At 53.2% G+C, this 94,673-nt stretch carries 72 protein-coding genes and 2 pseudogenes (1 of these 74 only partly in view); 62 read left to right on the top strand and 12 right to left on the bottom strand.

Going from position 1 to position 94,673, the window contains the following annotated elements; genetic code table 11:
- The 10 genes and pseudogenes from AC0YOB_RS32760 to AC0YOB_RS32715 form a co-directional block, all read left to right on the top strand.
- A pseudogene (locus tag AC0YOB_RS32760) lies at nucleotides 1-293 on the top strand (IS3 family transposase); the annotation flags it as partial.
- A 168-nt stretch (nucleotides 294-461) separates the two neighbouring features.
- Nucleotides 462-629, top strand: a complete 168-nt coding sequence (locus AC0YOB_RS32755) for a hypothetical protein (protein ID WP_475796362.1) — start codon at nucleotides 462-464, stop codon at nucleotides 627-629.
- Between the two features lie 207 nt (nucleotides 630-836).
- Nucleotides 837-2,288 carry an MDR family MFS transporter gene (locus AC0YOB_RS32750; protein ID WP_475796363.1) on the top strand — a complete coding sequence of 484 codons (1,452 nt, stop codon included), beginning with the start codon at nucleotides 837-839 and terminating at the stop codon, nucleotides 2,286-2,288.
- Nucleotides 2,289-2,790: 502 nt separating this feature from the next.
- Nucleotides 2,791-4,524, top strand: a complete 1,734-nt coding sequence (locus tag AC0YOB_RS32745) for a glycoside hydrolase family protein (protein ID WP_475796361.1) — start codon at nucleotides 2,791-2,793, stop codon at nucleotides 4,522-4,524.
- On the top strand, nucleotides 4,518-6,029 hold the full coding sequence (locus AC0YOB_RS32740; protein WP_475796360.1) for a four-carbon acid sugar kinase family protein: 1,512 nt from the start codon (nucleotides 4,518-4,520) through the stop codon (nucleotides 6,027-6,029). The genes AC0YOB_RS32745 and AC0YOB_RS32740 overlap by 7 nt, the downstream gene beginning before the upstream one ends.
- Nucleotides 6,030-6,044: 15 nt before the next feature.
- Nucleotides 6,045-6,779: an aspartate/glutamate racemase family protein gene (locus AC0YOB_RS32735; protein WP_475796359.1), complete on the top strand. Its 735-nt coding sequence runs from the start codon at nucleotides 6,045-6,047 to the stop codon at nucleotides 6,777-6,779.
- Nucleotides 6,776-9,985 (top strand): glycoside hydrolase family 2 TIM barrel-domain containing protein, encoded by a 3,210-nt coding sequence (locus AC0YOB_RS32730; RefSeq protein WP_475796358.1) that lies wholly within the window; start codon nucleotides 6,776-6,778, stop codon nucleotides 9,983-9,985. The genes AC0YOB_RS32735 and AC0YOB_RS32730 overlap by 4 nt, the downstream gene beginning before the upstream one ends.
- Nucleotides 9,986-10,020: 35 nt before the next feature.
- Entirely contained in the window at nucleotides 10,021-12,069 is a 2,049-nt protein-coding gene (locus AC0YOB_RS32725) for a beta-galactosidase (RefSeq protein ID WP_475796357.1), read from the top strand.
- A gap of 40 nt (nucleotides 12,070-12,109) precedes the next feature.
- Nucleotides 12,110-14,722, top strand: a complete 2,613-nt coding sequence (locus AC0YOB_RS32720) for a glycoside hydrolase family 95 protein (RefSeq protein WP_475796356.1) — start codon at nucleotides 12,110-12,112, stop codon at nucleotides 14,720-14,722.
- Between the two features lie 61 nt (nucleotides 14,723-14,783).
- On the top strand, nucleotides 14,784-17,585 hold the full coding sequence (locus AC0YOB_RS32715) for an alpha-L-rhamnosidase (protein ID WP_475796355.1): 2,802 nt from the start codon (nucleotides 14,784-14,786) through the stop codon (nucleotides 17,583-17,585).
- Nucleotides 17,586-17,813: 228 nt separating this feature from the next.
- On the opposite strand, the gene AC0YOB_RS32710 is transcribed toward AC0YOB_RS32715, so the two are convergent.
- Nucleotides 17,814-18,458 carry a hypothetical protein gene (locus AC0YOB_RS32710; protein WP_475796354.1) on the bottom strand — a complete coding sequence of 215 codons (645 nt, stop codon included), beginning with the start codon at nucleotides 18,456-18,458 and terminating at the stop codon, nucleotides 17,814-17,816.
- Between the two features lie 311 nt (nucleotides 18,459-18,769).
- On the opposite strand from AC0YOB_RS32710, the gene AC0YOB_RS32705 reads away from it, so the two are divergent.
- The gene (locus tag AC0YOB_RS32705) at nucleotides 18,770-19,531 is read left to right on the top strand and encodes a GNAT family N-acetyltransferase (RefSeq protein WP_475796353.1); all 762 of its coding nucleotides are present in this window, start codon (nucleotides 18,770-18,772) and stop codon (nucleotides 19,529-19,531) included.
- Between the two features lie 55 nt (nucleotides 19,532-19,586).
- Nucleotides 19,587-20,015 carry a metallothiol transferase FosB gene (gene fosB / locus AC0YOB_RS32700; RefSeq protein WP_475796352.1) on the top strand — a complete coding sequence of 143 codons (429 nt, stop codon included), beginning with the start codon at nucleotides 19,587-19,589 and terminating at the stop codon, nucleotides 20,013-20,015.
- Nucleotides 20,016-20,104: 89 nt separating this feature from the next.
- On the opposite strand, the gene AC0YOB_RS32695 is transcribed toward fosB, so the two are convergent.
- Both AC0YOB_RS32695 and AC0YOB_RS32690 read right to left on the bottom strand, forming a co-directional pair.
- Nucleotides 20,105-20,560 carry a GNAT family N-acetyltransferase gene (locus AC0YOB_RS32695; RefSeq protein ID WP_475796351.1) on the bottom strand — a complete coding sequence of 152 codons (456 nt, stop codon included), beginning with the start codon at nucleotides 20,558-20,560 and terminating at the stop codon, nucleotides 20,105-20,107.
- Between the two features lie 68 nt (nucleotides 20,561-20,628).
- Nucleotides 20,629-20,787 (bottom strand): hypothetical protein, encoded by a 159-nt coding sequence (locus AC0YOB_RS32690; RefSeq protein WP_475796350.1) that lies wholly within the window; start codon nucleotides 20,785-20,787, stop codon nucleotides 20,629-20,631.
- A 415-nt stretch (nucleotides 20,788-21,202) separates the two neighbouring features.
- Between AC0YOB_RS32690 and AC0YOB_RS32685 the strand changes: the two genes are divergently transcribed.
- Entirely contained in the window at nucleotides 21,203-21,649 is a 447-nt protein-coding gene (locus AC0YOB_RS32685) for a MarR family transcriptional regulator (protein WP_475796349.1), read from the top strand.
- Nucleotides 21,650-21,731: 82 nt separating this feature from the next.
- Nucleotides 21,732-22,958: an epoxide hydrolase family protein gene (locus tag AC0YOB_RS32680; protein WP_475796348.1), complete on the top strand. Its 1,227-nt coding sequence runs from the start codon at nucleotides 21,732-21,734 to the stop codon at nucleotides 22,956-22,958.
- Nucleotides 22,959-23,850: 892 nt separating this feature from the next.
- Here the strand turns inward: AC0YOB_RS32680 and AC0YOB_RS32675 are convergent.
- Together AC0YOB_RS32675 and AC0YOB_RS32670 are read right to left on the bottom strand one after the other, a co-directional pair.
- Nucleotides 23,851-24,246 (bottom strand): hypothetical protein, encoded by a 396-nt coding sequence (locus AC0YOB_RS32675; protein ID WP_475796347.1) that lies wholly within the window; start codon nucleotides 24,244-24,246, stop codon nucleotides 23,851-23,853.
- Nucleotides 24,247-24,792: 546 nt separating this feature from the next.
- Nucleotides 24,793-25,035, bottom strand: a complete 243-nt coding sequence (locus AC0YOB_RS32670; RefSeq protein WP_475796346.1) for a zinc-binding dehydrogenase — start codon at nucleotides 25,033-25,035, stop codon at nucleotides 24,793-24,795.
- Nucleotides 25,036-25,793: 758 nt separating this feature from the next.
- On the opposite strand from AC0YOB_RS32670, the gene AC0YOB_RS32665 reads away from it, so the two are divergent.
- The 10 genes from AC0YOB_RS32665 (at nucleotide 25,794) to AC0YOB_RS32620 (ending at nucleotide 40,859) form a co-directional block, all read left to right on the top strand.
- On the top strand, nucleotides 25,794-25,964 hold the full coding sequence (locus AC0YOB_RS32665) for a hypothetical protein (RefSeq protein ID WP_475796345.1): 171 nt from the start codon (nucleotides 25,794-25,796) through the stop codon (nucleotides 25,962-25,964).
- Nucleotides 25,965-26,190: 226 nt separating this feature from the next.
- Nucleotides 26,191-30,045, top strand: a complete 3,855-nt coding sequence (locus AC0YOB_RS32660; protein ID WP_475796344.1) for a glycosyl hydrolase family 2 protein — start codon at nucleotides 26,191-26,193, stop codon at nucleotides 30,043-30,045.
- An 83-nt stretch (nucleotides 30,046-30,128) separates the two neighbouring features.
- A complete protein-coding gene (locus AC0YOB_RS32655; RefSeq protein ID WP_475796343.1) occupies nucleotides 30,129-31,397 on the top strand; it encodes a ribulose-bisphosphate carboxylase large subunit family protein in 1,269 nt (422 codons plus the stop codon).
- A 664-nt stretch (nucleotides 31,398-32,061) separates the two neighbouring features.
- Entirely contained in the window at nucleotides 32,062-33,054 is a 993-nt protein-coding gene (locus tag AC0YOB_RS32650; RefSeq protein ID WP_475796342.1) for an ABC transporter permease, read from the top strand.
- Nucleotides 33,055-33,080: 26 nt separating this feature from the next.
- Complete coding sequence (locus AC0YOB_RS32645; protein WP_475796341.1) at nucleotides 33,081-33,962, top strand: carbohydrate ABC transporter permease; 882 nt, start codon at nucleotides 33,081-33,083, stop codon at nucleotides 33,960-33,962.
- Nucleotides 33,963-34,156: 194 nt separating this feature from the next.
- The gene (locus AC0YOB_RS32640) at nucleotides 34,157-35,752 is read left to right on the top strand and encodes an extracellular solute-binding protein (RefSeq protein ID WP_475796340.1); all 1,596 of its coding nucleotides are present in this window, start codon (nucleotides 34,157-34,159) and stop codon (nucleotides 35,750-35,752) included.
- Nucleotides 35,753-35,929: 177 nt separating this feature from the next.
- Complete coding sequence (locus AC0YOB_RS32635) at nucleotides 35,930-37,738, top strand: sensor histidine kinase (protein ID WP_475796339.1); 1,809 nt, start codon at nucleotides 35,930-35,932, stop codon at nucleotides 37,736-37,738.
- On the top strand, nucleotides 37,710-38,504 hold the full coding sequence (locus AC0YOB_RS32630) for a response regulator transcription factor (protein WP_210045838.1): 795 nt from the start codon (nucleotides 37,710-37,712) through the stop codon (nucleotides 38,502-38,504). The genes AC0YOB_RS32635 and AC0YOB_RS32630 overlap by 29 nt, the downstream gene beginning before the upstream one ends.
- Nucleotides 38,505-38,619: 115 nt before the next feature.
- Nucleotides 38,620-39,498, top strand: a complete 879-nt coding sequence (locus AC0YOB_RS32625) for an ROK family protein (protein ID WP_475796338.1) — start codon at nucleotides 38,620-38,622, stop codon at nucleotides 39,496-39,498.
- A gap of 581 nt (nucleotides 39,499-40,079) precedes the next feature.
- A complete protein-coding gene (locus AC0YOB_RS32620) occupies nucleotides 40,080-40,859 on the top strand; it encodes an SDR family NAD(P)-dependent oxidoreductase (RefSeq protein WP_475796337.1) in 780 nt (259 codons plus the stop codon).
- Between the two features lie 1,131 nt (nucleotides 40,860-41,990).
- Here AC0YOB_RS32620 and AC0YOB_RS32615 read toward each other — a convergent pair.
- Complete coding sequence (locus AC0YOB_RS32615; RefSeq protein WP_475796336.1) at nucleotides 41,991-42,524, bottom strand: TetR/AcrR family transcriptional regulator; 534 nt, start codon at nucleotides 42,522-42,524, stop codon at nucleotides 41,991-41,993.
- An 88-nt stretch (nucleotides 42,525-42,612) separates the two neighbouring features.
- Between AC0YOB_RS32615 and AC0YOB_RS32610 the strand changes: the two genes are divergently transcribed.
- The 3 genes from AC0YOB_RS32610 to AC0YOB_RS32600 all read left to right on the top strand — a co-directional run bounded on the left by AC0YOB_RS32610 (nucleotide 42,613) and on the right by AC0YOB_RS32600 (nucleotide 45,329).
- Nucleotides 42,613-43,641 carry an SDR family NAD(P)-dependent oxidoreductase gene (locus tag AC0YOB_RS32610; protein WP_475796335.1) on the top strand — a complete coding sequence of 343 codons (1,029 nt, stop codon included), beginning with the start codon at nucleotides 42,613-42,615 and terminating at the stop codon, nucleotides 43,639-43,641.
- 55 nt (nucleotides 43,642-43,696) lie between these two features.
- Nucleotides 43,697-44,695, top strand: coding sequence for an aldo/keto reductase (locus AC0YOB_RS32605; RefSeq protein ID WP_475796334.1), 999 nt, complete (start codon nucleotides 43,697-43,699; stop codon nucleotides 44,693-44,695).
- Between the two features lie 154 nt (nucleotides 44,696-44,849).
- Nucleotides 44,850-45,329, top strand: a complete 480-nt coding sequence (locus AC0YOB_RS32600) for a cupin domain-containing protein (RefSeq protein ID WP_475796333.1) — start codon at nucleotides 44,850-44,852, stop codon at nucleotides 45,327-45,329.
- 976 nt (nucleotides 45,330-46,305) lie between these two features.
- Here the strand turns inward: AC0YOB_RS32600 and AC0YOB_RS32595 are convergent.
- Nucleotides 46,306-46,881, bottom strand: a pseudogene (locus AC0YOB_RS32595) (fibronectin type III domain-containing protein); the annotation flags it as partial.
- A 448-nt stretch (nucleotides 46,882-47,329) separates the two neighbouring features.
- Nucleotides 47,330-47,875, bottom strand: a complete 546-nt coding sequence (locus AC0YOB_RS32590) for a superoxide dismutase family protein (RefSeq protein ID WP_475796332.1) — start codon at nucleotides 47,873-47,875, stop codon at nucleotides 47,330-47,332.
- A 543-nt stretch (nucleotides 47,876-48,418) separates the two neighbouring features.
- Between AC0YOB_RS32590 and AC0YOB_RS32585 the strand changes: the two genes are divergently transcribed.
- The 11 genes from AC0YOB_RS32585 (at nucleotide 48,419) to AC0YOB_RS32535 (ending at nucleotide 63,596) form a co-directional block, all read left to right on the top strand.
- Complete coding sequence (locus tag AC0YOB_RS32585; protein WP_475796331.1) at nucleotides 48,419-49,537, top strand: sensor histidine kinase; 1,119 nt, start codon at nucleotides 48,419-48,421, stop codon at nucleotides 49,535-49,537.
- Between the two features lie 377 nt (nucleotides 49,538-49,914).
- A complete protein-coding gene (locus AC0YOB_RS32580) occupies nucleotides 49,915-51,288 on the top strand; it encodes a diaminobutyrate--2-oxoglutarate transaminase (RefSeq protein WP_475796330.1) in 1,374 nt (457 codons plus the stop codon).
- Nucleotides 51,289-51,303: 15 nt separating this feature from the next.
- Entirely contained in the window at nucleotides 51,304-52,737 is a 1,434-nt protein-coding gene (locus AC0YOB_RS32575) for an MDR family MFS transporter (RefSeq protein ID WP_475796329.1), read from the top strand.
- Between the two features lie 21 nt (nucleotides 52,738-52,758).
- Complete coding sequence (locus AC0YOB_RS32570) at nucleotides 52,759-54,585, top strand: IucA/IucC family protein (protein ID WP_475796328.1); 1,827 nt, start codon at nucleotides 52,759-52,761, stop codon at nucleotides 54,583-54,585.
- Complete coding sequence (locus tag AC0YOB_RS32565; RefSeq protein WP_475796327.1) at nucleotides 54,582-56,453, top strand: IucA/IucC family protein; 1,872 nt, start codon at nucleotides 54,582-54,584, stop codon at nucleotides 56,451-56,453. The genes AC0YOB_RS32570 and AC0YOB_RS32565 overlap by 4 nt, the downstream gene beginning before the upstream one ends.
- Nucleotides 56,447-57,244: an HpcH/HpaI aldolase family protein gene (locus AC0YOB_RS32560; protein ID WP_475796326.1), complete on the top strand. Its 798-nt coding sequence runs from the start codon at nucleotides 56,447-56,449 to the stop codon at nucleotides 57,242-57,244. Before AC0YOB_RS32565 ends, AC0YOB_RS32560 begins: the two co-directional genes overlap by 7 nt.
- A complete protein-coding gene (locus AC0YOB_RS32555; protein WP_475796325.1) occupies nucleotides 57,241-58,479 on the top strand; it encodes a type III PLP-dependent enzyme in 1,239 nt (412 codons plus the stop codon). Before AC0YOB_RS32560 ends, AC0YOB_RS32555 begins: the two co-directional genes overlap by 4 nt.
- Nucleotides 58,476-60,566 (top strand): IucA/IucC family protein, encoded by a 2,091-nt coding sequence (locus AC0YOB_RS32550; RefSeq protein ID WP_475796324.1) that lies wholly within the window; start codon nucleotides 58,476-58,478, stop codon nucleotides 60,564-60,566. Before AC0YOB_RS32555 ends, AC0YOB_RS32550 begins: the two co-directional genes overlap by 4 nt.
- Before the next feature lie 42 nt (nucleotides 60,567-60,608).
- On the top strand, nucleotides 60,609-62,240 hold the full coding sequence (locus tag AC0YOB_RS32545; RefSeq protein WP_475796323.1) for an AraC family transcriptional regulator: 1,632 nt from the start codon (nucleotides 60,609-60,611) through the stop codon (nucleotides 62,238-62,240).
- A gap of 57 nt (nucleotides 62,241-62,297) precedes the next feature.
- Nucleotides 62,298-62,927, top strand: coding sequence for an RraA family protein (locus AC0YOB_RS32540; RefSeq protein WP_475796322.1), 630 nt, complete (start codon nucleotides 62,298-62,300; stop codon nucleotides 62,925-62,927).
- Between the two features lie 261 nt (nucleotides 62,928-63,188).
- Nucleotides 63,189-63,596 (top strand): hypothetical protein, encoded by a 408-nt coding sequence (locus AC0YOB_RS32535; protein WP_475796321.1) that lies wholly within the window; start codon nucleotides 63,189-63,191, stop codon nucleotides 63,594-63,596.
- Nucleotides 63,597-63,808: 212 nt separating this feature from the next.
- On the opposite strand, the gene AC0YOB_RS32530 is transcribed toward AC0YOB_RS32535, so the two are convergent.
- Nucleotides 63,809-64,426, bottom strand: coding sequence for an NAD(P)H-dependent oxidoreductase (locus AC0YOB_RS32530; protein ID WP_475796320.1), 618 nt, complete (start codon nucleotides 64,424-64,426; stop codon nucleotides 63,809-63,811).
- A gap of 165 nt (nucleotides 64,427-64,591) precedes the next feature.
- Between AC0YOB_RS32530 and AC0YOB_RS32525 the strand changes: the two genes are divergently transcribed.
- The 16 genes from AC0YOB_RS32525 to AC0YOB_RS32450 all read left to right on the top strand — a co-directional run bounded on the left by AC0YOB_RS32525 (nucleotide 64,592) and on the right by AC0YOB_RS32450 (nucleotide 83,251).
- Entirely contained in the window at nucleotides 64,592-65,269 is a 678-nt protein-coding gene (locus tag AC0YOB_RS32525; RefSeq protein WP_475796319.1) for a MarR family transcriptional regulator, read from the top strand.
- An 83-nt stretch (nucleotides 65,270-65,352) separates the two neighbouring features.
- Nucleotides 65,353-66,048: a response regulator transcription factor gene (locus tag AC0YOB_RS32520; protein WP_475796318.1), complete on the top strand. Its 696-nt coding sequence runs from the start codon at nucleotides 65,353-65,355 to the stop codon at nucleotides 66,046-66,048.
- A 107-nt stretch (nucleotides 66,049-66,155) separates the two neighbouring features.
- Nucleotides 66,156-67,076, top strand: coding sequence for an ATP-binding cassette domain-containing protein (locus tag AC0YOB_RS32515; RefSeq protein WP_475796317.1), 921 nt, complete (start codon nucleotides 66,156-66,158; stop codon nucleotides 67,074-67,076).
- A complete protein-coding gene (locus AC0YOB_RS32510) occupies nucleotides 67,073-67,831 on the top strand; it encodes an ABC transporter permease (RefSeq protein WP_475796316.1) in 759 nt (252 codons plus the stop codon). Before AC0YOB_RS32515 ends, AC0YOB_RS32510 begins: the two co-directional genes overlap by 4 nt.
- A gap of 15 nt (nucleotides 67,832-67,846) precedes the next feature.
- Nucleotides 67,847-68,755, top strand: a complete 909-nt coding sequence (locus AC0YOB_RS32505; RefSeq protein ID WP_475796315.1) for a sensor histidine kinase — start codon at nucleotides 67,847-67,849, stop codon at nucleotides 68,753-68,755.
- Between the two features lie 597 nt (nucleotides 68,756-69,352).
- Entirely contained in the window at nucleotides 69,353-71,113 is a 1,761-nt protein-coding gene (locus AC0YOB_RS32500) for a peptide-binding protein (protein WP_475796314.1), read from the top strand.
- 70 nt (nucleotides 71,114-71,183) lie between these two features.
- Nucleotides 71,184-72,155 (top strand): ABC transporter permease, encoded by a 972-nt coding sequence (locus AC0YOB_RS32495; RefSeq protein WP_210045812.1) that lies wholly within the window; start codon nucleotides 71,184-71,186, stop codon nucleotides 72,153-72,155.
- Nucleotides 72,152-73,150, top strand: coding sequence for an ABC transporter permease (locus tag AC0YOB_RS32490; RefSeq protein WP_475796313.1), 999 nt, complete (start codon nucleotides 72,152-72,154; stop codon nucleotides 73,148-73,150). Before AC0YOB_RS32495 ends, AC0YOB_RS32490 begins: the two co-directional genes overlap by 4 nt.
- Nucleotides 73,117-74,178: an ABC transporter ATP-binding protein gene (locus AC0YOB_RS32485; protein ID WP_475796312.1), complete on the top strand. Its 1,062-nt coding sequence runs from the start codon at nucleotides 73,117-73,119 to the stop codon at nucleotides 74,176-74,178. Before AC0YOB_RS32490 ends, AC0YOB_RS32485 begins: the two co-directional genes overlap by 34 nt.
- Nucleotides 74,175-75,146 (top strand): ABC transporter ATP-binding protein, encoded by a 972-nt coding sequence (locus AC0YOB_RS32480; protein WP_475796311.1) that lies wholly within the window; start codon nucleotides 74,175-74,177, stop codon nucleotides 75,144-75,146. The genes AC0YOB_RS32485 and AC0YOB_RS32480 overlap by 4 nt, the downstream gene beginning before the upstream one ends.
- 418 nt (nucleotides 75,147-75,564) lie before the next feature.
- The gene (locus tag AC0YOB_RS32475; protein WP_475796310.1) at nucleotides 75,565-77,208 is read left to right on the top strand and encodes an extracellular solute-binding protein; all 1,644 of its coding nucleotides are present in this window, start codon (nucleotides 75,565-75,567) and stop codon (nucleotides 77,206-77,208) included.
- A gap of 71 nt (nucleotides 77,209-77,279) precedes the next feature.
- On the top strand, nucleotides 77,280-78,170 hold the full coding sequence (locus tag AC0YOB_RS32470; RefSeq protein WP_475796309.1) for an ABC transporter permease: 891 nt from the start codon (nucleotides 77,280-77,282) through the stop codon (nucleotides 78,168-78,170).
- Nucleotides 78,171-78,187: 17 nt separating this feature from the next.
- Entirely contained in the window at nucleotides 78,188-79,081 is an 894-nt protein-coding gene (locus AC0YOB_RS32465; protein ID WP_475796308.1) for a carbohydrate ABC transporter permease, read from the top strand.
- 102 nt (nucleotides 79,082-79,183) lie between these two features.
- On the top strand, nucleotides 79,184-80,566 hold the full coding sequence (locus AC0YOB_RS32460; protein ID WP_475796307.1) for a response regulator transcription factor: 1,383 nt from the start codon (nucleotides 79,184-79,186) through the stop codon (nucleotides 80,564-80,566).
- A complete protein-coding gene (locus tag AC0YOB_RS32455) occupies nucleotides 80,560-82,296 on the top strand; it encodes a cache domain-containing sensor histidine kinase (protein WP_475796306.1) in 1,737 nt (578 codons plus the stop codon). Before AC0YOB_RS32460 ends, AC0YOB_RS32455 begins: the two co-directional genes overlap by 7 nt.
- A 79-nt stretch (nucleotides 82,297-82,375) precedes the next feature.
- Nucleotides 82,376-83,251 carry a sugar phosphate isomerase/epimerase family protein gene (locus AC0YOB_RS32450; protein WP_475796305.1) on the top strand — a complete coding sequence of 292 codons (876 nt, stop codon included), beginning with the start codon at nucleotides 82,376-82,378 and terminating at the stop codon, nucleotides 83,249-83,251.
- Nucleotides 83,252-83,470: 219 nt separating this feature from the next.
- On the opposite strand, the gene AC0YOB_RS32445 is transcribed toward AC0YOB_RS32450, so the two are convergent.
- The 3 genes from AC0YOB_RS32445 to AC0YOB_RS32435 form a co-directional block, all read right to left on the bottom strand.
- A complete protein-coding gene (locus AC0YOB_RS32445; RefSeq protein WP_475786743.1) occupies nucleotides 83,471-83,854 on the bottom strand; it encodes an ArsR/SmtB family transcription factor in 384 nt (127 codons plus the stop codon).
- Nucleotides 83,841-84,266, bottom strand: a complete 426-nt coding sequence (locus AC0YOB_RS32440) for an SRPBCC family protein (protein WP_475772350.1) — start codon at nucleotides 84,264-84,266, stop codon at nucleotides 83,841-83,843. The genes AC0YOB_RS32445 and AC0YOB_RS32440 overlap by 14 nt, the downstream gene beginning before the upstream one ends.
- A 62-nt stretch (nucleotides 84,267-84,328) precedes the next feature.
- On the bottom strand, nucleotides 84,329-84,715 hold the full coding sequence (locus AC0YOB_RS32435; RefSeq protein ID WP_475796304.1) for a hypothetical protein: 387 nt from the start codon (nucleotides 84,713-84,715) through the stop codon (nucleotides 84,329-84,331).
- A 219-nt stretch (nucleotides 84,716-84,934) separates the two neighbouring features.
- On the opposite strand from AC0YOB_RS32435, the gene AC0YOB_RS32430 reads away from it, so the two are divergent.
- The 8 genes from AC0YOB_RS32430 to AC0YOB_RS32395 form a co-directional block, all read left to right on the top strand.
- A complete protein-coding gene (locus AC0YOB_RS32430) occupies nucleotides 84,935-86,755 on the top strand; it encodes a sensor histidine kinase (RefSeq protein WP_475796303.1) in 1,821 nt (606 codons plus the stop codon).
- Nucleotides 86,730-88,319, top strand: a complete 1,590-nt coding sequence (locus AC0YOB_RS32425; RefSeq protein ID WP_475796302.1) for a response regulator — start codon at nucleotides 86,730-86,732, stop codon at nucleotides 88,317-88,319. The genes AC0YOB_RS32430 and AC0YOB_RS32425 overlap by 26 nt, the downstream gene beginning before the upstream one ends.
- Nucleotides 88,320-88,546: 227 nt before the next feature.
- A complete protein-coding gene (locus tag AC0YOB_RS32420) occupies nucleotides 88,547-88,957 on the top strand; it encodes a MerR family transcriptional regulator (RefSeq protein ID WP_475796301.1) in 411 nt (136 codons plus the stop codon).
- Between the two features lie 241 nt (nucleotides 88,958-89,198).
- Nucleotides 89,199-90,110, top strand: a complete 912-nt coding sequence (locus AC0YOB_RS32415; RefSeq protein WP_475796300.1) for a carbohydrate ABC transporter permease — start codon at nucleotides 89,199-89,201, stop codon at nucleotides 90,108-90,110.
- 13 nt (nucleotides 90,111-90,123) lie between these two features.
- On the top strand, nucleotides 90,124-90,963 hold the full coding sequence (locus AC0YOB_RS32410; RefSeq protein WP_210045796.1) for a carbohydrate ABC transporter permease: 840 nt from the start codon (nucleotides 90,124-90,126) through the stop codon (nucleotides 90,961-90,963).
- 108 nt (nucleotides 90,964-91,071) lie between these two features.
- A complete protein-coding gene (locus AC0YOB_RS32405) occupies nucleotides 91,072-92,448 on the top strand; it encodes an ABC transporter substrate-binding protein (RefSeq protein WP_475796299.1) in 1,377 nt (458 codons plus the stop codon).
- A 71-nt stretch (nucleotides 92,449-92,519) separates the two neighbouring features.
- Entirely contained in the window at nucleotides 92,520-94,199 is a 1,680-nt protein-coding gene (locus AC0YOB_RS32400; protein ID WP_475796298.1) for an MGH1-like glycoside hydrolase domain-containing protein, read from the top strand.
- 23 nt (nucleotides 94,200-94,222) lie between these two features.
- Nucleotides 94,223-94,673 carry the 5' portion of a glycoside hydrolase family 43 protein gene (locus AC0YOB_RS32395; protein ID WP_475796297.1) on the top strand. Its footprint extends 440 nt past the window's final position, so 451 of the gene's 891 nt are visible here — the first part of the coding sequence; it begins with the start codon at nucleotides 94,223-94,225; the stop codon falls past the right edge of the window.

Genomic DNA, 94,673 nt, shown 5'->3' with positions numbered 1-94,673 from the left:
ATTCACTCTGACCAAGGAAGTCATTATACAAGTCCCAGGTACCAGGAGCTATTAAAGCAGAAGGGTTTAGGCCAGTCCATGTCTAGGCGGGGGAACTGCTGGGATAACGCTCCCCAGGAATCATTTTTCGGTCATATGAAAGACCACGTTAAAGCCGTAGTTGTTCATCTCTTCGTGAACTTCAGCATGAAATAAATCGTTATATAAACTATTACAACAACCACAGGTATCAATGGGGATTAAAAAAGATGACTCCTGTTCAATACAGGAATCATCTTTTGTCGGCTGCCTAAGAGCCTTCTTTTTTAAAGTGTTCTTGACATGGGGTCCAGATCATTATGCTTTCAGGGGCTCTTCTTTTTTATTTCTATTTTACCTCTGTTTACCTCGCAGGATTACATTCGTATAGGATAGTTGTTTCTCCGCGAACGGTAAATTTGACGATGAAAGGCTGATTGTGAATGGCGAAGACGGCAACAATAAGAAATGTTTATCCTGGAGATGTCCTGGCAGTCAAGGTTATGACACCTAATGAAAGCGTCCATCTTCCGGCTGGTGTGAAGCTGACGAGTAAGCATTTGGACAAAAATAATAAATTCGGATTACTGCTGCAGCTGTACCTGGGATGAACCGCATAGAGGAGCGTAAGTGCTGCTGTTCTCGTCTCCCCGAAGCTCTCAAAAAGGGAGCTTCTACAGCCGGAGGTCCGGACTTGTAAAACTTTATCAAATCAGCCCGGGAGCGGTTGTTGAGTAAATAATGGAAAGGTTATAATATTAAGGATTGGGTTGGATAGATGTATATATAGAGGAGGAACTGTATTGAACTCGTCAGGTTTGGAGTCAAAACCGGCTTCCGTGGATCTGAGCGGAATCAGGAGGGGGCCGATTATAACCGCCCTCATTATCGGTGCGTTTGTGGCGATTTTGAACGAGACGCTGCTGAGCAACGCCCTTCCCGATCTGATGCGGGAATTTGGCATTGAGCTGTCAACCATTCAATGGCTGTCCACGGCTTATATGCTCGTAATCGGCGTGCTGGTACCGGTTACTGCGCTGCTGCAGCAGTGGTTTACGACCAGGCAGATGTTTTTGTCGGCGATGATTTTATTTCTTCTGGGTACCCTGGTTTGTTCGATATCGTCTACCTTCGGGGTGCTTCTGGTAGGGCGGGTTATTCAGGCGATGGGGACGGGCCTGCTGCTTCCGATTATGATGAATACGATTCTAGCAATCTATCCCCCGGATAAACGGGGAGGGGCTATGGGGCTCATGGGTCTTGTAATCATGTCAGCGCCCGCGATCGGACCGACACTGTCCGGGCTGATCATCGATTCTCTGAATTGGCGCTGGCTGTTCTATCTCGTCCTTCCGTTGACGGCTTTCTCCATCGTGTTCGCTGCGGTGTATTTGAAGAATGTATCGGATATAACCAAGCCCAAGGTGGATATTCTCTCCATTATTATCTCCACCATCGGCTTCGGCGGGCTTGTGTATGGCTTTAGTAAAGCGGGCGGCGGCTCATGGTCCGATCCTGAAGTCTACTGGACAATCATTATCGGATGTGTCGCGCTCGCGCTGTTCGTCTGGCGTCAATTGACCATGAAGGAACCGCTGCTGGATTTGCGGGCTTTCAAATTCCCCATGTTTTCATTGGTTGTCGTCCTGCTGCTTGTGCTGATGATGACGATGTTCTCCACGCTGACGCTGCTGCCGCAGTTCCTGCAAAGCGTTCTGGCCATGACTGCCTTGACATCGGGGCTTGTCATGATGCCGGGCAGTATTCTCAATGGCATCATGGCGCCGGTCTCGGGGGTGCTGTTTGACAAATACGGACCAAGATTGCTTGTTGTGCCGGGTCTTGTGCTCGTTGTCGCGTCTCTGGCGCTGTTTATGGGCATCCATACGGGAACGTCGACAGGCTATATTATATTGAGCCATATTATTATGCTGGTCGGTATTTCACTTGTGATGATGCCTGCACAGACAACGGGCCTCAACCAGCTGCCGCGCCATCTCTATCCTCACGGAACGGCGATTCTCAACACGCTGCAGCAGGTTGCCGGGGCTGTCGGTACGGCCTTGTTTATCAGCATCCTGGCATCGGGAACGAAGAAGTATCTGGGCTCCCACGATGCGACCGCACCGGACGCAGCCGCACAAGGCCTGGTTGCGGGGCTGCAGACTGCCTTCCTGGTGGGCTTCATTGTCGCCCTGATCGCATTGGTGCTGGGATTCTTCCTCAAACGCACGAAGGCGCCGGAGGAAGACCAGCAGCAAGCAGCTTGACGAAGCAGAAAAACTAAGGCCGCCAATTTGGGGCAGCCGGCTTTCAGGCCGGCATGAGCGGAACAGCGGACCGCTTCGAACGTCCGCCATATTTCCGCAAGACGAGCGCCCCGGGTTCATGAGCCCGGGGCGCTTTGTCTTATTGTCCATTCCAACGCGGTAGAGGCGGAGCTTCAAGTGGCTATTGGGGCAGCCTTCTTGATTCTTCAGGAACCGTGGTTCCTCAATTTGTGGATAAGTTGTGTATAAAATGGGGATAAGTGATTGGATTTCTCTATTGATGGCGGCAGAGTATGCTGCCGGGATTCCCCGTGATGCTCCCCGGCTGGGACCGGCTCGTCCCTGATGCCGTATTGCCTTCCCTATCCTGAACGCGAAGCATTCGCCGCTTCGTTAAGAATGAGCATAAAAACCTTAATTTTGATCTATTTTTTTACGATGCGGGTTGCGTTACGATTAAAATGTAATCGCTATCATCAAAAATGCGGAAGGGGCATGCGGGATGAGTCAACCAAGCCAACACCAAATACCGGACACGCTGCTGCTGGAAGAGCGGGCCAGGCATGTATTGAACGCCATTATCGGAATGGCGGATGAAGATTATAACTATATTCCGTTCTTTAATGCGGATTTTGTATCCAAACCGGCTTTTATGACCCATGGCGACTGGGACTACGGCTCCAGCCACGGGCGTCTGATCGACTCGGTTACGCTTGCGCGGCATATGACCGGAGAGATGTTCGGCGAGGACGTGGAGCGTCACTATAAAGAAAATCTGCTCAGCTTCTTCAAGGAGGACGGGCTCAGCTACCGTCAGGTCAATAGGCAGGGGAACTGGGGAGAAGCGGCCAATCTGATCGACCAGCGGGCCGTCATTCTGTCCTTGACGACATGGTATATGGCGACAGGCGATCCAGCGGTGAAGGAAGCGGCGGACAAGCATGTTGCCGCATTGAAACGGATTGCCGTCAAGGAGAAGGATGTCTGGTATTACCCGGCATCCGAGCACCTGGAGACCGGCTGGCCTTCGAGAAATGCGGTGCAGATCCGTCTTGCGCCGGACCCGGCTTCATTCTGCGGGCGGCTGATGATGCCCTTGCTGAAATACCACGAGGTAACCGGAAATCCGGACGCCCTTGAGCTATGTGAATATTTCACGGCCTTAATCATTAAGCGCAGCGGCGTCTATAACGAGGACGGAAGCTTCAATTCTTCGCTTGCCTACCGCAGCGGGCATTTTCATACCCGGATCGGAACGCTTGACGCGCTGGCGCGCTTCGGCCGTTATACCGGGGATGCTTCGATCATCGCTTTTGTAAAGAAGAGCTACGATTGGGCCTTGACCAAATGCACGCGCTTCGGATGGACGCCTGGCGATATGCAGGAGCAGGCCTATGAGCATGAAACCTGCTCGCTGGTTGATTTGATTTCCACCGGCATTACGCTTGCGCACTGCGGCTACACCCATTACTGGGGAGTGGTGGAACGGTTCATCCGCAATCATCTGACGGAATCCCAGCTGCTTGACCTCGATTGGGTGGAGGAAGCGGACAACAAGGATGGCGACATACTTGGGAAAAAGACCTTCTACAAAGTCGCGCAGCGCACGCGCGGCGCGTTCGCCGGCTATTCGGCGCCCAACGATTTCTGCTGCGACGTCAATCACGGCCGGGGCCACACCAGCGATCTGCAGCTGTGCTGCATCGGATCGGGCACAAGAGGACTGTTCATGGGCTGGAGCAATATCATTACCGAGGATAAAGGCACCGTACGGGTCAATCTGCTGCTCAGCCGCGGGTCCCGTCTCCTTGATGTGAGCAGCTATCTTCCCCACGAAGGCCGGCTCGAGCTTAAGATTCATCAGGATATCGCCAATCTGGAAGTGCGGATTCCCGAATGGGCCGGCTACAACCAGGTGAAGGCGGAGTGGTCCGGAAGCGGGGAGAGCCGCATGACAGCAGGCAATCAGCCGGGAGTCTGGATCAAGGATTGCTTCTTCCGTCTGGGCAGGGCAAGTACCGGGGATACCATCGTCATCACCTTCCCGCTCAGCCGCTATCGCACGACCGAGCATGCTGTAGGCCAGCAGTTCGAGGTGCAGTGGCAGGGAGACGATGTCATCCATATTTCGCCGGAGGGCAGCTACCACCCACTGTATAATCACCGGAAAATCCATGACAAGGCTCCGATGCGGGAAGGCGACTACCGCCGGCCGGACACCGAATTGGTATGGTAAGTCCTGCGCGGGAGAAAGCGGTCAGACTGGCCTATTACGGCGATGATTTTACAGGCTCGACCGACGCGCTGGAAGCGCTGACGCTGGCGGGATTGCGGACTGTGCTGTTTCTTGATCTTCCGACGCGTGAGATGCTGGACCAGGAGTTTGCGGATATTGAGGCATTCGGCATTGCCGGCACCGCGCGTGCGCTCACTCCGGAGCAGATGGAGGCGGAGCTGCCGGATATATTCCGCTTCATGGCGGAATCGGGTGCCGCTGTCTGCCATTACAAGACCTGCTCGACCTTCGATTCCTCTCCCGGAATCGGCAGCATCGGCAAAGCGGTGGAGCTGGCTCGCCGGACCTTCTGCGCCCAGCGGTATGTGCCGCTTGTCGTCGGTGTTCCGGCATTGAAGCGGTATACCGTGTTCGGCCAGCATTTTGCAACGGTGCATGGCATCGCGCACCGGCTGGACCGTCATCCCGTAATGTCCCGGCATCCGGTAACGCCGATGGATGAAGCCGATCTGCTCCGGCATCTCGCCGCGCAGACAACGGCGCGCAGCGCACTCGTAAATATTCTGGAGCAAGGGGATTCTGCGGATGCCCTGGAGGAGGCGGTCGAAAAGAAGCTGGAGGAGCACCCGGAGATAATTTTGTTCGATGTGCTGGATCAGGAGCGTCTGGCCCGGGTCGGCGGGCTGATGTGGAAGGATGCCGCCCGCGGACCGCTGTTTGCGGCTGGCTCGTCCGGCGTGGAATATGCGCTGTCCGCCTATTGGCAGGCTTCGGGAACGGCATACGGGGAGAAAGCCTTCTCTGCCGGGGTTGCAGGCGGCTCCGTCCCCCATCAAGCGCCGCAATGTACGTCGGGCGCGGAGTCTGCCGGATCGGCGGGATCGGCGCCTGTTGGAGCGGTCGACGGGACGTCCGCCGGACCGGAACCGGTGGCTCCTGAAGCGGCGGAACCGATCCTCGTTGTCTCCGGCAGCTGCTCGTCGATGACGCAAATGCAGATCGATTATGCGCTGGCATCCGGCTTTGCCGGCATCAGGATCGATCCGGGCGAATGGATAGCCGGCGGAGGAAGCGGGGCGGCATCCTCGCGCATTGCGTCAGAGGCGCTCCGTCTCCTGCGCCAGGGAACGAGCGTGATCATTTATTCCGCCAAAGGTCCCGGGGATGCCAGCATCGCCCGGACGAAATCCGGCCTGCATGCCGCCGGCAGAAGCAGCCGGGATACCGGAACGATGATCGGCGAGGCGCTGGGACGCATCTGCCGGGCCGTCATGATGGGGAAGCGGCTGCGGCGTATCGCGGTGGCGGGAGGGGACACATCCGGTTATGTAATGAAGCAGCTCGACATCTGCGCGCTGGAAATGACGGGGCAGATCGCTCCGGGCGTGCCGCTCTGCCGGACCTATTCCCATAACTCACCATTCGCCGGATTGGAGCTGGCCTTGAAGGGCGGCCAGATGGGCGGCGAGGATTTCTTCGTCAAGGTCAGGAATGGGCGGGAATAACGGGAGTTGAATCGTATGAACCGGTACCAGAATCATGCGGAATGCATGTCGTCCGCTGACCGTGAAGGACTTAAGGGAGGGACTATTTTGAAGACAGTGGTGGCGGTATATACCGGTCAGGGATTGGCCGAGCCGATGAAACGGATCTATGAGGAGCAGTTGCCGGGGTGCAGAGTCGTGACCATCGTTGATGACAGTCTGATCTACGATGTTGTCCAGGCGGGAGGAGTAACTCCTGCGGTCACCCGGCGGCTGATTCAATATTACCAGAATGGAGCGGAGATGGGCGCTGACGTCATTTTTAATACCTGCTCGTCCGTGGGGGAGGTGGCCGATCTCGCCCGCGGCATGATAGATGTGCCGATCGTCAAGATCGATGACGCGATGACGCTTGAAGCGGCGGCGAAGTATGAACGAATCGGCGTGCTCGCCACGCTGCCGACGACGCTTGAGCCGACGAAGCGGCTGATCCGCAGGCAGGCGGAGCTTCTGGGCAGAGACGTCGCCATTATCGACGGTCTGGCGGACGGCGCTTATGACGCGCTGGTAAGCGGAGAGCCGGAGCGGCATGATGCCATTCTGCTGGATACCGCAAGAAGGGTCGCCGGACAGGCGGACGTCCTGGTGCTGGCGCAGGGCTCGATGGCGCGGATGGAGAAGGAGCTTGGCGCAATCGGCATTCCGGTGCTGTCAAGCCCGCTGCGCGGCGTACTTGCGGTTAAGAAGCTTCTGGAGGTGCCAAAGCCATGACAACTGAACCGGCAGCGGCAAACAGGCAGCCTGACTGGTCCAATCTGAATGTCCTGGAACGAAATACAGTCGCTCCGCACGCCGATCTGCTTCCCTATGCCGACTGGGAGTCGGCGCTTGAGCCTGACCGCGGGATAACGCCGTATGTGCGGCTGCTTAACGGGAATTGGCAGTTCCGTTATGCGGAATCGCCGCAGGCTGCGCCGGACGGCTTTGAGGCCGACGGCTATGACGCAGCGGGATGGGGTACGATTCCCGTGCCGGGCAACTGGCAGCTGCATGGATACGGACACCCTCACTACAGCAGCTGCCCCTATCCGTTCCCGGTCGATCCGCCGCATGTGCCGCAGGAAAATCCCGTCGGCTGCTACCGCACGGGATTTATACGGCCGGACGGCTGGGACGGGCGGCGCATCCATCTGGTGTTCGAAGGCGTGGATTCCGCTTTTCACCTATGGGTGAACGGGGAGGAAGCCGGCTACAGCCAGGGGAGCCATCTGCACTCCGAATTCGATATCACGGAGCTGCTCCGTCAGGGGGAGAATGCGCTTGCGGTGCGCGTCTATCAATGGTCGGACGGCAGCTATCTGGAAAGTCAGGACAAGTGGCGGATGAGCGGGATTTTCCGCGACGTTTATCTGATGGCGCTGCCGGCTGTGCGCGTCTCGGATGCTTATGTGCAGACCCGGTTCGACGACCGTTACGAGGATGCCGTACTGGATATACGGATCGATGCGGAGAACTTAACCGGCGTTTCCGCCGACGGTTATGAGCTGCGGGCGACCTTGCTTGATGCGGGCCGCGGGGTTGTTTTTGACCGCAGCAGTCCCCTGCCGCTGCCGTCATCCGGAGGCGGCCGGTGCCGGTTCCATGTCGAGGAGACCGTGAAGTCGCCGCTGCAGTGGACGGCGGAAACGCCGAATCTGTATACGCTGCTGCTCACGCTGTATGACGGGGAGAACCGGCTGCAGGAAGTGAAGCGGGTTGCCGTTGGATTCCGGGATGTGCAGACCAGGGACGGCCGTCTGCTCGTCAACGGGAGGTCCGTTATTATTAAGGGCGTTAACCGCAATGAATTCGATCCCCGTCTCGGGTTCGTGACGACATGGGAAGCGATGGTGCAGGACATTACGCTGATGAAGCGCCACAACATCAATACCGTCCGCTTGTCCCATTACCCCAACGACCGGCGGTGGCTGGATCTGTGCGACCGCTACGGCATGTATGCGATTGACGAAACGGATCTGGAGACGCACGGCATCCGCTTCATCGGGAATACGGCCTATAAGGAATCGAGCGCCGCTGAATTCTTTGCCGGCGAGAGCTGGCTGTCGAAGCAGCCGGAGTGGCGGGAGGCGTATGTGCAGCGGGCCAGACGGATGGTGGAGAAGGACAAGAACCATCCGTCGGTCATCATCTGGTCGCTGGGCAATGAGTCCGGCTATGGGCCGAACCACGATGCGATGGCCGAATGGGTCAGACAGGCCGATCCCACCCGGCCGATTCACTATGAACGGGCTTATGAAGCGCCGATGGTGGATATCGTAAGCTCCATGTATCCTGCCGTGGAGACGATCATCAAGGAAGGGCAAAAAAGCGACAGCCGCCCTTTTCTGATGTGCGAGTTCGGTCACGCCATGGGCAATGCCGTCGGCAATATGCAGGAATATTGGGAGGCCGTTTACGCCTATCCGCGCCTGATCGGAGGTCTGATCTGGGAATGGCAGGACCATGGGATCGTCAGGCAGACAGAATCCGGCGGGGAGTGGACCGCCTACGGCGGAGATTTCGGAGAGGAGCCGCACAGCGGGCATTTCTGCATCGACGGTCTGGTCTTTCCGGACCGCGAGCTGAAGGCGTCGATTCTGGAGTACAAGAAGGCGATCGAGCCTGTGAAAATCAAAGCCGCCGACGCGGGGTCCGGTCAATTCAAGGTGATTAACCGTTATGACTTTCTGACCCTGGAGCATCTGCACGGTCAGTGGCAGCTGATGCGCGACGGCGAAATAATGGAACAGGGCTCCCTGCCTGTTCTCAAAACAGCGGCAGGAGAGGAAGAGGACATATCCGTACCGCTGAACCCGGCGTTTATGGCGGCTGACGGCGAATATTGGCTGCATATCCGTTTCTCGCTTGCGGCTAATAGCGTATGGGCGGAACCCGGCCATGAGGTGGCCTGGGCCGATCTGCCGATCGGAACAGTGAGCGCGGCCAAGTCGGATCATGCCCGGTATGCGGCGGCAGCGACGGTCCAGGAGGCACGGCCGACAGCCGCACCGCCGCTGTCCGTTGGCCGTACGCCGCTGCGCCTGACACCCTCGGATCAAGCGGTGTCGGTGCAGGGAGCGGATTTCTCCCTCGTTTTCAACAAGCTGACAGGCGGATTGGACTCCTGGACCTTCCGAAATATGCCGCTGCTGCTGTCGGGACCCAGGATCAATCTGTGGCGCGCGCCGATCGACAACGACGTCAACCTTGCGAAGGCGTGGCGCAAAGCGGGCTACGACAGGCTCGTCACGATGTTCAGGAATATGACGGTGGAGACGACCGGCGGGCATACCGTTCGCATTGTGACGGATGCCGCGGCCGGGGCGAGAGGGGAATCAGTCGCCTTTCGCACGCGCATGGTCTATACGGTCCACGGCAGCGGCGACCTGCAGATCGAAGCGTCGATCGATCCGCGGGAGGGGCTTCCGCCGCTGCCGCGCTTCGGCCTGGAGCTTGCCATGCCGTCCGGATTCGGGCAGTTCTCGTGGTTCGGAAGAGGCCCGCATGAATGCTATTCCGACCGTAAGGAGAGCGGCAAGCTTGGTGTTTACAGCGGAACGGTAGAGGAGCAGTACGTACCTTACATCAAGCCACAGGAGAACGGCAACAAATCCGATGTCCGCTGGTCCGCCGTCACGGACAGGAGCGGCACGGGTCTGCTGTTCGCCGGCGGGACGCTGTTCGATACGAGCGTGCATCATTATTCGACCGGGGATTTCAGCATGACGAAGCATCGGCATAAGCTGACCCGTCTGGATGAGACGATCGTAAAGCTGGACGCGGCGCAAAGCGGAATCGGCAATCACAGCTGCGGGTATGCGCCGACTCTGGAGCAGTACTTGATCAGACCGGAGCCTATGGCGTTCAAGCTCCGTCTGAAGCCTTTCTCCATGAACGAGTCGTCTCCCATGCGGCTGAGCAGGACAGAGCCCGTCTAAAGAGGGCAATCTCCAGATAAGGATGTGATCTGCGTTTGTTCAAGGGCAAAATAAACAAAATCCTCTACGGAGGGGATTATAACCCCGAGCAGTGGCCCAGGGAAGTTTGGGATGAGGATATGCGGCTGTTCAAGCTGGCCGGTGTTGATATCGCTACGGTGAATGTCTTCTCCTGGGCGCTCAATCAGCCGGATGAGGAAACGTATTGCTTCGATTGGCTCGATGACGTGATGGATATGCTTCACCTCAATGGCGTATGGGCATGCCTGGCTACAGGCACGGCCGCCCATCCCGCCTGGATGGCCAAGCGCTATCCGGACGTGCTGCTGGTCGATTTTGAAGGCAGGAAGCGAAAATTCGGCAGACGCCACAATTCATGTCCGAACAGCCCCACTTACCGCCAATACTCCACGAGAATGGCGAGCAAGCTGGCCGAACGGTACAAGAATCATCCGGCGCTGCTGCTGTGGCATGTCAATAATGAATATGGGCTCCGCTGCTATTGCGGCAACTGCGAGCAGGCGTTCCGCGTATGGCTCAAGCGGCGCTACGGCTCTCTTGATGCGCTGAACGCCGCATGGAATACCCGTTTCTGGGGCCACACCTTCTATGACTGGGATGAAATCGTGCTGCCCAGCCTGCTGAGCGAGCATCTGAGCGCAAGGGATGTGGACCAAACGGCATTCCAGGGCATCTCGCTCGACTATGACCGATTCATGTCCGACAGCTTGCTGGGCACTTATCTGGATGAATATCATGCAATCAAAACGATCATTCCGGACGCGGTCGTGACGACGAATCTGCAGAGCAACGGGGCCTACAAGCCGCTGGATTACTTTAAATGGGCACCTCATCTGGATATCGCCGCGCTGGACTGCTACCCGGCGAACGATATGCCGATGAGCGTCGTGGCGATGCGGCATGATCTGATGCGCGGCTTGAAGAACGGCGATCCTTATCTGCTGATGGAGCAGAGCCCGAGCCAATTGAACTGGAAGCCGTACAACGCGCTTAAGCGTCCCGGCGTCATGAGGCTGTGGAGCTATCAGGCGATCGCGCGCGGCGCGGACAGCGTGATGTTCTTCCAGATGCGCCGCTCGGCCGGCGCGTTCGAGAAGTTCCATGGCGCGGTGATCGACCATGCGGGCCATGAGCATACGCGCGTCTTCCGCGAATGCGCGGAGCTGGGCGGCGAGCTGCAGGAGCTCGGCGGCAAGCTGCTCGGAGCCCGTGTGGAGGCCGGGGCGGCTCTCCTGTTCGATTGGGAAAACTGGTGGGCGCTTGAGCATTCCAGCGGTCCGAGCGCCGGATTGAAATATTTGAACGAAATGCAGAGCTATTATGATGCGTTCTATGAACAGAACATTCAGGTCGATCTGGTCGGCACGGATGCGGACTTGAGCCGGTACGGGCTCGTCATTGCGCCGGTGCTGTATATGGTCAAGCCGGGTGTCGCGGACAAGCTGAAGCGGTACACAGAGGAAGGCGGAATCTTCGTCACGACCTTTTTCAGCGGCATTGTCGGGGAAAGCGATCTGGTTGCCGCAGGCGGTTATCCCGGGGAGCTGAGGGAGCTGCTCGGCCTCTGGGTGGAGGAGATCGACGCCCTGTTCCCGGAGCAGCGCAACCGGATCGTAATGAAAGAGCCGCTCGGCAGTCTCGGCGGGGAGTATGCATGCGGTCTCTTATGCGATCTGCTGCACCCGGAAGGAGCCGAGGTATTGGCCGAATACGGAGAAGAATTTTACCGGGGAATGCCGGTTCTGACCCGCAACCGGTACGGGCAGGGAGAAGCCTGGTATGTGGCGAGCAGTCCGGATGCACCCTTCCTGCGGGATCTGGCGGGGAGCTTATGCGCGATGCGGGGAATCAAACCGCTTCTGGAGGCGGCCGAAGGGATCGAGGTCAGCCGCAGGGTGAAGGATGGACGGGCATTTCTGTTCATTTTGAATCATAACGATGCCGCTGCCGCCGTCGATCTGGGCCCTCTGGAGCAAACTGAGCTGCTAAGCGGAACAACGATGAACGGCACGGTCACGCTTCAGCCGAAGGATGTGCTGATTCTGGAAGGTTCGGCTCTGTAATACCCGAGAGTGAGAGACTGATTAGGAGGCAATGGAACCGATGGACGCATTAAATTCGAAGCTATGGTACCGCACGCCTGCGGGGGAGTGGGAAGAAGCGCTGCCGGTCGGCAACGGTCGGCTGGGCGGCATGGTATACGGCGGCATCAAACGGGAACGCATCCAGCTTAATGAGGACACATTATGGTCCGGACATCCCACCGACGGCAACAATGCCGAAGCTTCGCGCTATCTGGACGAGGCCCGGCGATTGATCTTTGAGGAGCGGTATGCCGATGCGCAAACGCTGATCGAGGAGCATATGCTCGGCCCATGGGGTGAATCGTACCAGGCCATGGGCCATCTGGAGATCGAGTTGGGACACGGCGTCCAGGTGGAGGCATACAGGCGGGAACTGGATTTGAAAGAAGCGGTCTGCCGCACCAGCTATGAATGCAGCGGTGTCACTTACACCCGCGAAACCTTCGTGTCGGCCGACGATCAGGTTATGGTTGTGCGGCTTGAGGCGGATAAGCCGGGCAAGCTCAGCCTGGAGGCTTCGCTGAACAGTCCGCTGCCCTTCCGGGTGAGCAGGAGAAGCCAGGGCGGCATCCTGCTCGGGGGACAGGCCCCGGACCATGTGGAGCCGAACTTCATCCAGGCGGATGAAGTGGTATTCGACCGCAGCGGCGAGGGGATGACTTTCGAAATTCATCTGCAGGCACTGAACGAGGGCGGCAGGCTGGAGGTGCATGGCGGACGCATCTTCATCCGGGATGCCCATTGTGTCACGCTGCTGCTGACGGCGGATACGAGCTACAACGGCTTTGACAGGGACCCGGTAAAGGAGGGGCGGGATCCCGGCATCCGCTGCAGCCGGTGGCTGGACGCAGCTGCGCAGCTTCCCTATGCGGAGCTGCGCAGCCGCCACATCAGGGAGCACCGGCGTTATTACGACCGCGCCGATCTGATGCTGGATGCTCCCGGCCGGAGCGATCTGCCGACGGATGAGCGGATCAAGGCGCTCCGGGCGGGGGGAGCAGATGAGCAGCTGGCCGCCTTGTTCTTCCGCTACGGGCGGTATCTGCTGATCGCAAGCTCCCGTCCCGGCACGCAGGCAGCCACGCTTCAGGGGATCTGGAACCCGATGACCCGCCCGCCCTGGACCTGCAATTACACGGCGAATATTAATGTGCAGATGAACTACTGGCTGGCTGAAACCGGCAATCTCAGCGAATGCCACACACCGCTGTTCGATATGATCGGGGAGCTCGCTGTGACGGGAAGCAGAACGGCGCAGGTCCACTATAATTGCGGGGGCTGGGCATCCAATCACGGCATCGATTTGTGGCGGTCGGCTGCCCCTTCCGGCGGTCCGACCAAGGGCTCGGCAAGCTGGGCGTTCTGGCCGATGGCCGGTCCCTGGCTTTGTCAGCATCTGTGGGAGCATTACAAATTCGGCGGGGACCTTGCTTTTCTGGAGAACCAGGCTTATCCCCTTATGAAAGGCGCGGCCCGCTTTTGTCTGGATTGGCTTGTCGAGGACAGCGGAGGACATCTGGTGAGCAGCCCGTCCACCTCGCCGGAAAATTCCTTCATCGGTCCGGACGGCCGCAAGTCGGCGGTAAGCATGAGCTCGACGATGGATCGTTCGCTGATCCGGGAGCTGTTCACGAACTGCATCGGGGCCAGCATTGCGCTGGATACCGACGAAGACTTCCGCGAGTTGCTGAAGGAGGCCTGCGGCAGGCTTCATCCGCTGCGAATCGGCCGTCACGGCCAGCTCCAGGAATGGCTGGAGGATTTCGAGGAAGCAGAGCCGGGGCACCGCCATACGGCCCATCTGTACGGGCTTCATCCGGGAAGCGAAATTACGCCGCACGGCCGGCCGGAGCTGGCGGAAGCCTGCCGCGTCACCCTGGAGCGCCGCGCGGTTTATGAAGGGGAAGATACGATCGGCTGGTGCTTCGCCTGGCTGATAAATCAATATGCCCGTCTGGAGGACGGCGAGAAAGCGCACGGCTATCTGGTCAAGCTGCTGAAGAACCCGTTTCCCAATCTGCTCAACGCCCACCGTCATCCGAAGCTGAGCTGGTATCCCACTACGCTGGAGGCCAATTACGGCGCGGCGGCCGGCATTGCCGAGCTGCTGCTGCAAAGCCATGACGGCAGCATCGATCTGCTTCCCGCGCTTCCGAAGGCATGGCCGGCAGGCCGGATCACCGGGCTTCGCGCCCGCGGCGGCTTCGAGCTGGACATCGAATGGGCCGGCGGCCGCTTGACCCGGGCAGCGGTCCGTTCACGCTCCGGCGGAGAATGCCGCATCCGGGCGAATATGCCGCTCAGGCTGGCGGGAGCAGGACCGGCGGCCGAATCGGGAGGACCTGACCGGTCAGAAGCTGCTGCGGAATCGAGACAACGCGCAGATTCCGGGCAGTTTGCGGAGTTGGGACGCACCGCATTGTCAGAACAGTACACAGAGTCCGGCCAGTCTGCGGAGTCGGGGCACATAGCAGTGACTGGACAGCCCGCAGAGCCTGGGAAGTTCTCGGAGTCGGGACGCACCGCACTGTCCGGTCAATATGCGGAATCGCAGCAGCCATGGGACCGTACGGGGGTCCCCCTTGTTTTCAATACCAGGGCTGGAGAATCCTATGAAATTACGCCCGGCTAGAAGGTTGGCCAAGCCAGGGAAACGCTGAAACGAAACGAATGACAGGGGAAGGAACGGTTCGATGAATATTGTGGGATTAAAGGTTGAAGGCAGGGAGCATCCGCTTGGCGTCGATTGTTTGACACCGGGCTTCGGGTGGTCTTACAGGAGCCAGGAAGAGCGCTCTGTGATTCAGTCGGCCTACCGGATACGCGTCTATAAGATTCAGGAGCAGGAAGAAGCCGAGGTCTGGGATTCGGGCAGGCAGCCCGGCCGCCGGCATTCCTGTATTGCGTATTCGGGAGCTCCGCTGGAATCCGCGACACGGTATTATTGGCGGGTAAATGTGTGGGACCGGGAGGGCAACCTGTGGGAGAGCGCTCTCTCCTGGTGGGAAACCGGCCTGCTTCACGCGCATGACTGGAAGGCCCGCTGGATCGGAGCGCCTGAGGGTATGGCGGCGCCAGACTCTCCGCTGCCTCTGCTGCGGCGGGAATTCGCCGTCCGCAAGCCGCTGAGAAGGGCAAGGGCTTATGTAAGCGGACTTGGCCATTACGAGCTGCGGCTGAACGGTGCGAAGATTGGCGACCGCGAGCTGGAGCCGGGTTGGACGCATTACGACAGAACCTGCTTGTACTCGGTATACGATATTACCGACCAGCTCGCCATAGGCGTCAATGCGGCGGGGATGATGCTGGGCAATGGCTTCTACAACGTCAGCGGCGGACGTTACACGAAGTTCAAGAAATCGTTCGGCCTGCCCAAATGCCTCGTCCAGCTGGAGCTGTATTATACCGATGGCACGAACGATACCGTGGTCAGCGACGGGAGCTGGAGCGCATGCGAGGGACCAATCACCTTCGCCTGCATATACGGGGGTGAAGACTACGACGCCCGCCGCGAGCAGCCGGGCTGGGATCGTCCCGGCTTCGCCGCCGCCGGTGGCAAGGACTGGGCAGCGGCGGCGGAAACGGCCGCACCGCTCGGGACATTGCGGGTACAGCAGGCGCAGCCGCTGAAGGTCAAGCGCCGTTTTCGGCCTGAGAAGGCGACGCAGACAGCGCCCGGCGTGTGGCTGATCGATCTGGGCCAGAATTTCTCAGGCTGGACCGAGATTGCCGTCTCCGGCCCGGCCGGAGCAGAGATCATCTTGACGCCATGCGAACGTCTGGAGGGCAGCGGGCCGGATCAGCGGATGTCCGGAGCTCCTTACAGACTGACGTATACCCTGAAGGGGGAGGGCGTGGAAGTATGGCGGCCGCGTTTTACCTATTACGGGTTTCGTTACGTGCAGATAGAGGGCGCAGAGCCGCTCCCGGGCGGTACCGAAGACACCGGAACAGTTACTGGCTTGGCGGATGCTGCGGAACCGGGCATGGATCAGGCATTGCAGCGCGGAACGGCGCTGGCATCGGGGAGGGCTGTGCTGCTTGGAATCGAGGGGCAGATGATATATCCGGATATCGCCGAAACGGGCGGCTTCGAATGTTCAGATCATATGATCAACCGGATTCACGAGATTATCAATTGGGCTGTTCTAAGCAATATGAAGAGCGTATTTACGGATTGTCCACACCGCGAGAAGCTGGGCTGGCTGGAACAGCTGCACCTGATGGGGCCGTCTGTCATGTACAACTATGATGTGGAGACCATCTTCTCCAAGGTGATGGAGGATATTCGCGATGCGCAGCAGCCAAGCGGCATGATTCCGACCACCGCTCCCGAATATATCGTTTTTCAGCCGCCGTGGGATATGTTCAGAGATTCCGTCTCCTGGGGGGCGGCTTATATTATCTCGAACTGGGATCTGCTGCTTCAATACGGCAATCCGGAAAGCATGCGGACGCATTACCCCGGCATGAAGCGTTATGCCGAGTATATGGCTTCAAAAATGGCGGATGGCCTGATTATGCATGGCCTGGGCGATTGGTACGATGTCGGGGAGGACGGGCCGGGATTTGCCCAAAATACGCCGGTGCCGCTTGTCGAGACGGCCATTTTCTATCAAATGGCTGCGATCCTGGAGGAGATGGCGGGCATATTGGATCAGCAGGAGGATGGCGCATATTTCCAACAATTGAAGCTTTCGCTCGCGCAGGCATTCAATGCGGAATATTTTAAGCCGGACACCGGCCATTATGCCGGCGGCAGCCAGACGGCGAACGCTCTGCCGCTTGTTCTCGGGCTGGCCGAAGCGGATAAACGCGAAGGGATACTGGGCGCTATTGTAGAGGATATCGAGGAGAGGGGCTGGCATACCAATGCCGGGGATGTCGGCCACCGCTACGTGCTCAAGGCGCTGTCGGACAATGGGCGTTCCGATGTTATCTACCGGATGACCAGGCAGACCGGCCATCCGAGCTATGGCTATCAGATCGCGAACGGGGCGACGACGCTGACAGAGGCTTGGGACGGTCCGACGGTCGGCAAATCGCAGAACCATTTTATGCTCGGACATATTGAGGAATGGTTCTATCAAGGGCTGGCAGGAATCACGACCAGGTTCGACCATGAGGAGCAAGCGTTCCGGATCACGGTGAAGCCTGCCGTAGTGGGAGATTTGAGCCATGTCAGCGGACACTGCTTTACGCCAGCCGGCCAGACTGCAGTACGGTGGGAACGCTGCGGAGAGAACGGGTTCCGGATGACCGTGGACATTCCCGCGAACACGGATGCGCTGGTCTATGTGCCGGCTGTTTCCGCCGAATCCGCCAGGGAGACGGGAAGGGACGGAGATCCTGCTGCGCATGAAGTTAAGCAGATCAGCTACGAAGACGGATACGCCTTGTATGCCGTCGGGTCGGGTACATATATATTCGAGAGCATCATAACAGCGGCACAGCCGCATCGGATTGACCAAAGCGGGCATTCATTTAGGCCATAAAATATTAACCGTCTGGCCCCTGCATATTCGCTGCAAGCCGCCTTGGATGGAGAGCGTTTTCGCATCATGCGGGGACGCTTGTTTTTTTGCCGGAAGACAGCGATTTATTCGCTCCACGGGAATTCTTACAGCCGGAAACCAGCAATAGGTCGCACGACGGCGGCCGGCTTTATGTCATTTTCCATGAGTCCCAAGGAACGGTCTGCTATCTCCTCATGTTGTTTGAGATCATTCATCTTCATATCGCAAAGTAAAAATGAGTGCCCATTCGAGTTTGCTTAACGATTCCGGCGAGAGATCCGTGGATTGTATTACGTTGCTGCTCGATGCCTGCATGCCCCATAGATGAACAGGTTCGCCGGCAACGTATGTACGCGGTTCATTATTAAAGATTAGTCCCCGTGCAGTCAACTGCTTTTCCCAGGGGATGGTATAGGTAACGAGGCCAGATCCGGAATCGTATAGAGTACCGACTTTAATCGTGTTAAAATCATTCTGTCCCTCGATGGAAACGTTGTCGACTGAAATTATGACTTCGATCTCGCCGCTCTTTCGGGCATCCGAACTGAAGAACAAATCACCGATAGAGCCGGCAGAAGCGGCTTTCCTGCCATTTTTCCATATATCGATATCCAGTTTTGCATGTGGTTTATTTCCTTCATAGCGTAATTTAAATGCTCCGGACATGTAGCCCAGAAAGGGCTGAAATTTTGCTCCCTCGCCCTTGAACAGATCAACAGGAGTCATTGTTATTTCAGCAGGTCCTGTGGGGTCGGGCGTTTCAGCTTCTACCCCTTGCGCACAGCCTGATATCGACAGCGCCAGTAAGCTTATGATCATAACGATGCAGATAGCTTTAAATTTGCTGATCATTGAACCTCCACCCCTCTGGATAACGTCAGTTTAATTTACCACGGAGGGGTATTCCTTACAATGGTAAAATTGGAATTTAGAGTTTTCGGGCTTTGTCCCAAACGGCTGCACGTCCGCTGTCGTATCCTCTACGAGCTGCCAAGGGGCGATAGAGCCTGCATGATTAATTTATGGTGTGTTTCATGACAAAATGGGAATAAAATGAAACCAATTGCATGGCACCACCTATGCATTCAAGATTATTGAATCTACAATAAAAGCTATAGGCAACGAAGCTGCTATTGCGGAATGAAGATGAAAAGGGGTGCAATATGACCGCTTCCTATAGGGAATCAGCCCTACAAACCATTCAAACTGTGCTGTCAGCAGATCTTTCTTGCAGCGAGTCGGATTTTCTTGCTGACGGCGTATCCGTTCACAAAGCTGAGATAAGAGAGGGAAGGTTTCATTTTCCAATTCGCGAACATGTGTTAAGCATTGTAACAATGGGCAGAGGGGTCGTTGTTTCAACGAACCCTGAACGATTAGAATGGGCAAGACAAAGTTTTATGCAGCTCGCACGCGGGCAGATATTTTCCACACAATCCATTGCCAAAATGGATGATTATGTGCAAAAAGATCATCAGTATATAGCCGGACCAGTTCAGAAATATGTTTGTTCCAGCGCTGATTTTACAGGGTTTAATATTCCGCAGGGAATAACCGTTTCAACTTATGACCGCAACAACATCACAAATCTCTATGAGCATCAGAATTTTAGAAATGCGCTCTCCTATCAAGCGGACAGCTCCCGTCCTGATATGCTTGCATCGACTGCCGAGTGCGACGGAAAGATTGTAGGCATCGCCGGAGCGTCAGGGGATTGTGAGCGAATGTGGCAGATCGGTGTTGATGTCGTACCCGAATACCAAGGTCTGGGGATTGGCAAAGCCATTGTCGGCACCTTGACCAAGGCGATATTAAATGAGGGTATACTACCCTATTATTCAACCGAGATTAGCAATCTCAAGTCCAGTCAGTTGGCAGTTGGTTTAGGCTTTTGGCCAGCCTGGATTCACTTATATGCCAGGTAACAAACAAACATCATGATAGTGACTCCAGCGAATACGAAGTGCGAAGGAGTGGACAATGTTGAAAATTGGAAGCATGAATCATTTGCTTTTTTCTGTTGCCGATTTAGATCAATCCATTCAGTTTTACAAGGATGTATTTGGTGCAAAGTTATTGGTCAAAGGCAGCAAGCTGGCTTATTTTGACTTGAATGGACTATGGTTGGCATTAAATGTGGAGGACGATATTCCGCGAAATGAAATCCAGTACTCCTATACGCATATAGCTTTTAGCGTGGAAAGCGAAGATTTTGATACCGTGGTAAAAAAACTTGAAGATCTGGGTGTACATATTCTCGCAGGGCGCAAACGGGATGAGAGGGATAAAAGGTCAGTTTATTTCACTGACCCTGATGGACATAAATTTGAATTCCATACGGGTACGCTGCACGACAGGCTTTCCTATTACAAAAACGATAAATCGCACATGATTTTTTATGAGGAATAAACCTGGACACCCTGCAGCAGACAGATTTAAGAATAATCGGATTGCAGGAGCAACTCGTCGATCACCACTAAGATTGCTCCACTTGGCACTTATAATTCCTTTGTCATAAATACGCTGTACGGATCTTCCGTGTAATCAGAGAATGGCCCGCAATATTGAAATTCCAAACTTTCATAGAGTCTTCTGGCCGGGTCGAAAGCATCCATTGAGCCCGTTTCCAGACTTAGCCGCTGATAGCCGCGCCGCCTGGCTTCTTCAATGATATGTTCAAGGATTCTTCTTGCCACGCCCTTTCTCAGATGCGCCGCAGAGGTCCGCATTGATTTTATCTCTCCATGCCGGCCATCCAGCTCCTTAAGCGCCCCGCAGCCAAGCAATTCGTTGTCTTCCCATGCGCTCCAGAAGGTGATATCCGGTTTCTTCAATCCTTCAAGATTCAGGGCATGGATGCTCTCGGGCGGGGAATGAAGCGTCATGCTCTGAAGATGCTCCCCGATTAATGCAGCCACTTCGTTCCCGGTCAGGTCATCCGGTTTAATCTCCATAAAAAATCACTCCGCAGTCTCTATGATTTATTTGACAGGTAATCCGCATCGCTGCAAGCTCCTTAACGCTAACGCTCTTCGGAAGACGGATTGACGGGGCGGAAGACCGTCCAGCCCATACCTTGATGGTTAGAGCTTTGGCTGCTGTCCGGCTCCCTATGGCCGCAGCCGGCAATGGCTGCCATGACGGTTATTATGGCTAAACCCATGAATATTCTTCGTTTCATAGCATCCACCTCTAATAAAATTATCCCATAGGTTTGACCGGTAAAGCAACAGAAAAGCCGCTTTACTGCCCGTTCCTGGCAGACGCCTGATGCCCCCAAGCATTAGGCGTCATTTCGGGTGTCTCGAAAGCGAGTTTATATAACCATTCAGATATCCACCAGAGGATCGAATACTTACGCTGTCAATAATCACAAGCACCTACTCCGAAGCAAATAAAGCGTGAGATGAACGATGCGAATAAGGATGTACTCGTCGAAACGTTAAAAAGCAAAATCAAAGCACTGGGTGACGCAAGTAGAAAACATGATTTCATTGAAATGGGGGCGTGAACCCAACGTCTTTAAGCTGGTTTGGAGTCTTGGTGAACTGAATTCATATTAGAAACTTATATAAGTTTGTGATATAGTTTTATTCATGGAACCTAAAAATAACCTGACTGAGTTGAACGTTAGCGACTTCGCTATGGTGTTCGAGGATTTAACGAGGATTTTCATTCGGTTGCCGTCAATTGAAAAACTAAGCTTTACTACACTTTCCGTCTTGCACACGTTGTCCCTCAAGAGTCCCATGCGGCTTACTGAGTTGACAGTTAATGAGCAAGTTACGCAGTCGGCAATCACACAGTTGGTGACCCGACTTGAACGAGACGGGCTCGTCGAGCGCCGGCCAAATCCAAATGATGGCCGAGTCGTTCAAGTGCATATTACCGCGCTGGGGGCAAATGTTATTGATTCGCGTCGTTTGAATCGCATAACGCAGCTCTCGAAATTCAGTGAAGGGCTCACTCAGGAGGAAAAACAGGCAATTGCATCCGCAATTCCCGCATTGAGGCGTCTGGTCGAACTGGGAACCGATTCGTAGTCTCAGTCGCGGTTGCATTTCCGTTGTTCATACCCGAGTGACGGACGAAACAAACGACAAACGAATACATGGAGGAACACTTATGACAACAGCTCCTTTCGTGCTTGAACCGAGTCCGATCTACGTATCCGATGAGTTACTTGCTGATCTTCAAAATCGTTTAAAATCCACCAGATGGCCTCTCGATGCCGGTAATGATGACTGGTTTTATGGTGTTAGTCGGAACTACCTTGAGCAACTCGTCGACTACTGGATTAACGAGTTTGACTGGCGCAAATCCGAGAAGGCGATCAACGCCTACGAACACTATAAAGTAAATGTTGACGGAGTTCCTGTGCACTTTATGCGTAAACCTGGCGTGGGGCCTAAACCTGTACCATTGATCCTGTCCCATGGCTGGCCATGGACGTTCTGGCATTGGTCCAAGGTCATTGATCCACTAGCGGACCCTGGCGCATTCGGGGGAGATCCGGCTGAAGCATTCGACGTAATCGTGCCCTCACTTCCTGGCTTTGGATTCTCGACGCCACTGCCAAACAACCCAGACATGAACTTTTGGAAAATTGCCGATCTCTGGCATACGCTCATGACCGATACTCTCGGCTATGCGAAATACGCGGCAGGGGGATGCGATGTAGGTGCTCTCGTGACCGGGCAACTGGGACACAAATATAGTGACGAGCTCTACGCAATACATATCGGGTCTGCGCTAAAGCTGAATTTTTTTAACGGGGATCGCGCCTGGGATTTTGCCGGAGGCCGTCCTCTGCCTGATAATATCCCTGAGAGTATTCGATCTAAGATAATGGAATTTGATCGCCGCTTTGCATCGCATCTCGCCGTACACGTTCTTGATCCCAGCACACTCGCATTCGGACTGTGCGACTCGCCAGTTGGAATGCTTGCATGGATCTTGGAACGATGGGTGAAGTGGAGTGACAATAAAGGCAACGTCGAGAATGTCTTTACTAAGGACGACATCCTTACACACGCAACAATCTTCTGGGTAAACAACGCCATCGAAACCTCGATGCGCGTCTATGCGAACAATAACCGATATCCATGGACACCCGATCATAGCCGCTCGCCTGTTATTGAGGCACCAACCGGGATAACCTTTGTGGGCTACGAAAATCCGCCGGGTATCACGACCGAAAATCGCGTACCGAATTTTCTCGACAGCGATCGCGCTCCTTGGTACAACCACGTCAACATTTCCGCTCATGAGCAGGGAGGACACTTCATCCCTTGGGAAATTCCAGACAAGTGGGTTGAGGATTTGCGCCGAACCTTCCGAGGACGTCGATAAAAGATTCAACAGATCAAGCCTTCAATAACGGATTGCGGTTCTTTGGTCGTTTGCTATTGAACTAACCGCGAACGATAGTTAATCATAAAGGGTTCCACATATTAGTCATGCATAATATGTGGAACCCTTTATTTTATTTGATTTTCTTATGATTAGGTCTTGATAATTTTTAATAAAGTACTAGGTTAGGAAAATAAAGTTGTAGACTGATCGTAGTCCGGGGGCATCGGTTCAACGCCATCGGCACACTTCGAAGACACTGGGACCAGCTGCGCGGGGAAGCAGAAGCATGCGCTCATGGTTATTCTTCCCGAAGGCACCGGTTCGGCGCGATCGGCGCACGCACTAGTAATTTCATTGCTGTTCTGAGAGACGTTATATTGTGTACTTTATCCGTTTGTATTTTACAGCTCGTCGTAAAACGCTGCTTGACTTAATTTCATTCATTGTAGACGCTCCGGATACGTAGCTGGCTCTGGTCGGCTGCCATTGTGTTTAATTTAAGGGCAACGATCCTCTTAAGTTGAATAACTCGACAAAAATTGGTCATCGGTATAAGTCACTGTTTATCCTTAAATAGAAATTTTCAACTGTATAGCAGTTTTATTAATTAATAAAAACTTGCGTGTTATTTGAGGAATTGCTTTTTATGATTTTTGACGTAATTGATGGTAATCGCAAAGTATACAATAGCTACGACATTTACTATAACTTCCAAATAAGCTGGAAAGGTATACCACGGTAAAATAAATAGCCAAACAACTACCAAAATTGCTGTAATTACGTATAAGAATTTAAATTTATCAGTCATTTCTATTTTTCTCCTTTAATTTTATATCATTAGATATATTGTTCTGTAAGCCCTTATAGGCCAAACCCAATATTCCAATCCTCATAATGGTCTATCGGCTACATTCACCGGATGAAGCCGGGAGTAGTAAGAACGTCCGATGAAAAGTCCCCCAATGACAAAAATGATAGATTCCAAGATCCCAATCCCATCCGTAGCTAAATACGATGGAATCACTATATTCATTGCGACTTTCAGAGCAACAAACACTATAAGTGTTCCAACTATCCAGAATTTCATTTTGCCATTTCCCATTTTTCCGCTTTTGTTAAGATGTATTACCCACCCTTGAATTAACCCGGATATGAAGCCCAATACAATTATCAACAATAGCAAAATCCACTCTTTCGTTCCAATGTCTTTTATCGTAAGCGCCCACACGACTCCGACAACCAGCAGCATCGCTCCGATAAGAAATATTCTGTCTAAACCTTTCATGGCTATGCAACTCCTTTGTGAAATTTTAAAATAGTACGTCTCCTACTGACCAATCGGCAGCAGCGTTCTTTTTAGAATTAGAGAGGCTGTTAATAAATCTTTTTCAACAGCGAAATAACTTCGTCTAGGGAGCTGAAGCGATACGTCTCTTAACTGAAAATTGGGTAAGCTTCGAATGTCTAAGGCCAGCATTACGTGTCTCCTTAATCAAATTGTGTATTTCGTGTATGCACAATATATCATGAGAGGATTTATTAAGTCAATCTTCAAATGTTTTTTCCATAGGCATTCATTTTTTTATTGCAACAATATAAATTTTCATGGGATCAATCGCCTTGCTTACAGAGAAATCAAAGCGACCGCAGAAGAGTTGTACCAAACCGAAAAGGCTTTCTTCCATCCCCACGCATTGCGCAGCAAAAGCGAATGATTGAGCAGCAGCAGCAGAAGCATTCGCCGCGCAGGTTGTGATTGCCGGTATTGTACGTACGTTCTTTTCCGAAGGAAAAATCGTCCAAATTCACAAGATTTTGCTATCCTGTGCGGTTATGCCGAACTGCAAATATTTCCCTTAGATCCGAGATAGCGGAAGGCCTGTTCAATGACAGGAGGGATGCCTGTAACGTCAACAACCATACCGAAGCCGTGTGGATAGTGCTCGGTGCTCAATTGCTGTTCGATTTCATGGCTCAGGAAAATCTTTGTCGCACCCCATTGCTTCGCCAGTTGAAGCTTGTCAAGGGATAGATCGACAACGACAAGATCGGATGCTCCAGCTATGGGCCGCATCGAGAAGCATTTTGGTCAGATGTGCAGTTGGAAGTTGGACGATGCGCCGAGCCATTGGTGGCGATACGGAAGGGAAATTGTATCTGTCGTTCCAGCTGGAGGAAAAGTGATTGCGTACTTCAAACGCCCGCTGAGTGACTAAACCACCTGGCAACTGCGGGGGCTATAATCACACGGATGCCGCGGATTTTACCGTTTTATCAACTGAAAAAGCCCCATTCACGGGGTTGGAGAAAATAGGTGCCATTACGACGGGTACGATAGCTTAATAAACAAAAGGAAGAAGCTGCCTTCACATCAAGTAGACAGACATCATACTTGAAAAATTCAACGACATAAATATTGAATAATTAGTTCCGTTGATGTACTAATAAAATATCAAGTAAAGGAGGGAATAGAATGCAAGAAGATGAAAAAACACTTTGGACAAACGATGATGGATTTACTATCTGTACCACGAAGAATTATTTGGATATAGAATTAATACACAGTTTCCTCAGTAAGAATTCTTATTAGGTTCAAGGTATCGCCAAGGAGTTGGTCGTTGCATCAATAGAAAATTCTATCCTTTGCTATGGAGTCTATGATGGAAACCCTATTAATGGTCCTGCAAGGCAGGTAGCAAAAAGAAGTCGGTGCATCCGTATGAATTCCCGCACTTGATGAAATGTACACGTCAGTATCGGCAGCTTATCGGGCCGCTGGAATAAAATGCAAGCCATCTTCTCATACTAAGGGAGAAAATGGAGGTGAATGATATGAATGACAATAACGCCGATCCAAAAACACAGCGAGCAGATAATCGTACGGATAAGCATGACAATCAACAGAATGAAGATAATGCCACTGAAGATAATCAGACGCTGACAAGCGATAATGCTGCCGATAAAGTGCCAAGCCTGAATGGTGTTTTCAAAAATAAAGTTTAATCTTCAGCAGGTTTCAAAGTGGCTGATCAGGGTGTTAGAGACCTGATCAGCCATTTTTTTTTGCAGTTATTCTCCCTTTTAGTTTGTAAGATAGGATTTCCACCAATTCAATACCGGTCTCCTCATTAAAAATCAGCATGCGAATATGAAAATCGTTCTCTATAATCTCCTTTTGGGAAGCGCTAACATAATAAATAGTTAACTATGGAAAGCGAGGCTTCTATCGATGAGTTTAGAGCAGATGCAGCAGCGTTTTGCCAAGGCTGATCCCCGTTATGGGCCTGTGCCGTTCTGGTGGTGGAGCGGCGAGGAGATAACCGAGGAGAGAGTGCGTTGGCAGCTTCAGAAATTTCATGCCGGGGGCATGAGAAATATCGGGATTATTCAGCTTGCCCCGACTGGCCCGCAGTACGGCTCCGTCGGCGATCAGCCGGTTTTCTTCAGCGAAGGCTGGTGGAGGTTGTTCGAGGTGGCGCTGCGGGAAGCGGAGCGCCTGGGCATGTATTTGTGGTTCTACGATCAGATCGGGTTCTCCGGCGCCAATCTGCTGGCCCGCATCGTAGCCGATCAGCCGCAGCTTGCCGGCTATCAGCTGCGCCGGTTCCAGTCGGCCGATGAGATTCCCGAAGGCTCTATGCAATTGACCGAGCAGGGCGGCTATATTTATGCGGCGGTCAGGCAGGGCTTCAACTGGCTCGATCCGGAGGCGGCGGGCCTGCTTATTGACCGCATTCACGGGGAATTCGAGCGGCGTTTCCCGCATGACCTCGGCAGGACGCTGGCCGGAAGCTTTCAGGATGAGCTGCCGCCGCTGCCGCTGTGGACGCCGGAAGTATCCGAAGCCTACCGCAAGCGGTATGGAGAAGAGCTTACGCCTTTTATTCCGGCGTTGTTCGAAGATGCACCAGGAGCGGAAACGGTGCGCAGAAGGGTCTACCGCCTGGCCGCGGAGCTTGCGGAGCAGTCGTTCTTCATCCCGGTCGGTTCCTGGCATGAGAAGCATAATATGCTTATCGGCTGCGATCAGGCGGGCCCGGCCAGACGCGTCGAGGTCCATGGCGCGCAGCGGCTGTACCTGGATTATTTTCGGACGCACCGCTGGTACAACTCGGCCGGAGCGGACATGGACGGCGAGATCAAGCCGCATTCCTCGATGGTCCACCTGCATGGCGGCAAGCGGGTATGGCTGGAGGCGTTTCATTCCAGCGGATGGGGCGGCACGCTCGAAGAGACGATGCATTGGCTTGTCCCATGGTTCCAGGCCGGCGCCACGCTGTACAGTCCGCATGCTGTGTATTACAGTACGCGGGGCGGCTGGTGGGAGTGGGCGCCGCCGGATACGGGCTGGAGGCAGCCGTATTATGAGCATTACCCCGTATTCGCCGATACCGTCAGCCGGATATGCGGCCTGCTCAGCGAAGGGACGCATATAGCGGATGTGGCGGTCCACTATCCTTCCTATGCGGTATGCGGGCTGATGACGCTGGAGGATGGCGGCAGGGATGAGCATCCGATGGCTGTATCCAACCGGGTTCCGAATGACGCGGTCGGCCGCATCGATCAGGTGTACAAGAAGCTGACCGGCAGGTGGAACCGCAAGGAGCTTGACGATGCGGGAGAGCTTCGCAGAATCCGCCGGGATTACGATATCGTCGACGATTCCGCGCTTGCCAAGGGATCCTGCGACGGGAATCAGCTTGCCATAGCCGGAGAACGCTTCTCGGTCGTTATGCTGTGCGGAACGACCGTAATGGATGAAGAAGCCAAGCGGAAGCTGGAGGAATGGATCGTCCAGGGCGGCTGGGTCGTTGCGGTTGACGTCCCCGAAGGGGAGAGGCAGCTTGCGGGCGCGGATTATGTGGATACGCCGGAAGAGGCGGCTTTGCTGATCGATGAGCGACTGCCCAGGCGGATTATAGGGGACGGCATGACGCTGCAGCGGCAAACGGACGATGCGGATATTTTCCTGCTGCTGCCGCCGGAAGGCCTGCTGGCGATGCATCAACCGGCCGGGCCGGACGCGGTCATGCCGGGTACGGCGCCATATCGGCTGCGCACAGCCGGTGAGCCCGAGCTGTGGGATCCGGTGACCGGCAGACGCCGGCCGCTTCCCCATAAACGCGCCGGAGAATGGGTCGAGCTGGATATTCCATTCGCTGATTGGCCTGCTGCTCTGATTGTTGCGATGCTGGAGAAGGGTTCCCGGACGATTCAGGAAAATCGTGCGGAACCGGGCGGCCAGCCGGCCCGTTCCGTAAGCCTGGGGGCCGCTGATCCCGCCGAAGCGATACCGGATGGAACAGGCTGGGAGCTGGACGGCCCTTGGAACGTTACGGCCGTACCGACGCTGGATAACCGCTATGGCGATTTCGACCTGCATGACGGGCAGACGGCACTTCTTGGCATTGAGCGCCGTCAGTTCAGGGTCAGTCTGGAGCGCGGCGGATCTGAAGGCGAGCAGGCGGGCTGGCAGCGGCCGGAATACGACGACTCGGCATGGCTCGACAGGCTGTGGAGCGAATCGGCCTACTGGCTGGCTTGCAAAGGAGACCGCTTCCGGGAGGATTCCGCCTGGCCTGTGGTCTACAGCCAAACATTCGGCGATCTGTCCTTCCGTACCTGGGCCGGAAGAATGGGCAGAGTTCCGCGCCGCTATCTGAATCTTGGACGGGCCGGGAAGGGCGAGATCGTCTGGGCGCGGACGCATGTCATTGCGCCGGAAGCCGGACGGTACTGGATTCGGGCGGAGAGCAATGCGGAATTGACCTGCCGCGTGAACGGCCTGGTCACTGAACTTGCCGGCGGCCCCGAGGAGCAGACGGCCTGGGTTGAGCTGGACTCAGGCAGCAATGAGCTGCTGATCCGGGCAGCGGCGCTTTCTTCAGGATTGATCCGGGCCGGAATTGAAGTGAACAGGCAGGCGGGGCAGCCATTGCCCAAATATGTCTATGTGCAGAGCCCGAATTTGAAATCGGCGCTGGCCACCCGATTGAACTGCCCGCCCGATCGTCCAGTACGGCAGGTCCGGATCGAGTTCGCGGCACGGGGCCGGGCCGCTCTCTATGTGAACGGCAGCATCATTACCGAGCATGGCGATTTCAATCCGTATATCCGCCAGGGGCAAGAGGAATTGGATGTCACCCGGTGGTGGCTCAGCGGACTCAATGAGGTCGGAATAACGCTGCCCGAGGGGCGCGGGGAAGTGCTGATAGACGGCATTATCGATTATGAGGACGGGGGAAGGACGGTATTCTGCACCGGGCCGGACTGGCGCGACGAACAAGGACAGCCGCCGCTTGTCTACCATGAAGCGGTGCTGCAGTTCGCCGAGACGGAGACGCTCTGGATCGCGCCGCGTCCTCATCCGCTTAAAGGCGTGGGCTGGCTGATGCCGGATTCCGTTCCGGTGAGCGAGCCCCTGCCGTTCCATGCCGATTCCTCCGCGATCGGCAGACCGGTATGGATCCGCTTCCCTCTTCCGGCGGGAGCGGACCAAATGGAGCTGCGCCATACCGGACGGGCGCGGATTTGGCTGAACGGCTCAGAGATTGCGCTGCGCGGCGGCAAAGCGGTATTCGCCCCGCAGTCTGCCGGAGCATGCATTGCCGTCCGCATCGAGCCGGACGGCGCCGAATCCGAAGCGGCGGTGCTGACAGCGCCGATCCGCTTCCGCACCTCGCAGGTGCGCGGCGAGCTGGGGGACTGGCGCACAGCGCTTTGTTTGCCGCATCATAGCGGTGTTGTGGAATATGAGCATGCCTTCCGTACGGACAAGCAGGGCGTTTTCATCCTTGACCTCGGACATGTCCGGGGAACGGCGGAGGTGTGGATTGACGGCAGGCCTGCCGGCGTTCGTTTATGGCGGCCATACCGGTATGCCTGCGGCAGTCTGGAAGCGGGTCCGCACCGGCTTCGCATACGCGTGACCAACACGCTTGGCACCCACTATGAAACCGGCCGGCCATCCAGCGTAGTCGGAGCGAACAACGCCATCATGTACTGGACCCGTAAGGATGAATCCGCATGGCAGCCGATCTTCCCGTCCGGAGGGTTGTATGGACCGGTGAGGATCAGTGAGTAGCGGGATAATTTGAGATGTCCCGGGAGCGGTGCCTGCTCTCCGCCGCTCCCATCCAACGATTAGGAAGAGAGGAGAGTCTGTCATTGAAGCAAAATCAGGAACGCGTAGTCGCGGTTTATCTGGTGGAAACGCCGTATTCCCTGGAGCACGCCGCCGGGATATTGGCAGGCGAGCAGTCGACGGGCACCTTCACGGAGGTGCCGGGAGAAACGGATGATCTGAAGCGCGAATTTGGCGCAGTAGTGGAAGGCATCCGTCCGCTCGAAATTGTGGATGTGCCGTCACTGCCGGGCGCGAGTGTTCCGGCCGGTCACGGCGGCGGCTACCGCAGGGGAGAAGTGAGGATTTCCTTCCCGCTCCATAATTTCGGGCCGTCCATCCCCAATCTGATGACGGCGGTGGCCGGAAACCTGTATGAGCTGCAGGAATTGTCCGGGCTTCGTCTTCTCGATCTCGAGCTGCCCGAAGCCTTCGTCCATGCCTACCGCGGACCCCGGTTCGGCATTGAAGGGACAAGGGAATTGTGCGGCGTATCGGGCAGGCCGATTATCGGGACCATCGTCAAACCCTCTGTCGGGCTGCCGATGGAGGCGCTCGGCCGGCTGATTACAGAGCTTGCCTTATCCGGACTGGATTTCATCAAGGACGATGAGCTGAACGCGGACCCTCCTTATGCGCCGTTCGCGCTGAAGGTGGAGGCGGTGATGAAGGCGGTCCGCCGCGCGGCGGACCGGACGGGCAAGCAGGTTATGTACGCCTTCAACATTACGGGGGATATGGACCAGATGCGACGCAATCACGACCAGGTGGTTCAATCGGGAGGCAGCTGCGTGATGGCAAGCATCAACAGCATCGGCTTCACGGCCCTGACCGAGCTGAGCCGGTACAGCGAGGTGCCCATTCATGGGCACCGCAATCAGTGGGGGATGCTGACGCGCTGTCCTCAGCTGGGTATGGATTTTTGCGTCTACCAGAAGCTGGCCCGCCTTGCCGGAGCCGATCATATCCATGTGAACGGCTTGCGCAGCAAGTTTTACGAGAGCGACCAGTCCGTCATTCATTCGATCCGCTCCTGTCTGACGCCGCTTGGGGATACCCGGCTGCCTATGCCGGTTATTTCTTCCGGGCAGTGGGCCGGGATGGCGGTTGATACTTACGCAGCGACTGGCACCGTCGATGTAATGCATTTGGCGGGCGGAGGCATTCTGGCGCATCCGGACGGACCCACGGCGGGAGTGGAAAGCATGAAGCTCGGGTGGGAGGCGGCTGTCAAAGGCGAGTCGTTGGCTGCGTATGCGGCCAGACATTCCGTTCTGCAGCGCGCCGTCGACAAATTCGGCGCCAAATCATGAAGGAGCGGCACGCCAGCAAGGAAAATCCTGCTTCTAAGCACGCTGCCCTCGGGATATGACCCTGTAAGCGGGAAAAACCGCGCTGCGGTCCTGAGCCCGGGCCAGTCAGGCAGCAAACGGCACGCCAGCAAGGAAAATCCTGCTACTAAGCATGCTGCCCTCGGGATATTACCCTGTAAGCGGGAAAAACCGCGCTGCGGCCCTGAGCCCGGGCCAATCAGGCAGCAGGCGGCACGCCAGCAAGGAAAATCCTGCTTCTAAGCACGCTGCCCTCGGGATATGACCCTGTAAGCGGGAAAAACCGCGCTGCGGCCCTGAGCCCGGGCCAGTCAGGCAGCAGGCGGCACGCCAGCAAGGAAAATCCTGCTACTAAGCATGCTGCCCTCGGGATTTGCCCCTGTAAGCGGGAAAAACCGTGCTGCGGCCCTGAGCCTGGGTCAATCAGGCTGCAAACGGCACGCCAGCGGTGATCCTTAAACTAGTCTATTTACAGGCTCGCTTCGCTCCTTGCGCAGGTTATCTCACACTGGAAGCGGTTTCTTAAAAATCGACATGCTTTTCTTATTTTTGTTCAATTTCGCATCAAAGCCAGCCTCTGTAAGATAGAGATACAGCATGGCAGCGGTTTCAACTTTATTGTGGCTTCGGAAAGGAGAGGAAGGCCTTGAGCGCAGAATTAAAACAATCCCCCTTGATAACCGCCTCCTCGCAATCGGCTTCCTCCGGTTCGGTCTGGAGGCGTTTGAAAAAAGAGAAATATCCGCAGATCTTCGTTTGGATCGGGATTCTCCTGCTTGTCATTTTTCACTTCCTGCCTCTGTTCGGAATTCTGATGGCCTTCAAGGATTATTCGGTCACGGATGGCATCCGCGGCATTTTCACAAGTCCGTGGGTCGGGTTCAAATATTTCGAGGAGTTTTATAACGACTACCAGTTTCACAATATCGTGCGCAACACATTGGCCCTTAGCCTGCTCAAATTGGTTTTTACTTTCCCGGTCCCGATCCTGTTTGCGCTGATGCTCAATGAGGTCAGGATTCACTGGTTCAAGCGGACTATACAGACTGTCAGCTATCTGCCGCATTTTATTTCCTGGGTTGTCGTATACGGGTTTATCGTCGTTTTCCTTTCCGGAGAATCCGGCATGGTCAATCATTTTCTCATGTCGGTGGGCATTATCGATGAACCGATCGGCTTTCTGACCAACCCGGATCATTTTTGGGGCTTGGCGGTGGGAAGCGCGATCTGGAAGGAAATGGGCTGGTGGACGATTATTTTTCTCGCTGCGGTATCGGGAATCGATCCTTCCCTGTACGAGGCGGCGCAGATTGACGGGGCTGGCCGGTTATCGCGGATTTGGCATGTAACCCTCCCCGGCATTAAGGGAACAATCGTCGTCGTCTTGATTCTTGCCCTGGGCAGCCTGCTCGGTGGAGGGCTGGTCGGTTCGAATTTCGAACAGGCGTTTCTGCTGGGGAATCCGCTTAATGCCGACAAATCGGAAATTTTGCAGACGTACGCGTTTCGGATGGGGCTTGCGCAGGGGCGTTATTCCTTCGCAACCGCCATTGATCTGATCCAATCCGTTATTTCGATAGTATTGATTCTCTCCAGCAACTTCATCGCGAAGAAAACGACGCAATCGGGTCTGTTCTGACCGCTAACGAGAAAGGAGGCAGCATCTTGGCTAAACGCACCTTGGAGGACTGGCTGGTTGACAGCGTTAACTATATATTGATGGTCCTTGTTTTTCTCATCACCTTCTATCCGTTTTTCTACCTGCTTGTCGTTTCCTTCAACAAGGGGATGGATACGGCCCTCGGCGGCGTTTATTTTTGGCCGCGGGCCTTTACCCTGGAGAATTACAGCACATTTCTGAATGATCCCGACTGGATCAAGGCATTCTTCGTCAGCGCAGCAAGAACGGCCGTCGGCGCAGCTCTCGGGTTGTTCGTCACCTCGCTGGTCGCTTACGGCTTGTCCGCCAGGCAGCTGCTGTTCAAAAAATTCTACTACATGCTGTTTATCGTCGGGATGTACGTATCGGGAGGCTTGATTCCCTACTACGTGGTTCTCCGCCAGCTCCATCTGCTGAATACGTTCTATGTCTTTGTGATCCCGACGATGCTGAACATCTTCTTCCTGATTATCGCCGTTTCGTTCTTCAGGGATCTGCCGCCCGAGATGGAGGAATCGGCCAAAATCGACGGAGCCAGCGAATGGACGATTTTCAACCGGATTATTTTGCCGGTATCGAAGCCGCTCCTGGCCACGATGGCCTTGTTTCTGGGCGTGTCGCAATGGAACTCATGGCTGGATTCGGCCTACTTTGTATCGAGCGACAATTTGCGGACGCTGACCTTCCGGATGATTGAAATCATCAACAAGGGCAATATTCCGCTGGACAGCCGCAGTGCGGAATATGCGTCCCAGGTAGCCCAGGTTACCCCGTTTTCCCTGCAGGTTACGGCGATGGTCATCGCGGTTGCGCCTATCATATGCGTGTATCCGTTCCTGCAGAAATATTTTGTGAAAGGCACGACAATCGGAGCCGTCAAAGGTTGAACGAACTAAGCTGGTATATTAAATGGAATGGCATTCACTGATTCATCCATTCCATCGATATAGATTTTTAACTTTATAGAGATAATAAAGGGTTACGCCATTAAATCTCTATAAAGGCTGAGGGAAGAAGCCTGCCTCAGCCGCCGGAAGACGGCGGAGCCGGCTCTTCTTAACCGATAAAGGGAGGAAATAAAATGTTTACCACAAAGAGATGGCTTGGCGTTCTCGTTGTACTCTGTCTGTCACTATCGCTCGCCGCTTGCGGCGGCGGCAATAATGGCGCTGGCAATGCCGGCAGCGGCAATGAGCCGCCGGTGAGCAGCAATGCGCCGGCATCCGGTAATGGGGAAGACAGCCCGCAGGCTCAGAAGACATTAACCATGTTTGTCGATTTTCCGTGGTGGCCGATGAGCGATTGGAGCGGAAAAATCCCGGAAGCCATCACGACGGCAACGGGTGTCACAATCCATGTTCAGGTGGCCTCCGACGCCAATCAGCTGCCGCTGATGATCGCATCCGGCGAGCTGCCGGATCTGGTGTTTACGTACGACCATATTTCCAAAATGTCGGATTCCAAGGTTTCCTACCCCTGGCAGGAGCTGATCGACAAGTATACGCCTGATTTCAAGATCGACGACCTGACCAAGGCCGTCAACACGGTGTCCGACGGCAATTATTATACGGTGCGCGATGGATTCTCTCCGCCAGGCGAACTGGCCAAATATCCCAAAGCTCTGTTCCGGGGAGGCGGCATGGCGCTGCGTACGGACATCATGGAGGAAATCGGCAATCCCGAGATCAAGACGCTGGATGATTTTCTGAATGTGCTCGGCACGGTCAAGGAGAAATACCCGGATATGACGCCGCTTGCGCTTACGCCCGGACAGATTGATTCTTATTTCCGTCTGCAGCTCGGACTGCCGCGTTTCGGCTTCACGGAGGTCGAAGGCAAACCGGCTTATTTCATCAGCGAACCCCGCCAGCTGGAATACTATCAATTTATGAATGAATTATATACGAGAGGATTCATTACCGCCGACCAGTATACCTGGAAGGATCCGAATCAGTCCAAGCAGCTGGCGCTGACTGGGAAGGCGTTTGCCTGGGAATATACCGAAACGGCGGCAGAAACGCTTAACGCCGAGCTTGCGAAGAACGGGGCGGCGTTCACGTTTACGCAGCTTACGCCCATGCTTACGGACAAGGCCGCGCTGATTAACAACAATCCCGGATGGGCAGGAGTATTCGTGACGAAGAGCAGCAAGGATCCGGAAGCGGCGATCAAGTTCATTGAATACATGCGCAGCGACGAGGGTACGCGTCTTGGCGACTGGGGCATCGAAGGCGAGGATTACAAGATGGCGGATGGCGGCTATCCGGTATTCAGCTACAATACCAACGATTTGGATGTTGTGAAGAAGAACGGATTTGTGTATTGGGGTCTCCTGGCGGATACCTACATTACGCAAGGGCTGGCCCGTTACCAGCCGGAGAATCAGCCGCAATCCACCGCCGCGATGGAAGCGATGACCAAGGTGTATCAATCCGATCCGCTGCTCGGTACGCTTGTGCCTGAAGTCGGGTCGGAGGAAGCGGTCATTCAATCCAATATCGACAATATGATCAAGACGGCGGAAGCGAAAATTTATCTGGCCAAATCCAAGGAGGAGGCGGTTAAGGCCTATAATGAAATGATGGATCAAGCACGTAAAATCGGTTTGGACAAACTGAACGAATGGGCGGTCAAGCGTTACGGGGAAGCCCAAAGCAGAATCGATACGAATCAATAAGAATCATAAATAAAGGCGGAGACAAGCATGCCATGCTTGAGCTCTGCCCTTTATTGCTTTTTGTTCTCCAGGTCAAGGAATAACTTTCCTTCGGCCATTTGCGATTGTTTCGACTGTGAAAACCATGTAAGATGAAAATCACAGCTAGTCAATTCAAGGGAAAAGTAGTGAGCGCTTTTGACGCTTTTTCATAAAATGATGCAGCGCTTCCGCGATATGCGGATCGCGAGCAAAATGTTTGCCGGTTATTTCGTGCTCGTCCTGCTGCCGACGATCGCCTTCAGCTCGATTTTTTACAATCAGTTTTACACCAATATTTTCAAGGATTATTCTCAAAGCAAGCAGCATCTGATCGAGCAGGCGGCGGGCAGCCTTGAGGTCAGCCTTGCGCAGACGGAATCCATTTATAATTTGTTTCAATACAATCCGGAGGTTATCGATTATATCGGCGGTCACTACATGTCCGACGCGGATCAGGTGTACAATTATCTCAAAAGCATCCGTCCCGTATTCAACTTCGCTTATTCCGGCAATTCCTCCATCAACTCGGTGCGGCTCTATATGTATAACGAGCATGTGCTGCCGGTTGCAAGCGAGGTGGGGTACTACAGCGATTTGAAAAATACCGATGTGATCAGCAGACTGAAAACGCTTCCCATGAACAAGGGCTTATGGATCGTCGAAACCCATCAGACGGATACGATCCCATCCATGACGTATTACCAGAAAATATACGACAGCAGCTTCTCTATTGAGCTTGGCATTATGGAAGTCAATGTGAAGCCCGGCATTACACAGGATTTTTTCAATTCGGTCTCCTCGGTTCCGGACCGCAATATTATGTTTTTCCAGGAGGACCGGATTCTTTACCGCGACATGAATATGATGCTCTCCGAGGGGCAGACGACCGCGATTCTGGATCGGCTGCAGAAGCAGCCGGGATTTTATTACTGGAGCGAGCACAAGCTCTTCGTCAATTCGGTAGCCGTACAGGGTCTGCCCTTCCGCATTTTGCTGATTAACGGAATTGACGAGGCCTTCTCGGATATGAGGGAGAAGACGGTCGGATTTGCCGTCATCATTATCGGGCTCTTGGCGCTCTTGTCTCTTATTTACTATCTGACCGTGTCGATGCTGACCAAGCGGATCGTTCGTCTGGCCAAGCATATGCGCAGGGTCGATCAGAATAATTTGATGGAGTATGCGGGAAGAGTGGATCAGGACGAGGTCGGCCTGCTTACGGTTTCGTATAATTCGATGATCCGGCGGATCGACGATCTGCTCAACCGGGTCCACCGCGCCGAGCTGATGAAGAAGGAAGCCGACTATCAGGTGCTTCAGGCGCAAATCAAGCCGCATTTTCTCTACAACACACTGGAATCGATCCGGATGCTGGCCGAGCTGAACGATGACGAGGAAGTCGTGGAGGCCATCTATACATTCGGGCGGCTGCTGCGCTACAGCCTGTCCTCCGGCGAGAACGACACGCCGCTGGAGGAGGAGATCGAGAACATCAAGCATTATTTGCAGGTGCACAAGATACGCATGGAGGATAAGCTGCATTTCCGGTTCCGGGTGGAAGCCGAAGTCCTGACGGTGCGCTGTCCGCGGTTTATTTTGCAGCCTCTCGTCGAGGATTGCATTGTGCACGGCTTGAGCAAAACCCGCAGGGGCGGAACGATCGATGTCCATATTTGGCAGGAGAATGAACGCATTCATATCGCCATTGCCGACGACGGGGCGGGGATGCCGCATGACCGGCTGGAGATGATTCGCGGCGTGCTGGCGAGGCGCATAAACAAGGATCTGCTGCAGTCGACCGGGTCAGGTATGGGACTGTATAACGTAAGCGAGCGAATGAAGGCCTATTTCGGCGAGGACAGCATCTTCGAGATTGAGAGCAGGACCGGCGAAGGTACGTGCTTCACGCTTATTTTCCAAATCAGGAGGGATTCCCATGCTGAATCTCATGATCGTGGACGATGAACCGATTATCATCAAGGGACTCACCAATATCGTGGAGAAATCCAATATCCCGTTCAAGGAAATCGTCAATGCCTGCGACGGGCTGGATGCGCTGGAGAAAATGGCCGCGTTCAAGCCCGATCTGATCATTACGGATATCGAGATGGCCGAAATGAACGGGCTCGACCTGATCCGCGAGGCGCAGGACAAGCAGCTGTGCAAGCGCTTCATTATCCTTACGGGATATGAAGAGAAAATTTATTTGCGGGAAGCGATCCGGCGCAAGGTGATCGACTATCTGCTCAAGCCGATCAATAAAGCGGAGTTTCTTAATCTGCTGTCGGAGGTGTGCCTGGAAATTGTGCATGAGCAGAGCGCGAACCGTCCGAAGGCGGCTCTGGCCGAGGAGAGCCCGCTGCTCCCGGAGGGAAAAAGATGCCAGATGTCGCGCAATATCCGCAGAGTCGTCGAGTACATTGACCGGCACTTCACTCAGGACCTGTCCCTCGATATGATCGCGGTTCATGTCGAGCTGCATCCGAACTATATCAGCGGCTTATTCAGGAAGGAAACGGGTCTTACCTTCATTCATTACCTGCATTTATGCCGGATCAGGAAGGCCAAGCAGCTGATGCTCTCCGACGAGGATATCTCCTTTCAGACGATTTCGGAGGAGGTCGGGTATGAGAATGTCCGCCATTTTTTTACCGTGTTCAAGAAATATGCGGGCGTGACGCCCGGCGAGTTCCGCGAGCTGTACCGCCAGACGCTGCGCGAGATCCATTAGCCGGATTTTCAAAAAGCCCCGCCTCATTGTCAAAGGGTAGCTTGTCCTTTATTATGGTACTTGTGCATCGAACCAGTGAAGAATCTATCCTTACCCTATAATGGAGGACAATTGAATGCGTATCGGAGCAATAGAAGCGGGCGGAACCAAATTTGTATGCGGAATCGGCAATGAGCATGGCGATGTGGAGGATCGGGTCAGCTTTCCGACGGAGCAGCCTGAGGTTACGCTTGCTAATGTCATTAATTATTTCCGCGATAAACAGGTTGAGGCGATCGGAGTCGGCACTTTCGGGCCGATCGATATCGATCCATCCAGCCCGACATACGGCCATGTAACGACTACCCCCAAGCCAGGCTGGGGCGGCTATGATTTTCTGGGAACGCTGAAGAAGGAGTTCGACGTTCCGTTCGGCTGGGACACGGATGTGAACGCCGCGGCGCTTGGAGAGGCCACCTGGGGCGCAGCCAAAGGCCTTGACAGCTGCATCTACTACACGATCGGAACCGGCGTAGGCGTAGGCGTCTATACGGAGGGCCGCCTGGTGCATGGACTTGTGCATCCGGAAGGCGGTCATGTGCTGGTGCGCCGTCACCCGGAGGATGCTTACGAGGGCTTCTGCCCGTACCACGGCGATTGTCTGGAAGGCATGGCGGCAGGTCCGGCCATCGAGAAGCGCTGGAAGGTGAAGGCGAGCGAGCTTCCGGTGGATCACCCGGCATGGGCGATGGAGGCATTCTATATCGGACAAGCCGTAGCAGGCGCGATACTCCTGTTATCGCCCAAGAAGATCATTCTGGGCGGCGGCGTCATGCATCAGCTGCAGCTGTTCCCGCTCATTCACGCGGAAGTGCAGCGCAATTTGAACGGCTATGTGAATCACCCCAGCGTCAAGGAAGGCATCGCGGAATATATCGTGCCGCCAGGACTTGGCGACAATGCCGGATTATGCGGCTCGGTGGCGCTTGGTCTTGAGGCGCTTAAGCGGGGCTAATCCATATTTCAGGCTTATGAGGAGCCGGTTCCTGATGTACAGGAACCGGCTTTTCATTATTTATAGTTTATATAATTATTCTGATTCAATATTGGGGTGAATTAAGAATGAGTACATTTAAAGAACAGGCATTGGAAATTGTTAATGATTTGAATAAGTGTAGAGCTGGTTGGATGCGATTTGTACATATGAACAAAATACTTTATAAGCTCTACTTAAATGAATCATCGAAAAAACCAATTAATTAGAAACGCTCATTGGATTGTGTCACAATTATATCTCTCATTATTTGAGTCAATTACAAATGGCTGCTGAATTTTCAGCAGCCATTTTATTTGGTGGTAGTGGGGGCAAATTCACAGGAGCGGCTGGGATGAGAAGGACGGATCGCTCCAAACGGATTCGACTATCGGAACGCAAGTACTTGAAGAACACCTCTAACATCGTCTCAATAATATGGAGGTTCTTTTTTATTGTCCATATTTCCATTTTATACACTTTACAAACTTTGTCTACTTGTATAATATGTACAGATAGATGATTTATGATAATTGTCTAATCGAAATTAGGAGGACAAGATTTTGAAACAGACAACCACACAACAGTTCGCTGGAAAGACTGCTCTCGTCACTGGTGGAGGCTCCGGTATCGGCCGGGCTGCTGCAATCGCGCTGGCAGCAGAAGGATGCACCGTTACCGTAGCAGGTCGCACTGCTGCGACTCTGGAAGAAACGGTCAAACTCGTTGAGACTGCCGGTGGTAACGCCAGGTACGTCGTCACTGACGTACGTGACGAGGATGCGGTGCGCCGTGCGGTAGAGGTTGCTGCCGGCGATACAGGGCGTCTCGACTTTGCTGTTAATAGTGCAGGCGTCGACGGCGGCGATTACGCCCGTCCACTCATCGACTATTCCACCGATACCCTCGATCTGATGCTCTCCACGAACGTACGCGGGATGTTCTACTCCATGAAGTACGAGCTGGAACTCATGAGCGCTCAGGGTCACGGATCGATCGTGAATATCTCCTCAGGGGCTGGTCTCGCGGGAGTCCCGGGGTATTCCGGATATGTCGCGTCCAAGCATGCCGAAATCGGCCTGACTAAGAGCGCCGCTCTCGACTACGCCAGCTCCGGCGTCCGCGTCAATGCAGTCTGTCCGGGCTTGGTGAACACGCCGCTCATCGCAAACATGCTCAAGGACAACCCTGATTGGAGCGAAGCGTTGATCGCCGCGCATCCACTCGGCAGGATTGCCGAACCGGAAGAGATCGCCGACGCGATCGTTTGGCTGTGCTCCAACAAATCGAGTTTCGTCACCGGTATTGGCTTGCCCGTAGATGGCGGCTACTTAGCGCACTGATTCCAGATCGAAATTTTCCTCCGGATTAAGAAGTCATTTATCTGGTACAGTAAATATGGCATAAATCAAGAGTAAAGATGTTGCTAAACTTCATACGTAGATGTAAGACTGAAATTGTAGCCAAGACAAAGAACATCAACGCAGTTCATTACACTTGTCAGAATCGTAAGTTTGAGAATCTGTCTTATAATTATAAACATTGGTATTTATTCATTTATCTGTATTGGATAGAATATGCCGGAGTCTCATTACTGCTGATGAGCAGCCGCCTCGGAGCATTTCAAGAAGAAACTGATGAACCAATCCGTAATCAATTTAATACGAATGTATTCGGTTTGATGAATGTACTCGCGCTGCCTTACCGGCGAGAAAGCACTCGCCGCAACGGCAGCTTACAGCGAATCCTCCGTCGGAGTTCGCAGCTGGCTAACTGGCGTGGACGGTGCTCAACCGGGGGACACGGAACATGCGGCGGATATAAGGAATAAGCTTGTTGAGACCGGGAGCCCGCCGTTTCATCGAGTCCTGGATGCCAAGGATAAGATCGGCTTGCTATACAGCAACATCGAGAGATAGGCGGATGTTACCATCTCCGGAGACATCGGGGGTCCGGTAGCGAACTCTTTCCCTCAGTAAATCTTATATCTTGCGATAAAATAGAAAGAACCGTCAGGAATCCTGGCGGTTCTTTATTTTACGGTATAGATATCTTGATTGTCCAACCGACAATTATACCAAGAATATATAGCGTACCACCGGATTGGCGGAATTTTTATTTTAACGACAAGGATTTCGTTTGCCGCGCGGGCGGGAAGGCTTCTTACAGGCGTCGCTGAGACGGACAAGGAGGAGGTAGGACCGTGATTGTATCCGCGCGTGATTATTCTCCCGGCGTGCTTCAATGCACTTTAACGGAAGTATTTACAATCTGAACGTAAGTTATTCTTCCTTTGCTCGATAACCTGACGGAAGTCCAAACGGAACTGAAAAAAAGAAGCAAGAAAACGAACGCTTTACCTATGAAGGCGGTTGATAGCTTGAACATCCGCCTTTGTCCGCCAGCTCGTTCAGATCGACGTTTTTGCCATCAGGAGCAGTGCGGTTTCAAACGCATCTCGGTAGAGCGGATCGTTATTGACCGGTAGAGACAATACGGAGCAAGTCATGAATCAGATTACGAAGCTCATCCGAGCTGGTAGCAACCGATTTAAAGCCGCGCAATGCGCCTGTTAACAGATGTGCCAATCTCATTGGCGGAATGCCGCTCGCGGCGGTAGGGTACACTTCCAGCAAAGTGGCCAGCAATGCTTCCAATTTTCCATAGCTCACGTCCAGCGCCTCCCGAGCAAATTGGTAAGAGCTGTCCGTTATTTCTTTATATTCAGGCGAGTGCTGTGAATCGTCAAAGTTACGGATCGCCCATACTTCAAAGGCGTATAAGATTTTGTCCTCCTTCGTTTTATGTGACAACAGCCCTTCCTTGATCTCCTCAATGAGGAGGTTGCCATGGTGAACAATCGCGGCGTTAAATATTTCCTCCTTATTCTTAAAGTACAAGTAGAGACCTGCACGGGAAATGCCAGCGGTCTCCGCAATGTCGTTCATCGATACGCGCTTGTAACCGTATTTGAAGAACACCTCTAATGCCGTCGCAACAATATGCATCTTCTTATTATCATCCATATCTCCATTTTATACACTTTACAAACTTTGTCCAGTGGTCTATTATATACACATAGACATTTTATGTTTTATGTCTAATTCCACTTTAAAGGAGCAAAGAGAATATATGACGACCGAACAAAAGCCGTTGCAATCGGGATACGGACCTGAAACCACCGCTCAAGAAGTACTGGCTGGACAAGACCTCAGCGGAAAAGTGGCCATCGTCACAGGCGGATACGGAGGAATCGGGTTGGAAACGACACGCTCGCTTGCCGGCGCCGGCGCCACCGTCATTGTCGGTGCCCGTGATGTCATTAAAGCGCAGAAAGTGCTCGCTCCACTGAAAAATGTCGAGGTGATCCGGCTCGATCTTGCGGATCCTTCCTCAATCGACGAGTTCGCCGCCGTCTTCCGGAGTTCCAATCGTGCGCTCGATGTCTTGATTTTGAATGCTGGCGTCAGCTTTCCTCCGACAATTAAAGATTCACGAGGATTTGATACCCATTTCGCGACGAATTATCTAGGGCATTTTCAACTGACGGTAGGCTTATGGGAAGCGCTGAAGCGCTCGGGGAACGCTCGAGTCGTCGCACTTTCGTCAATCGGCCATATGACAGGACCGATCGATTTTGATGATCTGCATTTCACCAAGAGGCCGTATGACAAGGTTGTCTCCTACGGCGAGTCGAAGACCGCGTGCTCGTTGTTTGCCGTTGAGCTCGATAAACGAGGACGAGAGCACGGAGTGCGCGCTTTTGCGGTTCATCCCGGCGCCATCCTCTCGGGTTTGACCCGACACTTGAGCGATGAGGAATTGGCTGCTTGGGGCGTAATACGGAACGAGGACGGCACCTATACGTCTTCCGGAGGCTTCAAAACCGCTGAGCAAGGCGCCGCGACATCCGTATGGTGCGCAGTCAGTCCGATGCTGAACGGAAAAGGTGGCGTCTATTGCGAAGACGGCGATATCGCGGAGGTCATACCGCCTGACAGCCCGCTGCAGCGTGGGGTACGTTCGTGGGCCATCGATCCTGCGTTGGCCGAAAGGCTTTGGACGACCAGTGAGGATCTTCTGCACATTCCTCATGGACAATCAATTCCCCGGAGTCGTGATTGACTCCCGTTGTTAAAAAAAATGATTACTAATTTTGAGAAACGTAAGGAGACTAAAAATGAAATCAGTAGAATTGGGAACAGCGGGTTTAAAAGTGAGTATAGAAGGCTTGGGCTGCATGGGCATGAGTACGACCTATGGCTCGAGTAATGACGAGGAGAGCCTGGCTACGCTTCGCCGAGCCATCGAGCTCGGTATCACTTACTTCGACACAGCAGAGGTTTATGGGCCTTTCCACAACGAGGAACTACTTGGACGCGCATTCGCAAGCATTCGTGACCGTGTAGTCATTTCGACCAAGGTCGGATTCGGCTACACTGATGACGGACAGCTCAAAATCATCGACGGCATACCTGTCGTGAATGGCAAACCAGAGTACATCATCGGGGCAATCGAGGGGTCACTGCGCCGGTTGAAGACAGAGTACATCGACCTCGTATATCTTCACCGCATCGATCCGAAGACACCAATCGAGCAAACAATTACGGCGATGAGCAAACTGGTCACGGACGGTAAGATTGGCCATATCGGTCTGTCAGAGGCATCTGCAGACACCATCCGACGAGCTCACGCTGTTCACCCCATTACTGCCGTTCAGACCGAGTATTCCCTATTCGAGCGCGGTGTGGAGTCAAACGGCGTGTTAGAGACGGTGCGTGAGTTAGGCATTGGCTTTGTTCCTTATTCGCCGCTAGGACGCGGGTTTTTGACCGGTCAACTTAAAATCGATCAACTCGAACCTACCGACTTCCGTAACTTTGACCCTCGGCTAAGCGGAAAGAACTTAGCGTCCAACATGCGTATCGTCGAGGCGATCAGTCTAATCGCTAAAGAGAAGGGAATTAAGCCCTCACAATTGGCCTTGGCTTGGACGATCGCACAGGGTGGCGTCCCGATCCCCGGTACCAGACGGATTAAGTATCTGGAGGAAAATGTCGCCGCTGCGGATATCATTCTGTCTAAAGAAGAGTTGGCCAAGCTCGACGAAGTCGCCCCCGTCGGAGTCACATCTGGTGACCGCTATGACAAAGGCTTTATGACGCAACTAACCCTTTAAGCCATTAGCCCAATATTCGGATTCAATACAAACAGGAAATACGTTTCACCGCAGCGGTAGAAGCCTACCGCTCTAGAGGACTGGATCAAACGGTGCTAGCACATGTATTAGGTGTCGTACAACATGAACGAAATGGATTAAAGGAGAATGAGAGATGAAACAGACAAATGAAACCGTAACTGGAGCAGCCGTTACTTTTGCCAAGGATCTCAAATGGTTTGATACGATGCCCGGAGAGCAGATGACCATCCGTATCCACAGCAATCAAGTAGGCGGAAAGGTAACTGTAATTGAAGCGCGAGTGCCATCTTTAATTGGCCCACCAAAGCATATTCATAACGAGCGGGAAGAAATCTTCGAAATTCTTGAAGGTGTTTTCCGCTTTCAATGTGGAGATGAGGAATTCGAGGCTACGCCGGGGACAAGTGTCGTAGTTCCGCGTGGCGTTCCTCATGTTTGGGCTAATGTCGGTGCCGAAACGGGACGCATATTATTTACTTTCGCACCTGGCGGAATCGACGACTTCTTCTGCGAAATAAGCAAATATTCGCTTGAGGAAATTGTTCAGTTTGCAGCCGAAAATGACACATTAATAATCGGGCCACCGATGCTTCCCAGTCCCGTAAATGATTGAGAAATACGTACCCGGATACAGGCAGAGTCGACGGTGATGCGTAAATGAATCTGGAAAACTCTTTCTTGATCCGGCTGAGCAAGCTGGAAGAGGAGACCCGCTTTAAATTGCTGGAACGGAACTGGGAAGCGTGCAATTAACTGGCGAAGGGCAAAATTTCACGTCTGTCGCCATACAGAGCGTGCAGGATCTGGATGCCGCGGCAACATTCTTCATGCAATGCTTTTTGGAAGGCACCGGAATGGACTTAAGCCGTATATAATACAAGCATCGGCTGCCATCGGAAGCGAAGCCTTGCTGATTCGTGTGCGGGTTAATACGAGGAACTGGACTCACAACGGCATATTCGAAGAACTCATTCTATAGCGCAATGGGCTGCTGAATTTTCAGCAGCCCATTTATTTGATTGGAGAAAAAAATGAAGTTAAAAAATTCTTGAAGACAAGAAATCGTCTGATTGTGACACAATCCATATGGACATAGTCATATCAAGGGATTAGAACGGTTTATTGACAAAAACGCTTGAAATTGCATAAAGATGCGTTCATCCACTCGGACCACTTACATCAAATCCATGAGCCTCAAAGATTTCTCTTGGATTCTGTCCATCATGTACTGGTCTATGAATAACTGCTTAAATTCATCCGAATAGGTTATCGGTTTGTCGCCAATTCCGGCTTGCGGAATTTGTGACCGAGCCAATGGACGGGATCAGCGCAGCGGTGTCCGCAGATACGACGGACGCTTCGAATAAAGCCAGGCCAGGGTGATTTGCCATGCTCAGCCGGCTCGCCATATTGACATCGCATGTTTTGTAGTAGCCGACGGCCGGATCCGTGCCGAAATCATGATTGGAGCACATGACGGTATTCGTAAATGTACCGTAGACATAGCTGCCGTTGGCGCCGTAGCGGACTTCCTTCGTGCCTGTAAAGTTGCACGGATTGTTCTCGCCTGCGCAGTTGACCCAGTTGGCTGTTGCTGAGCCCGTGGTCATCACATTCAGCGTATTGCTCGCCGCCGACACATTTCCTGCCGCGTCTTTGGCTTTCACCATGAAGCTGTACGGCGTGCTCGCCGTCAAACCTGACACCGTGAAGGTCAATGCGCCGGTGGTGGAGCCGGCCAGCGTCCCGTCTTTATAAATGTCATAGCCGGTGACGCCGATATTGTCGGTCGATGCCGTCCAGGACAGGCTGACGCTCGTATTCGTTTTCGATGGCGAGGTCAGGCTTGCCGGCGCGGAAGGAGCTTGCGTATCTGCTGATGAATTCGTCGTCACATTCAGCGTATTGCTCGCTCCCGACAGATTGTTCGCGGCATCCTTGGCTTTGACGGTGAAGCTGTAAGCGGTGTTCGCCGTAAGGCCGGACACGGTGAAAGTCAGCGCGCCTGTCGTGGAACCGGCCAGCGTGCCGCCGTTATAGATGTTGTAGCCCGTTACGCCGACATTGTCGGTCGAGGCCGACCAGGACAGATTGACGCTTGTCGTGGTCTTCGAAGGCGATGTCAGACTAGCCGGAGCTGCAGGCGCCTGCGTGTCGCTGCTTCCGCTGCCCGCCATATTCACATCGCAGGTTTTATATTGTCCCGGTGCCGGATCGACGCCGAAGGCGTTGTTGGAGCACATGACAGTATTCGTATAAGTGCCGTAAACGTAGCTGCCTGGCGCGCCGTAGCGCACTTCTTTGGTGCCAGTGAAGCTGCACGGATTGTTTTCGCCTGCGCAGTTAACCCAGTTGGCGGCTGGACTGGTCGTTACGCTAACCGAATTGCTGGCGGCCGACAGGTTGTTCGACGCATCCTTTGCTTTTACGGTGAAGGTAAAGGCTGTGCTTGGCGCAAGCCCGGTGATCTGTCGACCGTATTCGAATATTTTACAGCTGGAATATTTCATTCCTTTGTTTGAGCAGCGCCGGAATCCCGGCTTCCCAAATAAGAACGGAAACAGCAAAAAAGCCAAATCCCCAAAAGGAAATTGGCTTCACATGCTGTATATGCTATTGGATAGGCCCGCAAGCAATCCGGTCGCCGGAATTGCCGGAAGGATCGGTCACATAGTCATCGGCTTTCTCGTGAATGATGATCGCTGTCCCGCCCGGTTTGCGCAGAGAGTTGGCTGCGTCCTTGGCCAGGGTAACGTTTTTGCTCTCCATATCGGCCTTAACCGTTCCATCTGCTCCAACTGTTATGTTCAGCAGGTCGCCGTCATGAAATCCTTTGGGATTATTAAATCCATGCTCCTTATTCCGCGGGTTCAGATGTGCGCCTGAGGAAGTGAAGTCCGGGGTCTCGCATTTTCCGGTTTCATGGAAGTGAATGCCATGGACGCCCGGCGGGAGATTCTTGGCTTCGATATGAAACAGGACTCCCTCGCCTTTCTGGGTAAGTATGGCGGTGCCGACGGCTTCTCCCTTGGTGTTGATCAATTGTACGGTCACTTTCGCTTCCATGTGATCTGCATTGGCCTCCGGGACAAGGATTACGGATCCGATCAGAAGGATGCCAAGCAAATTCATACAGACTGACACGATGATTTTTTTCATTGATTTTTGTCCTCCTGGATGCTGGTTTTTTTGAAAATATAAGAAAGTATAAAACTCCTCCATACTTTGCTTATATTTCTGAGGGAAGAAACTTGCTGCGCCACCGAATGACGGCGACAGCCGTTTCTTCTTGAAATATAAGAAAGTATAAAACGCCTCCATACTTTGCTTATATTTCTGAGGGAAGAAACTTGCTGCGCCACTGAATGACGAAGCCGTCAAAGAGATTGGCGCATGTCAAATTCTTCTTACGGATTAGCATTTCCTTTTACCTGGCAAACAAAACGTGGGAGCCCTGTTTTAAACTTTTAGCGTCATTAAGTTTCACGCCTTTATAGGACGATAAATTTTGGGGGGATGCTTGCTGTTCTGCCAATGGATGGCGACATTCCTTACTTTTTGTCGCAAAAGCTTGCCCATTGCGCTATTATTAATCTCTCTGAAAATAAACTGTAATATTATACAATATCTGGGTGACTCGTAGTTATGCAGTCTGATATACTGAAAAAAAAGGTGATTATACGGGCGGGAGAAGGGTTTATCATGAGTTTTGAGAAGGAGTTAACCTATCTCTTCGAGCAAAAGGAAAAATTATTTTCCAACTGGTTCGGCTCCATCCACGAGAATTGTCCGGATTTTTATTCTTTTTCCGATCTGAATACGCAGGTGAATTTATTTTTTCAATTCAGTACGGAGCTTGAGCATCCTATTGAAAACCATGCTTTATTCGATACGATCCCGGAGTGGTGCAGGAAATCCATTCACGAGGACCTTCCCATTTCCCATGTTCTGATCAGCTCCCACTGCTGGAGAAACGCGATTATCAAAATTTTATATACTTATGACGGTTCCAATGCTGCATTGGAGCTTATTATTTTGCTGCTGACCAGACAGGATGCCTTCGATAAGAAAGTAAGTGAAGAGTTCTGGCAGCTTTCCAAGAAAATCATCACGGACAAGGATGCCAAGATCAACGAAATTCATGAGGACCGGATTCAGCTGATCGGGAAGATGGCATCCAGCATGGCTCATGAAATAAGAAACCCTTTGACAGCTATCCGGGGGTTCCTGAAATTAATCCGGTCGAATATCTCGACGGAAATATCGAATAAAATAGGTCACTATATCGGCATTATCGAAAATGAATTTGAATCGATAAATATGCAAATTACAGGCTTCTTAAGCTTCTCAAGAAATCGCAAAATCGAAGAAGAGATGATGGACTTCCCCGTGTCCGCGGTAGTGGCAACAACCCTTTCTTTATTAAATCCCCGAATCATCAGTGAAGATATCAGCTTCACCACCACGTATGAGAATGACTTCATCTTCAACGTTCAGAAAACGGCCATCCAGCAGGTATTATCGAATATTATCAATAACGCGATCGATGCACTTTTTTCGATCGAGCAGGGCAAAGAAATAAGTATCGTATGCAGTGAGGATGCTGATCATTTTTATATGATTATCTGGAATAATGGTCCTGAAATACCGGAGAAAATGAAAAGTGAAATGTTCCTGCCCTTTGTAACGAATAAAGAATACGGGACAGGTCTTGGCCTGGCCATCTGCAAAGAAATCATGCTTCGCAACAACGGGGACATTATGTTCAGTTCAACGGAATTTGAGACAACATTCACCTTGTCCTTCCAAAAACCGCTATAGCCTCATCACAACCAAATGACAGAATAACGGCCAAAGCTGATTTCGTATCAGCTTTATTTTTGCGTTCAGGGCGGGGTAATTTTAATGGTCCCCGTATTCTCCCAACTGCCTGAAACGCGGGGCTTTAGAAATAAATCGGGCCTTCTATAGTCTGCTATTGTCCAAATAGAGGTCTTAAATGTCCATGGCTAATGGAGATTTATCCCATATAATAGGTAATGAGAATGAATCTCAATTGAAAGAAGAAATCAGGATAAATCAATTCCGGAGGGGAGTCGTGGCAAAACCATATTGATAATGATAATCAATATCAAAATTTACAGCTGCTGAAGCTTTGCGCCAAATTCTAAGAATCATACAAATTGGAAGGAGAGATTATGATGGTTGAAGCATCCGTTATGGAACAATCGAAAAACAAGATGTATCTGGAAAGTCAGGAGGCCCGCGAATCCAGCGCCCGGTCCTATCCCCGGAGGCTTCCGATTGCCATTCTTGAAGCGGAGGGCATCCACATCAAGGATATGGACGGCAAAATCTATTACGATTGCCTTGCCGGAGCCGGGACGCTGGCGCTTGGCCACAATCACCCGGTCGTCATCGAGGCGATCAGACAGCTGATCGACAACAAGAGGCCGCTTCATACACTGGATCTGACGACGCCGCTGAAGGAGCATTTTGTGGACGAGCTGTTTGCCAGCCTGCCGGAGGAATTCGCCCGGTCCGCGCGCATCCAGTTCTGCGGACCGACCGGCGGGGATGCCATTGAAGCGGCAATAAAGCTGGTGAAGACCGCAACCGGGAGACGAAGCATCCTGTCCTTCCAGGGCGGATACCATGGTTCGACGCATGCGACCATGAGCCTGAGCGGCACGCCGGGACAGAAGGAGAAGGTGCAGGGCCTGATGCCGGATGTTCATTTTCTGCCGTATCCCTATGCCTACCGGTGCCCGTTCGGGGCCGGCGGCGATCAGACCCATCTGCTCAGCAGCCGCTACATCGAGAATTTGCTGAACGATCCGGAAAGCGGGATATTGCCTCCATGCGCGATGATTTTTGAAGTGGTGCAGGGAGAAGGAGGCTCGATCCCGGCGCCGGTCGAATGGATCCGTGAGATGCGCCGGATTACCAGGGAGCATAATATTCCGCTTATTATAGACGAGGTGCAGACCGGAATCGGGAGAACGGGAAAGCTGTTTGCTTTTGAACACGCGGGCATCATTCCGGATGTGCTGGTCCTCTCCAAAGCGATTGGCGGAAGCCTGCCGTTGTCGGTGATGATTTACAATGATCAGCTGGATGTATGGAAGCCGGGGGCACATATCGGAACCTTCCGGGGCAACCAGATGGCCATGGCGGCAGGGCTGGCTACGCTGAAGTATGTCAAGGAAAACGACATACCGGCCAAAGCGGAAGAACGGGGCAAGCAGCTGATGAGCCGGCTGAACGGGCTGAAGGAGAAGGCCGCCTGTATCGGCGATGTCCGCGGAAGAGGATTGATGGTCGGCGTGGAAGTGGTCAACGAGAACGGCGGGCTGGACCAGCTGGGCCATTATCCGGCCTATCCGAAGCTGGCAAGCCGCATTCAGCAGGAATGCCTCAAGCGGGGCCTGATCCTGGAGGTGGGAGGCAGGCATTCCTCGGTTATGCGTTTCCTGCCGCCGCTGATCGTAACGGAGGAGCAGATCGACGACATTACCCGCATCTTCGGGGAAGCCGTTCTGGAAGCCTCTGCGGCTCTCTCTTTGGAATGAGCGGGAGCGGATAGAATGGGAATCAGCCTGAAATCTGAACAGGGGAAGGTTCTGCTCGCTGTTCTGCTTGGAACCTTCACGGTTATTCTGAACAACAGCTCTCTGAATCCGGCGATACCCGAATTTATGGAGGTTTTCCATATTAATGCCGTATCAGCCAGCTGGATTATTACGATCTTCCTCCTCGCCATGGGCATCACGATGCCGCTCACGGGCTATCTGGGAGACCGGTTCGGCAAAAAAAGAATCTATCTGCTGGGTCTGGGTTTATTCGTGGCCGGCTCGTTGCTGGGGGCAGTATCCTGGGGACTTCTTCCCGTCATTATATCCCGGGGGATGCAGGGGATAGCGGGCGGGCTGATGATCCCCTTGTCGCTCGCGATGATTTTCGAGGCTTCCCCCAAAGAGGAACGGGGCAGGGTGACGGGTGTCTGGGGCATCGCCGTTATGGTCGCTCCGGTGATAGGACCGACAGTCGGCGGAATAGCGCTTGGATTTGGCAGCTGGCCGTGGCTTTTTCTGATGAATGTGCCGACGGGCCTGCTTGGCCTGCTGCTGGGGATGCGTTATTTGAAGCAAAAGCCGCCTGACCCGTCGCGCATGTTCGACCGGCTCGGCTTTGCCGCCGTCACTCTGGGCGTAGGCGCCATCCTGCTGGCGCTTGGGAGGATTTCCGATCTGGCGGATTTGACCGCTCCTTTCCAGCTGGCACTGCTGGCTGCCGGAGTGTGCCTGCTGATCCTGTTTGTCCGCATCGAGCTCAGCCAGCAGCAGCCGCTCTTGAATATACGGATATTCAAGGTGCCGATGTACAGCCTCAGCGTGATTGTGGCATGCGTCCAGGCGCTCGCCATGTTCGCAGGCATTTTCCTGATTCCCCTGCTTGTGCAAAATGTGTACGGGTATGACTCCATTATGACCGGTCTTGTTTTTCTGCCGTCGGCGATTACGACCGGCCTGTTCGTCAACGTCGGAGGCAAACGGCTCGACCTCAAGGGGCCAAGAGGCATTGCGCTCGCAGGCCTCGCGACAACATGCGTCGCGACGGCGATGCTCGGGATGCTGAAGCTGAGCTCACCGATTTGGGTGGTGTTTGTGCTCATGCTGCTGCGGGGCGTGGGGCTGGGCTTGTCCAATATGCCAATCACGACGGCAGGTCTGAGCGCGATTCCGGATCATCTGGTATCGCAGGGCTCTGCGATCAATAATGTGTCGAGAAGAATGGTATCTTCACTCGGGATCGTGCTGGTATCGATCTATTACGAGGTGCGCAAGGCGCAGCTGCTGACCAGCGGCTATTCACCCGCGGAAGGCACGCTGCAGGCGATTAACGAGGGATTTATTGCGCTCAGCATTCTTGTTTTTCTGACCCTGCCGGCCGCCTTCTTCATGAGAAAGCCTGCCGCTGCTAAGGAGAAGCACTCTGCCGTATCCACAACGAAAACCTGACAGGAAGGGAGAGCACCAATAATGCCGCAACACTCAACACTTGCCTCAGCTGCCGCATCCGGTGCCGCATCCGCCTCATCGGTCAGCGAGGAGCTGGCGGAACGGACGGCGGTACGCGTGCTGCTGAACAGCTATTTGAGGGAAACCGGCGCCTATGATCCGCGGATAGCGGAACCGGTGCCGGAACAGCAGGGCAGCAGACAGGACGTCGAAGAGATGATCATAAGACTCCCCGTATTGGGGAAGGGAATCAGGGGCTATTTGACATACTTCTCCGTCATGGGGCAGCATGTCTACGGCTCGTCTTTCTATGAGATGCACGGGGATCGTACATCCAGAAGCCTCGATGCCAAAAGCCTGATCGCCTTATTGCTGGACGAAATGAGCCGTGATGCCTCAGGGCCGGAGCGCGGACAGATGAAGGCGCGGATCGATAACAGCATTCACAAAATGACAATCTATATCGAATATGCGATGAAGCATACGCCAGCCGAGCAGACAGCGGGAGCAAAATGGGATTTCATCCGCTCCGAGCAGTCGCTGCTGCTGGGCCATCCCTTCCATCCTTTCCCGAAAAGCTCGGAAGGCTTCGGAGATGATGAGCTTCTGTATTTCAGCCCTGAGATGGGCGCTTCCTTCCAGCTGAACTATATAGCACTGCGCTGCGATTATGTTCAGGAGCAGCGGCTTGCCGGAGAAGAGGAGATGGTGGACCCGGCGGTGAATCTTCATGCCAGGCAGTGGCTGGGCGCTGAATGGGACAGGTACAGGCTGCTGCCCATGCATCCCTGGCAGGCCAAATATTTGCTCCGGCAGCCGTTTGCGGAGCAATTGATGCAGCGGGGAGATTTGATTGATTTTGGCGTGCTGGGCCCTGCTGTATATCCGACTTCATCGGTAAGAACAGTATGGGATAAGAACAGCGGCAGAGGCTTCAAGCTGCCTCTTCATGTCCGGATTACCAATCTGGTCCGGGACAATACACAGGAGCAGTGCATGCGGACGATGGACGCTGCGCGGGTGATTCGTTTTATCCGCGGGAGGATAGAGTCGGACGGCTTCAAGGTGCTGACGGAAACCGGATACAGCAGCGTGCTGCTCGATGAGTCCCTGTTCGAACAATCGGAGCAGGGAGCCGCGATGCGCGCGCAAGCGGAAGCGGGCTTCAACGTCCTCTACCGCCCGATGGAGCTCCAGCAGTCGCATACCTATGTTATGGCAGCGCTGCTTGAGACCTGTCCCGGCGAAGCCGAGCCCATGCTGATCGCCGCCATCCGGCAGACCGCGCATGGACAGCTGCCCGATCTGGGGTTATGGCTGGAAGCCTGCTTGCGCATATCGATGCTGCCGCTGCTCCGGCTGCTTGCGGATGAGGGCATCAGCTTTGAGGCGCATTTGCAAAATTCGCTGCTTGCGATAGTGGACGGGATGCCGGCCTGCTATTACGTGCGGGATCTCGAAGGCGTGAGCATTCACCGCGCCAAGGCAGCGGAGGCAGGGTGGATCGGGACGCTTATCCCGGAGGACAGTCCTGTGCTGTATGAACAATCCGAGGCCTGGATGAGAACCAAATATTATTATTTCGTGAATCATCTTGGCTCGCTTATTCATACCCTTGCCGCTTACGGGCAGGCCGATGAAGGTCGTTATTGGGGAATTGTGCAGGAGCTGCTGCAGCAGGAGAAGCAGACGGCAAGCCGGGAACTGCTGTACTATCTGAACGATCTGCTGCTCAGTTCCCATCTGCCGGCCAAAGCTAATTTTACGAGCTGTTTCAAGTCCAGGGGAGAACGCCCCCTGTTTGTCCCGATACCGAATCCAATGAATATAAGCGGGGTGCAGGCATGATAACAACCGAAACGATAGATAAATTGCATGGTGCAGCGGGGGGAGATCTGGTTCGGGCATTGGGCTCCGGGCACCTGCTTCATGTCGAGCAGCGGATAATCCGCCAATTGATCCAGGCTCTGATCTATGAAGAGATTGTGATCTATGAGGAAATTGTGGCCAGCGACAGCAGCGGCCTGCCCGCAGAAGGCAGCCGGAGCGTGTTCAGGCTTCCGGGCAGAACAGAGGAAGGCGAAGCTGTGACGTATGAAGCGCATGGCCGGCGCATGGCCAGCTTCGGGCGGGTCCGGCTGGACGGCGTTCCGGTAAGACGGGTGCCGGGGGAAGGTGCAGCCATGAATGCGCAGCTCGGCCTCTTCGTCACCGAGGTGCTTGCGCAGGTTCAGCAGGGGGAGCGGCTGGAGCGTTTCATGGAAGAGCTTGTGCAAACGCTGCTTAAGGATGTGCAGGCCCAGGCCTTTGAACCGGTCATGAAGCTGGAGGGGGAGCAGCGAAGCTATGACGAGCTGGAGGGAAACATCAAGGACGGCCATCCCTATCATCCCTGCTACAAATCCAGAATCGGCTTCACGCTAGGCGATAATGCCGCTTATGGCCCTGAATTCAAGAGGCTGCACAGACCCGTCTGGATTGCCGTCGACCGCAGCAGCAGCCGCATGGCCCATTCGGAGGGCATCGGCTATGGAGAATATATCGGGCAGGAACTGGGCCGCGAGCAATATGCCCTTTTTGGCTCCATAATTGCCGGTCAAGGAAGACAGGCGGAGGATTATTACTTTATGCCCGTCCACCCCTGGCAGTGGGCGAATATCGTTATCCCGCAGTTTCACAGGGCGCTCGCCGGGCAGGAGATCATCATGCTGGGGGAAAGCAGCGACCTCTACCGTCCGCAGCAGTCGATCCGGACGCTCGCCAACTTTACTTCCAGGAGCAGAGCCTATCTCAAGCTGTCGCTGAGCATTACCAACACGTCCACCAGCCGCATCATGGCAGGCCATACTGTGCTGAATGGTCCGCTTATTACCGATTGGCTGCACGGCCTGATTCAGAACGACGCTTATGCCGGACAGCTGAATTTCGTTATTTTGCGGGAAGTGCTGGGCGTCACCTACGATTATGGGCGGCTGCCCGGGCATAACCGGAACAAGGCTTACGGCACGCTTGGCGCAGTATGGAGAGAAAGCCTCCATCATTATCTGCAAAAGGATGAGGATGGCATTCCTTTCAACGGGCTGTGCCATGTGGAGCCGTCCGGCGTGCCGTTGATCGATCCCTGGATCCGGGCCTACGGCGTGGAGAACTGGACGGAGCAGATGCTCCGGGCTGCCGTTTCTCCGATCATTCATATGCTCTATGCACATGGCATCGGCATGGAATCGCATGGACAGAATATCATTCTTCTCCATAAACAGGGGCTGCCGCAGCGCGTGGCGCTGAAGGATTTTCACGATGGCGTCCGGTTCTCGGTCTCGCATCTGACTGAGCCGGAGCGTTGTCCCGATCTGAACCCGGAGCCGGCGAGCCATGCTTTGGTCAATCCCAATTCCTTCATTAAGACCACCAGCCCTGCGGATGTCAGGGATTTCTCCTACGATGCTTTCTTCTTCATCTGCTTGTCGGAGCTGGCGATGTTTCTGGAGGAGCACTATCAGCTGGGGGAGGACCGCTTCTGGGCCGCAACGGCAAAAATCATTGTCGACTATCAGCAAAAGCATCCGCAGCATAAGGAGAGATACCGCTTGTTCGACCTATTCGAAGAAACGGTGCAGATCGAGGAGCTGACCAAAAGACGGCTGTTCGGCGATGGGGAATTCCGGTTCAGAGCGGGCCGCAACCCGCTTTACCCGTTCAGGCCGTCCTCATGCTGAGGTCCAACCGGTTAAAGGCCAAATTGCGCGCGGGTGAACAGGCATTCGGGCTGTTCGCTTCCATTCCGGCTCCGGTTGCGGTGGAGATGATCGGCTATGCCGGATTTGATTTTGTCATTATCGATATGGAGCATGTCATGGTCAATCCGGAGACGCTGGAAAATATGATACGGGCTGCGGAATCGGCCGGAATTACCGCATTGGTGCGCGTTCCCGAGGTGCACCCGAAGCTGATTCTGCAGGTGCTGGACAGCGGAGCGCAGGGAATTGTCGTGCCGCATATGGAGAGCGCCGGACAGGCGGAGCGGCTCGTTCGGGCCGCCAAATACTGCCCCGAAGGCAGCCGCAGCATGAACAGCGGCAGACCCGGCATGTTCGGCAAGGTTGATCTCGTCGATTATATGCGCCGCGCGAACGGGGAGATTATGCTTGTTCCCATGATTGAAAGCCGTGAGGGCGTTGAGCGCGCAGCCGAAATTCTGGCTGTTCCCGGCATCGATATGGTGCTGGAGGGTGCGGCCGATCTGTCGCAATCCCTCGGCGTTCCCTGGCAGACCGGCGCCCGGGAAGTGAGAGAAGGGCTGAACCGGATTTTGCGTGCTGCCCGGGATCAGGGCGTTGCCTACTGCGCCATTCCCCGGGCTGAGGAGGATTACGAGTATTGGCTGGATAGAGGAGCATCGGCGTTTGTATTGGGGGATGAGCGGGGCATTGCTTTCCGGGCGCTGCAATCAAGGCTGAACGGGGTCAAAGCCAGCAGCAACCCGATTGGACAGGGGGAGAAATCATGAGCAATGCGGTATTGGACAGCGGGGTGGAAGCCGGCCTCAGAGAGCTGATTCATGGGGGGAGCGGTCCTGTATGCTCCTTTATCTACGATTTGAACGCGCTGCGCCGGCATGTGCAGGGAATAGTCCGGGATATTCCGCAGCAGGAGGCCAGCTTGTTTTATGCCATTAAAGCCAATCCCGACCGCCGGATTCTGGAATGCCTGGCGCCTGTGGTGAACGGCTTCGAGGCGGCCTCGATCGGCGAAGTCCGCATGATCCGCGAGGTTTCCGCGGATATTCCGGTGCTGTTCGGCGGGCCGGGGAAGAAGGACGCGGAGCTTGAGGAGGCATTGGAGCTCGGCGTAATGCTGATCCATGCGGAAAGCCTGCATGAGCTGCGCCGGATTGCCTGGATTGCGGAGCGGAGGGGGCAGACGGTGTCGGTGCTGCTGCGGATCAATCTGCATGAGGAGGTTCCGCTGGCGACCGTGACGATGGCCGGCCGCGCCACGCAGTTCGGCATGGACGAAGCGCAGGTGCCTGAAGCGATCGCGCTGCTGGGGACGCTGCCGCATGTGAAGCTGGAAGGCTTCCATATGCATTCGATATCCAATAACCTGGATGCGGTGCTGCATGCAAGGCTCGTTGCCACCTATTTGCAGCGGGTCAAGGGCTGGATCGCGCAGTTTGGGCTGTCAATCAAGTATGTCAATGCTGGCGGCGGCTTCGGGGTTTCCTATACCGAGCCCTTCCGCCATTTTGCATGGGAGACGTTCATGAGCGAGCTTCGGGTGGTGCTGGACGCACACCGCATTCCGGGCGTCCGGCTGCTGTTCGAGCCCGGCCGTTATATGGTTGCGGAATGCGGTTATTATGCGGCCGAGGTTATTGATTTGAAAACCAGCCATGGCAGGCATTATGGCATAATCCGGGGCGGAACCCACCATTTCCGGCTGCCGGCGTCCTGGAAGCATAATCATCCCTTTAAAGTAGTTCCGGTGGAACGCTGGGATTATCCTTTTTCAAGGCCTGAGCTGGTGCGAAGCGGGGTAACGATTGCCGGGGAGCTGTGTACGCCCAAGGATATTCTTGCCGGGGATGTTCCGGTGGAGCGGTTGCGGATCGGGGATGTCCTGCTGTTCACGATTGCCGGAGCGTATGGCTGGACGATCTCGCATCATGATTTTCTCAGCCACCCCCATCCCGGGAGGCTGTATCTCGACAATGAATATGAAGGGGGAAAGATAAGCGAATGAAATCGACAAGCACAGAGGAGAAGGCATTGGATACAGACGTCAAGGAGGCAAATGACGCCGAGGAGCAGGTAATGACCGATCTGATCAACAGTCTGCTGGCGGAAGGCTTCTGGGATCAAGCGGACGCGGAGGTGCTCTCCCGCAGGCAGTGGGAGGCGGTCGCCGGGAAGGATTCCGCATTATTCGTCCTGCCCGGGTCCGAAAACGTCGGAAACGCCGGGTACATCGGGACCGCCGAAAATACCGGGACTGCCTTGCACACTGGGCGCGGCGGGAGTGTCTGGAGCGCCGGGATGCCGGCGGCAACAGCGCAGGCGGGACCGGATGATCCGCTGATGTACCGCTGGTGGACCGGCAGAGAAAAGGGCGAATATGTCTGCTTTCCGATCCGGGCCGCAGTCGTTCAGCCCTACCGTTATGTCAAAACGGGCGGCGTGTACCGGATTGGGCTGAATGCGGATGGTTCCGGAGCAGCTATAGAGCTCCTGAAGCCCGTTCGGCTGATGGAGCTGGTCGTAAGGCTGTGCCTGGAGAAGGACAAGCGGGAGCAGGCAGGCGTGGGCCGTTTTCTGCAGCTGCTTGAGGTAACCGTCCGCCAGCTCTCATGGTCCCTGGGCAGCAGCATTCCGGGGCAGGATCTGCTGAGCCTGCCCCCGGCGGCCTTCTTCCAGCAGCTGGAGCGGTATGCTTCGCTGCGGGACAGGCCGTTCCATCCTGTGGCCAAAGCCAAGACGGGCCTTGCTCAGGAGGATTACCGCAGGTATATCGCGGAATTCGGCGGGGATATCCCCATGCGCTGGGTCGCCGTAAGGCGGGAGTGCATCGTGGCCGGTTCGGGTGCCGCGGCCGATGATCCCGCGGCCGCTCCCGCAGAGCTGCTGCTCTCAGAGGCGGAACGCGGACTTGTATACCGGGAAATGGCCCAAAGGGGGCTGCCGCCGGAGAGCTTTATCGCCCTTCCCGTTCATCCCTGGCAAATGAACATCCTTCCGCAGCAGCTTTCGCCGGCATTCGAAACGGGCAGCTGTATCCCGCTGGATGCGGAAGCGGGCATATTCCAGGCGACCTCCTCTGTCAGGTCGCTTGCGCCGAAGGACGGAGGCCATCACTATGTGAAACTCCCGCTCAGCGTGTTTTCATTGGGCGCTTCCCGCTATCTTCCGGCCGTCAAGCTGATGAACGGAGAGCGGGGACAGGGGCTGCTGGCGCAGGCGAAGGAGCGCGACGATGTGCTGGGGAAACGGCTGTTCCTGTGCGAGGAGACCAAGTGGTGGGGGTATATGCCCCAAGGCGGAAGTCTGTTCGACGATCCCCCGCGGCATCTGGGGGCCATGATCCGGACCTATCCGCCGGAGCTTGCCGCCGATTCCGGAGTGCGTCTGGTGCCGATGTCCGCGCTGGCGGCACGGATGACTGGCGCTGACCGGCATTTCTTCGATGTCTGGATGAAGGTCCGCGGCCTGGAGGCCAATGAGGCTTCCGTCAGAAAGCTGTTCGGCGAAGTATGCGATGCCTTCTTCGATATCAATTTGCGCTTGTACCGGATCGGCTTGCTTCCGGAGATCCATGGGCAGAACAGTGTCCTGGTCTGGAAGGACGGGAGAATCGAAGGGATGCTGCTCCGCGATCACGACTCCGTCCGTCTTCATCTGCCGTGGCTTGCGGCGCAGGGTATTGGCGATCCGGAATACCGGATCAGACCGGGATACTCCAACAGCCTGTATAACGAAACGCCGGAGAAGCTGCTGTTTTACATGCAGACATTGGGCATCCAGGTCAATTTGTATTCCATTATCGATATGCTGACCGCCATCTACTCCGTGGAAGAGAGAGCATTGTGGCATACGCTGCAGGAGAGTCTGAAAGCAGCCATGCGGTCTCTCCCGTTCCAGGAGGAGGTCCGCTCACAAATGGAAGAGATTTTATTTGCCCGCCACGAATGGCCGCTCAAGCTAATCGTGAAGCCGCTGCTGGAACAGGAGGGCGTTCCCGGCAGCATGCCTTCGGGGAAAGGAATTGTGCAAAATCCTTTTCATCATCTGGATAAATCGGCACCTCTTCTATATAATGAGAATAATTCTCGTTAAATTGAGAATTATTCTCATTTGGTGGAGTGTGAGGCTTAAATCATGAAAAAGGATCACGACCGTTTCGAATTGTTCGCCTCCTATTTATACAAGCTGGAAGAGATAGAGCATGTCAGTGCGGGGCAATCTTTTTTTCAGCGTGAAGCCTCGATGCATACCCTGCTGCTGTTCAAGGAAGCAGCCGGGGAGATTATCGTCGACGGTCAAATCTGCGCTTTGCACCGGCAGAAGGTATTTCTTGCGGCTCCCGGAGCAAGCCTGAAGCTGGTCGTCGACCCGGGGCGGAGCACGGATTATTATCAAATACGGTTTCGCGCGGTGCAGGCTGCGGAGAATCGTTTCGTGCCTGTGGCGCTGGACGGTCCGATTGAGCTGGCTATTGCTATTTTTGAATTTCTGTCCGATAAGGCCGGGGAGATAGAGCGCAAGCTGCGCAGCAAGGATTCCTGGGACCGGATGAAGGCCAACATCCTCTTCCAGGAAATGATCTGCGTCTTGTTCAAGGATACGCTGCGCGAGCAAAGCCCTAGCCCGAACCAGACATTGGACCTGACGCTCGATTATATGGAACAGCATTACCATGAGGGGATTACCCGCAATAAACTCGCGGTTATGGCCGGGATGAGCGCGGATTATTATTCGCGCGCGTTCAAGAAGAAGGTCGGCAAAAGTCCGATGGAATATCTCACGGACATCCGTATCAATCAGGCGAAGCAGTCGCTGGTGCTTTCCCGCGATTCCTTCCGGACGATTGCCCACAGCGTCGGCTTCAGCGATGAATTTTATTTCAGCCGCAAATTCAAAGCGGCGACGGGACGCTCGCCCTCCGCGTATGTGAACAAGATCAAATATTCGGAGAAAATAGCCTCGCTGAAGCATTTATTGACAGGCCACCTCGTGGCGCTCGGCATTGAGCCCTACGCCGCTGTGATCAATAACGGATATCCCGTGACGACCCAGTTCCGCAATACGATCGCTATTGGCGGCTATAAGCCGGATCTGGAGAAGCTGATGACAGCCCAGCCGGATTTGATCGTTACCTGCGAATTCCGGGATTTTGAGAAATCGCAAAAAGAGAAAATGTTTGACCAGATCGCTCCGACTATCACCCTGCCGTTCTTCCAGGACTGGCGGATCCATTTTCAATCAGTCGCAAGAATTGTGGGCAAGGAGAAGGAAGCGGAGGAGTGGCTGGAGCGCTACGATTACAAGGCCGAGAGAACCCGCAAGCAGGTGAGCCGCAAAGTCGGCGACGAAACGATGCTGATCGTCGGTGTCGGGGAGGATTCCCTCTGCATTTACGGCCAGCGCAATCTGGGCACGGTGCTGTATGGGGATTTGCAGTTGAATATGCCCAAGGGCGTAGCCGAGATCAGGCACTACAGGGAAATAACTCCGGAGGAGCTTGCGGGATATGACGCGGATCGGATTCTGTTGACCAGCCATAAGCATGACGGCACCCGGAAAATGGATGAGGCGATCCGCCGGCAGGCAGAGGCGCTGTTTGCCAGCAGGCGCTGGAAGGAGCTCAAAGCAGTGCGCGGCGGGAAGGTTTATGATATTTACAACACCAGGCATCTCTACACCTGCTATACGTCGCTGTCCCATGATTTGCTGCTGGATAAGACCAGTCAGCTGATCGGTTCCGATTCGTCCAGTCCGGTGAGATTATGACGGCGAACACGGTGAGGGAGTTATACAAGATGGATTGGAAAGAAAGGATGTGTATTCATGTTCCGTATCGAACCTAGGGTCCAGGGCGTAACCCCGGAGCTGTTGGAAATGTATGAGGCGGTCAGTCCGTCCACCATCGGACACTTTACCGATTTTGGTTTCATCCATGGACTGCAGCCCTTGTTTCGGCCGATTCAGCTTCTGGGCAATGCGGTCACGGTGCGTATTCCGCATCTGGATTCCACCGCGATTCGACACGCGCTGGAGCTAGCCAGGCCGGGCGACGTTCTGGTCGTCGACATGTCCGGCGATGACGACCGGGCGTGCTGGGGGGAATTCAGAACCTATGCGGCCATGGCGAAGCAAATTGCCGGCGTGGTCGTATCCGGCTGCGTCACCGATGTGCGCGCCATTACGAAGCTCGGCTTCCCCGTCTATTCCAAGGGCATCAGCCCCAAGACGACGCGCGCAATGGAGCTTGAAGGCGAGGTCAACACAACGGTCAGCGTAGCCGGCGTAAGTGTGCAGCCCGGAGATTTGGTCGTCGGCGACGATGACGGCCTGTTCGTCGTGAACCCCCGCGATGCCGGTGAAATCGGCCTCAAGGCGATCGAGAAGCAGCGCCGGGAGGAAGTCAAAAGGCGGGAGTACGGTTTTGTAAATGATACCGGCCCGGCTGGTATATAACTGTGGTGCCGTGCTGCCGGATTTTCACCGGCATCTAACGATAAAGGATATTGGAGGGCAGGCCGTTTCCCCAGGGGAACGCCTGCCCTTTATTTCAATCGATGCCTATAAGATTTATGAAAGCCCGGTTTGCCGCCAAAGGCCTGTAAAAGTTGTTTTTTCTTATCGGAAATAATGACATATTCGTGTTACACTAATGGTATTGAATTCCAGTGCTGCAGCATATGTGTTACCAAGGCACCTTACGAAAGGATGATCTTTGTGTGGCTGCTTCCTGTTGCCTCTTTACTTCTCGTCATGGCCTCCATGTTTATTTCCGTCCGGAGCAAAGAGGAGAGAGATCCTGTTTCCCCGAATTTTCTTATTTCGGTAAATGGGGTCTTTCTTTTTTTCCTCCTCGTTTTTCTGGTTTACTATGTTCAGGATGAGAGAATCATTACGGCCATTCCTGCAGTCTTTTATTGGTTTCTGATTGTGCTCGGCGCCGTCGTCGGACTGTTCTCGTCAGTGAGGAAATACATTCCCGGTTATATGACCTCTGCCGCTTTACTGTTGTTTACAGGATTTATTGCGATCTTTTCCGTGGGTATCCTGTTGATTGCCATGGCGTTAAGCGAATTGCTTATTGTCGCTTGTCTGCAATTTATGAAATTGAGAAGATCAGCCTGACTTCTGCTTCACAGCTATCCTCCAGTCTATAGGGAGGGTAGTTTTTTTGTTTTCGCGCAGTACTTTATCGTGTTAATGCTTGCTTGCATAAAGTTTTCTTTAAGATAGAGTAACAGGAGGAAGCTGCCGGGATCCCGGAAACTACTAGGGTGAAAAAACTTCTTCCTTTGTCAAGGGACGGGGCCCCGACAGGCATCTCCTGTTAAAATGAATTACAATTGAGCGAACCGCTGCTCTGTTTTTATCAGATACTGCCGCCTCGTCTCCGGGCTGCGGTTGTTCATGCCCGTATAGTTGTACCAGCGAAGCTTGCGGATACCTATTTTGCGGAAAGTACCCCGGAATAGAATCTTGGTAACGGGATTTCCGAATAACCACCGGTAGATAAAGTCGGGCGTGCTCATTACGGTCAAGAGGGAAACTCCTTTAACATTGGGAAGCAGGCTGTGGAATGGTCTTCCCGGTTTGGTTTCCTTATAGATCGTGCCCTCTACGAATACCTTATCGTGGAATCCTTTGGTAAGAGCCGGCATCGTCTCCCACCAGACGGGGAAAATGAAGACAATATGATCCGCGGCAATAAGACGCCGCTGGTAATCGGCAGCGAGGGGGTCACTGGTCTTCTTTTGCCGCCAGGAGGCAAGCTCTTCGGCGGACATGACGGGATTAAATCCGTCTGTAGCCAGATCGATAAGATCAATCTTGTGGCCCTTGGCGGCAAGGCCCCGCATAACGGCGGCCAAGAGAGCCGCGGAATAGCTTCTGCGATGGGGAATATTCCCGGATGCGGACGCTCCGTACGGATGATCGAAGATAATGACGACATTCATATACAAATCTCCTCTTTGAATTATTGTTTCCAGTATATAAAATTGTATCACGGAAACAATAATACGTTTATATTTCTTTGCTGTCAATATTGTTTCCGGGAAACTTTATTTATTGCTGGCTGTTTGTTAAACTGGGCATAAGAAAAGCTTGCGAGGAGACCTTCCATGTTCCATTCTGCCGGTCATCTGCCTGACAAGGATATTCTAATAAAGAAATTGATCGAGACAATTCCCAAATTGCATAAGCGGTTTCAATCGGAGGATGACGAAGAAAAGGAGTGGTTGATCCGGAACTGCGATAATCCCGCGATCATTGATTTCCTTCAGGATTCCACGGTTATGATGCTTCACGTAATCGATGCCATTGGACATCTTGAGCCGGTAAATGGAGCTTCCATTTCCAGACAGTTTGGAATCCCCAAAGGCAGCGTGTCCAAGATCACCAGAAAATTAGTGCAGCAGCAAATTATCCGCACGGAATATCTTCTGGATAATAAGAAAGAAGTGCTCTTCCACACGACTCCCTTGGGCAAAGAAATATTTCAACTGCATCAAGCCCTGCATAAGCAGATGAATATAGGGATAACCCGATTTCTCCAGAAATATGACGAGGCCGAATTGATATTTCTTATCCGGGGCTTTGAGGATACCCTGCAAGCATCGTGGGTAAATTCGGAACCCGGGGAATCAGAGCTTGAGAAAACACGCTCAACGACCCGGCATGAGTCAGAGGAAGACGGGGAAATGAATGCGATCGTAAACATGCTTAAACAACTGGATACCCGCAGCCTGAAAAAAGCAAAAACGATTCTCAATGATGTATTTTTCACCTCCTTTGATTAGTAAAGGGATCAAGAGAAAACTTGCTTCCCTGCGCTTGAAGGACGTCTCCAACAATCTCTCCCTCTGAAGGTGAACGGATTCCTATGGACAAAATGATACAAATCCTGGTGGTGGAGGATGATAACGACATCAACCAGCTGCTGTGCAATATTATAAAAAAAAGCGGTTATCTGCCCCAGCCGGCCTACTCCGGAACGGAAGCTCTGCTCTATCTGGACAAGCAGGCATGGCATATGGTGCTGCTTGATCTGATGCTCCCCGGCATGAGCGGCGAGGAGCTGCTGGCCCGGATTCATGAGCTTGGCCCTGTGCCGGTAATCGTGATTTCGGCCAAGGAGGAGCAGCGGACGAAGGTTGCCATGCTGCGGACCGGCGCGGACGATTACATCACGAAGCCCTTCGACATCGAGGAGGTATCGGCCCGGATTGACTCCCATCTGCGCAGATACAGGCGCGATTCAACATCGGATGAACGAAGCCGTCAACTGGCCTATAAGTCGATTATTCTCGATCCGGAAGCAAAATCGGTCACTCTTGGCGCTGAGCTGCTGTCTTTGACGGCAAGGGAATATGAGATACTGGCCCTCCTCATGTCCTCGCCCAAGAAGGTATTTACCAAGGCGAACGTGTATGAAAGCGTATGGGGAGAAGAGTTTTTCGGCGATGATAATACGATTAACGTCCATATGAGCAATCTGCGGAGCAAGCTGGCCAAAGCAAGTCCGAACGAAGAATTTATCGAGACGGTATGGGGAATGGGATACCGGCTTAAGCCCTGAGTGGTTCATCCATTAAGCAGCTTAAGACTTTCTTAAGGATTGTCTTTAGCTCCTCTTATGTTTTCGTTTCTATACTTGAGCTATCACATAAGAGGAGGCCAGGAGGAATGAGTCCATATTTGCTTCAAACCCATAATTTGACCAAGAGCTTCAAGGGCAGCAATGCCTTGGACAAAGTGAACCTGTCGATCAGGAAAGGGTCCATATACGGTTTTATCGGCCAGAACGGAGCTGGCAAATCGACGCTGATCCGCATCGTGGCAGGGCTTGCTTTTCCCACTGAAGGCACGCTCGAGCTGTTCGGGGAGACCGGCGGAAGCGGGCTTGTGGCCGCGCGCAAGCGGATCGGGTCGATCATTGAAAGTCCGGCGTTGTTCCCCCAAATGACGGCGCATGAGAATGTCGAAGCGAACCGACTGCTGCGGGGCATTCCGGGCAAAGAAAATGTCCGCAAAACGCTTGAAATTGTCGGGCTTGAGGGCACCGGCAGGAAAAAAGCGAAAAATTTCTCGCTGGGGATGAAGCAGCGGCTGGGTCTGGCGATAGCGCTTCTGGGCGACCCGGAGTTCCTTATTCTTGACGAGCCGACCAATGGTCTGGACCCTATGGGCGTGGTTGAAATGAGGGAACTGCTCAAACGGCTGAACAGTGAAAGAGGCATCACGATTCTGATTTCCAGCCATATTCTCAGCGAGCTGTATCTGCTGGCTAGCCATTATGGGATTATTCATCACGGGCAGCTGCTGGAACAGCTGACGGCGAAGGAATTGAACGAGAAATGCCAGCAGTATGTGCACATTAAGGTGAATGATCCGGCCAAGGCGGCCTCGGTTATTCAGAACAAGCTTGCGACGACGGATTTTGAAGTGATGCCTGGCGGTGTTATCCGGTTGTACGCGCTTCTCGAACATCCCGGGAGAATCTCGACTGCACTCGCGGCTTCGGGTCTGGAAATAGAAGAGTTCATGCCGATGGGTGAGGATCTGGAGAGCTTCTTCACGAAGCGGATCGGGGGTGCGCGGACATGAGCAACCTGATTATGGCGGAATTGTTCAAGCTGCGCAAAGACCGTGCCTTCCGGATGCTGGTTTACCTGCTGCTCTTCATCGCGGCAGCTTACCCGATTATTATCTATATCGATAATCAGTCAGACGGCGGAGTCGTTCATGGAGCAGATTTCTTCCTGGAGAGCATGGCGGGGAATACCTATTTTATCAAATTCGGAACGGCCATTCTGGCCGGATTCTTCATCTCCAGCGAATACTCAACCGGTGTCATGAAAACCATCGCATCGTCGGGCAGCAGCCGGATCCGGATTTTTATAGCCAAGCTGTTTGGCTTTACGGTCGGGACTCTGGTCATCTCCATCATTTTCCCGATTGTCAGCACCTTGATCACCACTGTGTTGTCCGGCTTCGGCGAGCTGCCGGCGGAAGCTGCCGCCGGTTATATCCCGGTCACCATAGGATTGACGCTTCTTTATGCGGCTGCTTTTGCCGCTATAGCCGCATTGTTCGCGACGATCTTCACGGACAGCGGCAAGACGGTCGGTTTCCTGATATTTTTATTTCTGATGATCGATTCCATTCTCCCCGGTTTGGGCCAATTTGTTCATTTCCTGGGCACCATCTATGACCATTCGGTGTTCAAGCTGCTGCTCGAAATCACAAAATTTCATTTCGGGAGCGGTGAGCTGCTGGAGATCCTGCTGGTCCCAGTTCTGACAATTGCGGCATTCGGGGCGCTTGGCGTTCTGGTTTACCGGAGAAAAGAAATCAAATAGCAGGCGGAAAGGCGGATGAAGGGCATGCTCTATATCACGATCATCTCGGTTATAGCGGCGGCTGCCTGTTTAATCCGCCTTTTGTTTGTGAAGCGGGAAATGAAAAGGATGACAAGCAAGCTCAAAGCATACAATGATGGGCGGACAGGAAAAAAACTGGATTTGACTTTCTTCGATCGGCATATTGAATCCCTCGCGGCGGAGATAAACCGGCAGTCGGATCTCGTCGTGGAGGCGGACGCGCAGCGAAGGCGTACCGAGAATGAGCTGAGGCAGGCGGTGGCCAATATTTCACATGATATCCGGACCCCGCTTACGTCGATTTTCGGTTATATTCAGCTGTTGGAGTCGGATGAAATAACCGGAGAGGAAAAGCAGGAATATGTCGGCATCGTCAAAAACAGAACGAAGCGTCTGCAGGTGCTGTTGAATGATTTTTTTGAGCTGTCGGTTATTGAATCCCCGGATTACCCGATGAAGCATGAACGGCTGAGATTAAACATTCTGCTCCCGGATATCGTCACGGGCTTGTACGACCAGTTCAATGAATATCATATAACGCCGGTTCTTCAGCTGCCGGAGTCCGATATCATCCTGTATGCGGACGAATCGGCTGTCAGGAGAGTTGCCGAGAACCTGCTCCTTAATACCATTAAACATACGAGCGGCCAGGTCAGAATTATTCTCGAGATGCGCCAGGGTACGGCCGTATTGACCATTGCCAATGAGGCCAGACATCTGACCGGCAGCGATCTGAATGTGTTATTCGACCGGTTCTACACAGCGGATCAGACAAGATCGGGCAAGGGAACGGGCCTTGGCTTATCCATTGCGCGAAGTCTGATGGAGAAGATGAATGGAAGCCTGAACGCCGAGCTGCAGGGCGGTCATTTGCTGATGATCTGCAAGTGGAAGCTGTCATAAATGAACGGACAGGGCGAATGACTGAAGTCAAATCAGTTAATTTTAGATTATTTAGAAAATTAAATTATTTCTATGGTAAACGTTCGTTAAATTTGGTATATTTCAGGAAAGTAAACCATTTTACAAGAGGCAAGGGAGAGATTATCAGCTAACCTGGTTACAAAAATCTATTTGGAAGAAAGGTGGCGGATAGTAAAATAGACAGCTCAGCAAGATTTTGCTGGAAGCATTGTTATCAAAATAGTAAGCGCTTACTTTAGGATCAAGCGATTCAATCGAAATGTTAGTTAAAATAACATATCTTAATGTTTTATATACTAACCTTATGAGAGATGACAGGAAGTTTTTAGAATTAGGACAAATTTAATTGCACAATATGGCGTATTCTAGATTGGAAATTTATGTACAGCGTCAATTTTATGTGATACATTATGTATCGGGAAGGAAAGGTGATACTTGATGTTACATAAATGATAGGTTTATTTAGGTTTATGTTAGATGTATGTAGTTTTTGTTTTTTGCTTATTAAGGAGCGGAATGGCTCCAATTTGCCTCGGCGCAAGCCGGGAGTTTATTTACTATGAGGAGGTTTAATTTATGAAGAAAGCTACCCCATGGATGTCCTGCTTGTCCATTATTGCGCTTATTGGTATTCTGCTGGCGGGATGCACCGATTCCAACAGCCCGGCAAACTCCGAAACAACAGAACCGTCCACTACGGCCCCCGCAACCAATACAACTGACGAACCAGCCGCCCCGGCTGACAGCGCAGAAGCACCGGGTGCGCCTGTAGAAGGAGGAACGCTGACAATCAGCACGTTCTCCGATATTGTTTCCATAAACCCGCTGTACATTAATGATACGTCCTCAGGTGATATCGAAACCCTGATCTTTGCCAAGCTGTACGATCTGGACCGCAATGCCAATCTGGCGGTTGAGCCTTGGTCGCTTGGTGCGGAGCTGCCGAAAATCAGCGAGGATGGAAAAACATACACAGTCAAATTGAAAACAACGGCAAAGTGGAGCGACGGACAGCCGGTTACCGCCGACGATATCGTATATACATACGATACGCTCCGCAATCCGGAAGCGGCATCACCGGGAATCAGCATGTACGATAAGATTGAATCCGTTACTAAAGTAGACGATCAGACGGTCGATATTAAATTGAAGCAGGTCTATGCTCCTTTTCAATTCTCGCTATTTATCTCCATTCTTCCCGCACACATACTCAAAGATGTTCCCCTCAAGGATCTCAAGACGAATCCTTATGGAGTCGATCCCGCCAAAACGGTCACCAGCGGCCCCTGGAAATGGACCGAGTGGAAACAAGGCCAATATATTACCCTTGAAGCAAATCCGGATTATTGGGGAGAAAAGAAGCCGCATATAGCCAAGATCATATACAAGATCTATGCGGATCAAAATACGGAGGTTCAAGCCCTGATCAAGGGCGATGTCCAAATGACGCAGGCCGTTCCGGTCACTCAAATCGATGCGGTCAAGGAGCATGACAATCTGAGCATCATCCTGGAGCCGGGTCCGACGTATGAATACGTGTCATTTAACTTTAAAGACGAGAATTTCCCGGACAACTATTCCCCGTTCAAAGGGCAAAAAACCCGGCAGGCCATTGCCTACGCCATTAATCGTCAAGGCATGGTAGATAATGTGCTGAAGGGATCCGGAGGACTGATGAACTCGCCATTCCTGCCCGGGTCATGGGCAGATCCAGGCGATGAGGCGGTCAACTACACGTATGATGCAGAGAAGGCGAAGAGTCTGCTGGCTGAGGATGGCTGGGCGGCCGGGAAAGACGGGATACTGGAAAAGGACGGACACCGCTTCTCCTTCGAGCTGCAATATAATGCGGGCAACAGCCGTCGTGAGCAGGTGGCGGCAGTCATTCAGCAGAACCTGAAGGATGTCGGGATTGAAGTCAAGCCCAAGGGCATCGATTTTGCCACCTGGATCGACCAGAATGTTACGCCAGGCAAGTTCCCGGCCGTTCTTCTGTCATGGTCCCTGTCCAACCCTGATCCGGATGCGGAGAGCATCTTCTCGTCCAAGTATTTCCCGCCAGCCGGACAAAACAGCGGCTGGTACAAAAATGAGAAGCTGGATGAGTTGTGGGTGAAAGGGCAGCTGACGGTCGACCAGGCCGAGCGGACAAGTATTTATCACGAAATCGGCAAAGAAATCTCCACCGACCTGCCTTATGTGTTCCTGTATCAATACGGTCTTCCCCAAGGCGTAGATTCCACTACCGTTCATTGGGCCGAGGAGGATCGTCCTGAATCTTCCCTGGCTTACGGGTATCTGTTCCACGCCATCAATTGGTGGTCTGACAAAAAGTAACCAAGCAGCCAAAATGACAGGGGTAGGTAACATGATGCCTTCCCCTGTACAGGAATCGGGGGACGCTTCAATGACTGAGTATTTAATACGCCGCTTGCTGCAATCCGTCCTTGTGCTGTTCTTGATCTCGGTGCTGACCTTCGCCATGATCCATGCGGCGCCGGGCGGACCGACCCAGGTGTTTCTCGGTCCCGGAATGTCGCCGGAGGCGGCAAAAATTCAGGCGCATAATCTGGGGCTTGACCGCTCCGTTCCCGTCCAATTTTTTATATGGCTTGGGAATTTGCTGCAGGGGGATCTCGGGCACACCTTCAAAAATCATATTCCAGTCGGCGATATTCTGTGGCCGACCGTGCTCAACACGATGGTACTGATGGGCTCGGCATGGTTTATTTCGTTGTTGATTGCCATTCCATGGGGGATTTACAACAGCACGGTCGAATATGGGCTGTCCGATCACACGGCTTCCTTCATCTCGTATATCGGTTTCGCCATGCCGACGTTCTGGTTTGGGATTCTGCTGCAGGAGTATTTCGCCGTTAAGCTGAATTGGCTGCCCTTGTCCGATATGTGGACGATGGGGATGGAAGGCAATCTCGGCAATTTGCTCCTTCACCTTGTACTTCCCGTGACCGTACTCGCGCTTGGATTTCTGGCCTCCTACTCCAAGTATGCCCGGTCCAGTATGCTGGAGGTCCTGAATCAGGATTATATCCGTACGGCAAGGGCCAAGGGATTGAAAGAACGCAGAGTCATTTTCCGCCATGCCTTGCGGAATGCTCTGATTCCGATTATTACAGTCCTCGGACTCGATCTGCCCATTCTGGTCGGGGGCGCCGTGCTGACGGAAAGTGTGTTCAATTGGCCCGGAATGGGCCGGCTGTTTGTCGAGATGGCGGTGGCAAGGGAATACTCCGTGCTGATGTCCATCACGCTGATCGTATCGGTCATCGTCGTTATCGGCAATCTTGCTGCGGATATCCTCTATGCGCTTGTAGATCCGAGGGTCCAGCTGGGACGGGAGGGAGGAGCCTCGTTATGATTGAAGTGGAGCACGGGAAGCCTCTCCCGCAAGGAAACTGGAATCCGGAGCCAAGACCGCCGGCAGATCTTCAAGATGCCTTGGTGGAAGCGCGCCCGACGGGACCATGGAGGGCGGCCTGGAAGAAATTTCTGCATAATCCGTTTGCCGTTACGGGGCTTGCGGTACTGCTTCTGTTTATCCTGGCGGCTTTGCTTGCCAAATGGATCGCTCCTTATGATCCTACCCGGATTGACATGATGTTCCCTAACCTGCCGGCCGGTACGGACAATCATCTGCTGGGAACGGACGAGCTGGGAAGGGACATATTCTCCCGGCTGTTGTACAGCAGCCGAATCTCGCTGTCGGTCGGATTTGCCGTTGCTTTCGTGTCCGTCGTGATCGGTACGCTGATTGGAGCGGTATCCGGGTATTTTGGCGGCTGGGTGGATACGATAGCCATGCGTCTGGTAGACGTCATGAATTCCATCCCCTCGCTGTTTCTCAATATATTGATTTTGGCTGTTTTTGGTTCGAAAATGTCCTACATGATCATGGTATTGGCCTTCACCAGCTGGATGGGGGTGGCGCGGCTTGTCCGGGGCAACTATCTCCAGCTGCGGGAAATGCAGTATGTGGAGGCGGCAAGGGCGACCGGCGTGACCAGCTGGGGCATTATTTTCCGCCATCTTCTTCGCAATGCGTCCGCTCCGATCATTGTGACGGCCACGCTGATGGTAGGCGGAGCCATCCTGAGCGAATCGGCCTTATCCTACCTGGGCCTAGGCGTTCAGACGCCGGACACGAGCTGGGGGCTGATGCTCAGCAACGCGCAGGAATTTATGCTTGTTGATCCAATACAAGCTGTATATCCCGGCCTGTGCATCCTGTTAGTCGTGCTGTCCGTGAATTTTATCGGGGATGGAATCCGCGACGGGCTGGACCCCAGGAAGACCACGATCCCGCGAAGGAGGCTGGACCAATGGCGGAAACAATACTTGAAATCCGGAATTTGACAACCGGTTTTCTGTCGGACCAGGGCATGGTCAAGGCAACGGACCGCGTCTCGCTCACTTTGGATAAAGGGCAGACTCTCTGTGTGGTAGGCGAATCGGGCAGCGGGAAAAGCGTCACCGCGCTCTCGGTCGTACGGCTCGTCGATTATGCCGGCGGGGTAATCATGGACGGTCAGATCCTATTTAACGGAGAGGATCTGGCACAGAAAAGGCAGAGCGAAATGCTGCGGATTCGCGGCAGCTTAATCGCCATGATATTCCAGGATCCGATGTCCGCGCTGAATCCCGTCTTCACGGTAGGGGACCAAATCGCGGAGGTTCTTCAGGCTCATAAGCATTTAAACCGGAAGGAAGCATGGCATAAAAGTGTGGAGATGCTTCGGCTGGTGGGCATTCCCGCTCCTGAAATACGTGCGAAACAGTATCCCTATGAAATGTCCGGCGGGATGTGCCAACGGGTCGTCATTGCCATGGCTCTCTCCTGCAATCCGCAATTGCTGATCGCGGATGAGCCGACGACGGCGCTTGATGTGACGGTGCAGGCACAGATTCTGGAGCTGCTTCTCCAATTAAAGCGGGAATTCCGGATGTCGATGCTGCTCATCACCCATGATATGGGAGTAGCGGCTGAAGTCGCGGACCGTATTGCGGTCATGTATGCGGGAACCGTTGTGGAAGAGGGGACGGTAGAGGAGATTTTCGGGCATCCCCGCCACCCCTATACGATGGGACTTCTGCGATCCATCCCTGGCATGGATGGGAATCGCGGAGAAGAATTATATACGATTAAGGGTGCCATTCCCCCTATCAGCAAGCTGCCTTCCGGCTGCCGTTTTCACTCCCGCTGTCCGTATGTGATGGAGACTTGCCGGGAAGAGGAGCCTCCTCTGCTGGAATCTGCGACCGGACATAAGGCCGCCTGCTGGCTCCGCGATACGGTTGGAGCCACTCAGTCGGCCACTGCCGCAGAAGAGCAGCAGAAAACGGAAGCTGTGAATGGAACCGGGACGGAGGTGGGCCTTCCATGAACCAGCCGTATTTGGTGGAAGCCAAGCATGTGAAGATGTATTATCCCATCAGGACGGGGCTGCTGAACCGCGTAGTTGGCCATGTGAAGGCGGTCGATGACGTTTCCTTCGGAATCCGCCCCGGCGAAACATTCGGTTTGGTCGGTGAATCGGGCTGCGGAAAGTCCACTTTGGCCCGGGTTTTGTTGAAGCTGAAGAAGGCGACCGGCGGAGAAATCCGGTTTGACGGCCAGAATATTCATGAGGTACGCAGCCAGGATCTTCGCAGGCTCCGCGAAGGAATGCAGATTATTTTTCAAGATCCGTACAGCTCCTTGAATCCGCGCTTTCTGGTTCGGGATCTCATAGGCGAGCCTCTGCGCATTCACCGGAGAATGTCGTCCAAGGAGAAGGATGACCGGGTCGTGCAGCTGATGGAGCTGGTAGGGCTGGATGTCAGCCGGCGCAACCGGTACCCGCATGAGTTCTCGGGCGGACAGCGACAACGTATCGGAATCGCCCGTGCGATCGCGCTGAATCCCAAATTCATCATAGCGGACGAAGCGGTATCCGCATTGGATGTTTCCGTACAGTCTCAAGTGCTGAACCTGATGATGAAGCTGCAGAAGGAGCTGGGGCTGACTTATTTGTTTATTGCCCATGGACTTAATGTGGTGCGCCATATATCCAATCGCGTCGGTGTCATGTATTTGGGGAAAATGGTGGAGGTGGCCCCGACGGATGCGCTGTTTGCGCATCCGCTGCATCCTTATACGTCCGTGCTGCTTTCCGCTATTCCTCAGGCTGTGCTGCACCGCAAGAACGAACGGATTATTCTGCAGGGGGATGTGCCGTCTCCCGCCAATCCGCCTTCCGGCTGCCGTTTTCACCCGCGTTGTCCCATTGCCCGGGATCGCTGCAGAGTGGAGGAGCCTCTCCTCCAGTCGGCAGACGGGGAGAGACAGGTGGCTTGCCATTATCCGCTATGACCTTACGATCCGCTTGCTTCTCCTATACTGAAGCAGGTGATAAGGGAGACAAGGAGAGGGGAATACCCGTATAATTGCAATTTCTTCATAGCTGACGCTGTAAAATCAAAAGGTCTGCCTGAACTCCTATGGCTTACAGGAGCTCAGGCAGACCTTTCTTGTGAGGGTGAAGCAGGACTTCATCCTTTTTGCGGTTTGTTGGTAATTAGAGATATGGAGCAGAAGGTACTGAAGCGAGTGATCTTTGACGAGAATGGTTATTGGGATAACGCCTGCTATCATCTCCTTACCGGGCAAAGGAACGGTTGAAATTCCCCCCTGCTGTGACGAGATTCTCTCCCGGGTCCTTCCCTCCAGCCTCTATACTAACGTTAGGAAACCTTTAAATACGCATAAATTAACTAAGGGGGCAATCAGGTTGAATCGAAAATGGGTTGTTTTATTTATTGCAGCAATGATGGTGGCAACAACGGCTTGCGGCAGCAACAATAATGCGGATACAGACAAAAGCGCAGGAAATTCGCAGGCGGACGAAGCAAGCGCGGGACCTTTCACCGCCTACAAGGAGCCTGTAACGTTCTCGGTAGCCAAAGTGATCAATTCCAAAAATTCCGGGCTGCCTGCCGGAGAAACCTTCGACGACAATGCCTATTACCAATTTATGGAGAAAAAATTCAATATCAAGGTCGAGAATGATTGGCTGGTCGAAACGCCCGAAGCCTATCAGCAGAAAATATCGCTTGCCATCTCCACACGCGATTTGCCGGACGTGTTTTCCGTCAATGAGCAGCAGCTGAAGCAGCTCGTGGAAACGGAGCAGATTGCTGATTTGACCAGCGGTTATGAAACGACCGCCAGTCCGCTGGTCAAAGAAGTCTATGATTCCTATGATGATCGTGTGTTGTCCAAAGCAACCTTCGACGGCAAGCTGATGGCGCTTCCCTCCACCAATATTGGCGGCGAATTCAACCTGACCTGGATCAGAGCGGACTGGCTGGAGAAAGAAGGCCTTCAGCCTCCCAAGACACTGGATGATCTGATAGCGATTGCCAAAGCTTTCGTAGAGAACGATCCGGATGGCAACGGCAAGAAAGATACGTATGGCTTCACTGGCGTGCCCGCATTGGCAGGGCTGAACACCAATCACGGATTTGATCCGATTCTCGGCGCCCTCCATGCTTACAAAGGTCAATGGATGAAGGATGCATCGGGTCAGATCGGTTACAGCTCGAACTTTCCAGAGATGAAAGCGGCGCTGGACAAGCTTCATCAGCTGTATGCGGATGGTCTGATTGACAAAGAGTTTATCGTCCGCAAGGACCCGAACGAGCTGGTCGCAGCAGGTCAGGTGGGAATTGCTTTCGCGCCCTGGTGGTTTCCATACGGCGCCTTGAAGGATTCCGTCAAGAATGATTCCAAGGCGGAATGGGTTGCTTTTACCACGCCGCTTGACGAAGCCGGAAAGTTCAACACCTACGATCAGAATCCGTCGACTAATTTCATTGTGGTGAACAAGGATTACAAGCATCCCGAAGCGGTTGTGAAGGTGCTGAACGAGATGCTGGCCATAGGAAAAAATGTGGATCCTGATGCTGCCGATCTGTACAAAGGCATTGTGGTTGATTCCAGCGCCCTTCCCTTTTCGCTGGGTGTCGACTATGAAGATATCGTGTATCAAGGTTACTTGAAGCTGAAGGAGCTGATCGATTCCAAGGGTGAATCGGAGGCCAGCGGCGAAGTGCAGAAGTGGTATGAAGCCTGGAAAATCAATGAGGAATCGCCGAAGAAGGATCTTAGCGCCTGGAGTGAAGCGACCGCGAGGTATGTCGGCTCTGCGGTAGTAGAAGGAAGCGATATCAATATCACCCGCAGCGAGTTCTTCGGCACAACAAAGACGATGGAGAAGAAATGGGCCATTCTGCAAAAAATGGAGAACGAAGCTTTCCTGAAAATTATTGTGGGCGAGGCGCCTCTCGATTCCTTTGATCAATACGTAGCCGATTGGAAGAGCGCGGGCGGAGACGACATTGTCAAAGAGGTCCAGGAGGCCGCCAAGCAATAACATTTCGCAAAAAGGCGTCAGGTCCGGGATCGGCGCCTTTTTACACAAAATTTGGATGACGGTGGTTAGCGATGAAAAACAAAAAGACCTATCTTCATTATCATGCGATGCTGCTTCCCGGCATGATTCTGCTGATTATTTTCAGCGTTCTTCCCATGCTTGGCATTGCCATTGCTTTTCAGGACTTCATACCGGGCAAGTCGGTCTGGAAACAGGAATGGTCAGGCTTTGATAATTTTGATTTCATGTTTCATCTGAAGGATATCCGCAGTGTATTTATGAATACCCTGATTATTGCCGTTCTCAAGACGATTGCCAATCTGATCGTCCCGATTGTTTTTGCTCTTTTGCTTCATGAGGTACGCCTCAGCTGGTTCAAGCGCTGGGTGCAGACGATTGTTTACCTGCCGCATTTTATGTCCTGGGTCATTTTGTCGGGCGTGCTGGCATCCATCTTTTCACTGGATGGCGTCGTCAATCAGCTGTTTGGCCTGTTTGGCTTCGAGGCCAGGATCTTCCTGGCCGACAATACCTGGTTCCGCGGTATTCTGGTTGGAAGCGATGTATGGAAGGAATTCGGATTTAATACGATCGTTTATTTAGCCGCACTTACGGCCATTAATCCGGCTTTGTACGAGGCTGTAGCTATTGACGGCGCAGGACGCATGCAGCGGCTGCTCCATATCACCCTGCCGGGTATTGCCCCGACCATTGTGCTGCTATCCACCCTAAGCTTGGGAAATATATTGAATGCGGGCTTTGACCAGGTATTTAATTTATATAATCCGCTTGTTTATTCTTCAAGCGACATCATCGATACGTATGTCTATCGAATCGGTCTTCTGGAGCAGCAGTACGGTCTTGCGACCGCCGTTGGGCTGCTGAAATCGGTCGTCAGCATTATTCTCATCATTGTTTCGTACCTGTTAGCCGCCAGATTTGCCAAATACCGAATATTCTAGTTGGAAGGGAATCGATCATGGTAAGATCACAAACGTTATCCGTTCGGCTTGTTGACGCGGGAATCCTTCTCTTTCTGGCTGTCGTCACCCTGCTGAGTCTATACCCGACCTGGTACACGGTAGTGCTTTCCTTCAGTGAGAAAGCGTCGGCTAATGCGGGACTTGTTCGTTTCTTTCCTGTCGGGTTTAATCTGAGCTCCTACCAGATCGTGCTGGGGGACGAGAAATTTTTTACGGCCTTCGGCGTTTCCGTTAAGCGGGTGCTCCTGGGCGGGGCGATCAATTTTGCCGTTACGGTGCTGATGGCCTATCCGCTGTCCAAGCAGCCGAAACTGTTTCCCGGGCGCAATATCTATATGTGGTTTCTGGTTGTGTGCATGCTGTTTACTGCCGGGCTTATTCCATTATTCATCGTTGTAACCTCATTGGGCCTGCAGAACAGCATTTGGGCTTTGGTTCTCCCGACAGCGGTGCCGGTGCTCAACGTCATTCTGGTGATGAATTTCTTCCGCAGCCTGCCCAAGGAATTGGAGGAGGCCGCGGTGGTCGATGGATCCGGCCCATGGAAAACGCTTATACTGATCTACCTGCCGCTCGCGCTGCCTTCACTGGCGACCGTTTCGTTGTTCAGCATCGTTAATCATTGGAATGCTTTTCTGGATGGCTTGATCTTCATGAACCGGCCGGAGCAGTATCCGCTCCAGACCTATATTCAACAGCTGGTCGTCAAGATTGATCCCGAGCTGATAAAAAATTTAACCACCGAGCAGTTGATCAAGGTTATGAATACTTCCGAGAGAACCCTGAATGCGGCGAAGCTGGTCGTGGCGATGGTGCCGATTCTGATCATTTATCCTTTTTTGCAGCGTTATTTTGTACATGGAATTGTAATGGGCTCGGTAAAAGAGTGAGTTGGCGGCTCCTTGAAAATAAATGCGACTGTGGCTATGATAGCTAGAACAACCCATTCGACCTATTTCACGGGCATTTGCATAAAGGAGTGAGAGCTAGCCATGATCAAGGCATTAATTGTGGATGACGAGAAGTTAGTCAGAAAGGGCCTTATCACCACGACCCCGTGGGCTCGCTTTGGCATTGAGATTGTAGGTGAGGCAAGCAATGGAAAAGCAGCTTTGGCCTATTTGAGGAACCATGAGGTCCATTTGCTTATTGCCGATTTGACGATGCCCGTTATGGGTGGGCTCGAATTGATGAGAAGAGTCAAGCAGCAATACCCGAGCGTCTGGAGCGTTGTGCTGACCTGCCATCAGGAATTTGAGCATATTCAGGAATCCATGCGTGTCGGTGCCATCGATTATATCGTGAAGACGCAGCTGGAGAAGGAAAGCGTGGAGAAGGTGCTCTCCCGCATTACCGGCAGAATTCGCATGGAAGAAGCGCACAGGGCGATAGCCCCGGTCAGGGAGAAAAAGGTTGGCAGCATTCTGGTCGATCTCTCGGTTTCCCCCTCACAGAGCCTTCCCGAAGAATCCGGTACGCACCGTTTCTTGGCTGTTGGCGTTGGAATGTGGCTTAGCCTGGATTGGGAAGAAAGCCAATTGAAACAGCTTCATCAGAGCCTCTTGGGTTCAACAGAATTACGCCTGGTCATCGTCACGGATTTAAAGGACAACCCTCTGCTTCAGCATAAAAAGCCTCTTCAGGCAGCTGTCTCCACCACCTTGTTCTTTGAGGGCTCCGTCAACCAGACTGTTTATGAAATATCCCAGCAGCAGCTGCTGGATTTTCACAGTGGCGACAGAAATGAAGGGATGGAATCGTCTGTTTGCCAGGAATGGGAGGCCCTGCACTGGGTTTATCAGGATGCGGTCTTTGAAAAGCTGCTCCAGGACAGCAAGCAGTCTATTCCCGACAGGACTCATCTTCTCAACATCATTTATTCATCCATTTGCCCATGGCAGGAGATTTTCCCTGAGGGAATCCACCGGGAATACATGAAAGAATGCCATGCTTTGTTTTTTTGGGATGATCATGTGCGTTTCCTAGAGGCCATACGCAATGATTTGCTGAAAGGCATGCAGGCCTTTCCCTACTCCTTCGAAGTGATCGTCAGTATCGTGAAGGCGATCGGTTACATGCAGCAGCATGTTTCTGTCAGCCGTGACGAGCTGGCCGCTTTAGTCTTCATGAGCAGCGGGTATTTCAGCGAATGCTTCCAGATGCTGACGGGGAAGCCGTTCGGCAAATATTTGAAGGAACTCCGAATGGCTAAAGCAGGGAAGCTTCTCGCGCTCACCAGCATTCCCATGTATGCGGTCGCTTCGGAAGTAGGTTATAAGGATGAGAAATATTTCAGCAAATTGTTTCGCGATCACACGGGACAATATCCGACAGACTACCGCAAGAATCTCCTGAAGAGCGGGGACGCATGGTGAAGGGCGGAGGGAGTCAGGTCAAGCGGCGTTCGCTGAAGAATAGGCTGATTACGATACTGTTTCTCTATACGCTCATTCCGCTGCTGCTTTTGGGAATCGTATCCTATCTGTCGATCCAGAATATTTATCGCAACAAAATCGAGAGCGGGATTAACAACACGCTTGAAAATATATCGATCTCTCTGGAGAATACCCTGAGCAATATGGAATACGCCTCCTTGCAGCTGTCAGCGGAGGGCAGCGTAGGCCAGGACCTGTATGCGATGCTGTCCAACCCCAGTATCGTAGCGAAGTTTCGCAGCCAGCAGGAAATCCGCGCGAGCATGAACCTGATCAATTTTACCAATAAGGATTTAGGCTTGATGCTTTATTATTTTTCCGAGAACGGAACGGTAAATTTTGAGACAATGGCCGTCAATCAGGAATATCTCTTCAATCAGACGCTGCTTGCGCGGACTAAAGGGGGAGAATTTTACGGTCCTCATCAGACAGCCTATACATTCGGGAATAATCAGGTGTTTTCTTTTTTGCGTCCGGTTGATGTGACCAATTCGGATCAGAAACCCATTTATATTTATGTGGAGACCAATCTGTCCTTGTTTGAAAAGATACTGGCCAAAGCCAAATACGGGATGCCCGTTGTCAATTATCTGATCAATGAGGATGGCATAATCGTCTATAGCGACGACGAAATGAAGTATCCGCTTGGAACGGCCGTAACGGATAACGCGCTTCATTCCACTATCCTGTTCAATAAGACCAGTGAGCAAGGCTGGACGCTGGGGGTCGCCATTGAGCGTCATGCCTTTAATATTGAATTTCGCAAATGGCTCTACACCTATATGGGAACCGGTCTGCTGTGCCTGGCTTTGAGTGTGCTGCTTGCCTCCCTTGTATGGCGGATCGTATACCGGCCATTAAAAAAAATACAAATGCAGCTGACGATTACGAATGAGGATCATTCACCGGCCATAATCAAGATGACAGGCATCGTCGAATTTGATTCCCTGCTGAGAGAGTTTCAGAGCTCGCGGGATCACGTGCTTGTATTGTTCAAGGAAATTGAAGGCAAGGAAAGGGACAAAGCCCGTCTGGAAGTGGAAAAGCTGCTGTATCAGATCAATCCCCACTTTATTCACAATACCTTGAATACGATCCAATGGATTGCACGCATGAATAATCAGGAGGAAATTTATCGTTTGATTTCCATATTTACGCGGATTCTTCATCATAACCTGGGCAAGGAAGGCAGCTTTGTTCTGCTGCAGGACGAGATCAAGGCGATGCAGGATTACATTGCGCTGCAGGGTATACGGTACGACTGCACCTTTGATGTCCGGATCACTATCGAGGAAGGCATTCATCATGCCTATGTGCCCCGTTTTATTTTACAGCCCTTATTGGAAAATGCCTTATATCATGGAATGGGCGAAGAAACGGGAGAAGGCGCCATTGAAGTCCGCATTCATGCGGATAGCAGCTACCTCTATATCAATGTATCCGACAGCGGCGCCGGGATGACCGAGGAGCAGGTAAACCTGCTGTTAAGCCCCGCGAAGGGCGGCGGCAGCCTGGGTTACGGAATCGGGCTGCAGTATGTATTCAGCATGATTAAGGTCTATTACGGGAATGAGGCCCAAATCGATATTGTCAGTAAAATCGATCAGGGAACGACGATTTTTTTGCGGCTTCCCTTGAATCAGCTTCAGGACAGGGGCTATTACGAGTGAGCAGCGTGAAGATTGGATGGGCAGGGAGCAGGTAACATCGGCGGGCCATTCTGAAACAAAACCGGGGGGAATGAGCGGTATGTTAGCAAACAATAAGCTTGGTGTCATTGTCGATAGCTTTGGGTTAGGCGTTCGAAAGGGTTTGCTTCGGGCAAAGGAGATTGGAGCGGACGGCGTGCAGATTTATGCGGTGGAAGGGGAAATGGACCCGGCGAATCTGAAGCCGGCTGACCGCAGGGAGCTGTGTGATTATTTTGCTTCTCATGGGATGGAGATCAGTGCGCTGTGCGGGGAGATGGGGGGCCACGGCTTCCAGGACAAGATCGTCAATCCCATGAAAATCGAGAAATCCAAGCGTATTCTTGACCTGGCTGTCGAGCTTGGAACGAATATCGTCACTACGCATATCGGTCCTGTTCCCGAAGATACGGACAGCGAGGTTTACGAGGAAATGCAGAAGGCATGCGCGGAGTTGAACGGGTATGCCAACAGCCTGAATGCGTATTTTGCCATTGAGACGGGACCGGAATCGCCGGCGAATCTCAAACGGTTTCTGGATTCGCTCGGTTCCCGCGGCGTAGCCGTCAACTATGACCCCGCCAATCTAGTGATGGTGAATGGGTATGATGCGGTCGAAGGGGTGAGGATTCTCAAGGATTATATCGTGCATACGCATGTAAAGGACGGCATCCGGTACAAGGAATTTGATTCAAGGTATGTGTATGTGCCGCTGGGGTATGAGCCATGGGATTTGAAGGAAGTTTCGAGGCTGGTTTCCTCCGGGGAGTACTTCCGCGAGGTCGCGCTCGGTGAAGGGCAGGTAGACTTCAAGGCCTATTTTGCCGCTCTGGACGAGATAGGCTATAAGGGTTATCTGACCGTCGAGCGTGAAGTGGAAAACCCGGAAGCCGATATCCGCAAAGCGATTGATTTCATTAGGCAGTATCAGGTTTAGCAGGAACTCTTGTAGAATTCATCAACAGAGCCGATTATTATTCGGTACTTGATGAAGCCCATATAACCGGTGCTGCCGGGGGATTTGCGGGACTGGCCACAGCCGCAGCGGATCGTTATTTGCCCATATCCAAAAGGAATGCCTGAACTCCTGCGATTTTCAGGAATTCAGGCATTCTTTGAGAAGATGCAGCCCTTCGAAGGAGAACCGGCCCTTCCGTTATTCCCCGCTCTGAGATTCTCCCGGAAGCGGGAGATCGCCCTGCGCAGTATCTTCCTCCACATACCGACGGAGCGCGGACATCTTGTTGTCCCAGTACCGCTCGTAATAGGCAAGCCATCGCTTCAGCTCCAGCAGGGGCTCGGGATCGAGCCGGTAGCGGGTCTCGCGGCCAACCTTCCGCTCGCGGAGCAGGCCGGCATCCGTCAGGATGCGAAGATGCTTGGATACCGCGGTCCGGGACATGGGATAATGTCCGGAAATGCTGGTGACGGGCATTTCCTTCCCGTCGAGCAGCATCAGCAGACTGCGGCGGGTAGGATCGGCGATCGCCTGGAATACATCGTGCTTCGGGGCGGATGCGGCCGCATCACGCTTCGACATATTTGCCCAATGCGGCGGTAATACCCGCCCAGCCCTGAGCCATGTTCTCGCGGATCTGCGTGTGGGACTGGCCGAATTCGGTAACCTTGTCCACATCCCAGCCGCTGTGGATCAGGGTGATTTCCGTCTTCCCTGCGAGATCGGCCAGCTCGAAGGTCAGCGTCCAGTCCTTGCCCCACAGGAAGGACAGGCGGTTCGGAGGATCGATCTCCGTTACTTTGCAGGGAGAGCTCCCGAATGGCCCTGCCTCCAGATGAAATTCATAACCTTCCTCCGGCTTGAAATCATTAGGCATAAACCAGGCCGCGATTCCCTCCGATGTGGCAACGGCATCCCATACCTTCTGAATAGGCGCGTTAAATACATGCGTTTGCCGGATATCCGGCAGTGATCCTTGTGCATTGTTATTCATGAGAAATCCTCCAATAGTGTTTTTTGTGATGAATACAGCCATGAAGTGGCGATGCCCGGAAATTATTTTTTGGATTTCACCTTATCTTTAAGACGAAAACGCAGAGCGGACCATTTGTCATCCACGGCGACATTGCTGACCGGACTGTAGGCTGTATTCTTTTGCATTTGTTCCGCCAGGGTATCCCGGTTGATATCGGTCTTGACCTTAGAGCTTTGCTTCGGATACGTAATCCAGAAGACGGCCTCCTCATTCAGGAGCGGTATGGCCTTTGGCGCCCATTCATCGACCTCAGCCGCGTTGTTGACGAAGAGCTGCACAAATTCGAATTTAGCTTCGGGACCCGCATCCGAACCAGTCTCAATACCAAGCGTATAGCCCTCCGGAGCGTTGAGAATGAGAGCTTGTCCGGATTTGTAGCGCAGCTTCTTCAGCAGTTCCTCCTGCATATGAGCACAACCTCCATGACTTAAAAAAATATGAAACTATTTGGTTTCGCTTTATCATTATATGACACCATTTAGTTTCGTGTCAATCACGGTATCCAAAGACGATACTGAGCCTGTTTAACATGAACAATTCACCTCTCCGTACCGAAAGAGGATTGCTTGATTGTGCCCGAATGGGTATTATAAGGCTTATTCGGGTTTACAGAGGGGCTGAAGGGATTGTTTTATTCCTTAAAGAACCGGCTGATCGCCATCTTTGTCCTGCTGCTTGTGTTCTCCGCAGGAACGATGTCGGTGCTGCTGTTCAATCAATCGCGTTCTATTATCCGGTCATATATTGAATCCTCCGCCCGGGAGAAGATGGATGAGTATGGTTCTTTTATCCATATGGCGCTGGTGCAAACCTATGATTTGTCCTCTATCGTCTTTAACAGCGACACGACGAAGGGCTGGAATGATGCGATGGCGGACAAGACGCTGAGCGAAGGCGAGAAGATGCTGTACAACATCGATTTGAGCAAGTTTCTGACCAAGACGATCAACAGCTATACAAGCGTATCCTCCGTAACGGTTTACCGGCAGGGGGGTCTTCGGATCAGCGCGGATAATCAGGTGGTGAAGGACAGCACGTTCATGTCCACGGACTGGTATCAGAATTTCAAGAATCACAGCGTGCAGTGGGTGTCGGCTCATAATGACCCGGATGAGCAGACCAGCATCAAGCCTTATCAGGTCGTCAGTCTGCTGCTGCCGATCGGCACCTTCGAGCCCTCGCTCTCGAAGAGCCTCATGAAAGTCAATGTAAGGTCGGACTTCTTGCTGGAGCCCTTAAACGGCATTCATCTTGGTGAAAGCGGTACAATTTTTCTGCTGGATGCGGAAGGAAAGCCTATTTTATCCCAGGATGAATATTACACGCATCAAGAAACGATTGCCCAGGTGGAGAACATCCGCAAGATGCCGTCGATTCAGGGCGTGGTTTATTTGCGCAATAAGTCCGGGTCTACTGATGTGCTCGTTTATAAAAAGCTGGAACGTTACGACTGGATGCTGGTTGGCTTCGTTCCCGAGGGCGAGCTGTATGCCAAGCTGACCAAGCTCCGCACTTATATTATCGTTTTTACGACTTTATTATGTATTGCTGCCATATTGGTGGCAAGCTGGCTGTCTGTTGGCATAACGAAGCCGCTCTCCCGGCTGGCTTCCGCCATGCGTTCCATTCAATCAGGCGATTTCGACATGGCGGAGAACCGGATACCGCCGGAGAAGAGCATCCGCAATGAAGTGGGCTTCGTGACCGAGGCCTTCCGCAATATGGTCAGACGGCTCAGGGATCATATCAAGACGGAATTCGAGCTCAAGCTGCTCCGGCAGCAGGCGGAGTACAAGGCGCTGCTGATGCAGATCAATCCGCATTTTATCTTCAACACGCTGGAGCTTCTGACCAGTCTGTCGATGCAGAAGCGCACGGATGATACGGTTCATGTCATTGAGTCGCTGGGCAAAATGATGCGTTATTCGCTCAAAGTGAACCATGATACGATATCGCTCACGGAAGAGCTGACGTACTTGAACTACTACACGTCGATCCTGCAGATTCGATTCCGCGAGCGGTTGGAAATTAACATGATTAAGGAAGGGAAGCTGGACGATTTGCAGGTCATCAAGTTTATTCTGCAGCCCCTGGTGGAAAATGCCGTCAAATACGGCTTCCAGCACCGGAATGGCGCTGTTGTCCACATCGGAATCCGCAGGGAGGGCATGCAGCTTGCGCTTTCCGTTGCAGACAACGGGCCGGGCATTCCGCCCGAAATCATCCAGCGGCTGCAGGCGGAATCCGCTTCGGTGCAGCTTGATCATGTGCTCAACAACGAAACCAGTCAGATCGGCCTGAGGAATGTGCTGATCCGCTGCCGCCTTTATTATGGAGCGCTCTTCAGCTTCAACATTGAATCCTATTATGGGCAAGGTACGACCATTACATTAATTTTGCCTGCACAGGAGGGAAACCCGGATGTATCGAGCATTGATCGTGGATGATGAACCGGACATCAGACTTGGCCTGCAGCTTAAGGTGGATTGGAACAGTCTGAATGCCACAGTCGCGGCGGAGGCCGCCAATGGAGCTGAAGCGCTGGAGAAGCTTCGGCAGGAAGAGATCGATATTATGATTGCCGATATGAATATGCCGGTCATGAACGGGGTTTCCCTGCTGGAAGCCTGCAGCAGGCAGTATCCCGCCCTTAAGGTCATTGTCGTGACAGGCTATGAGGATTTTCATTACGCCAAGGCGGCCCTGAAGAATCAGGCCCGGGATTATCTGCTGAAGCCGGTATCCAGGGAAGAACTGCTGACGGCGCTTACGCGTGTAATCGGCGAGCTGGATGACGAGCGCAAGGATGAAGATGAACAGAAGCTGGTCCAGTGGCGGCTTTCCCAGTATTTTAAGGAAATGAAGGAGCATTTTATCCTCTATATTGTCAAGGAGGAGCTGAAGCGGAAGGATGATGTGATCGAGCGTTCCAGACGCTTTGGGCTGGATGACTGGGATGAGAGGCGCGTGCGCTTCCTGACGGCAGGCCTTCGGGAGAGGTCGGTGCATAATGATGCGCAGCTGCGCACCCCGGATAAATTTCATATGCCCTTCGAAATGGTCTGCCGGGAATTCGCCCAGACGTATCCGGCTCCGGAACAGCCGCAGGTATTTCGCGATGCCAATTATCCGGGCCTGATGCATTTCATCCTGCCCGATGACGAGCATGGAATTGCCGTGTTCGCGGCTGCTTTACGCGCATGCATTGCGGAGCAGCTGGCGTTTGAGCCGACGATTGGCATCGGGCAGCCGGTTACGGGCTTCCAGTCCTGGAAGGAGGGCTGCATGTCTTCCCTGCTGGAGTGGAATCTCCCGCAGAACCGGATGGACCGCAAATCCGAAGAGCAGGGTGATGCGAAGGCGGTGCTGACCGAGGATATGTCGAAGGTGATTCACCGGTACATCATCAATGGCGAGCTGGGCGCTTTCGAGGAAACCATCCACAAGGAGCTGGCGGAGGCCTTCAGGCAATCCCAGGCGCGTTTCGTCAAGTTGATTGTTCAATTTTATTTTCTGCTGGATGCTCTGGCTCACTCTGCGGGCGTTGAGCTTGCGGGAAGGGAGCAGCTGTGGATCCGGCCAGACCGTGTGCTGGAATTCGATACGGTGGAGAAGGCGGAGAGCTTTCTTGTCGCATTAGGCAGCAAAATCCACAAGACCCAGGCGGATTCGGAGGATGCGGAGCTCTCCGCCGTGCAGGCGGCCCAGCAGTTCATTCATCAGAATTATATGGTCGAGCTTAATCTGAGCATGCTGGCGGAACGCTTTAATTACAACCGATCTTATTTCTCCGAGCTGTTCAAGTCCAAGGTAGGCATAAGCTTCATCCAGTATGTGACGGAGGTGCGCATGGAGCAGGCTGTCAGGCTGCTGAAGGAGACAACGCTTGGTTTATGGGATATTGCCGAGTTGACCGGGTTCTCCAATGCAAGCTACTTCAGCTCCAAATTCAAGCGGATGTATGGGATTTCTCCTTCGGAGTTCCGGATTGCCAATAGAGGTAAGGATTGAACAACGAAAACCTCGCCGGCCAATTTTTGTCTGGCGGTTTTTTTTCTATGCTAAATGGTTCGCAATCGTTCCAACGGTCAATTAATTCACTATGCCCGGACTCAAATTCACCGGCATCGGGGAATATATATCAACTTGACATGGAGTAAGCTCCATGGGGTAAGATGCAGTTGGGAAAACGAACAAGTTAGCCGGAAGCGTCAATAGGCAAAGGAGGAAGCCGAGTGATGGAGGAGCCTACATTTACAATCGCAGATATTTCCAAACATACGGGTCTCAGTTACGATACGATCCGTTATTATGAGAAAATCGGGCTGCAGCCGCCTGCAAAGCGCAAGGAAAACGGGCAGCGGGAATACGACAAGCGCGATCTTGACCGTTTCATCTTCATTACCCGTCTTAAACGGACTCATATGCCGCTGAAGGAAATTGAACGGTATATGACGATGGCATCCGATCAAAAATACTCAGGCTGCTACAGCGTGCTCTGTGAGCACAAACTCAGAATAGAGTCGGAATTGGCGGAAATGAACGCTACTTTAGAAATCATGAAATACAAAATGGATCACTTTCAAGATATGATGAAGCGTTCAGGATTAAGTGCAGATGTGACTGAAGAGCAGGTTCACCATCGTTGACCGGCAGGAGCCCCGGGCGTAAGCCTTGAGACAGACGGGCCGTGAAGTGAAAATATAGAACAGAGCAAGCAGCCCCGGACAATCCAATTTTCAGGGCTTTTTCTTGCGCTGCGGCAGCAACCTGAAAAAAACGATAGCGATATGCCGAAGAATTAGAATTCAATCCCGAAGCCATAATCCGTATGCTTGAATCATCGGATCGCGCGTTCGATCCATGCTGCGCAAGGAGGAGGCTTTTTTCATGCAAAAAACTCGTAAATCAGCCCTTTGGCGTCAGAACAGGACCGCATATCTATTTTTGCTTCCATGGCTGATCGGCTTCTTCTGTCTCACGCTTGGTCCCATGCTGGGCTCCTTGTTTTTGTCCTTGACCAAGTTCAATCTGCTCACGCCTCCCAAATGGCTGGGATTCGGGAACTATCAGGAAATTTTCACGAAAGACGATTCTTTCTACAACTCCTTATCGCTGACCTTCAAGTATGTGCTCTTCTCGGTGCCGCTCAAGCTGATCTTTGCACTTCTGGTGGCAATGGCGCTCAACAAGGGAATCCGGGCATTGGGCATTTACCGGACTGTCTACTACATTCCTTCGCTGCTTGGCGGCAGTGTGGCCATTGCGATTGTATGGAGACGAATCTTCGAAGGAGACGGGTTGTTCAATCATTTTCTCGGCTGGTTCGGGATTCAGGGACCTTCCTGGATATCCAATCCGGATACGATCATGTACACGATTATTACGCTCTCGGTATGGCAGTTCGGATCGGCGATGGTCATCTTTATGGCCGGCCTGAAGCAGATTCCCGGTGATTTGTACGAAGCGTCCGAGGTGGATGGCGCAGGCAAGACCCGGCAGTTCTTCCAGATCACGCTGCCCATGCTCTCGCCGGTTATTTTCTTTAATCTGGTGATGGGGCTCATCAATTCCTTCCAGGTGTTCACGCCCGGTTATGTGATCGGGGACGGACGGGGAGGTCCGATCGACTCGACGTTATATTACACGCTTTATCTATACCTGAAAGGCTTCTCGTTCTTCGAAATGGGTTATGCTTCGGCACTGGCCTGGATCATGCTGGTCATTATCGGGGCATTCACGGCAATCGTATTCTTGACCTCGAAGTATTGGGTATTTTATGGAGACGATAAGGGAAAATAGGAGGTGATCACATATGGCAATGAAAAAAATATATGGAAGCATGAGCCGGCATGTTCTGATCATTGCGCTGGGACTGATTATGATGTATCCCGTGCTGTGGCTGCTGAGCAGCTCCTTCAAGCCTAATCAGCTGATCTTTTCTGACCCCGGCATCTGGCCCAAGCAGTTCACCCTCGATAATTACATCAACGGCTGGAAAGGTCTGCAGGGGATTTCGTTCGGGCGGTTTTTCGCCAATTCGGCGATCATATCGGTTTTGTCGGTACTGGGCAACGTCGTTACCTGCTCGCTGGCTGCCTTTGCTTTTGGCCGGCTGCACTTCAAGGGCAAGCGTCTCTGGTTCAGTCTGATGCTCGTGACCATTATGCTTCCGTATCATGTTACGCTCGTGCCCCAATATGTTTTGTATAATCAATTTGAATGGATTAATACGTTCTTCCCGCTGATTGTTCCAAAATGGCTGGCAACGGATTCCTTCTTTATCCTGCTCATGATTCAATTCATCCGGGGCATTCCCGCTGAGCTGGATGAGAGCGCGACCATCGACGGCTGCGGTCCGGCACAGATTTATTTCAAAATCATTCTGCCGCTGCTGGTGCCGGCGCTCATCACAACCGCGATCTTCACCTTCATCTGGACATGGGATGACTTCTTCAGCCAGATGATTTATTTGAACCAGGTCAAGCTGTTTACCGTTCAGCTCGGCATCCGCTCCATGTTTGACCCGTCCGGATCATCGGATTGGGGCGCGCTGCTGGCGATGTCGGTGCTCTCCTTAATTCCGATCATGACCATATTCCTGTCGTTCCAGCGCCATTTTGTCGATGGGATCGCGACGACCGGTCTGAAATAAACCCAAATATAATAGATGCCAAGAGCCAACGAAATAGCATGTATTCATTCCGGAACTTGCATTACGATGAAAATGTAAGCGTTAAACAAATGAAGGGGGATAAACAAAATGAAGAAGCAATTATCAGTATTGATGCTTGCGCTGCTGGTGGTCGTGCTGACGGCCTGCTCCGGCGGTACGGGAGGCGGTCCCGACACGGGGAATGCGGGTAACACCGGAAATACAGGAAATGCCGCGAATACAGGTGAGGATAATAAGGCAGACAACGGAGCTGCTGCAGGCAAGCAGGTCGAGCTGCGCATCATGTGGTGGGGCGACCAGAAGCGTGCCGACCGTACCAATGAGGCGCTCCGCAAGTTTGAAGAGAAGAATCCCGGCATCAAGGTTGTCGGCGAATTCTCCCCATCCTCCGGGTACTTCGACAAGCTCAATACCCAGCTCGCATCGGGAACGGCACCGGACGTATTCTTCCTCGGCGGCAATGTCGTGGATTATGCCAACAAGAATGTGCTGCTCGATCTTCAGCCCTATGTCGGCAAGCAGCTGAACCTGGACGACATGGATAAAGCGATGGTGGAGTACGGCACGATTAACGGCAAGCTTATCCATATCTCGGCAGGGGCGAATGCCCGCGGTGTGGTCGTCAATACCGAAATGTTCAAGAAAGCCGGGATGCCGGTTCCAACGGATGATTGGACCTGGGATCAATATATCGCAATCAGCAAAGAGCTGTCGGATAAGCTGGGCAAGGGATATTACGGCACGTATGATTTCACCGTTGACGGCATGGACATCGCTTTGAAGCAAAAAGGCAAGCAGCTGTACGATATGGAAGCCGGCACGCTCGGCTTTGACGAGAAGGATGCCGAAGGCTGGTTCTCTTTCTGGAACAAGGCTCATCAGACAGGCGGCGTTGTGCCGGCGGAGCTTCATGTATCCAATCCTCCGGGCGACACCAGTAAATCCTTGATCGTTACCGGCAAGGTTGCCATGGGGCTGATTCCCTCGAACCAATTTGCGGCTCATCAGAATTTGATCCAGGATCCGCTGACGCTGCTGCAGGTTCCAAAAGGCGACAAGGGCAGAGCGATCGTATTCGAATCCAGCCAGGGGATGTCCGGCTATGCCAAAACCAAGCACCCTGAGGAAGTGGCGAAGCTGATGGATTTCTGGATCAATGATCCTGATGCGGCTGCCATTCTGGGCAATGACCGCGGCGTGCCGGTTACGTCGAAGATGCGCGATCTGCTCTCGAAGGATGCTACGCCGATCGATCAAATCGTGTATGACTATACGAGCAAGGTTTCCGTAACGGCTGCAGAGGAGCAGGTTAAGGTCAGCTATAACCCTCCTGGCTTCACGGAATATTCCAAGCTTGCGGATTCCACTATGCTGGAGATCGGCTTCGGCCGGAAAAAGGTCGAGGAAGCCGTGAATGATTTCTATACCGGCGTCGTCAAAATTTTCAACAGCAACACGGAATAGTAAGAAGATAAGGGCTGCTGCACTGCAGCCTTTTCTTTTTATGAAGACCGGTGAAAAAGCAGGATAAACCAATGAAAGAAATGAGGCGTTTGATTGTGGACAATGAGTTGCTGCTGGAGCGGCTTCGCACAACCAGTCCAGAGGAGCGGGCAGGGGAGCTTGGAAAAGCATCGGATCAGCCGGTAATGGAGGAATGGACCCGCAGCGGCGTGAAATTCGCCGCATCGTCGCAAGGCTTCGAGGAGGTCTATTACTCCGCTCTGCGCAAGCTGATGGACTGTATTGTGCCAACCGGCGGGGCTGATCCCGTTCTGCAAGAGGGCGGCATATATTTGGGCTGCTGGCTGGAGAGCACGGGAACCATCAATGCGGAGCTGTTGTCGCGGTTTATCCCTTCCGTATCGGAATCGACTTATCGGCTGTTCGCCGATTATCAGCTGGAGGACGGCTTGATGCCCTATAAGGTTACGGGCCAAGGCCCGGCCTACAGACAGATTCAGCTAGTGACGCCGCTGGCCAGAAGCGTCTGGAATCATTACCTGCTTCATGGACGCAATAAGCAGTTTCTGGGTAAAATGTTCGGCGCCATGCAGCGCTATGACAAGTGGCTCGCCGTTTACCGGAACACCCGGGGAACCGGCTGCGTGGAGGCTTTCTCGACCTTTGATACCGGGCATGATCTGTCCCCGCGCTTCTGGCATATTCCCGACACGCCGCATCTGGACGATCCGAGGCAGTATAATCCCGATTCGCCGACGCTGCCTCTGTTGGCGCCGGATCTGACGGCCAATGTCTACTGCCAGCGCATGTATCTGGCGCGGATTGCACAGGAACTGGGAGAAACATCCGCTGCGGATTGGATCAGCCAAGCGGAGCAAAGCAAAGCGAGCTTGTTCAAGTATTGCTATGACGAGACGGATGCATTCTTCTATGATCTGGACAATAATGATCAATTTGTCCGTGTGCAGTCGGATGTTCTGCTGCGGGTTCTGGCCTGCGAGATAGGAGACAGGGATCTGTTCGATACCGCTCTGCGGCGATACCTGCTCAATTCAAGCAAATTCTTCGCCAAATACCCGTTCACTTCGATTGCGATGGACGATCCGAGATTTGATCCGTTCTCCAGCTATAACAGCTGGGGCGGCCCGTCCAATTTTCTCAGCCTGATCCGCACGGCGCATGCCTTCGAGCATCATCAGCGTTATGTGGAGCTGACCTGGGTGCTTTACCCGATTCTGGCGGCCATGTCCAATATGAAGCGCTTCTCCCAGGCGCTCAGCCCGTGGACCGGAGAAGAAGGCTTCACCCAGACCTATTCCCCGGCCATTCTGTGCATGCTGGATTATGTGGAGCGGCTTTGCGGCATCCTGCCAAATCCGGACGGAGACATTTGGTTCACTGGACTAGTGCCCTATCCGCTTGACCACGGAGCTGAAGTGGCGAACGAAACGGCCTATTCGCGGACAATCGACGGGGCGGAATTTGAACTGCTCAATGCCCGCAACGGCTGCACGGCTTACCGCAGCGGTGAAGCGTATATCCGTTTTCCATTCGGGATCAGGCTCGTGACGGACCGTGAGGGCAGGCTGAAGGCCATCATCGGAATGAGTGTCAGAACGGTTGAAGGGACGCTCACCTATAGGGGGCGGGATTATTCGATTGCGGTAAGAGGCAACGAGCGGCTTGATTTCACGGACGGCGGATTTGCAAGCGTGTCGGATATCGGCGTCGTTATGCCAACCTACAGATAAGAAAACAGAAGGGAGTGGAGAGCGTGCTAAAGACGGAGGATATTCAAATCCGGGACCCGTTCATTGTGCCGGTTGAATCGGCAGGGACTTATTATATGTATGGCAGCACCGACAAGAATATTTGGGGCAAGGGTACAGGGTTTGACGTTTATGTGAGCCGGGATCTGGAGATGTGGGAGGGGCCGTTTCCGGTCTTCCGCCCGCCGGGCGATTTCTTCGCGGACAATAATTTCTGGGCGCCTGAGGTATACAGCTATCAGGGCCGTTATTATATGTTCGCCACCTTCCGGCGCAGGGATAATCAACTGCTCGGAACGGCGGTTCTTGCCGCCGACAGCATGATGGGACCCTTCCATCCGCATAGCGACGGACCGGTAACGCCAAGCGATTGGAGCTCGCTCGATGGTTCCCTGCACATCGATGAAGAGGGGCAGCCATGGATGGTCTTCTGCCATGAATGGCAGCAGATCACCG

Source organism: Paenibacillus sp. JT31N17, assembly GCF_056269255.1.
This window is presented reverse-complemented; position numbering and strand designations above follow the sequence as displayed.

Excerpts from the sequence above, each read along its gene's own strand:
- AC0YOB_RS32720 (WP_475796356.1), top strand. The coding sequence starts at position 12,110 with ATGGACGCATTAAATTCGAAGCTATGGTACCGCACGCCTGCGGGGGAG.
- AC0YOB_RS32450 (WP_475796305.1), top strand. The coding sequence starts at position 82,376 with ATGTTAGCAAACAATAAGCTTGGTGTCATTGTCGATAGCTTTGGGTTA.
- AC0YOB_RS32570 (WP_475796328.1), top strand. The coding sequence starts at position 52,759 with ATGCCGCAACACTCAACACTTGCCTCAGCTGCCGCATCCGGTGCCGCA.
- AC0YOB_RS32710 (WP_475796354.1), bottom strand. The coding sequence starts at position 18,458 with ATGATCAGCAAATTTAAAGCTATCTGCATCGTTATGATCATAAGCTTA.
- AC0YOB_RS32610 (WP_475796335.1), top strand. The coding sequence starts at position 42,613 with ATGTCTAATTCCACTTTAAAGGAGCAAAGAGAATATATGACGACCGAA.
- AC0YOB_RS32405 (WP_475796299.1), top strand. The coding sequence starts at position 91,072 with ATGAAGAAGCAATTATCAGTATTGATGCTTGCGCTGCTGGTGGTCGTG.
- AC0YOB_RS32520 (WP_475796318.1), top strand. The coding sequence starts at position 65,353 with ATGGACAAAATGATACAAATCCTGGTGGTGGAGGATGATAACGACATC.
- AC0YOB_RS32625 (WP_475796338.1), top strand. The coding sequence starts at position 38,620 with ATGCGTATCGGAGCAATAGAAGCGGGCGGAACCAAATTTGTATGCGGA.
- AC0YOB_RS32425 (WP_475796302.1), top strand. The coding sequence starts at position 86,730 with ATGTATCGAGCATTGATCGTGGATGATGAACCGGACATCAGACTTGGC.
- AC0YOB_RS32540 (WP_475796322.1), top strand. The coding sequence starts at position 62,298 with ATGTTCCGTATCGAACCTAGGGTCCAGGGCGTAACCCCGGAGCTGTTG.
- AC0YOB_RS32530 (WP_475796320.1), bottom strand. The coding sequence starts at position 64,426 with ATGAATGTCGTCATTATCTTCGATCATCCGTACGGAGCGTCCGCATCC.
- AC0YOB_RS32675 (WP_475796347.1), bottom strand. The coding sequence starts at position 24,246 with ATGAAAGGTTTAGACAGAATATTTCTTATCGGAGCGATGCTGCTGGTT.
- AC0YOB_RS32415 (WP_475796300.1), top strand. The coding sequence starts at position 89,199 with ATGCAAAAAACTCGTAAATCAGCCCTTTGGCGTCAGAACAGGACCGCA.
- AC0YOB_RS32590 (WP_475796332.1), bottom strand. The coding sequence starts at position 47,875 with ATGAAAAAAATCATCGTGTCAGTCTGTATGAATTTGCTTGGCATCCTT.
- AC0YOB_RS32575 (WP_475796329.1), top strand. The coding sequence starts at position 51,304 with ATGGGAATCAGCCTGAAATCTGAACAGGGGAAGGTTCTGCTCGCTGTT.
- AC0YOB_RS32665 (WP_475796345.1), top strand. The coding sequence starts at position 25,794 with ATGAATGACAATAACGCCGATCCAAAAACACAGCGAGCAGATAATCGT.
- AC0YOB_RS32705 (WP_475796353.1), top strand. The coding sequence starts at position 18,770 with ATGACCGCTTCCTATAGGGAATCAGCCCTACAAACCATTCAAACTGTG.
- AC0YOB_RS32580 (WP_475796330.1), top strand. The coding sequence starts at position 49,915 with ATGATGGTTGAAGCATCCGTTATGGAACAATCGAAAAACAAGATGTAT.
- AC0YOB_RS32495 (WP_210045812.1), top strand. The coding sequence starts at position 71,184 with ATGACTGAGTATTTAATACGCCGCTTGCTGCAATCCGTCCTTGTGCTG.
- AC0YOB_RS32500 (WP_475796314.1), top strand. The coding sequence starts at position 69,353 with ATGAAGAAAGCTACCCCATGGATGTCCTGCTTGTCCATTATTGCGCTT.
- AC0YOB_RS32400 (WP_475796298.1), top strand. The coding sequence starts at position 92,520 with ATGAAAGAAATGAGGCGTTTGATTGTGGACAATGAGTTGCTGCTGGAG.
- AC0YOB_RS32600 (WP_475796333.1), top strand. The coding sequence starts at position 44,850 with ATGAAACAGACAAATGAAACCGTAACTGGAGCAGCCGTTACTTTTGCC.
- AC0YOB_RS32490 (WP_475796313.1), top strand. The coding sequence starts at position 72,152 with ATGATTGAAGTGGAGCACGGGAAGCCTCTCCCGCAAGGAAACTGGAAT.
- AC0YOB_RS32640 (WP_475796340.1), top strand. The coding sequence starts at position 34,157 with ATGTTTACCACAAAGAGATGGCTTGGCGTTCTCGTTGTACTCTGTCTG.
- AC0YOB_RS32685 (WP_475796349.1), top strand. The coding sequence starts at position 21,203 with ATGGAACCTAAAAATAACCTGACTGAGTTGAACGTTAGCGACTTCGCT.
- AC0YOB_RS32690 (WP_475796350.1), bottom strand. The coding sequence starts at position 20,787 with ATGAAACGAAGAATATTCATGGGTTTAGCCATAATAACCGTCATGGCA.
- AC0YOB_RS32615 (WP_475796336.1), bottom strand. The coding sequence starts at position 42,524 with ATGCATATTGTTGCGACGGCATTAGAGGTGTTCTTCAAATACGGTTAC.
- AC0YOB_RS32630 (WP_210045838.1), top strand. The coding sequence starts at position 37,710 with ATGCTGAATCTCATGATCGTGGACGATGAACCGATTATCATCAAGGGA.
- AC0YOB_RS32545 (WP_475796323.1), top strand. The coding sequence starts at position 60,609 with ATGAAAAAGGATCACGACCGTTTCGAATTGTTCGCCTCCTATTTATAC.
- AC0YOB_RS32585 (WP_475796331.1), top strand. The coding sequence starts at position 48,419 with ATGAGTTTTGAGAAGGAGTTAACCTATCTCTTCGAGCAAAAGGAAAAA.
- AC0YOB_RS32560 (WP_475796326.1), top strand. The coding sequence starts at position 56,447 with ATGCTGAGGTCCAACCGGTTAAAGGCCAAATTGCGCGCGGGTGAACAG.
- AC0YOB_RS32730 (WP_475796358.1), top strand. The coding sequence starts at position 6,776 with ATGACAACTGAACCGGCAGCGGCAAACAGGCAGCCTGACTGGTCCAAT.
- AC0YOB_RS32745 (WP_475796361.1), top strand. The coding sequence starts at position 2,791 with ATGAGTCAACCAAGCCAACACCAAATACCGGACACGCTGCTGCTGGAA.
- AC0YOB_RS32660 (WP_475796344.1), top strand. The coding sequence starts at position 26,191 with ATGAGTTTAGAGCAGATGCAGCAGCGTTTTGCCAAGGCTGATCCCCGT.
- AC0YOB_RS32735 (WP_475796359.1), top strand. The coding sequence starts at position 6,045 with ATGAACCGGTACCAGAATCATGCGGAATGCATGTCGTCCGCTGACCGT.
- AC0YOB_RS32515 (WP_475796317.1), top strand. The coding sequence starts at position 66,156 with ATGAGTCCATATTTGCTTCAAACCCATAATTTGACCAAGAGCTTCAAG.
- AC0YOB_RS32740 (WP_475796360.1), top strand. The coding sequence starts at position 4,518 with ATGGTAAGTCCTGCGCGGGAGAAAGCGGTCAGACTGGCCTATTACGGC.
- AC0YOB_RS32470 (WP_475796309.1), top strand. The coding sequence starts at position 77,280 with ATGAAAAACAAAAAGACCTATCTTCATTATCATGCGATGCTGCTTCCC.
- AC0YOB_RS32605 (WP_475796334.1), top strand. The coding sequence starts at position 43,697 with ATGAAATCAGTAGAATTGGGAACAGCGGGTTTAAAAGTGAGTATAGAA.
- AC0YOB_RS32505 (WP_475796315.1), top strand. The coding sequence starts at position 67,847 with ATGAAGGGCATGCTCTATATCACGATCATCTCGGTTATAGCGGCGGCT.
- AC0YOB_RS32510 (WP_475796316.1), top strand. The coding sequence starts at position 67,073 with ATGAGCAACCTGATTATGGCGGAATTGTTCAAGCTGCGCAAAGACCGT.
- AC0YOB_RS32550 (WP_475796324.1), top strand. The coding sequence starts at position 58,476 with ATGAAATCGACAAGCACAGAGGAGAAGGCATTGGATACAGACGTCAAG.
- AC0YOB_RS32435 (WP_475796304.1), bottom strand. The coding sequence starts at position 84,715 with ATGCAGGAGGAACTGCTGAAGAAGCTGCGCTACAAATCCGGACAAGCT.
- AC0YOB_RS32440 (WP_475772350.1), bottom strand. The coding sequence starts at position 84,266 with ATGAATAACAATGCACAAGGATCACTGCCGGATATCCGGCAAACGCAT.
- AC0YOB_RS32555 (WP_475796325.1), top strand. The coding sequence starts at position 57,241 with ATGAGCAATGCGGTATTGGACAGCGGGGTGGAAGCCGGCCTCAGAGAG.
- AC0YOB_RS32715 (WP_475796355.1), top strand. The coding sequence starts at position 14,784 with ATGAATATTGTGGGATTAAAGGTTGAAGGCAGGGAGCATCCGCTTGGC.
- AC0YOB_RS32420 (WP_475796301.1), top strand. The coding sequence starts at position 88,547 with ATGGAGGAGCCTACATTTACAATCGCAGATATTTCCAAACATACGGGT.
- AC0YOB_RS32680 (WP_475796348.1), top strand. The coding sequence starts at position 21,732 with ATGACAACAGCTCCTTTCGTGCTTGAACCGAGTCCGATCTACGTATCC.
- AC0YOB_RS32445 (WP_475786743.1), bottom strand. The coding sequence starts at position 83,854 with ATGTCGAAGCGTGATGCGGCCGCATCCGCCCCGAAGCACGATGTATTC.
- AC0YOB_RS32670 (WP_475796346.1), bottom strand. The coding sequence starts at position 25,035 with ATGCGGCCCATAGCTGGAGCATCCGATCTTGTCGTTGTCGATCTATCC.
- AC0YOB_RS32485 (WP_475796312.1), top strand. The coding sequence starts at position 73,117 with ATGGCGGAAACAATACTTGAAATCCGGAATTTGACAACCGGTTTTCTG.
- AC0YOB_RS32480 (WP_475796311.1), top strand. The coding sequence starts at position 74,175 with ATGAACCAGCCGTATTTGGTGGAAGCCAAGCATGTGAAGATGTATTAT.
- AC0YOB_RS32465 (WP_475796308.1), top strand. The coding sequence starts at position 78,188 with ATGGTAAGATCACAAACGTTATCCGTTCGGCTTGTTGACGCGGGAATC.
- AC0YOB_RS32755 (WP_475796362.1), top strand. The coding sequence starts at position 462 with ATGGCGAAGACGGCAACAATAAGAAATGTTTATCCTGGAGATGTCCTG.
- AC0YOB_RS32695 (WP_475796351.1), bottom strand. The coding sequence starts at position 20,560 with ATGGAGATTAAACCGGATGACCTGACCGGGAACGAAGTGGCTGCATTA.
- AC0YOB_RS32410 (WP_210045796.1), top strand. The coding sequence starts at position 90,124 with ATGGCAATGAAAAAAATATATGGAAGCATGAGCCGGCATGTTCTGATC.
- fosB (WP_475796352.1), top strand. The coding sequence starts at position 19,587 with ATGTTGAAAATTGGAAGCATGAATCATTTGCTTTTTTCTGTTGCCGAT.
- AC0YOB_RS32460 (WP_475796307.1), top strand. The coding sequence starts at position 79,184 with ATGATCAAGGCATTAATTGTGGATGACGAGAAGTTAGTCAGAAAGGGC.
- AC0YOB_RS32525 (WP_475796319.1), top strand. The coding sequence starts at position 64,592 with ATGTTCCATTCTGCCGGTCATCTGCCTGACAAGGATATTCTAATAAAG.
- AC0YOB_RS32455 (WP_475796306.1), top strand. The coding sequence starts at position 80,560 with ATGGTGAAGGGCGGAGGGAGTCAGGTCAAGCGGCGTTCGCTGAAGAAT.
- AC0YOB_RS32565 (WP_475796327.1), top strand. The coding sequence starts at position 54,582 with ATGATAACAACCGAAACGATAGATAAATTGCATGGTGCAGCGGGGGGA.